The organism is Paenibacillus sp. B2(2019), from assembly GCF_008370385.1.
Taxonomy (GTDB): Bacteria; Bacillota; Bacilli; order Paenibacillales; family Paenibacillaceae; genus Paenibacillus_AQ.
Genome location: NZ_VTZR01000021.1, coordinates 288,357 through 395,603 on the forward strand (window position 1 = coordinate 288,357; position 107,247 = coordinate 395,603).

A 107,247-nucleotide genomic window follows, 5' to 3' on the forward strand; every position below is an offset into this window, starting at 1 on the left:
GAGAGTACCCTGTATACAGGTGCAATCGATCTATCCAGATCGACTTCGTTAAAGGCTATTGCTGTAAAGGATGGGTATACGAACAGCGAGATCGTATCTTTTGTATATATCATCATGGACTCACTCCCTGAAACAGCCACTAAATCTGTGTATATTTCTGACTTGGACTGGGTAAGCGCAACAAGTGGCTGGGCAGGTCATCCACCGCTTAAGGATCGAGCGATTAACAACAACAAAACACCAATTAAAATTAATGGAGAAACTTTTGAAAAAGGAATCGGAACTCACGCCACTTCAACCATTGTATATAACATAGGCGGTGCCTATGGGACATTTAAGGCTGTTATTGGTATAGACGATGTGAAGAACACCAAAGGCTCACCAAGCACGATGTGGTTTGAAGTTTTAGGGGATGGATTATCACTTTATAAAAGTCCAACTTTAGATACCATAAACGGCCCTGCACCAGGCATTCCTATAGAAGTGGATGTAACAGGTATATATGAGCTCACGTTATTTGTGAATGATGCAGGCACGCCAGTGAATAATCCAACGAACAGCGACCATGCTGATTGGGCTGACGCTCAGCTCATACCGCGTAAAGCTGAAGTTTCACCGACAGCGGCTGAAATCGCAGCGACCCTTACAACGATCGCGGCACCAGCAAAAGATGCTACGAAATTAACGCTGCCAGTTGTACCGGCAGGGTATACTATTGCAATTAAGACATCAAGTTCGACTAATGTAATTGCACTTGACGGGACAATCGTGCCACCTAGCGAAGAGACGGTCGTAGATCTTGTATTGGAAGTTACGAGAGCGTCCGATGATACCAAAGCAAGTACAACAAGCATAGTAGTTATTGTGCCAGCCAAGACCACTAGTACTCCTGAAGATCCAGGTCCAAGCAATCCTAAACCGGAGACCACTCGACCGGATACGCTAGTTGTGAGGAGTGAAGATCTTGCGAAATTAGCAGCAAACGGAAAGGTAACGATTTCAGCTACCGATGATCAAAAGTATATTGTAATACCTGCTAATACAGCTCAGCTACTCGGTCAAAATCAGTTAACGATCCAGACCAATAGATTAACGCTAGATCTTTCGAGCGAATGGGTTCAACAATTGGTCAACAGTATTTCTAACGATAACCTGAAGGACAGCAGTATCAAATTTACGATCAACCCATTGCCGGAAGCCGAGGCTGATAAACTCCTAGTTAATGGGGATTATTCCCAACGGGTTAAGTTGTTAGGTGAAGTGTTTAATATTAGCTTGTCGATCATGAAAGACGGGGAGGAAACTCGCGTTACTACATTCAATAAACCAATCACTATTCGCTTAAAAGAGGATCCATATCAAAATTCCAAATTGGTGGGTATCTACTATATCTCCGATAGTGGAGTACTCGATTATATTGGTGGGGAATATATGGATGGCGAATGGGTTGCGCAGATTAACCATCTCAGTAAATATGCTGTTCTAGAAGTAACGAAAACATTCACTGATGTGCCGGCTAGTCATTGGGCTGCTAATGTCATTCAAGAATTGGCGTCGAAGCAGATCTTAAGTGGAACGAACGAAAAAGTGTTTGAGCCAGAACGTAAGGTAACCCGTGCTGAATTTACGACAATGCTGGTTCGAGCGTTTAAACATAAGCAAACAAGCGAATTGAAAATCAGTTTTGCTGATGTGATGTTGAACGATTGGTATACCGAATCCATTTCTATCGCCGTCCAAGCAGGTATTGTGACAGGAAAGAGTGACACGATTTTTGCTCCAAACGCTCAAATTACACGTGAAGAAATGGTTACGATGTTGATGCGGGCATACGAAATCATAAACGGTAAGACAGCGATAAACCCTGACTTCTCATTCAAGGATGATTCTAAAGTTTCGCCGTGGGCTGAACAATATGTAAAGGGGGCAGGAAGCTTACTGTTGATTACAGGACGCTCCGACGGGATATTTGAACCAAAAGGCATTTCCACACGTGCGGAAGCCGCTCAAGCGATTTATAATTTGGTAAATAAATAGCAGAATTAGAGAGAGACAAAATAGACTTCAAACGGATCATCCCTCCAGGATTGAATTGTGGAGGGATTTATTTTGGTCTGTTTGGTTGACATAAATAGCGAAGTTGTGTTAAATTTATCTTAAGTTAAAGATATTTAATGTAAAGATATAAGCGTGAAGGCAGTAATAGTATAACGTTCAAATATCGAACAAAAATTTTTCACTGATATCTTAACATTAAGATAATTCAATTAATCTTTCTTGATCTAGGGAATTATAGTACGAAATCAAACTAAACTTTAGGAGTGTATAATCATGAGAAATTTAAAAGGGATTCACCACGTAACAGCTATCACAAGCAGCGCAGAGAAAAACTACGAGTTCTTCACTTACGTATTGGGAATGCGTCTAGTGAAGAAAACCGTCAATCAAGACGATATCCAAACGTATCACTTGTTTTTTGCAGATGATAAGGGCAGTGCCGGAACGGATATGACGTTCTTTGACTTTCCTAACATTCCTAAAGGCGTACACGGAACCAATGAGATTGCCAAGACATCCTTCCGGGTACCAACAGATGCTGCATTAGACTACTGGGTAAAACGTTTTGATCGCCTTAATGTGAAGCATAATGGAATTAAAGAGCAATTCGGCAAAAAGACTTTATCCTTCGTAGATTTTGATGATCAACAATATCAACTTATCTCTGATGAATTTAATGAAGGGGTCGCATCAGGTACACCATGGCAAAAAGGACCGATTCCTTTAGAGTTTGCGATCACTGGTTTGGGACCGATCTTTGTACGCATAGCTGACTTCAGCTATTTTAAAGAAATGTTGGAAAGAGTCATGCTGTTTAAAGAAATCGCTCAGGAGGGTGCTTATCATTTGTTTGAAGTCGGCGAAGGCGGAAACGGTGCGCAAATTATTGTAGAGCATAATGAGGATTTACCGAATTCACGCCAAGGTTTTGGTACGGTTCACCATGCTGCTTTCCGAGTAGAGGACCGTGCGATGCTGGATGAGTGGACTAAGCATTTTGAAGACTTTGGATTCCGTACTTCAGGTTATGTGGATCGTCATTTCTTCGAGTCGCTGTATACACGTGTTGCTCCACAAATCCTGTTTGAGCTTGCAACAGATGGACCTGGATTTATGGGAGACGAGGAATACGAAACGGTTGGAGAAAAGCTTTCATTGCCACCATTCTTAGAACCTAAACGTGAGCAAATTGAGAAGTTAGTACGCCCTATTGATACCGTTAGAAGCACGATCGATTTCGTGAAAGAGTGAAGAAGGAGCTGGGGAGATTGATTTCGATTGATCCGAAGCAAAGTAGTGAGCGGGAAAATTATAAGTTATTAATTGGTACTGTTATTCCTAGGCCCATTGCTTTTGTCACTACACAATCAGAAGATGGCATTTTGAATGGTGCGCCGTTTAGCTATTTTAATATCGTCTCGTCTAATCCTCCGATGGTTTCACTGTCTATTCAAAGACCAGCGGGACGATTAAAAGATACAGCCCGTAATATCTATAACAATCATCAGTTTGTTGTGCATATTGTAGATGATGAGAATGTTGGAAAAATCAATCAAACGGCTGCCTCATTGCCAAGAGCAGAAAGTGAAATTGAACTTGCCAATCTTACACCGGTCCCAAGTAAAAATATAGCTGTACCTGGTGTATTGGAAGCAAAGGTTCGAATGGAATGTAAGCTTGTACAAGCGATACCTCTAGGAGCAGAAGAACCTGGGAGTGATTTGTTCATCGGCGAAATTGTTCAGTTTCATATCGATGAATCGATTTATCAGGAGGGGCGGATTGACCCTAGAGCCTTAAATGCAGTAAGTCGTTTAGCGGGAGCTAATTACGCTACGATTGGTGAGATTTTTGAAATTGAGAGACCGGAATAATAAACTAAGACCTGTTCGTAAGCGATGAAGCCTACCGAACAGGTCTTTTTGTGGGCTAATTATAGTTCATCAGCTATGCCAAGCAAACCGTAAGGTTTTCTCTCGAAGTTTATCTGGACTGATCGTTCCAGATATGTTATATTGCCATTACAGGAGGTGTTACTCATGGCAAGGACAAGAGAGTTTAACGAGGATCAAGCACTACATCAAGCGATGCTGTTGTTTTGGAAAAAGGGTTATGAGGCAACAAGCATACCGGATTTGCTGCAGGTTATGGGCATTAGCCGTTCTAGTCTTTACGATACTTTTTCTGACAAGCAAACGTTGTACATTGCCGCACTGGAACATTACAAAAAGGTTAGCTTCAATAGACAGGTCATTCTTGAACGGGCGTCAAGCGTTAGAGCAGGGATTCAACAATTTTTTGAGCAACATATTACTTCAGCGTACGATACGAGCTTACCCGGCGGGTGTTTTGTAACGAATGCAGCTACAACACTAGAGTCGCGGGATGAAAAAATAAATGAATTGATAAAGACTAGTTTTTTGAATTTAGAACAGGCTTTTTGTGAGCTTTTGGAAAAAGGCCGACAATCAGGCGAACTTGATAAAACCACTGATGTCAAAGCGTGGTCTTATTTATTGCTGAATTTACATCAAAGCATAAATATTATGGCAAAAGCAGATCAAGATCAGCAACGTGCCAAAGAGATGATAAGCTTTGTAATTGCAGCAATATAAATTTTTTTTGGTTATTCCGGAACGATCGTTCCGTTATTGTAAATCATCCTTAATGCGGAGAAGAGACTTATGAAAATATCGTTTATCGGGCTTGGGAAAATGGGCTTTCCAATGGCCCAAAATTTGTTGAAAGCTGGTAATGAATTAATCGTTTTTAATCGTACTCGTGAAAAAGCGCAACCCCTAATAGATCAGGGAGCGCATTATGCCGAGACACCGTTGGAGGCAGCACAAAAGAGTGATATGGTCATAACCATGCTTTCTGACGATGCCGCTTTGGAGGAGATTGTTGAGGGTCCGAATGGAATTTTGAATGGATTATCGGAAAAAGGAATTCACATATCTGCCAGTACGATCAGTGTAGATCTGGCTCGGAAATTATCCGCGGCGCATGCGGAGAGAAAGCAATACTTTGTGTCTGCTACAGTGCTGGGGCGTCCGGACGCCGCTAAAGCAGCTAAATTGCGCATCATTTTGGCAGGTCCGGAGCAAGCCAGACAACAAATAATTCCTGTTTTAGAACAATTAGGCCAGGAAATATTCGAGATTGGGGATTATAGCGAAGAAGGAAATGTTGTGAAAATAGGCGTAAACTTTTTAATTGCTTCTATGCTGGAAGCTTTATCAGAAACGCAGCTGATGGTAGAAAAGTATGGCATAGAGCCAGCCCGTTTTATGGATGTGGTGAATGCTCTTTTTCAATCTCCCTTATATCAGAACTATGGGGCGATAATGACAGAACAGCGGTTTGAACCAGCTGGTTTTAAAATGAAGCTAGGGCTGAAGGATGTTGCACTGGCAATAGAGGCAGCGCAGTCCGTCCAAGCGCCTCTACCTTTGGGCCAACTTATCCATCATCATTTATCTGAAGGAATAGCCCGTGGTTATGGTGAGATGGATTGGACAGCTTTAATCCGTTGTCTAGAGCATTCTTCTTAAAAAATAGGGTTGCCCCAAATCTCTGTTGGTCGTAGTGCAGGAGAAAAATTAAAAGAGGTGTGATAAATCATGGAAATAGGTGTTACTTCGTTCGTAGAAACAAAGCCTGATATTGAGACTGGAATTGTGATGAGTCACGCACAGCGATTACGAGAAGTAGTTGAAGAAATCGTCCTTGCGGATCAGGTGGGACTTGATGTTTTTGGTATTGGTGAGCATCATCGTGAAGATTATGCAGCTTCTTCACCAGCAATCGTGTTGTCCGCTGCTGCGTCCTTAACTAAACGGATTCGCCTGACTAGTGCTGTGACGGTCCTTTCATCAGCTGATCCTGTACGTGTGTTTCAGGATTTCGCTATGCTTGATGGCATCTCCAATGGACGAGCCGAGATTATAGCGGGCCGGGGTTCATTCGTTGAATCCTTTCCGTTGTTTGGTTATGGCTTACATGACTATGATGAGCTATTTAATGAAAATATCGAACTGCTTATGAAAATACGGGAATCCGAGAAAGTAACATGGAAGGGAGGCCATCGGCCAGCAATTCATAATTTGGGCGTGTACCCGCGGCCCGTCCAGAACTCTTTACCTATATGGATTGGCAGCGGAGGAACGCAAAGCTCCGCCGTTCGTGCAGGACTTTTGGGTCTGCCATTGATGTTGGCGATCATTGGCGGGAATCCAATGAATTTTGCTCCGCTTGTAGAGCTGTACAAGAAGGCGGCGGCCCGCGCTGGACATGATGTATCGCAGCTTCAGGTGGGATCTCATTCGATTGGATTCGTCGCAGAAGATACGGAACGGGCAGCAGATATCTTTTTTCCATCTACCCAGTACGGCATGAACAAGCTCGGCAAAGAGCGAGGATGGTCGTATTATGACCGCTCCAGCTATGATGCCGCCCGAAGCTTTGAGGGTGCATTGTACGTTGGAGATCCGGAAACAGTTGCTCAGAAGATCATTCATCTACGGAAGCATGTAGGAATAACACGCTTTATGATGTATGTTCCACTAAGCACGATGCCGCATGAACTTGTGTTGCGGGCTATAGAACTGCTCGGAACGGAGGTTGCTCCACGAGTACGAGAGGAAATTGCCAAGTGGGAGGCTGAGAAGGAATAAGGATTATACAAGCAATCATTATTGTATTGGAGGGATTTTCTTGAGTATCGATAAACGTATACTACCAGAATTAAGAGAGGCATATTCACAATTTCCAGGGTTTCAATTGGAAGAGAATTTAGAGTGGAGCAGAAGTTTAGTGTCGGCTCCGTCAGTGAAGAGGTCAGAGCATGTAAACACAACCAGTCGAAAAATTCCGGGTGTTGCAGGGGAAATACTGGTAAAAATTTATGAACCTGCTGGGCGAAATGCTGACAAGCTTCCAGCTATGTTGTGGATTCACGGTGGCGGATACGTGTTGGGACATCCTGATATGGACGATGAGTTGTGTGAACGCTTTGTTCAGACGGCTAGATGTGTTGTCGTGTCGGTTGATTATAGGCTGGCACCCGAGCACCCCTATCCAGCTGCAATCGAAGATTGTTATGCTGGCTTAGTATGGATGACGGAGGAGGCGGAATCGCTTGGCATTGATGAGAATCGGGTTGCGATTGCTGGTGCAAGCGGTGGCGGCGGGCTGACAGCAGCACTTGCGCTGATGGCACGAGACAAAGGTGGACCCTCCATTATCTTTCAGATGCCGTTGTACCCGATGCTCGACAACCGTAACATTACGCCATCAAGCCATGAGATTACGGAAGAAGGTGCAATCTGGAACCGGACGGACAACTTAACGGCTTGGAACATGTACCTGGGCGAGGAGAACGATGCCAGCAGGATATCTTCCTACGCGGTACCAACGAGAGCGGAGAACTTAGCAGGACTGCCACCAACCTATACTTGTGTAGGTCAGCTTGATCTTTTCCGAGATGAGACGATCGAATATGTAACACGACTTGCACAAGCAGGTGTAGATATCGAATTTCACCTGTATCCCGGATGTTTTCATCTTTTCGAAATATTCGTTCCAGAAGCGGAAGTGAGTCAGCGCGCCGTTCAGAGCTATATGAATGCGATGGCCCGGGCACTTCACCCCAAACACTCACCCTCCCCAAGAGAGAGCTGTTAATAATGCAAGCACAAACCATATGATCATTGCTCCTTGTTGTAGATTGAAATCCTCGCCGATTATGCGAGAAAAGATTCTATACAAGGTGGTCATTTCATCACACACACAAAATACACCCCCTAGAATCGACCAGACAAACCATAGGTTTATCAAAGTCTATTCTAAGAGGTGTATTTCATAATATTAAAGCGGGTGATCTTAACGAAGCGTCTTGAGCGCACCGCTCCAAGCCAATACTTGATCAAGCATGCCGTTTACATTGGTAAGGTGCAGGTCCGCTGGTTTGAACACAGAACCGTTCTCGAAATCAGTGAACAGGGACAGGGCTGGATGTACACGAACGTCTGCTACAGACAGTTCTCCCAAAATTCCACGTAAATGCTCAGCTGCACGAGCGCCACCTACAGAACCATAACTTACGATACCCGCTGCTTTGTTGTTCCAAGCTTCACGCGCGTAATCGAGTGCATTTTTCAGTGATGCGGAAATACTGTGGTTGTATTCTTGAACGATAAATACGAAACCGTCTAACGTAGCAAGCTTTGTATTCCAAGCAGTTGCTTGCTCAGTAGCATCTACTTCTCCCATTAGTGGAAGTTTGAAGTCCGCGATATCAACGATCTCATAATTAGCATCTCCACGTGCATCTGCTACCTTTTTAACCCATTCTCCTACTTGTGGGCTTAAACGACCTTGACGAGTACTTCCTAGAATGATACCGATGTTTAATTTTGACATTGTTTGTTCCTCCTCGATTTTTGTTCTACCAAATAGTTTGTCTAGAAATCCCATGAATTACACAACCTTCAAATAAATAATATTAAGCGTGTTACGCTCTAGTTGTCTTTAAGTTAAGTATCTTTAACATGAGATAATAATACCGTGTTTAGTTTACTTTGTCAAGCAACTTAATAATAGTTAGTTTATAATTTTGTCTCACCTTTACAAATTTAGTTGTCTAGAATATAATTGTTTAAGCAACTATTAAAAAGAAGATGAAATGAGAAGAGGTCTGATCATGACTACAAAGCATAACCAATCCGAACTTACGTTAGGATTTATGATGGGAACGACCTATCGTAAATTAAGCGCGTTATTCCAAAATGGGCTAAAGGAATATGATATAACACCTGAGCAATGGTCAGTGCTTTTTCAAGTCGACAGAACGGAAGGGCTGATTCAGAAGGATATCGCGAAGCGTTCGGGTAAGGATAAACCAACTACGACGCGAATTCTGGATCACTTGGAGGGAAAAGGGCTGGTCTATAAAAGAACCGGGGAGAATGATCGGCGTTCTTTTAAGGTTTATATTACGGAAAAAGGAAGAGCTCTGATTAAGGAGACCTTTCCTATTGAGGATCAAGTCACAGATGAGATTATGAACTGTATTTCCAGTGATGAATATGAGCTGCTCATGGGGTTGCTGCTAAGAATAAACAATCATATTGATCAAATAAATGATGGAGAGTAGGAACGTAAGTTATGCCAGAACAACAAGAACTACGTACGAAACTATGGACCAAGCCTTTTATTGCTTTAACGTTTAGTGCTTTATTTTTATTTATGAATTTACAGATGCTGCTATCTTCATTTCCGTCTTATGTTAAAAGTGAATTTCAAGCCGGAGATATTATGGTCAGCTTGGTTACAAGTGTATTTGCGCTAACTGCAATTGCTTCACGTTTTATGACTGCTTTTCTGATGCGGAGGGTTAGCCGTAATGTACTACTATATATTGGTTTAGCCATCGCGGCCGCCATAACCGGTCTTTATGTGGTAGCAGACTCAATCGGGTCACTATTGCTGATGCGGGTAGGCTATGGGATTGGGTTCGGGATTGCCAGCACGATTATTCCCACGATTGTTTCACAGATTATTCCTAGCAAAAGAATGGGCGAAGGGATCGGCTATTTCGGCTTATCAACCAGTCTTGCAATGTCCATTGGTCCTATGATTGGTTTGAACGTAATGAAGCAATCGGGGTTTGGAACACTGGCGATGATCGGAACATTCACCTTGCTTCTTGCCTTTCCAGTCTTATTGTTCTCACGTTCGCTTCCAGCTGTACCGAAAAAACAGCCTATCGAGCGATCCATTGCACCATCCAAACCACTCAAGGTTCCTTTTAATACAAAGTTAGTATTGCCTGCAATACTGAATGTCTTACTCGCGATCACTTATGGTGGATTGCTTAGCTTTATCGCTTTGTTCGGCGAAGCGGTACATTTAGAGCAAGTGGGTTTGTTCTTCTTATTTAACGCGATTACGATCATCATTATTAGACCTATTTCCGGCAGACTATTTGATAAAAGAGGACCCGCTGCTGTTCTGATTCCCGCAGCGGTTTGTGTCGTCGCGAGCTTAACGGTGCTCTCGTATACAACATCCATGCCCATGCTCATTATATCCGCATTGCTCTATGGACTCGGCTTTGGAGCTATTCAGCCAACTATACAGGCATGGATGCTTCGGACATCTACACCTGCACAGTATGGCATGGCGAACAGTATGTTTTATAACTCAACAGATTTAGGGGTAGCCAGTGGGGCCATTATTCTTGGGGCAATCTCGACGGCATCCGATTATGGGATGATGTATCGTTATTCTGCTGGGTTCATGGTGCTGTTTCTAATTATTTATATTGGGATTCAGATTACTAAGGCCAGAAATAACCCTTCAGCTTTAAGCCAATAAGGGATGATTTCAGATTAAGCTAATCTTTAGGTACTATTCATATCGTTTTAAGCTAAGGGGGTTATAGTAATCACATAACCCCCTTAAATATAGACCTTGACCCTGCCGGACGTTGGCAGGGTCCTTTTTTTGTTGATGAAGAGGACAGAGATCTGTAGATTAAGCCAATCTTTATCTACTATTCATATTCTTTTAAGCTAAGAGGGTTATAGTAATCACATAACCCCCTTATAATATAGACCTTGACCCTGCCATACGTTGGCAGGGTCCTTTTTTTATGTTCTTGCTCCATCCCGAAAACATAGGTAGTATACAGATTTTATCCACTAAGGACGGTATAATGAAGAAATCAGGGATGGCCAAAGAAGTAGAGGAGAGGTTCACAAATGAATATGACATGGAATCTGGATAGCTTATATCCTTCCTTTGAGTCAGAGAAGTTAAAAGGCGATCGTGAGCTACTCGGTCAACTTATTATAGATTTAAAAGCCTGGGCTGAGGGCAATCTAAAGCTTGAGGGTGTTTCCGTCGCAGCGATCGAGGACTTTCTAAGACTCTACAACGATTATAAAAGCGTATATGTATGTTTATTAGCCTATGCAGAGTTAACGCTTAGCGCAGACAGCAGTTCTGAGGAAGCCATGAATCTTGCTGATGATATTGAACATTTGAGCTCAGAGATTGCTGGGGTAGTTGCGGGTTTTAAACGATGGATTAGCACTTGTGGACACATAGATGAGCTTATCGTTAGCTCAACTTATCTTCTGAAACATCAATTTTATTTAAAGGAGCTTCTTCTGCAATCCCGTTATGTGTTAAATGAGGAAGTGGAAGTTGCGATTGCCAGAATGCAGAGCACGGGTTCCAAAGCGTGGGGAAGGCTCTACATGGAGAGCGTATCGAGTACACTTGCAGATGTGGTAGTACATGGGGAAACTAAGAAAGTAACGCTTGCGGAACTAAGGAGTATGGCCTATGAGAATAACGCTACATTAAGAAAAGCGGCTTATGAAGCCGAGGCTGAAGCTTGCAGTCGTATTGCTGGGGTTTGTGCAGCTTGCATGAATGGAATAAGTGGTGAGGCGCTAACGATTTATGGCATGCGTGGATATCAATCTTCTCTGGAAAAGGTGTTAGTGGCATCGCGAATGGACAGTGAAACTTTATCGGCAATGCTCGCCGCTCTTCAGGAGAGTTTGCCAGCTTTTCATACCTATTATCAAAAGAAAGCCGAACTGCTGGGACATTCCACAAAGCTGCCTTTTTACGATATTTTTGCACCGATTGGCGAAGAAAGTGTAAAAATCTCTTACGAAGATGCTCAAAAAACAATTGTCTCTAGCTTCGGAACCTTTAGCGAGGAATTGGCCAATTTAGCTCAAAAGGCTTTTGATCAGCAATGGATTGATGCAGAACCTAGAGCGGGTAAGGGTGGATATGGGCTCTGCATTGATATTTTTCCGATAGGCGAGAGCAGAATCATGACACAGTTCACTGGAAATGCTATAGATATTAGTATTCTTGCCCATGAGCTCGGCCATGCATATCATAGCTCCTGTCTGGGAGAAGAAACGATGCTGAACACAGATTATCCGATACCGATTGCCGAAACGGCTTCGATCTTTTGCGAGACGATCGTAAATCAGGCACTACTCACTAGTTCGACCAAGAAGGAAGCGCAGCTTCTATTGGAGAGAAGTATTTCCGATGCTGGGTATTATCTTGTAGACTTCTATGCCCGTTATTTATTTGAGCTTAAATTATATGAGAGAAGAACCTCGGGTCCGCTTCCTGTTCAAGAGCTGAACGAATTGATGATCGCTTGTATGGTGGAAGCATACGGTGAGAGCATTGATCCTGATACGATCCATCCTTACATGTGGATGAACAAGGCCGGATATTTTATGGCTGGTTATGAATTTATGAACTTCCCGTATTCTTTCGGACTGTTATTCGCTAAAGGACTCTACGCAGAATATTTAAAAAAGGGCGAGGAGTTCGTCGCCCGGTATCGTCAGTTCCTTAGTGCTACCAGCAAGCATAATATTGCAGATGTAGCAAAGTTTATGGATATTGATGTACACTCCATTGATTTTTGGAGAGGTGCTTTAATGCTGATTGAAACCGATATTGAGGCATTCATCAGTACGACCTAAACAACTCTCCAGTTGTGATCACAGGTAGCTTCAATTTGGCCGCGTTTTTCAATGTAATTCGTGACAATTTCAGACATGTCGATCAGTACTTCTTTGACAATCGGCTTGCCCTTATACATCTCATAATCTCCACCGCCGCTTGCTCTATAGTTGTTCATAACAACATCATATTCCTTAGAGTCCTCTACAGGCTGCCCACGATGCAGCAGATGGAGGACTCTTTTGCCTACAGGATTATTGATATGAAACTCGTAGTGGATGCCTTCCCACATATCATAATTGTAATGTTGCGATTTAGGTTCTACATAAGCAGGGTTAACAATTACATTTCCCTCTAGATCCTTTTGAAAATAGTTGGCGGTTTGTTCCAGTGCCTCTTTTATATCTTGTCCGGTCAGTCTTAGCACAGTTAGCGTGTTAGGATAAATGAAGTTGGAAAGAATATCTCTCCGGGTAATGGTGTTACTGAAGCCCTTGCAATCGTTGCTGAGTAAAGCTGCTGTCGAGATCTCTACACCTGTAGCCTCCATTTGTACCTTATTCATGAATTCTATAAAGGGATGGTCAGCCAATCGGCATTCATCTGCACTAGAAATAGAAAGGTCACCGATAACTGTACCTATTCTCTCATCCAACCAGGCTTCTGTTTCTGATTCAAGCGTGCTGCTAAGCTCTAGAATTGTATCATCTACAGTGGTCTTGTCGTCTACAGCAAGGAGTTCGGCTTGTTTACTCTTAATCTTCCAACGTTCGTTTTCTTTTTGAAAGACTACTGAAATCTTACCGAGGGAATGTCCATTACAACCAGGCTGTATGATCGTCACACCATTTAGCTCACTAGCTATGAAGCGATGCTGATGTCCGGTAATTAATACATCTAAGCCTTCAACCTCTGTGCACATTGCATAGGCTTGATTCTCTCCAGTTAGTCTCTCTACAGGTTCACCACTAAGGAGGTCGCGCTCGAACCCGCCATGATAAGCTACAACGAGTAAGTCGGGCTGTTCTTCTTCTCTAATAGTGGCACACCAAAGCTTTACAGTCTCTAACGAATCCTTGAATTGAAGTCCTTCTATATGGACAGGATTCTCCCAGTGGGGAATGTAATGTGTGGTAACTCCTAGAATGGCTACTTTGATTTTTTTTGTCTATCCATTTGATGATATAGGGTCTACCAAATGCAGGTTTACATGTCGCGCGATCTATAATTCCAGCAGATAACCAAGGGAATTTTGAATCCTGAATGGCTTTATTAAGCAGTGGCTTACCAAAATTAAATTCATGGTTACCAATAATTGCAGCGTCATATTTCAATTCATTCAATGCAGCTATGCCTGGATTTAGTTCGTCACTGTACTGTGTGGCTGCATAATAAGCTAGCGGTGTACCTTGAATAAGATCACCGTTATCGAGAAGTATTAGCTCTGGACAATGGGATCTTTCTTGTTTAATAAGGCTAGCAATGGTTGCTAAGCCTTTTTGTCGTTTCTCACCCGTGCGGTAATCAATGGGCCCTAAATGCCCATGTAGATCACTTGTTATGAGGATTTCGCAGGTTAAGGTGTTGTCTTTATTCATGGGTAGCCTCCTACGGATAATAAGTTCAGACCTCATTCTATCAGATAATTTGGAAATTTTAAGAGATTAAAATAAATTTTACATATATTTAATAGTTAGAGGCCTTAGATTTAATACAAAATATTTATAGTCTAGAAGTACTAAAAAAAAGAGAACAGTGGAGGTCTTTCGTTTGAGAAAAATAAGTAAATTCGTATTGCCGCTAATGATGTCTATTACTTTGCTTAGTGGTTGTGGTGCTAACAATACTACCAATACTGCAAACCAAGGATCGACGGATGGAGCAAATGCACCGAAGGAAACGGCAGCTCCTGTAGCAGAGGGTTATGTTCCAGAGAAGCTCACAGTACAATTTGTCCCTTCCCAAAATGCGGATACGCTCGAAGCTAAGGCGAAACCTCTTGAAAAATTACTGGGTGATAAACTCGGTATTCCTGTAGAAGTAAGTGTCTCTACTGATTACAACACTGTTATCGAAGCTATGGCTTCCAAAAAAGTAGATTTAGGTTTCCTTCCTCCAACAGCTTACGTATTGGCAAAAGAAAAAGGAGCTGCTGAAGTTATTCTTCAAGCTCAACGTTTTGGTGTAAATGATGAAACGGGTGCTCCGACAGATGAATTGGCTGACTTCTATAAATCTATGATTATCGTTAAGAAAGATTCTGCGATCCAATCCGTTGCCGATTTGAAAGGCAAAAAAATCGCTTATCAAAACGTTACATCCTCAGCAGGTTTTGTATGGCCGGCTGCAACACTAATGGATGCAGGACTTGATCCGTTGAAGGATGTACAAGCTATCACGGTTAAGGGACATGACCAAGGCGTACTTGCTGTACTGAACGGTGATGTAGATGCCGCAGCTATTTTCCAGGATGCTCGTAATATAGTCGTTAAGGATTATCCGAAAGTATTTGAAGATACTCGTGTTCTCGCCTTTACTGATAAAATCCCTAACGACACGATTTCGGTCCGTTCGGATATGAATAAGGAATGGATTGAGAAGATTCAGCAGGCGTTTATTGATATCGCTGCTGACAAAGAAGGACATGATATTATCAAAGATATTTACTCGCATGAAGGTTATGTGAAGTCACAAGATAGCAACTTTGACATTGTTCGTGAATACAACAATAAAGTAAAAACAGAGTAGTTCAGGCCGTTCAAGGATACAACGATGTTGGTGTATAACAGGAACTAAGGATAGCCAGCTCCGGATTCCCCCCCGGACTGGCTATCTCTTTTATACGAATATACGAATATACGAAAACACAAAAAGGAATGATTTTCATGATAGAGCTTCGTAATGTGTCCAAGACGTATCTCAACGGAACCAAAGGCTTAAACAACATTAACCTGACTATTCCAGCTGGAGAATTTGTAGCTATTGTTGGTCTTTCGGGTGCTGGAAAGTCAACCCTGCTACGTTCCATTAACCGGCTTCATGATATTTCAGAAGGCGATATTCTTATAAATGGGCAATCCATCACGAAGGCAAAGGGAAGCCAGCTCCGAATGATCCGTAGAAATATCGGAATGATCTTCCAAAGTTTCAACTTGGTGAAACGTACGACTGTGCTTCGTAATGTATTGGCAGGGCGGGTCGGCTATCATTCCACAATACGGACGATAATTGGCAAATTCCCACAGAAGGATATTGATTTAGCCTTCGAGTCTCTCGATCGGGTCAATATTGCTGAGAAGGCCTACACACGTGCAGATCAACTATCTGGAGGTCAGCAGCAGCGCGTGGCTATTGCTCGTGTTCTTGCGCAGGAGGCGCAAATTATCCTTGCAGATGAACCTGTCGCTTCACTGGATCCACTGACGACCAAGCAGGTTATGGATGATTTGAAAAAGATTAATATGGAGCTCGGGATTACGACCATCGTGAATTTGCATTTTATCGACCTCGCTAGAGAATATGCCACCCGGATTATTGGGCTCCGGGCAGGAGAAGTGGTCTTCGATGGTCCTGTATCCGAGGCCACCGATGAGAAATTTGCTGAGATTTACGGCAGACCGATTCATCAGGATGAGTTGTTAGGTGAGCCTGTAAGCGGAGGCATGTGATATGAGTGTGAATGCAGAGAAGCTACATCCCAAACCACCAAGGAAGATAAAGCATTATTTTACAGCTATTATATTAGTAGTATTACTATGGAGAAGTGCGGTCTTGACCGATTCATCCATTGGAGAGCTGATCTCCGGTCTGCCAAATATGCTGGATCTGCTTAAGGAAATGTTCCCTCCAAACTGGGGGTATTTTGACAATATTATAGATGCGATGCTGGAGACGATCCGGATGGCATTGGTCGGTACAACGTTTGGTGCCATTCTGGCGGTTCCCATTGCCCTGCTGTGTGCAAGCAATATTACGCAAAGCCGATGGCTTCATTATCCGGTACGTATGCTGCTGAATTTGATCCGCACAATTCCCGATCTACTGCTGGCTTCTATTTTTGTCGCCATTTTTGGCCTCGGTGCGCTTCCGGGAATATTTGCTTTGACGGTATTTTCGCTAGGGCTGATCGCCAAGCTTACCTATGAATCGTTGGAGACGATTGAACAGGGACCTTTGGAAGCAATGACTTCAGTCGGAGCGAATAAGACTCAACGAATTATGTTCGGCGTCATTCCGCAGGTACAGGCTCATTTCATGTCTTATGTGTTGTATGCCTTTGAGATTAATGTCCGTGCTGCAGCAGTTTTAGGTTTGGTAGGCGCGGGTGGAATCGGCCATTACTATGAAGTGACATTAGGCTTTTTAGAATACGATAAGACTTGCACCATCATCTTGTTCACATTAGCAGTAGTCTTGATTATTGATTATGTAAGCACTAAGCTGCGGGAGAAATTAATATGAGTAAATCATGGAATACCCTAGTCCCCAAACCTCGTAAAAATCGTTTCCGATGGCTGATTTATGTAGCATTAGCGGCAGTGTACATCTGGGCTTTTTCGGGAGTGCCGTTTAATGGATTTAAAGAAACCGCTGGGATCATTACTAAGGCCATCTTTGCCGGGATATTCTCTCCTGACTGGGCCTTCGTTTATTTACCAGATGGGGAGGATCTGCTTCGAGGATTGCTTGAGACGTTAGCTATTTCAATTTTAGGGACTTTTATCTCGACCTTCATATGTATCCCCTTTGCTTTTTGGGCTGCGGTCAACATGAGCAAGGGAAAGGCGATTTCGGGCTCCGGCAAGCTAATATTAAGCTTTATACGGACATTCCCTGAGATCATTATGGCTTTGCTGTTCATCAAGGCTGTTGGGCCGGGTTCATTTGCGGGTGTACTGGCACTGGGACTGCATTCTGTCGGCATGCTCGGCAAATTGTTCGCGGATGAGATTGAGAATATTGATAACGGTCCACTCGAAGCCTTAATCTCTTCTGGTGCCAGCCGCATGCAGGTGTTATGGTTTGCTGTTGTGCCGCAGGTATTGCCAGGCTTTCTATCCTACACTTTATACAGATTCGAAATTAACGTTCGCTCAGCTACGATTCTGGGTGTGATTGGAGCAGGCGGGATTGGCACACCGTTAATCTTCGCCCTGAGTTCACGGAATTGGGACCGTGTCGGAATTATCCTGCTAGGTATCATTGCGATGATTACGATAATTGATCTGATTTCCGGCATGATTCGGAAGAAGCTAGTGTAACAGAATCGCATAAATACATGTTAGACAAAGACCTCCTTAGGGTATGAATCGAGCCTATGGGGGTCTTTTTATGATTAGCGTACTATTCGGAAAAGCTATATAGAAGTAATAATATTTTTTTTAGTTACATATGTTGGTCTATCCGAACTTGTACCAAAGGAGTTGAAGGCTTGGAATCTGCGCTTATTGGGAGCTTTGTATCGGCAATGGCTACCGTTCTTGGAGCATTTCCGATCCTGTTCGTGAACAAGCTATCTGAGAAATGGAAAGACATTCTCGTAGCTTTCACTGCGGGGATTATGGTGTCAGCCTCCACGTTTGGACTCATGCCACAATCGATCAAAGAATCGGGCATTATCGCTTTAACCTTAGGCCTGATTACGGGGGTGCTGCTGCTTGATTTAATTGAAAATAATATCCCACATATCGATGTGGAGAATAAACCCGGCTATACCAATATGGATTCAAAAGCACTGCTTGTTATGATTGCACTGTTCATTCACAACATACCAGAAGGCCTTAGTACAGGATTTAGCTATGCCAGCGAACAGACTAGTCTGGGTCCTACCGTGGCGATTGCCATTGGCGCACAAAATATACCCGAAGGCTTGATTCTCGCAGTCTTTCTGATGAACTCTAGAACAACTAAGTTAAAAGCATTGGGAATCGTTACGCTTACCGGACTTATGGAAATGGTATCTGCGATTATTGGGTATTTTACGGCGAGTTACCTACAGAATGTAGTGGGCTATGGTCTTGCTTTTGCCGCCGGGGCTATGCTATTCATCGTCTACAAGGAACTTATTCCAGAGAGTCATGGTCATGGTTACGAACGGCCTTCGACGTATTCGTTTATCTTTGGATTGTTGATTATGGTGTATATTACGCAGATATTTGGGTGAGTAGGGAAAAGACGGCCAATGAAGTGCCAGAGCAGCTTAAGCTGCCTGACCTCATTGGCCGTCTTTATGGTTTAATCTATAATTATCCTCGCAAAATCGTCTCGATTTGCTCCAGCTCTTCTGCGCTTAGCTCCGGTGCATTCAAGGAAGCGACAGCATCTTCAATCTGGCTCACCTTACTTGCGCCGATCAGAGCAGAAGTGACTTTACCGCCGCGGAGTACCCAAGACAACGCTAGCTGAGACATTTTTTGTCCACGTGCAGCAGCAATCTCGTTCAGTTTGCGAACTTTAGCGATCTTCTCTTCCGTAATGGCATCTTCGGACAGGAATACACTTGGTCCAGCAGCGCGAGAATCAGGAGCAATTCCGTTAAGATAGCGGTCGGTCAGAATGCCTCCTTGTAGTGGAGAGAACACAATCGATCCGATACCCTCCTCAGTTAATACATCCTGCAAGCCGTCTTCGATCCAGCGGGACATCATGGAGTAGTTAGGTTGATGAATCAGGCAAGGCGTTCCAAGCCGACGCAGAATTTGTGCCGCTTCGCGTGTCTGTTCAGGGTTGTAATTCGAAATCCCAACATACAGCGCTTTACCTTGACGTACAATAAGATCCAGCGCTGCCATAGTCTCTTCCAGTGGTGTATTCGGATCTGGACGGTGGTGATAGAAAATATCTACATAATCAAGGCCCATACGTTTCAAGCTTTGGTCTAGACTGGAGACGAGATATTTCTTGGAGCCCCATTCGCCATATGGACCGGCCCACATATAATATCCAGCCTTAGTAGAGATGACCATTTCATCACGATAAGGAGCAAGATCCTTCTTAAGAATTTGACCAAAGCTTTCTTCTGCGGAGCCAGCTGGGGGACCGTAGTTATTAGCGAGATCAAAATGAGTGATTCCAAGATCGAAAGCTCTTCTTGCCATGGCGCGACCATTCTCGAATAAGTCGTTTCCGCCAAAGTTATGCCAAAGTCCTAGCGAGATCGCCGGAAGGAGTAGACCGCTTTTTCCAGTGCGGTTATATTTCATATTGTCATATCTGGTAGCGCTTGCGTTATACATCATTATTTCCTCCTAAAAAGACTTATTTCTTATTACGTTACGTCCTTATTGTAGCGAAAGATCCCGGACAAACGTATGTCAGCAAGGAAGAAGTTTATAGCACAATGTCATTTTCGAGATGACGGATACGGTATTCTTTTGGAGAACAACCTTTCACCTTCTTGAACATTCGCGAAAAGAGTAAGGGGTCCTGATAGCCGACAGAACGCGAGATCTCACCGATAGTACAAAGGGTTTCTGTCAGAAGCTCGCATGCTTTAGCGATTCGGTAATTTAATAAATACTGCTGCGGTGGCATACCAATGGTCCGTTTAAACAAGGAAGATAAATATTTGCGATCCAGCTTGAGAGAAGAAGACAGCATTTCCACCGAAATGTTCTCACAATAATGTGTATGCAAAAAGTGGAGACTTTGCTCGACGTAAATACTCTTTTGACGCGGTAAAGGAAGTACATCCGGAACAGCTGGCACCGCTTGTAGCAAGAGGGAGAAAAACTCATACATGATCGCTTTTAGCGGCAGGTCAAGACAATCTGAATTGTCGGCTCCTTCTGTCAGGCGTTCGTAGAGATTAGGCATAAGCTGTTTATCCATCGGGAAGATTGGCTGCTCAGGGGTCAAGGAGGTTTTGGATAAAATATATGATACCTGTTCTCCGGTAAAGGCTACCCAGGAATAGATCCAAGGATTGGTCAGGTCCGCTGCATAAGAAGTAACGATATGAGGGTAGGTAAGAAAAGCTTGTCCCGCTTGCAGGATATGGGTTTGTTCACCCACAGATACCTTTCCAGTTCCCTCATGAATGAAATGTATTTTGTAAACGTCACGAACTCCGGGTCCGAAAAAATGCCCAGGTAGACACTGCTCCCGCCCCCAGTAATGGAGATGCAGATCGGGATTACCTCTGAAGGGACGCTCAGAATTATAATTAAATATCGCCATGAATGCTTCAGTCTCTTTCTTTTATAGAGTTAACTAAGGGTGATTGTGCCCACTTTCTTTTATTATACAGTATATTTTAGTGGGAACATTACTTGGAATGGTTTGCGAATTCTGTGATAGAAGTTTATCCCAGCTCAGTTTGGTTAAGTAAGCTATGAAGCTGAACGTATGAGCTAACTTCGATCATTAGGAGGTAATGGAGATGAATAAGAGAATAGTGGGTGTCTTTGCTGCCGAATACGAAGCTTCGAGGGCTATTGAAGAGTTGAAACGTCAAGGCTGCAGAACAGAGGACATATCGATTATCGCGAGAAATTCAGAGAGTGCGGATACGCTTAGAGATGAATCAGGAACCCAAGCGCCGGAAGGAATAGCTACTGGTGCAGCTACGGGTGGTCTGCTGGGTGGATTAACTGGGCTCTTGATGGGGATAGGCGCTTTGGCTATTCCAGGCATCGGGCCGATCATTGCAGCCGGACCGCTTGCGGCAACACTTGCTGGAGCGGCAATAGGTGCAGGCAGCGGTGGATTAGTTGGCGGTCTTATTGGACTAGGCATTCCTGAAGAGGAAGCCAAGCGTTACGATAACTACGTAGATGAAGGCCATATTCTTGTAATGGTGGATGTGGAGGGCGAGCAGAAAGAGGAAGAAGTGAAGCGGATCTTCGTACAGCATAATAGTCTGAATGCAGACCGTTTTGAGGATATTGCGAATATGAATACAGCTGAAAATCGAAATTATGATGGTAGTGTAAAGGAAAGCGATGCGCTCAGAGCAGCTGATCAACAAGAGGCGAGAAATTTGGCTCAAGCTACCGGAACCATGGATGCCATGGATACCTTAGCGAGTGAGCGCATTAGAAATAAATAAGAGATGATTATCTATTTAGTAATAAAAACAGACTATTTCACTAGCCAAGGGTGAGCTGGTGAGATAGCCTGTTTTTTGTGTAATGCTATAGAGAGGCAACATTCTGTCTAACGGTTAGTCCATCCGGTATTTCTTTGCCAGGCAGGAAATGAATGCTACGGATGTAGCGGATTGTTCGACTCTGTGCCCGCATGATGACCGAATGCGTCTCAGCGCGCTCTTTGCCGATAAAACGGACACCGTTCAGAAATTCACCTGAGGTTACGCCAGTGGCGGCAAAGAGTACGTCGCCTGTGCCAACCATGTCCTCCATGTATAACACTCGTGTAGGATTAGAGATTCCCATACGGACACAGCGCTGCTGCTCAAGAGGTCCATCGGGAAGCAAACGGCCCTGCATTTCTCCACCGAGACATTTCAGTGCGGCAGCAGCAAGGACGCCTTCAGGTGCTCCGCCCGAGCCCATGTACAAATCGACATCGCTATCCGGCAGGGCTGCTGCAATAGCGCCAGCCACATCGCCGTGACTGAGTAGCTTAATCCGTACACCCGCTTCTCGAAGACTATGAATGAGCTGCTCATGCCGTTTGCGGTCAAGTACCATTACGGTTAGCTCGGAGAGGGACTTGCCACTGAAGAGACATGCTTTCTGGAGAGTGACCTCCACAGGGTCTTCAAGACTAAGCTTCCCGGCAAGCTCAGGACCGCAAGCGAGTTTCTCCATATAAATGTCTGGAGCATGCAGCAGGCTGCCCTTATCTGCTATGGCAATCACGGATTGGGCATTGTGAAGACCACAGGCCACCACTTCAGTGCCTTCCAGAGGATCGACGGCTACATCGACAGAAGGACCCTTTTGATTCCCGACTTTCTCGCCAATATAGAGCATTGGAGCATCATCCATCTCTCCTTCACCAATGACGACCGTTCCGTCGATGGAGACGGAATCAAACATGGAGCGGATGGCAGTCGTGGCTGCATCATCTGCCGCATTTTTATCTCCCCGCCCGATCCAGCGAGCTGAGGATAATGCACCTAGTTCAGTTACCCGTACAATCTCAAGAGCCAGTTCGCGATCCATTCTAATTCCCTCCAGTACATCCCATAAATTTTAATCTGAATGTTAGATATAACCCATAATAATACCAGCGGTTTCTTCTATAGCTTTGTCGGTAATATCGATTACAGGACAGCCTAGCTTATTGAACAGAGAAGAGGCATATTCCATCTCCTCTGTAATCCGCTCCAGACTTGCATATTGGGAGCCAGTCGGTAACCCAAGCGCCTTCAGCCGCTCGGAGCGAATCTTCAGCATATACTCCGGCTTCATGGTTAGTCCGATCAGTCGGTTCGACGGCAAGCTTAGCAGCTCTTTCGGAGGAGCAATTTCAGGAATAATCGGATAGTTAACGACCTTTTTCCCCCGATGGGCCAAAAAGATACTAAGTGGTGTCTTCGAAGTACGGGACATCCCTAGCAGAACGATATCGGCCTTCAGCATAGCGCCGAGATCGCGGCCATCATCACAGGCAACTGTGAATTCGATAGCCTCTATACGGCGGAAGTAGTTCTCATCAAGCTGGTGCAATAAACCCGGTCGCTGCTGAGGAGCGTCGTCAAACGTATCAATGAAAGCTTGCATCATTGGACCCATAATATCTACGATCCGAAGGTCAAGCCGTACAGCCTCTTCTTTAATCATTTCTCTTAGCTCCGGCTGCACCAGCGTATAGACGACAAAACCTTTATGCTGCGCGGCTTCTTCCATAAGCTTCCGGAGCTCATCTTCATGTCTAATGTTCCCGTATCTTTTGATGGTGATCTGCTGATTCTGGAATTGATGAATGACGGCCTGCACGACAGCTTCCGCCGTATCTCCTATAGAATCTGAGCAGATCGTTATTAGGTTGGAAGATTGCTCGATGCTCATGAATTCCTCCTGTTATCCTTTGGCTTCTAGTTCGAGGAGAAGTTTTACGATAGCAGTTTTCGTCAAGCGTCCTATGACATCCAGTTTCGTACCATTGTCTTCTGTGACGCTGGGAACAACTACCGGTAAACTATCTACCTCGTGAAAAATCATTTTATGTGCGGCATCAAGCACCGTCTCATCTGGTGAAGTTGTGACTACTTTGGGCTGGCGTGTCATGACCATGCTTACGGGCATGGATACAGCACCCGGATTGCCAAGGGTTACTTTCAGGAAATCCTTACGTGAAGCAACACCGGTGAGCTTGCCCTCTTCGTCACAAATAATAAGGGTGCCAACATCCTGTAGAAATAGCGTAACTACGGCATCTTGAACCGTAGTAGTCTCACGGATAATAATAGGTACACTTTGAATCTCTTTTACCTTTGTCTCCTGCAACAAATAATTGCTTCCCAGACGATTAGATGATTTGAGTCCCGGGAAGTAACCGACTTTAGGTTTAGCATCGATATATTTGAGCATAACCAGAACAGAGAGATCGGAGCGAATCGTTGGCCGTGTTAAATTCAGACATTCGGCAATCTGTTCGCCGGTAATCGGAGCTCTTTTGTTCACAATATCAATGATTTCTAGTTGACGTGATGTCAGTTCGATCGCAATTCCCTCCACTTCAGATAAAAAGGCATTCCTCTTTAGAAAAGAAGCGCCGTTAAGCGAATCCTCCTTTCATATATGAGTCATATATAGATGTTTTTAATTTAACTTGGTTATATAATACGCAATAGTGGTCATAAATGCAATATATAGTACGTCATATATTCATTTTTTTTGACGCAGATGTACGGACCCTACGCTTTAACATTAATTGTTTCAAGGCATCAGCATTGACCAGGATGGTCCCAGCAATGATAGTGAATACACCGAGGATCGTAACCCAATTCACGGCTTCATTATAAAAGAAAAAGCCAACCCCTACGGCAATCGGTGGAGAGATATAGAGCCAGGTAGAGGGAAACACAGGATTTGTCTTAGCGACGAGCCAGTAGAACAACGAATGACCGACCATCGAGCCGATTACGATTAGATAGAGCAGTGAACCTGCGGTCTCGTAAGAGAGCAGAAACACAGGATGTACTTTTTCGGTGGCTAAGGAAAGAGTGAATAACAGCACTCCACCATACATCATTTGGGCTGCATTTAGTGCGATTGGAGAGACCTCAGGCATACTGTTGATTACTTTTTTAGAATAAATCGCACCCACTGCGTAACAGCATTCCCCAATGAGGACAGCTGCGCAGCCGATGAGCCATAACGGTGAAATATCAACGACAAGATTAGGAAGAACGAGCAGCAGTACGCCGGTCAACCCGATGATACAACCATATAGGGAGATGGCAGGTGCTTTTTGACGAAGAATAGAAGTTTGGAGCAACAGAATCATGATCGGACCCGTGGCAGAGAGTACAGCTGCTAACCCGGAAGATACATATTGTTCAGCCCAGTAGAGACCTGCAAAGGTGCCAAAGGTTAACGCAGATCCGGTGAAGAGCATTTCTTTACGCAGGAGCAGGGAGAAGCTAGCCTTTCGTTTCCAGACCATCCATAGAAATAGAACAGCGCCTGCAACAAAAAATCGCAAGCCTGCTGAAAAGAAGGGCGGCGCACCGGCATCCACACCGATTTTGATAGCTAGAAAGGTCGTGCCGAAGATCAGACATACGAGTGCATAAGCGAATAAGATCATTTTGAAAGTCCCCTTTAGTGTGTGTATATAACGTTCCTTGAACCAGTTCGTTAATCATATAGGGGAGAACACAGAACAGATGATGTTGAGTAGAACAGATGACTTCGGAAATCGTGTACAATACTGTAAATAGGAGTTGTTCGGAGAGGAGTTGCTGTGAGGTGAAAAAGTCAGCGAGCGTGGAGCATAATCATCCCTTGTTTCGGCAGGTATATGAATTTCTAGTGAATCGCATGGAGCGGGGGGAGTGGGGGGCACATGATAAGCTTCCTTCTATACGGCTGCTGGCGGAGGAATTACAGGTACATCGACTGACAGTATTCAAAGCGTATAGAATGCTGACAGAGGATGGAAAAGTTTATGTAAAAGATAAATCAGGTTATTACGTATCGCCTGTTAGCTTGGTTCCTATTGTAGAAAAAGGAGCAGCAGTGACTGCCTATGCGCTCACTAATCCTCTTTCGGATATACAGAGAATGCCTGCTAAGTATCAGTTCTCACAGGCGCTGATTGATCCAGGTCTTTTGCCAAATCTTTTTCTATCCGACTATGTCAAAAAAGTGTTCGATTTATATCCCAAGGTCATGGGGACGTACTCTTCGGTTCAGGGAGATGAGGAGCTACGGGAGACGCTAAGTCGTCATTTTCGGAAGAAGCATTGGCTACAGTTATCTTCGGAAGAGCTGCTTATTACTTCAGGTGCGCAGCAGGCGATCAATCTGATTGCACGAATTGTGCTCGGGCCTATGGACACGGTGCTTGTGGAGCGACCAACCTACAGTGTGGCCATGGATATTTTTCGCCGGGAGGGGGCAAGGCTGGTTCCGGTGGAGATCACTCCGATGGGCTACGACTTGGAGGAAGTTGAAGCGCTGATGAAAAAGCATAGACCGCGCATGTTCTATATCAATCCGACTCATCATAATCCAACCGGATATACGGTGCCAGTGCAGCAACGCAAACTGTTGGTCGAGCTTGCTGAGCGTTATCGCTGTCTGTTAGTCGAAGATGATCCGTTCCGCGATATGTATTTTGAAGAGGAGCCCCCGCCGCCCTTTTTTGCTTACGATACCGAAGGTTGGGTGATCTATATTAGCAGCTTCAGTAAATATGTAGCCCCAGGCTTACGGATCTGCGCGGTGGCTTGCCGTTATCCATTTATGGAACGCTTGATCACAGCTAAATCACTCGCGGACAATGGTACTCCGCTGCTTAACCAGAAGATATTCCTACATTACTACACGTCATCACGTTTGCAACAGCATCTCGGTAAGCTACGCATTGCACTTCAGGTGCATAAGGAGATTGTAGAGGAGGAGCTGGCTGGGACTGGGTGGGAGTGGACGCCTCCGCAAGGGGGCTTGAATTTATGGGTGAAGCTGCCGGACCATCTTTCGGTGGATCGACTGTTTGTCTCAAGTATGGCCCAGTCGATTGCTTTTGTGCCAGGAGAGTTGTTTGATCCGCTTGGTGAGATGAGGTCGAGGATTCGAATAAGTTACTCTTTTGCAAGCGAAGGGGTGCTACGTGAGGGGATTCAGCGGATGATTGCAATTGCGCGAGGGTTATGAGTAGGTACAGTAGACATGAGGAACTAATGAAGACTATTTAGGATGGAAAAGATTAGACTTGTATAACTTGTTTGGAAATTGTTGTAACACTTTCTTCTTCTGTTCCGTCTGTAGAGTAAAGAAGGAGGTTATTATGATGTTTAAGACCAAGTTCCGCAGTCCACTTATGATGTTCCTAAGTATAACGTTAATATTTATGGCCTTACTGACGGTGCGTCCCTCCGTTACTTATGCGTGTTCCTGTGTTGTACCTGCGGAGCCACTTGAGGCGCTGGAGTCAAGTTCAGCCGTCTTTACTGGGAAAGTAGTGGACAAAAAGGAGCCAAAGGGGACTATAATCTCATCTGCGGATCCAGTAAAAGTAACCTTTGAAGTCGATTCCAGCTGGAAAGGAATTAAGGGGAATAAAGTTACCTTGAGTACTGCTTTATCGTCTGCCAGCTGTGGGTTTGAATTCGTGGAAGGGGAAAGTTATATCGTCTATGCGTATGCTAATGACGAAGATGACTCTGGTAAATTAGAGGCCAGTTTATGCAGCCGAACGAAGCTGCTTGCCTCGGCATCAGAGGATCTGAAGGAGCTTGGACCTAGTATATCGGCAGGTACTCCTACAGCTTCTCCGGAGGTAACATCAAACCATTCGCCGAAATCCGAAACTGGGAATAATGGGGCGACTGAAGTTGAGGGGAAACCAGCTGCGGAGAGTGACTCTTTTCCACTTGTTAATGTAGGGATCAGTGGAATCATTATCGTTCTGATAGCTATAGTTGGCGCTGTGTTGTACCGTCGTAGAGATGGTGGAACGCGTAAGAAATAAACTGTTGGTCTGATGAAGCGGTCGCCCGGGAAGTATTCGGGCGGCCGCTTATTTATTTGAGCTGATCTTAATGAGATCAATAATTAGGGAATTCCTCCCTGTAATTCAGCAGAAATTGCCCATTTTGGCAATAATCCGCTCATTTATAGGGAGAATTTCCGCAAAAAGTTCAATTTGCACTTATAAAGTCCGAATTAGAGGGAGGATTTCCCTAAAAATATTTCAAGGAGGCTAGAAATCTGTGAAGCCAGCTGAAGTTAGGTAATGAAGGTGATGTAAGGTGCTGCCGGTAATCAAGGTGAAGAGAGGGAATTTCATGCCGCAGGCTTACGTCACACCCAGCCAAACAACCGAGCAAGCTGAGCGACAGCAAAGGTTACTCCAATGGCGATACCGAGCGGAATGACTGCTGAGAGAACAGCCCACTTCATGCTTTTCGTCTCCTTATAGATGTTCACGAGTGTAGTGCCGCAAGGATAGTGAAGTAGGGAGAACAACATCATGTTAAGTGCGGTCAGCCAAGTCCAGCCATGTGATAAAAAGACATCTTTGATGCTGCCCAAGCTATCGATATCGACCATAGCACCTGAGGACATATAGCCCATAAGCAGAATGGGCAGTACGATTTCATTCGCAGGAAGTCCAAGAATAAACGCCATGATGATAAAGCCATCCATGCCGAGCATGTGTGCAAAAGGATCGAAGAATGCAGCCATATGATTCAGGACAGAATCTCCACCAACAAACAGGTTGCCAAGAATCCAAGTGATAATACCGGCAGGGGCAGCAACGACGATGGCACGAGTAAGTACGTTAAGGGACTTATCTTTAGAGGAAATAAGTATGGTCTTCCAAATTTGTGGACGACGATAGGGCGGGAGCTCTAGTGTATAGTGCGTTGGAACACCGCGTAGCGCAGTTTTGGACATGACCCAGGAAACCGTCAGGGTAACGATGATGCCGATCAGCACCATCCCCATAAGTACGGAGGCGGTGGTGAGGGTACGGAGTGCGCCTGTCGTAGCCACTCCTGCCATGAATAAGGAAGACAATAGAATTAATGTCGGCCAGCGGCCGTTACATGGAACGAAATTGTTAGTCAAAATCGCGAGCATCCGTTCACGCGGCGATTCGATGATTCGGGTGGAGAGGATCGCGGCGGCATTACAGCCGAAACCCATAGACATGGTCAAAGCTTGCTTGCCGTGACCACCTGATTTTTTGAACAACCGATCCATGTTAAAAGCAACCCTCGGCAGATACCCGAAATTCTCAAGCAGCGCAAACACTGGGAAAAATATCATCATTGGTGGCAGCATGACGCTGATGACCCAAGAGGTTCCTCGATATAATCCCAGAACAAGTACACCGTGTAGCCAAGCGGGGGCATGGATCGCCTCAAATCCGGCAGTGAGATAACCTTCGATGAAGCCGAAGAAGGAAGCAAGCCAGCTTGAAGGATAGTTGGCGCCGGCAATCGTAATCCAGAATACGATACCGAGGATGGCGAGCATAATGGGGAATCCCCATATTTTTGAAGTTACGATATTATCTATCTTATAAGTGCTGTTCAGCTTCTTCTTATCCTTATAGGTGACTGCATCCCCGCAGATGCCTGCGGATACGCCATAGATACCACTGACAATCTCATCCCGTATCGCTCCGCCGTCAGCGAGCTTTTTCGCTGTGGACAGCAAGGAATCTAGAGGATCTAATCCCTTAGTGATATGCGGTGACTCCATGACCGATGACCTCCTTTACTTCAGGTAATTCTTTATTCTTCATATTCTCTTTAAGTGAGGTAAGAAGGCTGTCATCACCATCTAACAGGCGCAATGCAATCCAGCGGGCCGGGTATTTGCTGCCAATGGTTTGTTCTACCAGCGGTGTAAGCTCTGCAATTCCTCGTTCAATCTCCTCGTTGTACGTAATACGCAGTGGCTGTGCAGTGAATGCGCCTGTAGCCACTCGCTCCACCTGATCCAATAACGCCTCAATACCGATTTTATTGCGAGCTGATATCGCTACAACAGGCACGCCGAGACGTTTGGAAATACGTTTCAGATTGATGTCGATACCAAGTTTACGGGCTTCGTCGATGAGGTTGATGCAGACTACAGCCCGCCCGGAAATCTCCAGCACTTGCAAGGCAAGGTTGAGATTTCGTTCTAGCGAGGTAGCGTCGAGAACAACTAGTGTCACATCGGGCTGTTCAAAAATAATATAATCTCTAGCCGCTTCTTCATCAGCAGAATTCGAGTACAGCGAATACGTACCAGGAAGATCTACTGCGAGGTACGTATGGTCCTTATGCTTAAACTCGCCTTCAGCAGTAATGACGGTTTTACCTGCCCAGTTTCCTGTATGCTGGCGCATGCCGGTCAGCAGATTGAAAAGCGTGCTTTTGCCAGTGTTAGGATTGCCTGCAAAAGCGACTGTGAAATGACTCATGCTTCTACACCTCCGATGACTTCTCCAAATATTAAAGAGCTTTCTTCTCTACGTAATGCAATGGTCGTGTTGCTTACCCGAAAAGCTATAGGATCTCCTAAGGGACTACGCCGTAACACCTCAACGGCATTACCGACTACAAACCCGAGATCCAGTAATCTTCTTCTAAGCACGCCCTGAACTTCAATGCCGCTGATACGCAGTGTGCTTCCTTTATCCGCTTCTGATAAAGGAATACTAGCTCCAGACATTAGATCCCCTTCTTTCATTTATTATTATTTGTATTTTTATGGTTATTATTTTGTGCATTGGAATTTTTCTTGTGGTCTGACACAATATTAGTATATGTGAACAACTTTGTCCCTGCAACAAGAATGTTTCCCTGAGGCAAAATTAATTTAGGCGCAAAAAAGCCCCTAACGGAAAGAAGGCTTGCGCTCTCCAGCCGAGGGGCTAAGGTTGAGTCTACTTATAGGCTTATCTTTAATTGGAATAGTCTAATCCAAGTTTTTATTAGCCGTGAAGTTATGTCCAGCTTCCAAAATCAAGCGTGCGTCCAGTCTCTACTAAAGTCTTGGTATTACTTAGAACCTGCCACCAAGCGCTGATGCTGCCTGCATACGAAGGATCTTCAGGATGCCATTCATCATGGATAAGCGTGAGCTTAGTAGTTCCGCCCACCGGTTCAAGCAGCCAAGAAATACGCGATTCATATATTTCATGTCCTTTATGATAGGAAGGTCCTACCTTATGCGTGAAACGCAATGCTTTTTGCGGAGTGAACTCCAGCAGAGTCCCATAGACATGCAGCGTTTCATCTCCATCTGCACCGGGTCCGATGTATTCCAGTAATTCTCCTTCTTTGAAGGTTGAACGAATAACGCTGCCGTAATAAATCTGCTTCGTACCTTCCGGAGAGATTAAGGTTTCCCATACCTGCTCAGGTGTTCCGTCAATATAAAATTCATAGTGTAGTTCCTTCATTCGTTATTCCTCCTTGATTTATAGGTTCATTTATTCCCTCAGACTCACTTACACTATACAAAAGGATCACTGACAACTACGGTCAGTGATCCTAAAGTAATTTATGTCTTATAATGAGCTGCTAAATTGGAGGCTATGGAGGCTAGTCTTTCTCTTAGTGAGGAAGGCTCCATGATTCGTAATGTGGTTCCATAAGGCAACAAGAAGTAGGGTGCATAAGTCTGTAAAGAAGTTACGTCCACTTGAAAGCGGGCTTGTCCTTCCATGCGCTGTACCAGCGTATGTCCGAACAGCCAATGACTGCATAGATCATTTAAGACTCCCTCGTCGGATGCGATGACTACTGTAACTAGTTTCTCTTCAGTATTGCGTGTAGGCAGTAAGCTCTTTAACAAAAAATCACGTGCAGAGAAGTCAGCAGGACGAGCGAACACAGCTTCTGTACGGTGTAGTTCAATGATTCTATCCACCCTAAAACTACGAATTTCATGTCGCTCGTGGCAGTAAGCTACGGTGTACCATTGGCCCTTCCAGAGTACAAGTCCGTAAGGATCAATGGCACGGGATGATTTGGTTTCTCCATTACCCTTACGATATTCCATTTGCAGGGTGTATCCGTTCGCTGCCCCCAATTCCAATTCTTGAATCAGATGGCTAAGCGACGGGGAAGGAGAATGGATCGTCTCAATGCCATTCTCATGGCGCTCCATTTGTTCTAATTGCTGGGCATTGCTATATCTTTTCAGCTTGGATAGGGCTCGGTCCAGAGCTTCAACATAAGGATATCCGGTCCCCCTGGCAAAAGAAGAAGCTTGTAGAAGGGCACGCTGCTCTTCGGAGTCAAAGAATAATGGAGCCTCAATAAAATGTTCCGGTAAGCTGTAACCGCCACCAGGCCCGCTATCCGCAATAACGGGTACACCACTGATGCATAACGCATCGATGTATCTGTACACAGACCGAACACTGATCTCTAACGCTTCCGCTAGTTCTCCGGCGGTTCTTCCCCGCTGCTTGAGCATCCAAAGAATGGATAACATATGATCAGCCTTGGACATAAATCTTGAGCCTCCTTGCTGTAGGAATTAGTAGTTCAACTATAGCAAAATGCTCATAGATCAGCCAGAATCCTTTCGGTATGATCTTATCGCTGTTTAAGCATACGTTGTCTACCATAGGTTCCGAGTCGCCATAAATATTCTACCGGTCCCATCCGGAACCGTTTGAGAATAAGGGTACTAGATATGATTTGTAGAAGCAGTATGGCCGCCGCTGCAATCATCTGCGTCGATACATGCACTGTACCAGGCCAATCTAGCAGATTGGATAGCATTAAAATAATAACGGTCTGCATTAAATAATTGGTTAAAGCCATTCTGCCTAGAGAAGCAAGCGGCGCAAGTAGTTTCTGTACAGCTCCATGGCGCATGAGTAGGGTTAGCGTTGTCACATAAAAAATACTGACTGGAAGCCCGCCTACTGCGAGAGCTACATCCAGAGCGCCCGTACTATTCATGATACTCTGTTGTGCAAAATACATAGGAATGATTAGCAGCAGAGAAACCACTTGGGTGATCCGTAATCCTCGCTTATACCGTGATGGATTCTGAAATAATCCAATCAGACCACTCCAATGCCCAAGCAGAAACATACCAAACGTTACCACTATCGGGCCTAAGTAGAGACCTGTAAGGGTGACCACAATGCCAGCAACCAATACAAAACTTGACTTTAACTTATAAAAAGGAAGGAGAATCAGTCCAATGACTGCATAGATGAGCAAGGTTTCACCGGGTTGGAAATAATGGTGCACCAGACCGATTAGAAATAAAATGAACAGCCTACGCAGAAATAATAAACGGGGCTTAGACTCCCCTTTAGCTTCAGCCCGGGATAAGAATAACTGAAAGCCAACACCGAATAAAAATGAGAATATCACAAAAAATCGGTGATCCACTGCTATATCAAGAAAACGAATAATCTGCAAATCGAGCGAGTTAAATTCCATCGTACCGAATACCATCTGACGAATGTTTATGAAGATGATACCCATTAGAGCAAAGCCACGGAGTACATCGAGTGTTACGATTCTTTTCACCATATTCTTCATACCATCATCTTCTTGAGACTTTGAATGTAGCGTGATCGCGCTATGATGAAATATATAGTTTGCACAGCAAGGAATGCTCCAGACGTAATCAGCACAGGCACCGTTACATTCGTGATACTAATTTGCTTCAATACCGGTCGGATTACGACAAGCGTCTGGATGGTGGCGACAATGATCGGAATATAGAATAGCACAGAGATTTGTCTGGTGGCAGAAGCAGACATTTCTTTGACGCTTAGACCGATTTTAGACAAGGCATTATACATTTGCTTATCTGCATTCAGCTCAGTATGAAGCTTGAAGAAGAGGAAGCTGGCTGAAGAAAGCGAGAAGATAAGCGCGATAAAGATCCCTATAAAGCTAAGCATAGCCATACCTTGTTTGGTAATTAGATAATTATCTGCTCGAGCATCTAATATGGAGATATATTGATTATTGGTATTGTTGGAATCCCTACTCCACTGGATCAGTTCTTTGGTGATGATGGCTTCAGGTGAGGTTTCCACAGGCGGTGGACCGTCCCAAGCAGGGATTTTATATAGATATTTCACATATGATCTCGTGTACTTCGCTGCTGAAGAAGAGATATTCTTGTACAAGCTGTCATCTACAATTAAGAGTGAGCTTGTATATTGCCCCATGGGATGGCTCTTCGGAATTTGTACCTCTTTCAGCATAAGCTCCGTATCGTTTTGAACCTTCAGCAGAATCTTTTGATTAGTAGTGTAATTCTGTGAATTCAACTGAGGGTTTAGCAGTAAGACAGCTTCTTTGTCAGATAAGGGAGCAACTTCGGACATATCCATTTTTGAAGCTAATTGATTGAACTGGGACCAGGATATTAAATCAATGCTCTGGGTATCTTCTTTACCCGGACTCTGAATGGAGGCAGAGATTAGCTCGATTTTGTTCTCTGTATACTCCACTTTGGCGTTTTGTAATTTATTATGAATGGGTTCTAAATCAGGGGGAGTTTTCCCCGGTTTATAAATCGAATACTCCATGGCGAATGGACTGCTTTTATAGAGTTCTATATTTGCTTGATTCATCGATAAAATAAATCCTGACGCCATGCAAGCAAGCGAGGTTACAACCGTTACAAGAAACAGCATTCTTGCATTATCTTTGATCTTGTAACTCATCTCGGAAATCCATAACAGGTTGGTTCCACGCCAAAGTCGCTTGCGGCTTAGTTTAAGCAGACGTATTCCGAGTACGGACAGCTGAGAGTAAAAGAAATAGGTACCTGCGATCCCCGTGACAGCAGCAACTAATAACGTAATTGGAGACAATTGCTTTCGAATGGCGAGTGCCCCAGCCGTCAATAACAGAAGCCCCAGGAGTGAGAGCAGCCAAGACACACGGGGCTCCTTTTTAGGTTTAACACTCCCTTTTAACAGATCAAGGACTTGATGTTTGCGGATAAATAACAGTGTGAAGATAGAGATGACCAGAAACAGTGAGATAAACGAAATAGATGTGATCAACAGCGGTTTAACTGGCCAATAGAAAGGTAAATGATCCATTCCCATAATGGTCGTGCTGAGCAGCAAAAACAACTTGGATAAAAGCATGCCGAAAGACATACCTGTTACTATGGACAGCAGTCCGATCAGCATATTTTCTATAAGAATCAGCTTGTTGATCTGACCGGAACGTGCACCTAACATCATTAGTATGCCGAACTCCAGATTACGAAGTTTCAGAAATGCACTAATCGAGTAAAGAACGAAAAAGAAAGCAAAGACAAACACAATATAAGAAGCGATTTTCATACCAGCGGCTGAATTTGTACCTAGCTCGATACTGGCAACCCCAGGATGATAAATAAAGACGGAATAAGAGAAGAAGATCATGACCATAAAAGCACTACTTAAGAAAAAGGCAAAATACGCCCGAGAATTACGCTTCACATTGTTAAACGCGAATTGAGGAAAGTTCATGACTATTCCCTCCCCAGAATGAAAGTGTGTCGATAATCTTTTGGAAGAAGGCTTGGCGGTTATCTCCCCGGTGAATTTCGGCTGCTAGCTTCCCATCTTTAATAAAAATAATTCGATTACAGTAGCTCGCTGCCAGCGGATCATGTGTCACGAGCATTAGCGTAGTGCCTTCTTTGCAGTTAATATCCTCTAGCGACTCCATCACAATTCGTGAGGAATTAGAGTCAAGTGCCCCTGTAGGTTCATCTGCTAGAATGATCGAAGGCGTACTTATAATCGCACGGGCAATCGCTGTCCGCTGCCGTTGTCCGCCGGATATTTCATAGGTGCGTTTATTTAAAATTTCCGTAATGTTCAAGCGTGCAGCGACCTTTTGCAGCAAGGTTTCCATCTCGGAGAGTTTGCGATTATCCAGCGTTAGGGGAAGCACGATATTTTCGGCTACCGTTAAAGTCTCCAGGAGGTTAAAATCTTGAAATACAAAACCGAGTTCTCTGCGACGAAAGTGGGCAAGGTCTTTTTTGTTCAAAAGATAAGGATTGCTGCCGTTGATATTCACCTCACCTGAGGAGGGCTGATCGATGGTGGACACCATGTTAAGCAGAGTGGTTTTGCCGCTCCCTGAGGGGCCCATGATTCCAACAAATTCACCACTTTCAATGCTAAGATGAATATCGGTGAGGGCCTGTGTCGTTACTTTGCCCGGATATACTTTGTTAAGTCCTTTGACTTCTAAAACATTCATTCCTTTCATTCCTTCCATTACAATGTGATTTCAGCCGTCCCTAAGCGGGGACGTGTTATGTATATAATTTACAAGATTGGGCTATGTGCCGCTATGGATTTACCTTAACGTTATCTTACAACGTGTTTAAGGTTATGTTCGTACCTGAAGTGAGTAGGCCATACATAAAGAAGAGGGACTCCGTAGTCATAAGTATGACTAGAAGTACCCTCCGACCTTATTTCTGTAAATGGTCACTGTTGTGAAAAGCAATTTGGACTGTAGTGCCTTCTCCAAGCTTAGATTGAAGCTCCACAGTATGTCCTAGCCGGTTGCAAATCTCTCGCACAAGATACAGCCCCATTCCTGTTGACTCATGGTATTGGCGTCCACGTTCACCGGTGAAGTATGGGTTAAATACTCGTTTGAGGTCTTCAGGAGAAATGCCGATTCCTTGATCTGTAATATTAAGTACGAGATCCGTTCCAATGTGCTGCGATGAGAGGGTTACGGTTTTATCGGTGCCGGAGGTGTAATTCACTGCATTGGTCAAGATTTGGGTTAGCATAAACATTAACCATTTGGCATCACTATATACGGTAAAGTTAGGATTGATTTGTATATTTACCTTTATGCCTCTTCGGATGAAAAGCCTGCGGTTCTCGGCCACAGATTCACTAACCACTTTACTGAGAACTAGCGGCTCCACTTGGAAATCATCCTCAAATTGATCCAGCCTTGAAGTATAAATCACCATTTCCAGCCCTCTGCGCAGACGTTCCAATTCCTCCTGAATACTTATAGCAGCCTCATCCTCAAGATCCTCTAGCGAAAGCTGAATGACTGAAAGAGGGGTCTTCATCTGATGAACCCAGCGGTTCATGAATACGATATGCTGATCCATCCGGCGAACATGCAGGTTGATTTGGTCCTGATACTGGCGATCGATAAGCTGTAATAGCTCATGAATAGCTTCTGGTAGCGGAGTGTCTCCTAAGGAAACAAGATGTTCTTCCAGCATACGCTTGGGATTACTTAAGGCTGCGTATAATCTCCGGTGCTGAGCGTATCGGTAGCCGAGATACAACAAAAGAACTACAGTGCTCAGGGCTATGCCATAGAGCATGATCGAGAGGGGTCTGTCCTCGCCTGTCAGCCAATAGAGTGGTGGAACAAGCAGCACTTGAAGCAGGTAGAATAGGATAAATGGAAGCTGGTCTTTCCAGTATAGCTTCATGGCGTATCCTTAGTAGCATTAAGCCTATAGCCAGCACCTCTTACGGTTTCCACAATATCGCCAAGACCGAGGTCTTTAAGCTTTTTGCGAACACGGGTAATATAGACATTTAATGTATTGTCATCAATGAAATGCTGATCCTCCCACATAAGATCAAGCAGGCGCTCGCGGTTTACGACACGTCCTTCCTTTAGTAATAAAGCTTCGAGCAGGATCGCCTCTTTCTGTGTCAGTTCGCTGGATTGCCCGCCATATTGAATCACATACCGCTCAGGATAAAGAATTAGTTCTCCGGACTGGAGCGTCCGTTCCTCTTGAATTTGTGAGTAAGAGCCGTAAGCTCTGCGTAAATGGCTGCGGATTTTGGCAAGTACGACTTCATAATGAAAAGGCTTGGTGATATAATCATCCCCGCCATTTTCTAGCGCCATCACCTGATCCATTCCACTATCCCGAGCGGATATGAAAAGAATAGGGCAGAGTGAGGTAGTGCGAATCTGGCGACACCAATAAAACCCGTCGTATTTAGGCAGGTTAACGTCCAGCAGAACAAGGTCAGGATGGGTGTCATTAAAAATCTCCAGTACCCTGTTGAAATCCTCTACTATCACCGTACGAAATTCATATTTAGATAGATACGTGCTTAGTAGGCTTGCGAGCTTAGCATCGTCCTCTATGATTAGAATAGTCTCCATAGTTGTGCTCCTTTGATCAAATATAAGAATGCAGTGGTTCACACGGTTATACAGTAACACGGACTAGGAAAATTATGCAAAAAGGACGTCTTGCTGCCGAAAAATAATATGAGGAGGAGATTAGCAGGCTGAGGGGTGAAACTGCAGAATGAAGGGGTACCTTTCAGCTAAAGTCGCAGATTTAAGTGTAGTTTATACATTTATTTTTGCCGAAATAGCTCATTCCGATCCTTTAGTTGCACTTATTGCAGCTATAAAGTAGAGATTCTGCGCTGTGAAAAGAAAAGTAGGAATTTAATTGCACGAAATACAACTAAAAAAATCTTGAGAGAGTTTCACGAGGAATAGTTGCACTTTGTACAATAGATTCTATCAAAAAGACATTGGAGTTTGATTCTATTGTACATTCTGCAACCAATTGGTTACCAAAACGTCTTATTATTACAATTGGGTCAAATTCTAATGTATAAAGTACAACAGAATCCTATTTTCCTATAAAAAAGAATGCATCTATTGCACAAACTGCAATAGATGCATCAAAAGTATTCTTAGAAGTAGAAGCCAAAGCCGAAGCGTAGCACAACGCTCGTACATGACGCTGGTTAGATCATTCTATTGATATTTAACCACAATTGCGTTGCTAATCTGACGCCCAGGGGTCGTTAGATATTTGCCATTATAGTAAAGTCCGCTCGATGCGCCGCCATCCAGATTCATGGCTTGATACGCTCCAGCCTGCTTCATCATTTCTGCGAGCTGTGGGATAGTAGCTCCACCAGTAGTTAGCAGAATTAGCTTGTGGTCGCGAGTGAGGCCGAGTGCGCTGCGGGCTCCGCCGCCTGTTAAGATTTTGGCATCTTTGAAGCCTTCTGCCGCAACATTAAGAGATACCTTACCATTCACAAGCAGACGTGGTCCGGCTTGGAGCGCCCCTTCCATAGATCCGGAAGCGAAATGGTTCGTAAACTCTAGTCCGGGAATAAGCGAGGCCAGGTGATTGCTGTCATAGGTGAAAATCGTGCGGCGATCTCCAGAGCTATTTTTGAGCATTTTTCCACCACTGACCATGTAACCGTAAGGAGCTTTGTAGGCCCCTTTAGTGTAGGCATCAAAGAACGTACCATTAATAGCCACTACGGCATTATTGCGCTTGGCTAGACTGCTCAGGTCCTCCACTTTTCCTACCGTATTTCCTGCAAGTACAACGTCGAGCTTCACTTTAGGATGCAGTAGGGATACCGTAACCGTTTGGGCTTTGAAGGATCTTCCGCCCACCTTGAAAGTTTTGCTAGCACTGACAACGGGGGAAGAATCTGCTTTGATAAGTGCGCCAGTCAGTACAGGTACCGTTGATGAAACCCCGTTATTAGTAAGGGTTACAGAAGAGGCTTCCTGATTCCACTCTAATTGAAAGCCCAGCGTTTTGCTGACAAAGGACAAAGGGATATATACCGTACCGTTATCACTAAAAGCGGAATCGGTTAGTGTAACTGGCTTGTCGTTGACTAGCGCAGCTGCTTGTCCTACAGTAAGTGTAATCTTAGTGTCTGCATTCGTAATGGTTATACGTTTGTCACTAGCATTCATTTCAGCATGTATACCAGTGAAATTATTTAAGAGACGCAGCGGGATGTACGAGTGATTATTCTTGGTCACATACACGGTGTTTTTCGGAACCGGAGCAGCACCAGCAGTGGAGGAACAAACTGTATAAACCGGAACCAAACATAGTAGAAATGCGAGAAAGAACGGAAACAATAACTTTTTCATATTAACCAAAATCTCCTTATCCTGTAGCTGATGTAAAAAGCGGTAAGGTTTATTATACCTCAAGTTCTAAAACATGGATAACCTCATTTTTCAAATACTCATGGAAAGATTCTGATAGAATGTAGATACCATTAAAAGAATAGTACTAGAACTCAACAACTAAAGGGAGATCTTTATGACTACAATAGGTTTAATTCGCCATGGAAGTACCGCGTGGAATAAAGAAGGCAGAGCGCAAGGGCATACGGATAATCCATTGGATGCTGAGGGTGTGCAGCAGGCGGTTCTTCTTGCTGAACGGCTCAGCACTGAACAATGGGACTATTTATATTCGAGTGATCTGCTTAGAGCGCGACAAACAGCAGAGGTAATTGCAACAAGGCTTGGCATGGAGATCACCGGTTTAGTACCAGGTATCCGTGAGATGAACGCAGGGCAGATTGAAGGTACTACGGAACAAGATCGCGTTGAACGATGGGGAAGTGAGTGGAAGGAGTTAGATTTGGGACTGGAAAGTCCGGAGGCCAGTGAGATCAGAGGCAGTCAGGCCATCGAAGATATCGCGGAGAAACATCCGGGCAGTCGTATATTGGTCGTTAGCCATGGTGCGATTTTACGGAGTAGTCTTAGAAGACTTTTTCCAGAACTGAATGTAACTGTTTTGCTGAGTAATACATCTATCACCCGGATTATTAAATCCGATTCGACATGGAATTGTGAACTATACAATTGTGCACGGCATTTGAAGATATAATTAGTGTTCAGATAATGTTCAGAGCATTTTAATATAGTAATTGCTCAGATAGTTAATTATTTTTGTAGTCAGAAGGATGTGCGAATTTAAGGTGGCAGAGGTCCAGATTTACTTACAAACGTTATTCTCCATTCTCATCGCAGCAGCGGCCGGTTATTTAGTGCTAAGACTTTACCGGGATATTTCATCTAAAACGCCTCAAAAAAGAGCGATTCATACCGGTCTTTCCGTGATCATTATCATCGCCTCCCTATGGATCATGCACCAGCTAGGTGTAGAAACCTTACTGGGAAATGAAGTGGCCGATGATGGGGTTATTATACCGCTGGTGGTCTATAGTCTTACGATAGCCCTATGTATGTTTTTACTTACACGCATGAATCTAGTATTGGCTGAAAGAGAGCAATTGAAAGAACTGGCGTATAAGGATGCTTTAACGGGGTTATTGAATAAGAATGGAATGGATCATTTTTGGGATCGATGCAAAGTAAATGAGCAGCTTGCCGTTTTGTTTCTGGATCTGAATCGTTTCAAATCGATCAATGACAGCTTGGGGCATCATGTGGGGGACTTATTGCTGCAAGAAGTGGGTAAAAACCTAATTCAATTCTCCAGCAAAAGAAAACGTCATATTTTCCGCGTCGGCGGGGATGAATTTGTGATTGTCGCCAAAGGTAGCACTCAGAAGGAAGCGGAGCAGCTTGCTGTGCGGATTCTGGAGAAGACGACTAAGAGTTACCAGCTTGGCGAACATAACTTGTTCGTATCCATGAGTATAGGGATCAGCATAAGTCATGGTAAGGTGGATCATTTTAGGCTGCTAAATGAAGCAGATACAGCGATGTATGCTGCCAAACAGCTTGGTACGGGGCGTTACTCCGTCTATAAGAATTAGAATGAGTTGGTATAAAATACAAGCGGTAGCCATGAACCTTTACAATAGGTCCACGACTGCCGCTATTTTTATTGGACTAACTATTCTCTTTGAAATGAAATTATGCGCCAGGCGAATGAATGCTGTTAGTCACATCCTTGCGGCCTTTCATGAGGAACAAGCAGACAAGAGCAACTGCCATACTAATCGCCGCCACGTAGAACAGGATCGAGTAATCAAAGATATCAATCATAAGTCCGAGTAGTGGAGGCGAACTGATGGCCGCAAGGGAAGAGACGAGATAATACATCCCTGTTCGTGTACCAATGCTCTCTTCTGTCCCTGTTGCCACAACATAAGGATAGGAATTGATATTAATACAAGCCCAGAAGACTCCACCTAGCAACAGTAACCCTCGAAGGAGCAATAAGTCCTTTGCAAAACCGACGAGAGCAAAAATGGTCATTAGTCCGCATACGCCGATGATGATCATTTTTTTCTTCCCGAATCTTCCGCCCAGCCAACCGCTCGGAATGGCGAATAGCACAAAAGCCAAAGAGAAGAAAGTGAGCGAGAAAGAGGCCGCCTGTTCGCTTAGGCCGAGATGATGTTTGCCATATAAGGTAAACAGTGTCTCAACGCCTTGATATGCTACGAACCAGAAGAAAATCGCCGCTAGCAAAAATACTGTGGTACGGTCAAGCTGACTTCGAAAGGAAATACGAGAGGGCTTGGTGGAAGTAGCTGCTTCTGAAGGAAGCTTCATTTGCACGTTTACGCCGTCCCGATTTTCTTTAATGAAGCGAGATACGATAAATAGACATAATAAGGTAATCAGTCCAGCAACGATAAACGGTAGCGCTGGGTTTGATTTATACAGGATAGAACCTACACCGAAAGCGAGAATAGAACCGAACCCACCCATGAAATTAATCAGCCCGTTTGCCTTTGTACGCTGCTCTTCAGGCGTAATGTCCGGCATGAGGGCGACGGTTGGTGAACGGTATAAGCTCATGGCCAGATTCATTAGCATCATAAACAACAGAAGTGTAAATAGTCCGGTATGAAACGGAATCAGCATGGTTAGCACGGCAGCGAAAGGCATACCGATCATAAGATAAGGCATTCTGCGTCCAAAACGCGAGGTAGTGCGGTCACTACGGTTGCCAATCCAAGGCTGCAGGAATAAGGCAAAGTAATTATCAATCGTCATCAAGAAGCTGATAAGTGCCACACTATGTACGTATTTTTCTAGAAAAAAGGGTACAAATGCGTTATACAGACTCCACGTAATGCTGATGCTGAAAAAGCCGAATCCGAGCAACCAGACTTTTTTCACACAGTCACACTCCCTTATTATTTAGCTAGAAGCCCAGCCAGCACATCTGGATGATCTGTAATAATACCTGACACTCCAGCTTCGATTAAAGCCTTCATCCGCTCTGGATCATTAACAGTCCAAGGATGATAAGCGATGCCATGTTTAGCTGCTTCTTCGACGAATTCAGGAAGCACCGCTTGATGATAAGCATGTAGTGCGTTTGCGCCAAACGTAGCTGCATAATCCCAAGGACGGTACAGACCTTCCCCGTATAGAATTCCTGTCTTGATCTCAGGTGCGATCGTTTTACTGTGAGCTAATGAATAATGGTTAAAGCTTGAAAAAATCACGCGATCGCTCATCTTGAACTCCCGTACAGCCGCGATAACCTTTTCCTCCATACCCGGGTAAAAGAAAGTACCATTTTTAAACTCGATGTTCAGTACTGTATCTCGACCTCGCAGCAGATCTAACAAATCTTCTAGCAAGGGGAGTTTCTCGCCTTTGAACTCAGGACTGAACCAAGAGCCCGCGTCCACTTCCAGAATTTCTGCAAGGGTTTTATCCTTCACGTAGCCGCTTCCGCTTGTCGTACGGTTTAGGGTTTCATCATGAATAAGAACAAGCCCGCCATCCTTGGTCATTTGTACATCGGTTTCAATCCCGGTTGCACCTAACTCAAGACCTTTGCGGAACGCTGCCATAGTATTTTCCGGACACACTGCCGATGCGCCGCGATGCGCAAAATTAATAATGTTTTTCATCAGCTATTCATCCCTCCAACTTAGTGTTTGCTGTCGCCCTGTAGACGAGGGCTACTTTTCATATTCCACACGAAGACAAGAAACCCTGTCTAGAAATACTGACAGGGCTCTATTTCTTGAAATTTAACATGCAGTTAACCTTCTGCAAATTCTTGCTTCAATGATTCATAGCACCATAAGGAATCCGTTCCAGCAGACCTGATCCATAGATGTTTTGCAGCTTCAGCTCTGGCATATGAATATAACCGATATAACAGTCGCATACCTTCATTCGGCAGGCTCTTACAGCGGATAGGCCTTCCAAGCCATCGCGGTAGAGATTGCCTATGACACCTCTGTCCTTATAGCAGCGTTTCACCAGTCCAGCGCCTTGTACATAAAAGACTTTATTTCCAGCGTTGCACGTTTGACCAAGACTCTCGTAATCCATAGCATTCACAGCAAAATGCGGATCAATGTTGCTCAGAATGGAAAGATCATCGGCAGTATAGTAATCCGGTTTATCTTTATAAGCATTGACCCATAGATATACTCTCTCCGGTAATGCTGCGCGAAGCGAGGCTATCGCTGGAAAGGCGCTGCGGATCCCAACACTCCCTACACTGAAAGGCACATCATTTTCGTACAAGGTCATGCATTGCGTTAGAAACTTATCCTCGCTCACCTGTCCGGGGTGGTAAGTAGCCCAAAAGGCAGCCTTGTTTCGATTCAGCTTATGAATGAAGTCAAGATTTGCTGAAAGGTTCGTCTGAATCGCTACCTTCTTCACATGCTCCATATTGGAGAGCGAGATCATCGCTTCTTTGTACCAGCGATGAATCAGCCCTTCGCCATAAGGATTGAAAAAGATAGACAGCCGATGGCCCGCTGTACCTTGCAGAGAGGCCCACTCGACAAAGGTCTCTAATCCTTGCCGATCCTTCGCGAGAGTGGCTGCGCTGTCTCTTGTTTTGCCGAAAGGACAGTAGGGGCAGTCATAGTTGCAGGAGGTGAGAGACCCACGGTAGTAGAGGACCGCATTCATGGCAATACGAACCTTTCCATCTGCTCTCGTATCTCCCCTGAAATAAACCAATCACCGATGGAATCGGAGTAGCCCATGCCTTCAGTAGTGAGGCGTAATACTCCATCTTCTTCTTTCCCTAAGCCGGTATGAAGCAGGTTAGACAGTTCAGGATAATCACGCCAGAGTGAATTTCCGAAGCGCAGACTATAATCTTCAAGCCTCAGACCTTCACTATGTAAAATCGCCTTTAGAATAAAGCGGCGCTTCTGTTCTTCCAGACTTAGCACAATTCCGTAATCTGCCGTATCGTAACGATCTGCACTGACGTAATCGGCAATAATGCTCTCGGTTGCTTTACGGCTCACCCCATAACGGGAAGCGTAATGCACATTGCGAGTATAGGACCTAGCCCCGCAGCCTAGCCCGACCATTCCTTCTTCCTGACAGCTGTAGTCAAGAATGCGTTTATCCGTTCCTGCGGTTTCCTTGGCGAAACGGCGCATGGAATATTGGCGATAACCTCTGGCTTTAAGCAGCTGCCCAGCGGCCTTATAGCAGTCTAGTCGAATATCCTCCTGACGCTGGATATCCCCAGGCTTTACGATGGTATGCTCACGGGTGTAGAGCGGATAAATAAAGATTTCCTCAGGATCATAGCTAAGCGTTTGATTTAGAGAATACAGCCAAGAGTCGACAGTTTGCCCCGGAAGACCATAGATCAAATCCAAATTTAGAATTGGAAAATCATATTTTCCTAGCAGCTCCAGTGCGCGATACACCTCATCCGGATTCTGAGGTCGATAGATGGCCGCTGATTCAGCTGCGACAAAGCTTTGAATGCCCATACTGACCCGATCCACCGTATATTCTTTTAGAATATTCAGCTTCTCTTCGGTGATCGTCTCCGGTGAAGTTTCCACCGAGATGGAGGCTGAGCTCGTATCTAGGCCCATCGTATCAACGGCAATGTGGAACAAGCGGCGAAGTTGATCTGCCGCCAGTAATGTAGGCGTACCCCCACCAATCGCGAAACGGGCATACGGCTTATGTTTGGTGAACGCGGCCCACTGCTTGGCTTGACGTTCTAGCGCGTCTACGTATGTAGCGTGAACATTCGCGCGTTTATCAGGCAAGGTGAACAGGTTGCAGAATCCACAGCGAGCACCGCAAAACGGGATATGCATATATAGAAAAAAAGATTCTGCAGGCTCATCTCGCCATAAGGATTCTAGTGGTATCGGAGGCTGTAGATCCCTGTAAGCTGTTTTGTGTGGATAGGAATACAGATAAGATCGGTAAGGGTTAGCAGTAATATTGTCTTTCCATTGGTGAAGCTCTTCTAAAGAGAAGGACGATAACGTCATAACAGTTCTCCATCCTTTCCTTTTATAAAATAAATTCCCGATAAGGGACGTTCCATACGGTCTCGTGAGCCAAGCGATGCCCCTGATAGCCATCTTCGCCAAAAGCGGTTCCATGATCAGAAAACGCCAGACAGAAGGTAGGATTACCGCGTTCCCGGAAGGCATCGAATAATCGGCCCAGTTCACCATCCACATAGCGGAGTGCGGCGCGCTGGCTGTCTACGGAGTCCTTTTTAGCACCGGGTATAAAATAATGGTTCGGCCCGTGGATGGCTGAGACATTGAGGAACATGAACAATCTTTGTTCGCCCGGAGTATCCTTCAACAGCTTCAAGGCATGATTCACCTGATGCTCTGTGGAACGCGGATTGGTGACCCCGAACGTCATCCGCCAGTAGCTTTGCTGGAAATAGCTTGGTAACACACGAGCGAGTGGATTTTTTTTGGTGAAAAAAATAACGCCCCCAATACAAACCGTACGGTAGCCCTCGGCAGCAAGCCCGGATACGATATCGGGTGTATCGAACAGCCAGGTATGGGGATGCGTCTTCATTCCGGTGTTTCGGGAATGGAACATTCGGATATGTTCCGTCTTATCCGTTGTGGCTGGAGTAGGCAAAAAACCGCCGAAGAAGGCGTGATGAGCCGCATAGGTAAAGCTGCCTGGGGTATGTCTTTTCTCCCATGATCCGGTTCCACACAAGTTCGGGCAGTTTGATTCTTCCATAACAGCAGCATCATAACGAAGAGTATCAAGTGTGATCATAAGAATGTCATGAGTGCCGACGATGGTGTTCATATCCATTAAGATAATCCTTCCTTTATAAGCGGTGTGGAGGGAGGTGTGATATAGTCTCTAGCCGACAATACCTTCATTTCCCATTCGTAGGTGCTGCAGCCGCGGTATTTCACATCGTACAGCAAGTCGCCAAATGGATTGACATCCGCGACAAAACATTGCTGTGAACCCTCGGATACGAGTACATCGATTCCGGCTACCCCGGAACGGGGAAAAGCAGCCAGTGCTTGCACAGCGGTATTCCGCACCTGCTCCTGTACGGATTCAGACAGACCGGCTTCCGAAAGAGACATCCGCTGGTTGCGTAAATGCAGATTCGTAATTGGTGTAGGGCTGACCCGGGCAACCGCGTGGCAGGCCTCGCGGAGAACGACTAGCTGGCGAATATCGAATGCTTTTCCCTTAAGCCCCGCTTTAGGGATCCATTGCTCAGCATAAGCACCGTGCTGGTAGATCCAGTTCATAATTCCCGAGATTGTGGCGGTATCCGTGTACCGTCGCAGTTTACCGGAATTATAGTAAATGGGTGGTCGAGTGATGTAATCCTCGACCCCCACTGTTGTTAAGGCAATTTCGGCCCCCGTCACAGGATGGATTTGATAGGCGATCACTCCAGAAGCGGCAGAACCAAAGGCCAGCTTAATGAATACCCGGTGCATGCGCCGGGATAACATCATCTCCCGGAGAGAGTCATAATCCGTAGGCTGCTGATCTTCGCCTACTGGGCGAGGGATTGGAATCCCTGCCTCGCTCAGAATCTGTTGTGTCTGGCGTTTATCGGTCATGGCCGCAATGTCAGTAGGGTCATTTAACCACAGCGAACCTGGACACGCGGTGTTGGCCTCTCGCTGTAGTCTAGCCAGCATTCGGCAGTAGCCACGGAACCATTGAGATGGATGATGCAGGACACCTTGCATTTCCTTCAATTGACGGGCTACCTTCACGCGGAGTGGTCGCGGATCAGGCCTATTGGCGAAGGGATGAAGGGAATCGTCCATATCATCCGAATCCGGTGCACCCAGAGCGATAATGGCTCGTTCTATCTCGAAGCTGCTGCCAGGCGATTCCAGTCTCAGTAGCGGGGGAGCTGCACTGAGATCTACTCCGTTATAAACGGAGGACTGACGGGGTATCTGTTTCTTCTGTTCTTCCATAAGATCACCTAACGATCTTCCTTGCAGAAACTCAGCGTACGATAAAATAATGGCAGGGGGCATTCCAAGATCGGAACGCGCTTGCTGGATGCCGCTAGTCCGTTTATCACCGGGAATACCGATAACGATCATCGGCCTCATGAGAGGCTCACTCTGTGATGGAAGGATAACGCCAGTCTTCCTCATCATCGCTTTCCTGCTTGTCGCTAACATCAACAGGCAATCCACTTTGCTTCCAGCGGGTAATCATCTCGTCAGACATATAATGATGGCTTAGGTTTAATGCTTTTAATTTTTTGATTCTGTCGCTGGCTAGAAGCAATTCCGCCCCCTCATCGCTTAGGGTACCGAGTGATAGATCGAGCGTATCTAGCTGATCCAGAATAGGAGCATTTGCTAATGCACCTGCGATCTCATCTTGGATCTGGCTATTTTTTAAACCTAGATAAGTAAGCTTAGGGAACTTTCCTACTTCTATAAGAGGGAGAAGATCTGCTAGGCTGCCGTCAAATCCGTAGTTATCTACGCCGAGATATAGCTCCAGCTTGCGCAAATTCGGCAATTGGCTAGTAGCAATCTGTTCAAGAACGGCTTTACCTAAGCCTCCACTTATAATAATCAGTTCTTCTAGCTTGTCGTGTTTGAGTTCTGAGAGGCTCAGCTCATTCCCACCTTGAATCGTGAGTGACTGTAGCTCTGGAAAAGCAGGGAGCAACGGTGATAGATCGCTTTGGGTAATCCAAGAAATCTCGCATTCCTCATAGCCCATTTCGCCTATGAAAAGCTTGCGCAAAGCAGGGAAACTAGCACTATGCGTAACCAGTGACTCTATAACTTCTTCTGAACTATTTTCGTAGGCTTGCCCCCAATCACCGATAATTAGACTTGTCAGCGAAGAACTTTCAGGGCTGATACTAAGTTTCTCAATTTCAGTGCCAATTCTTTGGCCTTCTTCGAATTCGTCGTATCCGATACTAAGCTTTACTTCCGTCATGGGCCATTCCCTCCCGGAAAAATTTAACTTCGAAAATACCCTATCATCTGTAGCCGAGGGAGTCAAATCACAGGTTTAAATAATTATAGTCAAATTCGTCATGTCCTTGAGCTAATCATTTATGGTAGGTTTATGCTAGGGAGAATTACATTATTTTGAAATATAAGAAAGTATACGTTTCACACTATATTTTATCCTTATATTTCTCGCTAAACGCTTACCGTCCTTATAAGGACGCCGAAGGCGATTATACTTGAAGGAGCTGCTCTGATGAAGATCAAAATTCAGGAATGGATAATAGAAGCGGATATTACAAAGCTGCAAGCGGCTATGGAAGCAGGCATAGTCAGCTCAGAAGATTTGGTAGTAGCCTATTTGGAACGGATTCATAAGTACGATATAGACATAAACGCAATCTTAGAAATCAATCCAGAGGCTAAAGACATCGCTAGAGCACTGGATATTGAACGTAGGGAACAAGGAAGTCGGGGAAGTCTACACGGTATTCCTATATTGTTGAAGGATAATATAGATACTGCGGATGAGATGCATACGAGTGCTGGGTCAATAGCTTTAGCAGGATCATTCGCTGCAAAAGATTCCTTCGTAGCTGCGAAACTTCGGTCGGCAGGAGCTGTTTTGCTTGGAAAGGCGAATATGTCGGAGTGGTCTAACTTTATGTCTAGTTCAATGCCAGCTGGGTATAGCTCCCGGGGAGGGCTAGTGCTGAATCCTTACGGGCCTGGGAGCGTATTTGTCAGCGGATCTAGTTCTGGACCTGCGGCAGCTATTGCGGCGAATTTGGCAGCAGCCTCGATAGGAACGGAAACCGCAGGATCAATTGTTGGGCCAGCCTGTCAGCATGCACTCGTCGGGATCAAACCAACGGTCGGATTAGTCAGTCGTACTGGAGTGATTCCTATTTCAGTTAGCCAAGACACTCCTGGACCTATTGCTAAAACGGTTACGGATGCGGCGATTATTTTGGGGGCATTAACGGGAGTAGATGACAAGGATGAAGCAACATTATCGAGCGAGAAGCATGCTTTTACGGACTATACTCCTTTTTTAGATAAAAGCTTTATACGGCAAGCAAGAATAGGCATCCCACGGCATTATTATAACCATTTAGATGCAGAGCGACTTTCAATTATGGAAGCAGCTATCCAGACTTTGAAGAATGAAGGGGCTACGATTATAGATCCGGTTACGCTTTACGTTGAACAACAAAACTGGAATAATGATGTGATCTGTTATGAATTTAAAAAGGGGCTCAATGCGTATTTATCCCAAGTAGATGATTCCGTTCCGATTCACTCTTTGCAAGATCTGATAGCGTATAATGAGATCCATGCTGAAATCGCATTACAATATGGGCAAGACACATTAACTAGGTCAGAGGAAGTAACTTTAACCGAAGAAGAGTATCAGCAAAAGAAACAAGAATACAGAAAGCTAGCGCTCGAGCAAGGAATAGATTATGTGTTGGAACAATATAGTTTGGATGCGCTATTACTGCCAGGTGATGTAGATGGTATGTATATTGCGGCACGCTTGGGGTATCCGTTAATTACCGTTCCGGCAGGGTATGTAGAACAGGGCATTATTGATGCTGATGGTGATCCTACTCGGGGGCCCTTTGGTGTAGTTTTTTCCGGAAAAGCCTATAGTGAGCCTACGCTCCTATCCATAGCCTACGGGTTTGAACAAGCTACGCAGCATCGTGTTCCACCGCAACTGGAATAGGTATTGACTACTTTATTATAGAAGGAAGAGATCAGCTTGAAATATTGTCTAGAGTGTGGAACAGCGTTGGTAATGAAAGAAAGCGATGGGGAAGGGCAGGTACCTTATTGTAATGCATGCGAAACGTTCAGATTCCCTATTTTTAGCACGGCGATCAGTACAGCAGTATTAAATCGGGATATGAATAAGATTCTATTGATTCAGCAGTATAACCGACCAGATTATATATTGCTTGCAGGGTACGTGAATAAAGGTGAAGATGCGGAAACCACACTTATTCGTGAGGTAAAAGAAGAGGTAGGAATTGATATTGTAGCTTATGAATATATGCGCAGCTTGTATTTCGCACCTTCTAATACGCTGATGCTGAATTTTATAGGTGTTGCAGATACGGAGGACTTGAGTCAGGTGAGTGCTGAGGTAGATCATGCAGAATGGTTTACTTTGGAAGAGGCCGCCAGTGCTATTAAAAAGAATAGTCTAGCCGAAACTTTCCTGTTGGCGATTATTGAAAAATTGCATGCAGATCAGGTACAGGTAAATCCAGTGTCGGTAGGAGGATCCGTCTAAAATGCGAGTATTTAGTTTTTCAGAAGAAGTCGGTAAGTCTATTGATGCATTCGGCAGCCAGCAGCTATATATGTCGAGAATACTAACAGAGGCGGTTTCTCCACATGTTGGTTGTATGCACTTGGGCGTGAATGGACTTATTGGCTGGCATCAGGCTCCGATTCCACAGCTGTTTCTGGTCGTTAGCGGAGAAGGCTGGGTCAGAGCTGGGGAAGAAGCAGAAATTCCAGTTAGTGCGGGCTCTGCCGTGTATTGGGACAAGGGCGAGTGGCATGAGACACGCACGGAGACAGGACTAACAGCGATAGTGATAGAAGCTGAGAATATGAGTTTGACGATGCCGATGGAGCAAGAGATTCTTGAGCGGAGGTAAAACAATGTTTAATCAAGAGAAAAGAACAATGACGACCGAAAGATTGATTTTGAGACCCTTTGAATTATCTGATGCAAAACGCGTCTCTGACCTCTGCAATAATTATAATATCTACAAAAGTACGTTGACTCTACCTTATCCATACACTATCGAATGTGCAATATCATGGATTGAAACGCATGAAGATCATTTTAACGATAATAAATCCTATGAGTTTGCCATTACGGATAAAGATACAAACGAGCTTTATGGAGCTATAGGACTGACAAATAAGCAAGCACACAGAAATGGTGAAGTTGGATATTGGATCGGTGAGGAATATTGGGGGAAAGGGTACGCGACTGAAGCGACAAAAGCGATCATTGCGTTTGCTTTCTCAGATAAGCATTATCATAAAGTCTTTGCTAGACACTTTGCTTCAAATCCCGCCTCTGGGAAGGTGATGCAAAAATGTGGCATGGTGGAGGAAGGCATATTCATGCAGCATATCTATAAAGAAAATAAATATGATGACCTTATTCATTATGGAATTATTAACACAGAAGGTTAACTGGATCCACTATAAAGAATCAGCGCCGTTAGGCGCTTTTTTCTTTGTTTGTACGTAATCAATGATATGATGTTGGATGGAAACATCATACTTTTCAAAGGATTGATCATCGACAGATGCTTTTTGTTGAATACATAATGAACAATAACAGATAGTTGAAGTTAAATTGCACTATATAGGAGTTTCATCGCAACAAGGGGGTGGGCGCATGTACATAGTATTAGTTGTAGACGATGAAGCGATTGTATGCCAGGGCATCAAGGAATTCCTGGAGATGTCTGATTTAAACATTTCACAAGTATTGACTGCATCGAACGGTTATGAAGCTTTAGATTATTTGCGTATGGAGTCCATTGATCTTGTTCTGACAGATATCCAGATGGATGGGATGGATGGCATTGAATTGATGGAATCCATTCTGTCCGAGAAACCGAGTATACCCGTCGTTGTCATATCGGCATACGATCATTTCGAATATGCGCAGAAGTGTATTCGGCTGGGGGCGAGGGATTACTTGATTAAACCCGTTCTGCTGCCTCAATTAATTCAAGTCGTGGGTGCGGAACTGTCAGAACGCGATGGGAAATATAAACGCTTTCTGGAAGATTCATTAAAGCTCAAATTTTCCATGACCGGGATGTTATCCTTGCGATCCTATATTTTGAATGAAGTGATAACAGGATACTTGGAGAATTCCGACGATTACCTGTTTATTTTTGAACAAATCGGCATAAAGCTTGAAGGACCCTATTATTTGCTGCTTGTCATTGAGCTCTTTTGGGAACGGACTGGAGCAGAAGGTGGAGCAATCCACTCGCTACGGGATCGAAATTTGCTGAAGTACGCGACTGTCAATATTATCGAGGAGACATTGGCAGACTGGAATGCGGTGGCTTTTTACGGTCAAGGTAATCAGATTGTAACGATTCTACAGTTTAATGAATTCGATAATGCTCAGAGAAGGGCGGAAAATATATCAAAGCTGAATATGATCGGAAAGACGATTGTAACCAACATCCGAGGATATTTACATATAGAGGCAGTTGTCGGTATTAGTCCTATAAGGTTAGGTCTGCCCGCACTCCCCGAGAGCTATCGTGAAGCAGCCAAAGCTGTAAAATGGCATGCGCTGTACGAAGACCACAATGTATTTTATACCGAGGATTTCTCCTTGAAAGAGGCATCAGTACAGGTGAATTGGCAAGAAAAAACTGAGTTTTTCGTTGAAAGTATCAAGACCGGAAAAAAACTGGAGGACATCCAGGGAACAATCCACCGATTTATTACAGATATCTCGCTCATTTTCGAAAGTGACGATTCCACTGCAGGCATTCCGCTGAGTATCGCTTATCGAATTTATGCCACCTTGTTGGAGATGAAAGAGACGGTAGGCGACCAGTATAAGGTGCTTGATCCCATCCTGTTTTTTCAATTTCCACTCACAGGAATCGAAATCAAGAAACGACTCACTGACTTTTTAACGGAAGCAGCCGGGCTTATCCATGCATCCATGACTGATCATGACCAGGCGATTATCCAGCAATCCATTGCATATATTCGCCAGAATTATCGGAAGAAAGGGCTGAAAATACAGGATATTGCGGGCTATGTGCATTTAAGCCCCAACTATTTGAGTTATTTATTCAAGCAAATAATAGCCGAAACGGTGTGGGAGTATGTGACAAGGTTGCGAATGGAGGAGTCCAGACAACTGCTCATGAACACGCACAAGAAGCGCTATGAAATTGCAGACGAGGTAGGGTATGAATCACCGGAGCATTTTAGCCGTGTGTTTAAACGATATTACGGGGAGAGTCCCAATGCTGTCCGCGAGTAACCCATAAATTGAAGTGGATCGGAGGGGAAATCTCATTGTTCAGAGGCGCGCAGTCGCAACGATTAACGAAGAAGGCTTCGCTCTTTGTCATATTGTTTATGTTCATTCCAATGCTGCTCATATTTTGGTTTGCCTCCAATCGGGCTACCCTTTCGATCAAAATGCAGGTCGGGAAAGCCATGTCCGAATTAAATAAACAAAATCATGCGACGATGGATAGAGTGATGGATTCCATTGACCAGAAGTTAGTGACAATCATGAGTTCCGATCTCATACAGCAATGGAGAGATGACAGTGCATTGGATGTGAAACAAAGTATACAAAAGTACATTGCAACAGAGACGATGCTGGATAACTACTCCACGAATGTGAACTACTCTCTGTTTGTATTGACGAAACGACCAACGAACTATTATTTTGCCCCTGCTACCAATATATCTGGCTCAGGCGTTTTTTTTATTGAAGATCTGAACGAAAGAACATGGATCAGAAAAGCGATTGAGGCAGACGGAAGAGGCTTAGTAGAGCGTATTCATCAGTTCGGCTTCAATACAAAATCGCATAAAACGATCGCTTATTTAAGAGCTGTCACGGATCTATCTAATGGGGGGGAGCCGATCAGTGTATTAGTGGCTACGGAGATCGAAAATCTGCTGATTACGGAAATGAACTCCATTACGCTTCCAGAGCATACGAGAGTATTCCTAACCGATACGAAAGAAGGTACGGTTCTGGTCGGTTCGGATACTGCTGAATCAACCTTCTCCATACCGAATAACGGGAAAGAACTGTTGCCGAACGTGTGGGTTACGAACAGTCATATGTTTGTCTATCATGACAGCATTTCGTATGCTAATCGACTCATCTATGAGATTCCACTCAGCTCTTTATTAGGTTCCTATAATGAAGTACAGGATATTATCCGAATTACCGCGATATGCTATTTCGTCGTTATTTTGTGTTTCCTATTTTATTTAGGGAAATCTGTCTTGCGGCCGATGGCGAGACTAGCCAGCCTCACCCGTTCCTATGAGCCGGGGAAAGAAATGAAAAGGTATGCAGAAGCGGATAGAAAAGATGAGATAGGTACTTCATACCGCTCCTTCTATTTGATGACGGAACGGTTGAATCAGTTGGTCAAAGAGAAATACGTGATGGAAATCAAGCAGAAAGAGTCTGAGCTGATCCTGATGCATTCTCAAATAACGCCGCATTTACTTTACAATACATTAGACTCTATTTACTGGTATGGGATCCGGGGAGGCGTGCCAGAAGTAGCTGACATGGTCAGGGACTTGTCGACGATGCTGCGGATCGGTTTAAGCCGTGGCAAAGAAATCATTACAATTCGTGAAGAATTGAATCACGTCGAAGCGTATTTGCATCTGCAGGAGAAACGGTATAATCATTCATTCCATTTCCACATTCATATGGAAGAGGGCACCGAGGGCTATTTTCTGCCAAAAGTTATCGTTCAACCCCTCGTAGAAAATAGTATTCTCCATGGTATCGGTAAAATGGACGGGGAGGGAGAAGTATCGATCGGCATTGGGGAGTCGGAGGGTACTCTACTTATATCCGTTGAGGATAATGGATTCCGGCCGCTGGATTTGGAGAAAATTCTTGCAATTCTGTCGGGCACGGCTGCTCCTGACCAAGGTTTTGGAATTCGTAATGTACATAAACGTATCCAATTACGATTCGGAGACACGTACGGACTGACTTATTCTGCAAGGGAAGAGGGAGGAACGAAAGTCTTGATTAAGCTTCCGGTTATTCGTTCCGAAGAAGATTTAGCCCGGTATACTGAATAATCACCTTGGAAACCGCCCGAATAGGGCGGTTTTATTAATGAAGAGAATCCATCATAGAGTTCGGAGGAGTCGTCATGGGGTCTATCTCCGGTTATCTATATAATCAGGAGTATACCAAGAGAAAGGATGTGAGGGGGTGTTCACACAAGCCGCAAGCGTTCAGGACAGAAAGGCGGTTAACCCATTTATCAAAAAAAGCAGAGATTATTTATGGGGGATTATCTTCCTGTTGCCAGCAATTATCGTATTTAGTTTGTTTCTTTGGACGCCCATTGCTAAAGGGGTTATGTACAGCTTCATGAATGTAGACTTCATAAGTGGTAGTAAATTCGTTGGTCTGAGCAATTATCGCGAGGTGTTTGCGAACAGTGTCTTAGGTATTTCTGTATGGAACACAATCTATTATATGTTTCTATGCGTGCTGCTCGGGTTCTGGGTACCCAGTATCGTTTCCATTGCAATATCCGAGCTACGGCGGTTTCAAGGAGTCATGCGATTAATCGTTTATCTGCCACATATTGTTCCGGCTGTTGTACTCTATGGCATGTGGCAATGGTTGTACGATCCGCTAGGACCGGCGAATCAGATCGCATCATGGCTTAGCAATCATCAGTTTATGTGGCTGACCGATAAAAATATAGCCATGATCTCAATTGTTATAGCAGAAACATGGCAAGCATTTGGTGGAACAACACTGATCTATTTAGCGGGTATTGTAGGGATCCCTAAGGACTTATATGAGGCCGCCGAAATTGACGGAGCAGGAGTTCTACAGCGAATTCGCCATATTACGATTCCCGGCATTCGTCACCTATATGTCCTTCTGTTCATTCTGCAGTTGATCAGTACGTCACAAGGTTTTATGACCCATATGGCAATGACGGGAGGCGGCCCGAACAATGCGACCCTTACGTACATGTATCAGATCATTAATGAAGCATTTACGAACTTAAATTATGGAAGAGCTTCTGCTATGGGGGTTCTCATGTTTTTGGTGCTTACATCACTGTCCATCGTACTTTACCACTTCCAAGGAAGGAGCAAAGAAGCATGACTAATCGGGAGCGCAGTATTATGTCTTCGTTTGATTTCAAGAAAAGATCGGTTCAGATTGGATACTCTATCATGTTGCTAGCCCTTCTCATACTCGCCATGACGATGTTATATCCATTTGCGACAACGATCCTCTCTTCATTCAAAACCAATCAGGAGATATTCACCTTTCCGCCAAGCCTTTTCCCGCACCAACTCCAATGGAGCAATTATTCGGAGGGATTCAAGTATGTGAATTTGATTCGGCCTTTATGGAATACGCTGATTCTTTTTGGTGGGAATGCCGTTATTGCTTTACTCATTGTAAGTCTTGCTGCTTTTAGCCTTTCCCAGATGAAGGTTCCCTTCCGAAAGGGGATCACACTTTTTATTATGAGCACGCTCATGATTCCTAGTGCAACTTACATGATTCCTAGCTTTTTGAACCTGCAGAGTTTGGGATTAATCGATTCTTACTGGGCATTCTGGCTGCCTGCAGGTGCTAGTGCATTCAATATTATGCTGCTTAAGAGCTTTTTTGATGGAATCAATAAGGAATTGTTCGAAGCGGGGCGTTTGGATGGGGCATCAGAATTACATTGTTTTTACCGGCTTGCTGTACCGATGTCCATTCCTGTTTTCTCAACATTGCTCATATTTTCCTTTACGTCAACCTGGAACGATTGGTATTGGCCGTCTTTAGTGTTGACTTCACCTGAGAAGTATCCGCTTGCGTCTGTGGTGTACCGTAATATTATTCAATCGCTCAATTTAACTTGGAACGTCAAGTTCAGTGTATTGACCGTGATCATGGTCCCACCGCTTCTCTTCTTTTTGTTCTTTCAGAAAAATATTATGCATGGTCTTAATCTTTCTGGAGTCAAAGGATAGTCCAGGTGGATCCATCATCACAATCCCTGAATACATCATCGAATTCAAAAATCCGTCCATGTATCATGAACTTGTCATCCACACAATTCCAAGATAGGAAAGGGGCAATACAAGTTGAAAAACAAGAAAAAGAATCTTATCATCATGACGTTCCTCGCTTTGACGATGATCACATCCGCATGTGGAACCAACAGTAATACTGGAAATACAGGCAGCAAGGGAAGTACGGCAACAGGCGAACCCTCGGCTAGCCCTGATACGGCAACGAAGATTTCTCCAGTCACGATGACCGTCCAATTTCCGAAGTCAGATAATATTAGTGGAATCGAAATGGTTAGTAAAAAGATGAAACGATTTGAAGAGAAATACTCGAATGTTACCTTGAAAAAAAATGATTGGCAATATTCACCGAATGAAATTGGTATTAAGATGGCGGCACATCAAGCTCCTTCCTGGTTCCGTACGCCTGCCACAGAAGGAAAGGTGCTGTTAGAACACAAATGGCTATCGGATTTAACTCCGTTTCTAACAAGTTATGAGCATAAAGACGATTTCAACGATAAGTTGACAGGGCCTTTCGAACTCGATGGCAAAATGTACGCCATACCTGCTAACGGCTATATCATGTCGGTCATGATCAACAAGAAGCTATTTGCAGCTAAAAACGTTCCGTTACCGACACCTGACTGGACTTGGGATGATTTCTATGAGGCGGCTAAGTTGACTGCCGATCCTGCCAAAGGAATTGCCGGATTTGCCATGATGGCCAAAGGCAATGAAGGAGGATGGAACTGGACGAACTTCTTATACGCGGCAGGTGGAACGACACAAAATGTAAGCGACGGCAAAATAACGTCCGCGTTCAACTCCGATGCCGGAATCAAAGCGATGGAGTTCGTCAAGAAATTAAGATGGGAAGGCGATGCACTCCCTCAGAACTGGGCTTTAAACTACGGTGATGTATACAATTTATTCAAACAAGGCCGAGCAGCTATGGTATTAGGTGAAAAAATTGAGGATTCGGTAAACAATGGCGGTATGAATAAGGAAGATCTGATGATTCTTCCAATTCCATCGATGGAAAAGGGTGGCGATCATACCGGTGTGCTGGGTGGTAATTATGATGTTATAAATCCACAAGAAACACCTGAGGTGCAGCAAGCGGCATTTAATTACGTAACGTTCGACTTGTTTAATGAAAGCGGACTCGAAGAAATGAAGCTGATTCTGGAGGACCGGAAAGCCAAAGGTCATGTATACCTTTATGGGGCACCTGCTTACTACAAAGCAGATTCAGAGTATGGCAAAAAAATTGCGGAACTTGTCGATCAATATCCGGATAACGTTTACAGATTCGATCCTGAAGTGGTCAAGTTAATGAAAGGTGTTCCAGAGCCCTCGTATAATGGACAGGAGTGCTATGCAGCATTGGCTAATGTTCTGCAAGAGGTGTTTGCCAATAAAGATGCGGATGTCAAAGCGTTGCTTGATGCTACGGCGAAGAAATTTGATGAAGAAATACTCTCCAAGGTGGCTGTAAAATAAATTGCACGATATACCCAAAAGAACCGTTCGATCATAGATTATCGCTCCACCTCATGCCTTCCTTCGCAGAAAGGCATGGAGGAGGGCGAGCTGCACAGTAACAGGAGGTAATCAAGATGCTGGTGAGAACATCGTTTACAGACAAAATTACTGGGCTGCCGATCCTTGCGATAGGGTGTGAGGGACGCGATACAGCTCACCATTATATTACGGCGATGACATGGCTGTCGGACAGTAGGAACTTGATCGTGCACACGGATATGAATCAGAAGGAATGGGCAGGAATTATTGTGCGATTCGATACGGAAACGAGCGAGATGCAAGTGCTTGAGAAAGGTTTGGATTGGGGGCGCGGGGTTGTATCCTGTGATGATATCTTGTATTTATTCGATAGGAACGAACTGTATGCCATCGATGCTTGGAGCGGTGAACGGCGCATAGTATGTGTGCTGAAGGAACATTGCTTTTTCCAAGGACCACTATCAATTACGAATGACGGCAAAATGCTTGGCGTCTATTGGATAGAGCAGCACCCGGGGATTCTCTCATCTGACTCTGCTTATCGAGGCGCGAGTTGGGTGATCGGCACGGTCAATACTGAGAATGGTGAAGTCAACGAAGTAGCTCGCCCTTTGTTTGAAGAACCTTACCCGATAGCGAATCATGCAATGATCAATCCGGTTGATCGGGAGCTGATGTTCTATTGTCATGAGGGCACAACGGAGCATATCCGGGATCGGTTATGGACAATTAACACTCGAACTGGAGAAACACGCAACATATACCCGCAGAAGAAGGATGCGAGCGGACAGCATGTGGAATACGTGGGACACGAAATTTGGGCATTTGATGGAAGCGGGCTATACTTCGTGAAGTACCCACATAGTCCAGATCAACCAAGCGGAATACTTTTTGTGGAAAAACGGGGCATGGGGCACGAATTCATAAATGGTGACTACAGGTATTGGCATGTCGGAGTTAGCCCTGATGGTCGGTATGTGGCAGCGGATACGCAAGAGCCCGATATTTCCAAAATTGTGTTGATAGATACGATTACGAAACGCTCTACGCTGCTGTGCGAACTGCCATGCCGTGGAGTCCATCCCGGACACCCGCATCCATCATTTAGTCCAGACAGCCGTAAGATTACATTCACGTTCTCCGATGCACATAACGTGCTCTGGGTCGGCATCATGGATATAACCGATTGTATGCAGCTTGGAGGAGACGAGTAAGAGATTTCAACATATAGTTCACAGCAAGAGCTGCATAATGTGACAAGTTCTCGAAAAGTGAAAGCGCTTACCGATTCTTCGCGAGGATTTAAACATGATAGAAGAGGGAGGTACGGATTTGGGACTGAAAAAGTGGATGATATGTTTCATGTTGGTTGTATTTTTATGCACCTGGCCAATGAACCAACTCCTATGGAAAGGAAATACGACAGCGGTTGCAGCAGAAGCGCTACAAGCCGTAACCATTGGTGATTTTGAAAGTGAAGAAGAGGTTTGGAATTTCAGCTTGGGAACCGAGTTTCCCGGAACCCAAGGCGGATTTGTACGGGATGAGTCCGAGTTGAAGTCGGGGGCCTATTCAGGTAAACTGCATGGGGATTTTAGCGTTGGTGGCAAATATGTTGCGATAGGCAAAAATTTTACTCCGATAGATATTCAGAAACTAGAATTTTGGGTCAAGACAGCCGATGCCTCAGCGATTGTGCTTAGGGTGACGGATTCAACCGGACAAGTGCATCAACAGAGGATTGCTTTAGCATCAACTTCGAATTGGCAGAAGGTGGAGATTAGCAAGTTTAACGGTGGCACAGGTTATCTTCATTTCGGCGGTGCAAACAATGGCCAATGGCATAGTCCCGCGCAAGGGATTGGAATTCTGTTAGAGAAGGCCGGATTAAGCGGTGGTAAATCTAGCGGGGATGTATGGATCGATGATGTATCTGTTTTAGCCTCACAGCAAGATCCTTTATGGGAGAATGCGATCGGAAATTTCGAGAATGCCTTTGATTTATGGAAATTAGGTTTAGGTACCGATTTTCCAGGAGCTAGCGGCGAATATGTACGAGATGCTTCCGAGTCCAAGTCAGGATTGTTTTCCGGCAAGCTGCGGGGGGACTTCAGTGTAGGCGGCAAATATATTACGTTGGGCAAAAGCTTTTCACCTATTGCGATGCAAAAACTTGCATTTTGGATAAAAACGGCGGATGCTGCTTCACTCTCGCTGCGGTTGAAAGATGCGACCGGGCAGGTGCACCAGCAAAAAATCTCCTTAGCGCCGACGCCTAACTGGCAGAAGCTAGAGATTTATAAATTTGATGGTGGGCAAAATTATCTTTATTTCAGTGGGGCGAACGATGGAAAATGGCATGGTCCCGCCCAGCAAATTGAATTTTTATTAGAGAAGTCTGGTCTGAACGGCGGTAAATCAAGCGGAGAAATCCGTCTGGACAATGTTGTGGTAACAGCTCCCTTGCCTGATTTATCTATTCAACAGGTTCGAATGGGCAATATCTTCCTGGAAAGCGAACCTGTAGCCTTTCAAGTCGCAACTAGAGGAGACTCCGTGAGTTGGAGCGTGTATGATCACTTGGATCATAAGATACTGGATGGCACCGATGGGGTACAGGGAGGGCAACTGAATTTGTCCATTCCTTTACAACAGTTAGGCTATTACAAATTAACGATTGCCACGAAGAAAGGCGGCCAGATCATCCAAAGCTCGGAAGTATCATTGGCTCGTCTATCCGATGCAGATCCAAACGTAGCGGAAAATTCTCCGTTTGGCATGTCGACACATCTTGCATGGGAAACTCCTCAAGGATGGACCCCAGAGTTAAGTGAACTGATGCACCGTGCAGGGGTCAAAAACTTTCGGGATGAAATTCCATGGGAAGCGGTTGAATACGAAAAGGGGAAATACCGGAAGCCTGCGAATCGTGATGCTTATATGAAGAGAACACAGCAGGATGGCCTCAAACCGTTCATCATCCTTGACTATACAAATCCATTTTATGATCAGAACAGCACACCTTATACAGATCAAGGTCGTCAAGGATTCGCCGATTACGGAAAATCCCTCTTAAATCTGTACGGAAACCAGATCAATTGGGTTGAAGTATATAACGAATTCAACGGCAGTTTCGGAGATAGGGGAAGTGGCCCTGCGGACTCTCGCCCGGATTATTATTATCAGCTTCTGAAGAAGACCTATGAGACGGTGAAAGCCGCTAGACCAGATGTCACGGTGGTTGGGATGGCGACGGCTGGAACACCGCTCGGCTGGATGGAGGAGGTGTTCAAGCTTGGTGGACTTCAATATATGGATGCCGTCTCTATACATCCTTACCAAAGTCAAAAAGCGCCAGATGGTATTGTAGATGCCGTGCGTAATACACAGAACTTAATACGCCAATATAATCAAGGAGAACTTAAACCGATATGGTTTACGGAAGTTGGATGGCCGACGTCTGTTGGAGGCATAGGAATTACCGAAAATACGCAAGCAGAATATATAGTGCGCACTCATGTCCAGGCACTTGCAGAGGGCGTCGAAAAAGTGTTCTGGTACGACTTAATGAACGATGGCATGAAAAGCGACTATCATGAGGATAACTTTGGCATCTTACGGAATCAGAATGACCCGAAAGGAGCATTTACGCCGAAACCTGCTTACGCGGCTTACGCGGCGATGACCCGAAAGATTATGGGGACTCAGTTCGTGGAACGGGAAACGTTCGACACGAATATTTCGAGCTACAAGTTCAATAAGGATGGTCGAAAGCTAAGAGTCGTCTGGTCTAATAACCCCGTGCAGGCAGCGATTATTACGGATGTGCCGATTCAAATCACCGATATAATGGGAAATACTGAAACCTTCACGCCACTTGACGGCAAAGTGTATATGACACTAACGGGGGAGCCGATTTACATTGAAAGCGACATTGGCGGAATCGCTGTTGATCCGACATTCACCCTCGTAGCAGAAGATGCGGTAGCCGGCGAACCTGTTGCGCTGACGGTGAAGACGAATAATGTAACAGCTACACCTATCGATGTTTCGTTAACGATGGAAGGCTTGCACTATCAGTTGTATGCAGAACCCGGTCAGAAGAATTCTCTCTCGATATCCTTACCTGGAATGAGTCAGGAAGGGGGGCGTTATGTAACTGGGGACTTGACCTCGAACAGTAGCAAAATTGGAAGACTAAAACATGCCGTTAGAACGGCGTCAGCTTATGAAGCCAAAATTATACCTGTTATTGTTGATAGGAATAAGAAGATCGAAGCAATGAAGGTACAAATCAGCAACCATTCGAAGGTGGGGGGACTTACCGTCAGGAAAGTGGATTGGAAGTTTGGTTCTCAATCCGGCAGCCAGGAGTTGACAACAATTATCCCGCCTAGCACGGTGGAGTCGATTGATATTCCGCTTAACGGTTTCGACTTCGGCATAAGCTATCCGGCTCAAGTAACCGTGTATTTTGAAGGGAAAGAAACTTTTGTCTATGAAGGAAAGCTGGATTTCAATCCGATTATTCATGGTACGGTACAGGTTGATGGTGTGGTTGACCCCGATATCATCGCGGCATCTTCGCTCGTTGAGTTATCCAAGGGAACGGTGAAAATGCAGAATTACGCCGGTCCAGACGATTTGGACGGTAATGTGTGGGTGAATTGGGATCAAGAGCATTTTTATTTGACCGCCAAAATTAAGGACGATGTCCATTTTACACCCGCAAGCGGAGAAGAAATTTGGAAGAATGATAGTGTCCAGTTTGCCGTAATGGCTGGAATACCTGGAGAGGATCTGGGATGGTATGAATATGGGATCTCACAAACGCCTCAGGGGCCGCAAATCTACCGCTGGAAGTCGCCTTTTTCTGCTGGCATAGGGCCTATTACGGGCGGTTCCTTGGAGATTAAACGGGATGAAGCAGAGAAGGCTACTGTCTATGAGCTTGCTCTCCCTTGGTCGGAGCTGGCGCCGATGAAGCCGACCAAAGATGAAGCGATCAGCTTCTCGCTACTTGTTAACGATAATGATGGAACGGGTCGCAAAGGTTATATCGAGTGGGGCTCCGGCATTGGCGAAGTTAAAGATCCCAAGAAATTCAGAACTGTTCAGTGGATCAAGGATCTGACTCCTCCAGTCATAACCATTAAAGGAGTCACTGAAGGGGAGTGTTATGCAGATCAAGTGCTACCGATTGTGAAGGCTGAATCGGAGGACGGCCAATTGCTAGACGTTCGGATCTTATTGGATGGGAAGGAGTGGGTATCCGGTACGCCTGTAACTGGAAAAGGGAACCATTCATTGCTAGTGCAAGCTGTCGATCAGGCAGGGAACATGGCCGAGCAGACGATCACTTTCAAGCTGTATCATAACACGGTTTTGAAAACGACTGACGTTGAAGGAAAGGTTAACGATACGGTATCACTACGCGCGATACTCCAGGATAAGGCTGGTCAATTGATTCCAGGCGAAAGTGTAACCTTTGCCGTCTACGGGAATACGATTGGAACCGCAATTACTGACTTATATGGAGTGGCTACGATGAACTACAAAATCCAAATAGATCAGGAGAGATCTTACCCATTTCAGGTTACGACAAACAGGAATGATTTGACGTATCTCCTAAGCAGCGAGGGGAACGGGAAGATCTTGATTAAGCGTTCGCCGAATCCGGGTACGAAAGGAATTCCAGGAAAACCCAACCTAATGGATGATAATGGGTATGACATAGGAATTAAAGACGGAAATTATTCGGTGACAATGAATATGTGGTGGGGAAATAATGGCAGCACGTATAAGCTTTACGAGAACGACGTACTGATCGATACACAAACCCTCACGGATCACTCACCGAATGAACAATCGACTACCACGTATATTAGTAACCGAAAAAATGGTAGATACAGCTACTACGCGGAGCTTATCAATGAAATGGGCATGACCCAAAGCGATGTTCATACGGTAATCGTCAATCAAGCGGCACCGGCACAACCCGTTCTAGCCAATGATAATTGGGACAACGATGGGAATTTTAAGGTCAGTATGAATATATGGTGGGGGACCAACGGTACGATGTATCGTTTGTATGAGAATGGAATTCTCATCGATGAGCAAATACTTGACGATCATACGCCAAGCGCGCAGTCAGCCATAACAGCTATTCATGGCAAACCTATAGGTACGTATGAGTATCATTGTGAACTTCTTAATGATGCTGGAACAACATCCAGTGAGAAAATGGTTGTAAAAGTAACCCAGTGATAAAAGCCGGCCATTTACACCGCTTTGAAGAGAACGGTCTTAATAAATTTTGATCGACTTGATCTCGTGCTCATGAGAGGCAAGGTTCATGGCTAAGCAAATCCCCTCATGTTGAAACATGAGGGGATTTGTTGTTCTGCAAAAAAATGACTACCTATGTTGGCAGACAAATCAAATGAACCCTCAATTCCCGGCTTGTTTGCGGAAGGAACTTGGCGTGAGACCAGTTTCCGATTTGAATGTATGGAAAAAATGCGAGAGGTCGCCAAAGCCGACGGCAGAAGCGATTTCGGTCACTGAGAGTGGTGTATCCATAAGCAGCCGTTTGGCCTGATTGATCCGGTAAATCGTTAAATAGCGGTTTAAAGAGTGGCCGGTCGCTTGTTTGAAATGATCATACATATGCGAGCGGGAGACATTGAACCGTTCATGCAAACGGCTAACCTCGATTGAGTCGGCATAATGTGCGGTCAAATATCGTAGAATCCGCTCCGCTAAATGAAACGCAGCGTTCTCTGAGTTGCTTGTGTCAGGTGGGCAATATTGCTCTCTCGCCAGGATGACGAATAATTCAGCGAGCAGATGGTGTAACGCTGCTTCGTAAAAAGCCGGCTGATCGGCGATCTCCCCAGAGAGCTGTTGCAACAGCTCTCGAACCCTATCCATTTTCACTGCAGAAAAGCACCAGTAGGGTTGCTGCTCGGCTAGCAGGGTGGATACGCAGCTACTGATTCCGGGCGAGTTGTCGAACGACGTCTGTACATAACGTTCGTCCAACGATAGTACGACACGGTGAAGAGGCTTGGTTCCAATAACGGATGGCCAGTGCAGGACATATGGTTTTATGATGGCAATGCTGCCGGGCAGCAGGGAGTACATACGATCGGCTACCAGCAGCTTGCCATGCCCCTCTATACAAAAATAGAGCTCGTAGCCCCGATGAGCATGCATTTTGCTTTGTCCAATCATGCCGTCGCGGAAATGACAATGGACTGGGAAATTATCCAGGAAACGATTCGTAGTGTCATCCAATTGATAGTCGGAAGAGATATCGTATGAACCCATTTCATCCACTCTCCTGTTTCAAAATGAACGGTATGCAGAACTAAGAATATTTTAACATGGTTCATCCTTAAGGTCTCAGGAGTTTGTGGAAAAATCCCCATAAAACCTGAACAGGAAGCCAAGTTTCCTTGCCTCGAATCCTTTACATTAAAGGGAGAACATCTTTGAAGAGAATTTCTTAAGATGTCAAAATTGGGTTTAGGGAGAGGGCATATGAAGGGGATTAACGAACTGAAGGAACTGGCAGAACGCGTCTATCATCGGATGATCGATAAGACCGTGAACGACTGGGGAATGAATATGGAAAGCTGGGATTGGGTTCCGGGAGTTGGAGTCATCTCAATCCTGGCTTATGACCGACTAGTGGGGAATCAAGAAACCATTGAATATTTGCAGCAATGGACAGAACGCAATAAGCATTTGATCGAGCAAGTGAATGTAATTAATTCGATGGCGCCGTATGCAATATTCCCAGAGCTGTATCGGATCAGCGGAGATCAATGGTACTTAGATCAGGCTACTAAAATTGGTGATTGGATGCTGACAGATGCACCGCGCACTCGGGAAGGCGCCTTTGAACATACGGTTACGGAGAATGTCAATTTTTCCGAACAAGTATGGGCGGATACCTTGTTTATGGCTGTACTCTTTTTGGCCAGGCTTGCGAGGCTAACTGGAGAAAGCAAATATGCTAAAGAAGCGGAGTTTCAATTGCTTGTCCATTTACGATTGCTACAGGATCCGCAAACCGGTGTATTGTTCCATGGCTGGAATTGTGAGGAAGGCAATCATATGTCCTCAGCCCGTTGGACTCGCGCTAATGCATGGGTCGTATTGGCGAGTGCATGGATTGCTGAGGAGATCAGTTCTCTGACTCCATTTGCCGAGGAAATTGTAGACCGATATCGACTGCTTGCATCAGGTCTGCGGCATTACCAAGGAGAAGATGGCATGTGGAACACGGTAATGGATCAGCCCGGATTTTATACAGAGACGTCAGGGAGTGCGGGAATCGCGGCGGGATGGTTAGCGGGAATTCGAATAGGTTGGTTGGATGGATCATATGAGGAAGCTGTTAATCAAGCGCTGCAAGGCGTTATGGAGCGAATCGAACCCGATGGAACAGTTCAAGGCGTATCTGGTGGAACACCAGTTATGCCAAACATTCTGGCTTATGAAGAAATTCCCTGCTATCCGACGTTATATGGGCAGGGATTGACTCTTATTTTGTTATCGCTTGCGCACCAGTCAAATCTTTCACAAGGAAAATAAAAAGAAGCACTCATTAACTTTGGTTACGTTAATGAGTGCTTCTTTCAGGTAGCCCAGATAATCAGAGGCTTGTAGTTCAATTATGGGTACACTGTGGTGTTATTATTTAAGCTTATATACACGAGCTTCATAAGGACGAAGCTGAATCGTGTTTATTTCATCTTCTGCATTTACTTCGTAGTTGGAAATGAGCAGTTCCTTCGCTTGGAATTTCACAGTAGAAGGAAGCTCAAATACCGTAGAATCTCCGAAGAAATTCAGTACAACCAGCAACTGTTCTTCTCCAAGAGTACGTAGATAAGCATATACCTGCTCATTCTCCTCGGCCAAGATAGTATAGTTTCCGTATACGATAATCTCATGCTGCTTACGCAGTTCAATTAGCTTCTTATAGTAGTGGAAAATAGAATCGGGATCAGCCAGTGCCTTCTCTACGTTGATATCTTTATAGTTAGGGTTCACAGCCAACCACGGAGTGCCGGTAGTGAAGCCTGCCTGCGGTTCCGAGTTCCATTGCATCGGCGTACGGCCATTGTCCCGACCTTTGATGTAAATGGAATTCATGATTTTTTCTTCCGAGTGTCCGGCAGCCAAGTATTCCTTATACATATTTACAATTTCAATATCCTTGTAGTCATCGATGGAAGCAAATTGTACATTTGTCATGCCGATTTCTTCACCTTGATAGATGTAAGGTGTACCTTGGAGCGTGTGAAGCAGTGTTGCTAGCATTTTGCCAGACTCTTTCGGGAACAGCTTATCATCTCCAAAGCGGGATAGCATACGCGGCTGATCATGGTTGTTCATATACAAGCTGTTCCAACCCTTACCGTCGAGTGCGACTTGCCACTTGGAAATAATGGACTTAATGTCCGCCAGCTTCCAAGGTTGTACATTCCATTTACCTCCAGGACCGGAATCGACGTCCATGAGCTCGAAATGGAATACCATGTTTAGCTCGTTACGATCCTCGGAAACATACAGCGAAGCTTCTTCTGGAGTAACATTAACAGCTTCGCCCACTGTCATGATATCGTACTTGGATAGCACCTCACGGTTCATTTCCTGCATATACTCATGTACGCGTGGACCGTTAACGAAATAGTCTCCACCGAAGTGGTACGTAGGCTGTTCTCCGTTACTTTCCCCAGAAACGCTAGGTAATTCCGGTACCTTGGAGATCAGGTTGATTACATCCATGCGGAATCCGTCAATTCCTTTATCCAGCCACCAGGTCATCATATCGTAGATTTCCTTGCGGAGCTTTGGATTGTCCCAATTTAAATCCGGTTGTTTACGGGAGAAGAGATGGAGGTAATATTCCTCCGATTTCTCATCGTATTCCCAAGCTGATCCACTGAAGAAGGAGCCCCAGTCGTTCGGTGGCTGGCCGTCTTTTCCAGGACGCCAGATATAATAATCACGATAAGGATTATCCTGCGATTTGCGGGACTCTACGAACCAAGCATGCTCATCTGAGGAATGGTTGACCACAAGGTCCATAATCAGCTTCATGCCACGGCTGTGAAGACCAGCAAGCAGTTCCTCCCAATCGGAGAGCGTTCCGAAATCATCCATAATACTTTGATAATTACTGATATCATAACCGTTATCGTCATTAGGCGACTGGTACACTGGGCACAGCCACACCACGTCGACACCAAGATGATTTAAATAATCAAGTTTCGAGATAATCCCTTGCAGATCACCAATACCATCCCCGTTACTGTCTTTAAAGCTGCGAGGGTAAATTTGATACACTACGCTTTCTTTCCACCATTTTTTATCCAAGGTTGTAATCTCCTATCTCTATATAGATCTTACTATTTTATTTAATGGACCCTGATGTAAGTCCGCTGATAATCCATTTTTGTGCGAACAAATAGACGATGAGCATCGGGGTTAATGCGAGCAAATATGAAGCAAAAGCTAAGTTGAAATCTGTACTGAACTGCCCCTGGAATACATATTGTACCAGCGGAAGTGTGTAGGAATCCTGATCGCCGAGCAGAACCAGCGGTAGCATAAAGTCATTCCAAGTGGATAGACAAGACAGGATACCGATCGTTGCACTAACAGGAGCAAGAAGTGGAAAAATAATCTTCCAGAACGTTCCGAAGGTCGATGCCCCGTCTACTGTAGCCGCTTCTTCCAGTTCATACGGAATGGAACGGATATAACCGGTGTAAACAAACACGTTAAAGGCCAGACCATAAACGACGTATAGAATAATAATCCCTACAATGTTGTTCATGTGCAGATCCGTAGTCACTTTGACCACAGGCAGCATGATAATCTGGAAAGGGATAAACATTGCGCTGATAAAATAGAAGTACAGCACTTTGAAAAATCTTCGCTTCATATTACGTGCAATAGCATAGGCTACCATGGAGTTGGTAAGCAATATGAACACGACTGTTGTAATGGTAATCACGGTACTATTTCCTAATGCATTGAAGAAATTCGTTGCTTTAATCGCATTGGAGAAGTTCTCAAAATGCAGGCCAGTTGGCAGCGAGAAGATAGATTGAGCCATTTCCTCGGGATTCTTGAGTGCGATGGCAATGGTCATGTACAGCGGAAACAGGATCAGTATTGAGCCTAGGGCGATAAGAATCGTTACAGGCCAGTTGGTTGATTTTTTGATCATAAGTCCATCTCCCGTTTCTGCAGAAATTTAAGCTGAAGGGCGGAGATAACGACAATCACGATAAAATAAATCACGGCGTTCGCCGATTGATAGGCAAATTCTCCGCCTTGGAAGCCGCCTGTGTAGATTAAGTGGGCAATGGATTGCGTTGAACGACCTGGACCCCCGCCTGTCAAGGCAACGATTTGGTCGAATACCATTAGACCGCCCTTCATCGCGAGCACCATATTGATGGTGAAGAAGGAAGCAAGCATTGGAAACGTAATGCTCCAGAATTCTCTCCAGCGGCTAGCGCCGTCCAGATTGGAAGCTTCGTAAAGATCATGAGGAATGGTTTGAAGACCCGCAAGATAGAGAATCGTGTTATAAGCAATCCCCTGCCAAACGGCTACAATGACGATACCGATCCAAGCCCAGTCGGAGTTACCGAGAATGTTCTGTGATAGGAATTCGCTGCCGATTTTCGCACCCCAAATAGGGAATACATTAGCGAACAAGTAGTTAAAAATAAAACCAACAATCAATACGCTGAGGATATTCGGCAAGAAATATACGCCACGGAAAAAGTTTTTAGCTTTAATTTTGGCGTTAAGTCCAAGCGCAATCAACAAGCTGATGATATTGATAAGAATAGTGGTTAGAATGGCATATTTAAAAGTGAACACATATGAATTCAACACATTTTCATCTTGAAAAATGTTAATGAAGTTCTTAAATCCTACGTAATCAAAGCTGTCACTAAAGCCGTCCCAGTTCGTGAACGAATAATATATACCCTGGATTGCAGGAAAGGTATGGAAGGCAAAGAAAAGAAGTAATGCCGGTATAGTCATCAGATAAAAGGCGACTCGGCGTTTGGCCATCATGTAATCCTCCTCATTGTAAAAGCGAAAGAGAAGAGGGGAAGCCCCGTTCTCTTTCGCGGTTCATGTTTGTCTGATCAGTTTATTTCCGGTTAGCTACTTTATCCCATTCCTTATCAAGCTGTTCTAGGTAAGCTTTAATGTCTTTCTTTTGCAAGAAGGATTGGTTGATGGTATCCACTTTCATCGCACTTGGGATGTAGTGGTCAGCAAAGTCAGCCAAGTTACCAGCGGTAAACGCTTCTTTGAAGCCATCCATCGTTGGATCATCTTGTGTTACACCTTGTACAGCTGGGAATGCTTTTTGCTCATTGATGTATAGGCTAACATTCTCAGGTTGAAGCAGGAAGTCTACGAATTTCTTTGCTTCTTCTTTATGTTTAGTGTTCTTGGAAATCGTCAGCAACGTATCTACGCCAGAAATGACTTTGTTATCGGCAGCATCATTTGTTGCTGGGAATGGGAATACGCCAAGTTCAATGGATGGATTGGCTTTCACGATTTCTGGGATTGCCCATACGCCTTGCAGGTACATTGCGGATTCACCTTTAGCGAATGCTGTGTTTCCGTCATTGTAACCTTTACCAAAAATATCTTTTTGTCCGTATTCCGTCAGCTTAAGCAGCTTTTCAGCAACCTCGTTAAAGCTGTCTGCGAAGGTTACAGTGCCTGCCGCACGCTCCTTGAAGAAATCATTCCCTTTAATGATCGTGGAGAGGGAGTTGAACGGCGTAAGTGTTGTCCATGAATCCTTCAGTGTCAGGTAAAAAGCATTTTTACCGCTGTCTTTGAACTTTTGAGCGACAGCCATGAACTCATCCCAAGTAGTTGGAACAGTAACACCGGCTTCAGCGAACATCGCTTTATTGTAAATAACACCACTTGCGTTTGAAGAGAATGGAAGACCATTCAGTTCGTCCGAACCCGTCAGGTCTTTCAGCATTTGAAGATATGCTGGCTGGATATTCTCAGCGAGTGGATCACCTGTGAAATCTTCAAAAAGACCGCTGCCAGATAACGTCTTGTAGGTGTCAGTTGCTCCGATCCCTACCACGTCAGGAATATCTTTCTTCGCTGCACGAGTTTTCAATACCGTTTCAGCATCTGGCGGGTTAACCTGTGTGACAACAATATTTGGATTGGCTTCATTGAATTTCGCAACCAGCTTGTCGAAGGTGGCTTTGGCTTCGGTTTTATTTTGGAAAAACTCGACTTTTACCTTTTCACCGGAGGAGGCATTTCCACCACTATTTGCGCTGTTGTCAGCCGCATTGCTACCACAGGCACTAAGTACGGACATAGCCAGTACGCTAACCACTACGGGTTTGATTGTTTTTTTCATGATTAAATCCTCCTAATAATTTGTTGGTATTATGAACATGTAAGAGATTAAACATGTACGTAAATGAAAACTAATTGATATTCTGCTACTTATAGGCGGCAGATATGCATCACCAATAGAGAGAGTAAACGTTTACGTAAAAGGCGTAAAAAGACTCAGGTAAGTGATCTTACCGTTTGTCTTTCCACAATTAAGTGATCGACAATTTTGCTATCTACAGTCTCGCCTGTTTCAATCATCTGAATAAGCTTCTCCACGGCGATCTTACCAATATCGTACAGTGGTTGACGCACTGTAGTTAACGGAGGAATAATCATTTTCGCCATTCCAAGATCGTCATAACCCATAATGGATATATCATCGGGAACACTTAAACCATATTTGATGACCGTGGAAAGAGCACCAATCGCCATTTCATCACTAGCGGCAAAGACGGCAGTGACATCAGGGGCTTGCTCCAAGAGAGCTTCCATTGCAATGCTCCCGCTTTCATACAGAAAGTCTCCAAAGGTGAGATAGCGGCTGTCGAAAGGAATCCCACTCGCTTCAAGCGCTTTACGATATCCCTCGGCTCTGGGTGCACCAGCGATAGCATCGCTTGGATTTCCGCTGATCATGGCTATTTTGCTATGACCTTTGGAAATTAAGTAGAGGGTAGCATCATAAGCAGCCTGGTAATCGTCTACTTTCACGTAAGGTACACTGGCAAATTCCGTTTGGGAAGAAACCAACACAACTGGGATCTTCATGGTTTCTAGTACATCGTAATACTCTTTCTTCAAGACCTCACTAGAGTAAATAATGCCATCGACCTGCTTCTCCCTTAAGAGTTGTAAGTACTTTAACGTTCGTTTACCATCCTGGTCGGTATTACAGACCATTACACTATAATTGCGATCATTGGCCAATTCCTCAATGCCTTTAAGCAGATCGGAGGAGAACGCTCCAGAAACACTTGGAAACATTACACCAATCGTCTGCGTACGCTTATTGATTAGGCCACGAGCAATCGCGTTAGGTTGATAGCCGAGTTCTTTGATAGCTTCATTTACCTTTTGTTTCGTCTTGTCGGAGTACCCACTTAAATTGTTTAGCACGCGAGAGACTGTTGCAATGGAAACGTTCGCTTTTTGTGCAACATCTTTAATTGTTGGGTTCATTCATACGACTCCTTAGATTACGGTTAGCCTTAGATTAAACGTTTACGCTTCGAAAATCAAATTCATTAAAAAGTATTACGTAAACGCTTACCCTGAATATAAATCCTGACAGGTATGCTTGTCAACTCCACTTAAAAAATATGTGAATGATAAGAACCATGAAAGGTAATTATTTTTTAATAGAATGAAACCGATTAAATTACCAGAAAATCTCTGTTAAAGTGGTGTATAAGAGGGAGAAATGTAGTTGGAGCAGGATATTAAGAATACAGAGACCCAGAATTGACAAAAGAATATTAGAGGACTAACATTTAGACAGTAAACGCTTACGTGAAATCGGATTGATTGTTTATCGTTGGTTTAGTGTTTAACCGGATAAGGAGCTGCGCTTATGAATATTTATCTCGAAATTCCAGATGTGGATAAGCATTTTCCTTTTAGAAGTTTACTATGTGGAGGAGATACGCTGTGCTATCCGCATTGGCATAAAGAAATTGAAATTATATATGTAACTAAAGGAAGTCTAAATCTGGGAATAAATGATACCCCTATTCACATGGAGCAGGGTGAGGTTCAATTTATCAACGGTGGGGATGTCCATTATTTTCTCGCCTCACCTGAAAGCGAGCGGGTAGTAATTCAATTCGATCTTAACCTGTTTCAGGAAGTCGCAGCTTTGAGCGGAAGTGATTATTCGCTTCGTGAGGTTTTTACGCTTATGGAGCATTCTAGTTCAAAATGGCCCGAAGTAACCGCCGTGAAGATCAAAGGGCTGATTGAGAGTATTTATGAGGAAGACGTGCAGCGAAGAGATGGGTACGCTTACTTAATCAAAGCTAGATTGTTTGAACTATTGACCGTTATTTTACGGGAAGTGCCGAAGAGTGCACTCAATAAACAGCCTAAGTTCTCGGAAGATACGCTGAACCAGTCTAGAGAAACGCTGGAAAGATTAGAGCGGATTTTTATTTATGTAGAGCAGCATTACCAGGAAGCCATTACGCTGAATGAGGTAGCTAGCTATATGGGCTTTAGTCCGTATTATTTTACCAAGCTATTCAAGAAGAATACTGGTATGACCTTTATAGCTTTCTTAAACGAATATCGGCTTAACAAAGCTAAATGGATCTTAATCAATGAAGATTTGCCGATGTCTGCGGTGGCGGAAGCCGCCGGGTTTGGCAGCGTGAAGACATTCCATCATTTTTTCAAAGATGCCACGGGGATATCCCCCCTAAAATACCATAAGACAATATTCGGGAATAATACAGCAAGAATGCAGGAAGAAAGACGCCCCCGGGCTTTGTATGATAGAGATATCAAAACAGGAACAAGTGGAGGTTAGAATAAAAATGACATTAACAGTAGGAATTATCGGCTGCGGAGGCATTGCAAACGGCAAACATATGCCAGCGTTATCAAAAGTGGAAGGTGCTCGAATGGTTGCTTTTTGCGATATCGTTCCAGAGCGTGCTGAGAAGGCAAAAGCGGAGTTTGGGGACGAGGGCTCCGTGGTTTACACAGATTACAAAGAGCTTCTTAAAGATGCAAGTATAGATGTAATTCATGTATGTACACCGAATATTTCCCATGCAGAGATTTCCATTGCGGCAATGGAGGCAGGCAAGCATGTAATGTGTGAAAAGCCGATGGCTAAGACCACAGTAGAAGCGCAAGCAATGATCGATGCTTCAAAACGAACTGGGAAGAAGCTGACCATCGGTTACCAAAACCGCTTCAGACCAGATTCAGCTTATCTGCATACGGTATGCGAGAATAATGGTCTTGGAGAGATTTATTATGCTAAAGCTAAGGCGATCCGTCGTCGCGCCGTTCCAACGTGGGGCGTGTTTCTGGACGAGGAAGCGCAAGGCGGAGGTCCATTGATTGATATCGGTACTCATGCCCTTGATTTGACTCTTTGGATGATGGATAACTACAAACCAAAATATGTTGTCGGTAACGCTTATCATAAGCTGTCCGGTCGTAAAAATGCTGCGAACGCTTGGGGCCCGTGGGATCCAGAGAAATTTACAGTTGAGGATTCCGCCATTGGATTTATTACTATGGAGAATGGAGCTAGCATCATTCTCGAAGCAAGCTGGGCGCTGAATACCCTTGATGTTGGTGAAGCTAAAACTGTGCTTTGCGGTACTGAAGGTGGAGCGGATATGGAGAACGGTCTGCGCATTAACGGAGAAGAATACGGCAAGACATTCGAGAAGCATATCAGCCTGGAAGCCGGTGGCGTTGACTTTTATGATGGCGCGGGAGATGATCCTGCATTGACGGAGGCTACTCAGTGGATCGAAAGCATCGTCAATGACACCGAGCCTGTAGTGAAGCCAGAGCAGGCGCTCGTTGTTACCCGCATCTTGGAGGCTATTTATAAATCCTCTGAGACTGGCATGCCTGTATTTTTTGAAAAGTAAGAAAGTATAAGTTCCACGTTATACTTAATCCTTACTTTTCTACGAGAAACGTTTGTCATCTTCTAAGGATGACAACGGCGTTTCTTCTTGAATAAACAGTCAAGTTTAACGACATAGATAACTATGAACTAGGAGTGTGTCCAAAGTGACCAGAGTAACGGTATGGAATGAATTCCGCCATGAACGGCAGGAAGAGAGAATTCTCAAGGTCTATCCGCAAGGGATTCACGGACAATTGGCAAGCTTCCTTCAGGAAGCTGGACTGGACGCTCAGACAGCTACGCTGGATGAACCGGAGCATGGACTGACACAAGAAGTGCTGGATAACACAGATGTACTGATTTGGTGGGGACATGTTGCCCATCAAGAAGTTAGTGATGAGATTGTAAATCGTGTTCATCAAAGAGTGCTTCAAGGCATGGGGCTAGTAGTGCTTCATTCGGGTCATATGTCCAAAATATTCATGAAGTTAATGGGCACCAGCTGTGATCTAAAGTGGCGTGAAGCAGGGGAGAAGGAGCGTCTTTGGGTTATGGACCCAAGTCACCCGATTGCTGAGGGCATTGGTGAATATATCGATTTGGAGCAAGAGGAAATGTACGGAGCACATTTTGATGTGCCAGCACCAGAGAGTTTAATTTTTGTCGGCTGGTTTGAAGGCGGCAATGTGTTCCCAAGCGGATCGACTTATCGTCGTGGGAACGGGAAGATCTTTTATTTCCAACCCGGTCATGAATCTTATCCAACCTATTACAACAAAGAAATCCAAAGAGTGATCATCAATGGCGTCAACTGGTGTGCACCAACGAAGCGTGATTATCCAGTTTACGGACATGCTGAAGCTTTGGAGCCAATCAAAGAAAAGGTGGTATTATAAATGAAATTAGGCGTATTTGATCCTGTATTTGGAAGTTTGACTCTCGATGAGATGCTTGATAAAATCGCTGCTGCTGGTTTGAATGCGGTAGAGATCGGTTCAGGAGGCAATCCCGGAAATGCCCACTGTCCAACAGATGAGCTGCTTGCCAGCGAATCAGCACGTAAAGAATATCTGGAGAAGTTCACGAAACGTGGCATTATGATCAGTGCATTCAGTTGCCATAATAACCCGATTTCGCCGGATAAAGAAGAAGCTCGTGAAGGCGACGAAATTCTGCGTAAGTCGATCAAGCTAGCTTCGCTAATGGGCGTTAAGGTAGTGAACACTTTCTCGGGAACTGCGGGAGACAGCGACGATGCAAAAGCACCGAACTGGCCAGTTACACCTTGGCCTACCGTGTACAGCGACATCAAAACCTGGCAGTGGGAGCATAAACTGATTCCTTACTGGAAGGAAATTGGTAAGCTTGCTGAGGAGCATGGCGTTAAGATCGGTATCGAGCTTCATGGCGGATTCCTCTGCCATACTCCTTACACGATTCTGAAGCTTAGAGAAGCAACCTGTGATGCGATCGGCGCGAATCTAGACCCGAGCCATCTTTGGTGGCAAGGCATCGATCCTGTAGGCGCGATCAAGATTCTTGGTAAAGCTGGTGCGATCCATCATTTCCATGCCAAGGACACGTACCTGGATCAGGACAATATTAATATGTATGGTCTGACGGATATGCAGCCTTACGGTGATGTACAGACCCGTGCATGGACTTTCCGCTCCGTTGGCTGTGGACACAGCATATCTGAATGGTCAGATATCATGAGTGCGCTGCGTACTTACGGTTATGATTATGTGGTCAGCATCGAGCATGAAGACCCTCTTATGACGGTAGACGAAGGCTTCCATCGTGCAGTAACCAATTTGCAATCCATTCTTATTCGCGATCAACCTCAAGGTATGTGGTGGGCGTAAATATATTTTAAGAACCAAAAGTCTTGATTCTCTAGTCTAGAGGATCAAGGCTTTTTTTGCGTACATGGGGGATGCTTGGAAACGAAAAGTGTGCTAACGGACTCAGATGCAGCTATTTGCATTGCTAATAAGGTACATGGGGTCCGCAACTTACGCGCTGACTAAGCTTCGGTTGTAAATACATAGTTAGTTTGGGGGCTAGCGTCTTAAGGTATTTCTACAATCCTTTGGAGAGAATATCACAAGGAACAGATTTCGGAAATGTTAGTGAAGGAGAGACGACCATGCTGTTAGAAGTTATTGCTACAACATTAAGTGATGCAGTGCTGGCCGAGCGTTATGGTGCTGACCGAATAGAACTGATCACAGCGATTAGTGAAGGGGGATTAACACCCAGTCTGGGACTAATAGAAAAAGTACGCGATGCTGTCTCGATACCGGTTAGAGTGATGGTTAGGCCTCTTAACATCGGGTGCTCAGAATACAGCGCCTAAAGGTGCGGAGCGTATTGCTGCGCTTGAGCAGCTTACTTCGGAGCGATCTATCTACATTTTGGCGGGCAGTGGGTTAACGGTGGAAGGGATAAGCGATTTTGTACAACAAACAGGTGTGAGGCGGGTACATTTCGGTTCAGCAGTTAGAGAAGATGGTGATGCGCTGAAACCTATAGATCCTCTTCGCTTGCAGGCAGTTCGAAACATTCTGGATCAAACAAAAGATCACTAGCCTTAACGATAATTATGGATTCCATTCTTCGATGGGCTTGTCAGTAGATTTCGGTTTAATTTCCGTAAATTGGATGATATTATAAAATCGGAATATTAAATTTGCGAATATTGATCAAGCCAATTTGACAATCGGGGGATGAGCTACAGTGAGTAAGGTACAGTTTTCGGTTCAAGTAAGGCTGGTATCCAATCTGGAGCGGTCTAAGCAATTTTACGCTACAGTGTTAGGCTGTGAGGTGACGGACTGGTGGGCGGTGCGCGATGAATTTGCACTGGGATTCAAGCTAATACAGGCAGCTCGTACTGAAAATGTACAACCCAATGCAGCAGGACAAGGGCAGATCATTCCGTGGGATACCTATGCTTATGTGGAGACTCATCATGAGCTCGACGATCTATATGAAGAGCTCAAGGGCAAGGGGGCGGAATTTGTTCAGCAGCCTAATCTTCAGGAGGAAGACTGGGGGAGTTGGAAGGATTTTGCGATTAAAGATCCAGATGGGTATGTGATTGCATTTGGTTCAGGTAAGAAACTGTAATCGCTGAAACATAAATGTTGTTTAAAAACACAGAGCTGATCTTTGGTTATCCAAAGGTCGGCTTTTTGTTGTGTGCACTGGTTACAGTATTGCAATCTATGCGTCAAATGCGGGGGACGAGTTGAAAAGAATAGGTACAGGCTGGTATGCAACTAAATTGAAATGATTTCGTCTTTATATATGGAGGTGGAGAAAATTGGGATTTTTTGTTTCGAGTAGCTGGTTTCAATCTTCATTACAGCGGAACATAAAGCTGATGCTTGTGTTTGGGCTTCTGTTCGCTGCATGTTTTACAGGTGTGGGAAAGGCGGAAGCTGCTGCTGGATCCGATCTAATTATCGTGAACAAAAAAACAAACAAACTCGCGTATTTCAGTGATGGCAAGCTGGTGAAGACTTTTCCGGTCGCAACAGGGAAATCGAAGGAACTGACACCGGAAGGTAGCTTCAAAATGGTAGTTAAAGTAAAGAACAGACCCTACTACAAAGAGAAAATACCTGGGGGTGATCCGGCCAATCCGCTTGGCGACCGCTGGTTGGGGCTAGAGGTAAATGGAACTTATGGAACTACGTATGCGATTCACGGCAATAATAATGAGTCATCCATAGGAAAGTATGTTAGCGCTGGATGTATTCGAATGCATAATGATGATATCCACTGGTTATATCCAAAAATAGCTAAGAATACAAGAGTCATCATTACAACTAGTACACTGGCTATGGAGAGCATTGCGACCAAGAATGGATACTCCGTAGGAAGTAAGACGTTTGCTGGGGCTTTTGAGCTGGATGGAGTCACGACAAAGTTGAAGGATCCCTTTATATTGGATAACTCCCGTGTATTTATTCCGCTGAGAGAATCTGTAGCGTTGTTAGGTGGAACTTTGCAGAGCGAAGCTGGAACTGGTGCACTGCTAATTACGATAGGCGATCGTACGGTGACACATAAGCCGTTATCCGATCAGGCTGTTGTGAATGGAAAATCCATTAAGATACTCGCATCTCGCAATGAAAATAACCGATTGTTGATTCCACTAAGCATCTTGCCCGAATTATTTGGCATTCAGGTGCAATGGAATCCACAGTCTCAGTCGGTAAAGATTAATTTATAACTGTTCTTGGAATTGTATTTCTGACCCTAGTAAGTATATACTATACTCATTCAAACCAATTCGGACAATGACGGAGGACCACCGACTGATGAATAACTAACACGTTTCCTATAATTAGACCATCCAACTTGTAAAGTGCATATGCACAAGTCACGGAGCACCCGCGCAGGGTGATAACGGTCAGGGATACGTGTGTCGGTCGGGGGCCTTACGTTGCTTTTATATGAATAGATCGATCTATTGTTTGGTTTACTCTGCATGCAGCAGGTGATCACAGCCGTAGTCTATTCATGTTATGGCATATTCCCCCATCATACGCTATTCGACCGCAGACCGCTGGCTGCGGTTTTTTATTTGCAATAAAATCGGAGGAATGGAATATGACCCTAATAAAAGCAAAAAATTTACGTAAAGAATGGAACGGGACGCTGTTATTCGAGAAGGTGTCCTTTGAGATATCGGAAGGAGAGCGAGTGCTCTTGTTCGGCCGTAATGGAATCGGCAAAACCACACTGCTTAAGGGACTGATCGGTCGCCTTACCTTTGAGAAAGGGAGTATTTATCATGGCTTACCTCGTGAAGAATGGGGTGTGCTGGATCAGCAGCTGGAAGTATCAGAAGAAGTAAGTGCCTTGGATTATGTTCTCGCCGGATCGGCAGAGCTGCCCCAATTAAAGCGCCGGCTTGAATTCCTCGGTCAGAGATTGCAGGAACAGAACGACGAGACTGAAGCGGGACTTACTGAATACGCTGAAGTGTACGATCGATACCTGCAGCTTAATGGATATGACTGGGAGGCTAAAGCGGAAAAGTGCTTGAAGCAGCTTAAACTAGAACGTTCAGTTTGGGATTTGTCATACCGATCGTTAAGCGGAGGGCAAAAGACACGTGTACAATTAGCAGCATTACTAGCCCAGCAGCCGAAGCTGTTGATTCTAGATGAGCCGACGAATCACTTAGATGGAGAGACGATGGAGTGGTTGGAACATTGGGTACACACCTACCCTGGAACCGTGCTTTATGTTTCACATGATCGTATGTTCATCGATCGAACGGCGACATCATTGCTGGAACTTAGTCCAGAGGGGTGTCGTCGGTATTCGGGTGGATATACGCAGTATCGGGAGCAAAAAGCGATAGAGGCGCGAACGCTTGAGGGACAGTATAAGAAGCAAGAACAGGAAAAGGAGAAACTACTGGAGAGCATCAGGCGGTATTCGGAATGGTTCCAGCAGGCGCACCGTGCTGCCGGACAGCATGATTTCCTGCGTGCGAAATCTAAGAAGAATGTGTCTCGTCTTCATGCGAAGGAAGCTGCACTCGAACGTTTAAATAAGAATCGTGTGGAATTGCCGCGCGAGACAGGCAAGCTGAAGATGAAGCTGGAAAGTGAAGCGTTTATGGCGGACACTTTGCTGTCACTCCGCGAGATTGATTTTGCTTATAAGGGCAGTGCGCCTGTATTAAAAGATTTCAGTTTGACATTGAATAGAGGAGAACGTCTTGCTATTCTGGGTCCGAATGGTGTGGGTAAGTCTTCTTTGTTGAAGTTGATTGCGGGTATTCATAAACCCACCCAAGGTGAAGTACGGCTGCATCCGCGGACGAAGATTGGTTATTTTGCCCAAGAGCTCGATAATCTAGCGGTGTCATCCACGATTCTGGATAGTTTGCTTGAACTGCCGGGTATGACCCAAACGGAGGCACGAACGATTCTGGGCTGCTTTTTATTTTCGCGGGAGGATGTCTTTAAACGAATTGGTGATTTAAGTCTGGGGGAGAAATGCCGTGTAGCTTTCCTTAAACTGTACTTTGGAAAAGCTAATCTACTGGTACTAGATGAACCCACCAATTATCTGGACATTGACACTAGAGAGCGTGTTGAAGAAGCGCTTAGGGTTTATCCGGGGGGACTTGTGATGGTCTCGCATGACCGATATCTGCACACTAAAGTAGCTAACCGTTTGGTAATCTTAGAATCGACTCAGACACCGAAGTTTTTTCAAGGTTCCTATAATGAATACATTTCCAAAGATAGAAGTCGTGTGCTTACCCGAAAAGAACAGGCGCGGGAGGACGAACTTGTCCTTCTGACGCTCCGTCTGAATCAATTGATCCAAAGTGGAAGTAGGGATACAAAGGCGGAGAATGAAGCGCTAATGGCTGAAATCGTTAATCTGCGGTTACAGATTCAGGAACTAAGGGATATGGAAGAAACTACACTCTTCTAAAAAGAGAGTCAACATCACCCAGCTCAGGATAGAACTTATCTAGGGCTGGGTTGTTTTTTTAATGTAAAAAAATAATTAAGGAATCGAAAAATAGAATAGGAGTCATCACATGTACGGTGTATAATTGGAGGAATATGGATGCTGTTCGTGATGGGAGATCTTGAAAGGACGGTTATAAAATGATAAAACTAGGTTCCTTTATTGTGGAATTATTTCGATTATGTATATTGCTTGTGTTGACCTTGTTTATTTTAGGTGGGGTAGAGAGATTCGTATATCAATCTATATTTGGTCAGCCCGTATATAACTGGAGTATGGCGCTCGGAAATATATTGATATTTTTTATGCTGTATCGGAATCATTTTCAGTTTAAAGGTTGGTACAAATCAGAAAAAAATGTCAAGCTAACCCTCCTCACTACGAGAATTATAACTGTTATATCGCTAGGACTTATCCTCCTACCGATTGGGCTCAGCTGAGCCTATGAAGATTAGAATCATTGGGGCCTGTGGAAGTGGCAAGTCCTATATCGCCAGAGAGTTGTCCAAAAAGTATGGTGTAGATTATTACGAAACAGATAATTTGGTTTGGGATAGAAGTGCTGAGAACCTACGTTATTCAGTTGAAGCAAGGGACGCGCAATTGGAGGAGATCCTCGATAAGCCCTCATGGATACTGGAAGGCGTGCATTATAAATGGGGGCAAGAAAGTTTTAAAAGGGCAGATTTAATCGTTATTCTGAGACCGAATAGAGTAATTGGGAATTTGAGAGTGATGACCAGATTTATTAAGACAAGAATGGGATTAGAGCAAGCGAATTACAAGCAATCGTTTAAGAATCTGTATGTGATGATTTTTAAATGGAACCGTGGATATAATCGGGAAGACATACATAGAATTATTGAATTAACGGATAAATTTTCTGATATACGGGTGATTCTAAAACATAATAAGGAACTGGAACCCATTATTGAAGAACGGATATCAAAAGGCTGAATGAATACAGTTAAGCATAGAGAGTGGGGGCCCTAATATGGATAACAATAAACTGGAGCATTTGGAGCAGGAGGATTTCATAGGCTTTTGGAAAAGAGTGCTGGCTACCATTCTTGATCTCCTTGTCATTCTGATCCCTGCGGTTATTGTATACATGCTATTTAATTCATTGGCTGTTTCCTTGCACTCGGAGATTCCGATTATCCTTGAGTATATTTTTTTCATCGTGTTTGATATTTTTATGATCGTTAGATTTGGCGGATCACCAGGGAAGCTGATTTTAAAGATGAAGATTATCAATGATCAAGGGAAGTATCCAACACTGAAGGAGGCTTTAGTTCGAAATATTTTCCGAATCATTAGTACAATTTTTTCAATGATTGTTGGTGTCAGTCTCTACGACCTCACTGCGATTTCCACCAACCTTGCCTTATGGGCACCATTGGCTAATGACCTCAGTAAAATACTTGCCCCCATCATGCTCGTGGATTATCTATTTGTCGCATTTACTCCCCGTAAACGGGCGCTTCACGATATAATGGCTGGCACTTATGTGGTAGATAAATCCGCGATCTAAAGGATGCTTGCTGAGCATTCTTTTTTTATTCATCTTAAATACGTTAATAAAACAAATGAAAACAAGTAAAGGAGAAAAACGTCTCCTATTAAGATAAATTTAATGTAGGAGGTTTTGATATGATAAAAAAATTGACGATTTCCTTATTTGCTTCAGCTTTACTTGTGCTTCCAGTTATACCGGTGCTTAGTTTTGCAGCGGATGCATCCAAAGCCACGATCATAAATAACGGCCAAATTAACAACGGTCGAGTTCTCATTCCGTTACGAATGGTTTCAGAAAATTTAGGTGCGAGTGTGGAATGGTTTCAAGCGGAGAAAGAAGTGAAGATTAAAAATGGAGACTCGACCATCTGGCTTGCTGCAAATTTCAAACGCGCAATCATTGAATCACCTCCGACTACAGATAACCCGGATATTCCACTCCGAGAATATATTGATCTGGATACTGCGACGCAGGTTATTAAAGGAACAACCTATGTTCCGCTGCGCTTTGTGGGTCAATCGCTAGGTGCAAATGTCTTATGGAACCCACAGACTAAGCAGGCGACAGTAACATTGGGCGGGAAGGGACTCATTGTCAACATGGAGCAACCGTCTATTCAAATCTCTGATAAGCAGAAAATTATGGATCCACGCTTAAAACTACTGTCCGATAAATTAAATCAAGCAGCTGATGTCTCATCAATTAAAAATATTAGTTCCTACTTCAAACCGTATTTTACGGAGAAATTAATTAAGTCTATCGTTCAAAATAAAGGCTTGAATACAGCTAGTACCTATAAAGCGCCTGCCTCGTTGCCAGTATACATTAATAAGACTTCAGCTACGCTTTCACAATCGGTTATATTGGCAAATGGTCTAACAGGAGAAGATCAATATGCCGAAGATCGTACGATCACTCTCGTATTTACTAATGATGTATGGAAGGTCGATAGCGTCAGCATGGGTTCGAGGGTGGTAATCTCAGGGTTCTCAGATTTTCAACCTCAATAATTATTTATAAGCTCCGGATATCCAATGAAACAGAACAAAGATGCCCTCATAAGCAGGGCTTCTTTGTTTATTTATAGGAGGATGTACTTGGATAACCCAGATATTTTTAGACTAATACATGCAGTTGAATTATTTACGAATGAAATCATTGTTCGATGGGTGAATGCTTTTGACCATAATATTGGGATATCACCTGTTCTCGTCTTGGGAGAATTGAATAAAAAGGGTCCGCAGAAGCAACTACTTTGGCTAAAAAATTAGGTTATACGCCGGGGGCGATGACGAACATTGCCAATCTCTTAATTAAGCAGGAAATGGCCGAGCGTAAATATAATGAAGATGATCGCCGAAATGTACTGCTCTCTATCACGGACAAAGGTAAGGATGTACTGAAGGAAGCACAGCTAAAAGGGCAGGAGCTCCGAGCTGAAATGTTTCAGAAGCTCAATGAAGAAGAACTGCGACAATTTCTAAAAATCTATGAAAAGTTGTTATCGAGCTTTGATAGCTCTGAAACATAAATGAAGTCATCTTAGAATCTTAATTACATGATAAAGGGGTATGAATATGGGAAGAGTTCAAGGTAAGGTTGCATTAGTAACTGGAGGCGCTTCAGGTATTGGCTTATCTGCCGCTACTTTTCTGGCTAGAGAAGGAGCCAAAGTTGTGAATCTTACTCGTTACATCGCCACACAATATGGTAAGGATAAGATTCGTTGCAACAGAGTGGCTCCAGGCTTGATCCTAACACCTGCGGCAGCAAGAAATATGCCACCAGCAGTGCTGGATATATTCTAGAAGTTCAACGCCCTTCCTTACCATGGGGAAGCAGATGATATCGGAAACACAGTATTGTTCCTGGCATCAGATGAATCTAAATTCATCACTGGACAAACGATAGAGGTTAAGGGTGGACATTATATGTCCAATCCAAGTATTACGGATTTCCAGAATTATATGATGGAAGCTAAATCTAAATAAAATCATGCTTAATTAAAAATCCGCTCCATACTCGTGTTTATCGAGAGGGACCGGATTTTTGTATACATAAATGAGTTAGCTTACCTTTAGAACGGCTTGCATAAAGTTCTTCAGAGCGGAGGACTTTGCCCCTTCGATCCATTGCTTCAAAACATCTGTCTGACCATTCACGTACCAGCCAAGTTTTTCCTGCAATGCTTGGTCAAAGTGACTAGGCTGTTTCGTTCGTTCGGTTATGAGCAGTTTAACCATTTGTGGCCAACGATACCCACTGTGACCAAAGCTGTGCTCGGGGTAACGTTCAGCAAGTTTTAAGACAGAAGAGAGTGACTCACCTGCGTATAATTCTGCCGCCAAATAGCTGCCAATAAAACGATGGCTGTTATCAAGCGCCAGAGCCTTAGCGAATTGCTCGCGTGCTTCTTTCAGCTTGCCCTGATGCAAGAGTGCGGTCGCGTTAATAGAGAGTACATAATCGTTAGTATTGGGTTGGTTTAGCTTGTTGTAATAGGAATAATATTCGTTATATGACTTCCAGTCCGCATGGTCCAAATAGTACTGCGACAACGTGAAGGCGTAATCAGTAGAAGGCTGCAGTTGTATTAGTTTTTTGAGTGAAGACATCGCCTGATCTTCCAATGTAGTATCCTTCGTGAGGGATGATTTTGCAAGCATCATCTTTACGAGCATGTGAAGGGCATGAACATCCTGTGGATCATCGGTAATGTTTTGTTGGTACATGGTTAGTGCCTGATCCGTTTTTTTATCCAGTAATAGTTGGTCAGCCGCGGTAAGTTCTCTTTCTTTGAGATAAAAGAAGGGCAGATTGCCGACGGTATTTTCGTTTAGTCTGTAGCCATAACTGCGGGTAATCAGGCGTCCATTTGCATCTAATGCTTCAATATTCCAAGAAAAGCGTGCTTCTGGATTCATAAATCCGAGAAGAGATAGGGGATCAATAGATTCCCAGCCTTCTCCACTGCCGCCAAAGGAGAAACCACCGCTACTGTAAAGTTCTTCTACAGGAATGGATACTTGATTACCTATAATATGATCCCGAATTTGTGCACTCACCGCGGCCCCCTCCGCTCCACCGCTTAAACGATAGTAAGCCGCACCCTTAACAGCTTTCCAGCGGAAATTTACGGTTTCGCCAGCTAGTGTCTCCTGATTAATAGGAGACTGAAGCTCAATCAGAGGCTGCAGAACAACGCTCTCCTTCAACATGTCACCCGGTTTAACTTCAATCCAATCGTCATACTGTATTGGCCAAGTCCAGCCATCGATCTGATTATAACTAAGTCCAAGCTGTAATTGATAGAAGCCTGGAATCACACCTTGGAATTCGAAACGTCCTTCAGCATCCGTAACGATTCGGTACGGTTCAGTAGAAGTAATGCTGTGGTGAACCTCGCTTTCAGCACGGAGAAAAATACCTGCGCGCGAGACCGGAGTACCATCGCTACGGGTAAGTGTTCCGGATACGACGGCAGTCGAGGTACTCCCCATATCTACAGCGGACTGAATGGCTACCCGGAGTGCTTCCAGCTGCATTTCGGTTTCTGAAGTTCCAATCGCTGGTGCTGAAATTGACGCTGATTCCGATGCACCGTTGTCTGCGGTGTCTTTATCTGAGTTGCTAGTGCTAAGACTCATTTGTTGATGAATATCCTGCCAGAATTTCTGGTAGCTCTCCAAGCCATTGTCTACTGCGGCAAGTGCTTCTTGTGCTTTGCCTTTTGTGAAGAGCAGCCGCCCGGTAAGCCATGCTTTCTGCGCATCTAGATCCTGCTGATTCTCAGATGACAATGTGGTTTGTTCAAGAATAGCTTCAGCGGCTGTTATGTCACCACGATTCAGGGCTCGTTCTGCACGAAGGAGCGCCAGCTTTTGTGCCACGTGAGAATTGCTGGCTAGTTGTTTAGTGGCCGTTATTAGCGCTTGATCGCCGTCTTCCTTACGGCCAAGAGCATCATATTCATAGGCAAGCAGCTTAGCCGCAAATATACGTGTATTATCCGCAGGCCCATCAAGGATGTATTCCTCAAGCAAGGGCATTCTGTCCGCTGGCAGCAAATTGAAAGTATCGGGTTCATCATTATTCCACTGACTCATAGAGGGGCCGATATTAACGTCATATCTATAGGGATCGTAGGCGTGCTCCTTATCGATGATGTTGGTTCGAATAAGTTCCATACGTTTACTACCAGTTGTAGATTCTAGCTTTTGCAGAAGTTCTGTGCGGGCTAGGTTAGATTGAACAGCTGTGCTTTTGTCTATTTGTGCTTTTGAGGAGGGTAAGAAGTTAAATAGAAGAACGAGTAGGGATATCGGGAGCAGCACGAATGACACCAGATGTTTAACCTTAATCTTAATTCTCATGTCTCTTCACCGCCTGATCATAGATATCCTTCCAATACGTATTACCCCCAGCCTCAATGAGCTCCCGGGTCTGTTGCTGCTGAACGTTTTGTTGTGTTGGATGTTTGACCTCTGGTTGATGCAGGGTCAGTGAAACGACTAGAATAATTGCACCGATTGCGCCTATAGGTTTGGCAGGGATCTCGATTTCCTTATTCCAGAATGCAATGAGACGGGCTCCAAAAGTTGGAGGGTGGGTCATCTTGAGGACGCGTTCATGTCCTTTGAAGTGGATGAGTTGTAGTTCTTCATCTAGCTGTTGCTTGATAGTTTCGCGTTCCGTATTCTCTGTGTTCCCCGTATTCATAAGAAATGTCCCTCCTTCTCCACAATCTTTTTTAAGAGCGTCCGTCCTCTAGCGAGCCGGGATTTAATCGTATTCTCAGGTGTATTTAATTGCTCGGAAATTTCACGGATGCTCATCTCATGAAAGTAATATAACGTCAGACATTCGCGGTATACATAAGCGAGACTTCTTATGGACTCAGCGAGTCTAACATTGTGCCATTCCACCATAAAAAGCTCTTCTGCCCCGGCAGTGAAGCCCGCATCATCACTGGCTTGGAGCTCTGCATCGCCCGATGGGAAAATATTACTCCAGCTCCATGTCCGTTGCTTCATGCGGCAGCGGTTGACTACGATGCGAATGAGCCAAGCCTTTAACCGTTCCGGTTCCTGTAGCTGATTCATTTTGGCATAGGCTTGAATATAAGTATCTTGCACCGCTTCTTCGGCACTCTGTCGATCTCTGAGCAGTAAGTTAGCAGTTCGGAGCAGCATATCGCCGTAATCGTCCATCAACAGGCGGAGAGCTGACTCATCCTTTGCTTTGATTCTCTCTACAATATTCAGATGAAGCTCCCCTCCCTTTACTAATAAGATGCGGCTTGGAGGATTAAGGTTGCGTTTATGTGGAATATTTTTACGGAGGGGGAGATGCTTTCTGAGTGGATGTCCTGAGATGTGTTCCAGAAGGTGTCCCAGTAATTTATTGATGTTCAGCAAAGTTGGGTAAATGATAGTTAAAAACTATCAGAAGATACGTATTCTATCATGCCTTCTCGATTACGAGCAAAGTATCGGGTTAACGTTAGTTCTTCCGTGGAAGGTAACGTAGTGAAGACTCCAGCAGCCCTTGCGAGCATGACTACGACTACTTCAACCCAGCTAAGCCAGCTTCATAAGGTGCGGGTACAAAGAAAGTTTGGTACGCAAGTGGAAGTGGGACGAATGAACGTCAGACCTGCGGATCTTGTAGCCAATCTACAGCAAGTAAAATCCGCTGTATTGCCGCTTCAAGCTATAAGCAGTGTAGCTAGCCAGTCTGTACAACAAACGCTCCTCAATAAGGTAAACATCAAGCGCAGAACTGGTACTCAGGTAGATATACAACAAGTAAATATCAAAAATCCAGAGTTGAAAGCGAAGATGGAGCAGGGAGCGGAAGCATTAGCACCATTCCGATCTGCAAGAAAGACATCCCAGCAGTCCGTTCAACAGCGCTCACTGAATAAAGTGAACATCAAGCGCTATAAAGGCACTCAAGTAAATGCAGAAACTGTGAATGTTCGACAATCGGGAACTGGAATGGAACCTATTAAGCGCAGTAAAGATGTTTAAGTGGATATGAAACAAGTGAATATCAAAAATCCGGACCTGAAGGCAACGCTGGAACAGGCAAAAACGACTATATTACCGCTCCAGTCTACAAGTAATGTATCTGAGCAATCCCTGCGTCAGCGTAGGATGCATAAGATGAGAATTGTAGTGGTGTTCATGTCGAAATCAAGAAACAAGAATAACATACGAACACTAAGGTTTCAAAGTCCGTTACATTACCGAAAGTTAACTCTTCTACCCGAACCGTTGAGCAAGAGGTCGTTCAGAATGTGAAAGTGAACCGGAAAGTAACGCCAAAACTTGATATTAAGAGTGTTAACATCAAAAATTCTGCTCTTAAAACAAAAATGGAAGAGGCTAAAACCGCAATAAATCGTTCGGGACCTGTAGAAGATCTGAAGATCCGGATCAATACCGAACAAGTACAAAAAGTGGCTATGGAGGTTAAACAAAAAAATTATTTTCTTTAATTTTTGCTGCACTGTCCTATCTTATATTTCTATATTATATTATTTCTGAAGGCTTTCTTAAAAGACGATTCAAACATTCCTATATAAACTGGACTTTACTGTTAATGTTTGCACTTGGGGCACCTTCCTTGGTTATTTTTACTGGAGCATGGTTCAGAGGCATCCTAGTCTTTTCAATGATATTTATTTATGGTTATTATGCAATGCAGGACAAAAGTGTATGAGAGAACGTGCTGTATAATTAATCCCCGCAATCTGCTTAATAACAACCATAGAACTGATGTGAATTATATTATGGTTCATTCAGAAGTGGGTTGGTCAAACATCTTAAATAATATTTAAAGCCGCAGGTACCAAGCCTGCGGCACTTTCTTTAATCATTCAGAGCAATAAATACATGACTAATTTGAGACAGCCAGTTCATAAAACTCTACTTTAAATAAAGGAGTTTTATAGAGAGTATCAGAGTGCTGCACAACAAGCATATTGCCTAGAAGCTGCATGTGGGGACCACGACGTAGCAGTTAAGAAGATCAGCTGGTTCAGACTCAGGCATATTAAGCATAATCACAATAGAATCTAACGCAGACAGATGTATCCCGCAGTGAAGATAAATCGGGGTGAACCGTACCATAAGTAGGGCGAAATTTCTCGCTAACAACGAAGCAGCACATTATCATTGTGATAGCTTTATTTTAGATGCTTGGGGAGCCGTATCAGGAACAAGGTTTCTACATGGGGAGTACTCATCAACTGAATATAGCCTTGATGTGATTCAACAATTTCCTTGACAATAGAAAGTCCTATACCGAGCCCCTCGCCTTTTCTCCCCCGGTCAACACGATAGAACCGTTCAAAGATGAGTTTGTGATCCTCAGGAGCAATTCCTCTGCCTTTGTCCTTAACGGTTATGCACACAACATCATATTCTTCAACGAGCCCTATTCCAAGGAAACGCCCTTCTTTTCCATAACGAACCGCATTGTCCATTAAGTTGCGTATAGCACGTTCAACAAGAGACACATCGATAACCGCCTGCACATCCCCATCGGGGATATCCACTTCAATTGAAAAACTTTGCCCATCTAGAAATAACATGTAGTCGGCGGCAATTTTTCGCATCATTTCAGACAAGTTATGCGGAGCGAGATGAATCTCAAGCGACTCCCCATCTAGCCGTGCGATTTCTAACAATTGATCCAGCAGTTTGTCCATATAACGGGATCGTTGCAAAATGACTTTTGAGCTGGTCCGCAGTTCGTTTTCGTCATTATATGTACCTGTATAAATGGTTTCGGCGTAGCCCAGGATCATCGTTAACGGTGTTCGCAAATCGTGAGATAGATTAGAAAGCAGCAGCTTGCGCCCGCTATCAAATTGATCGATTTCATCAGCCTGTCTCCGAATCCGCTGCGCCATCAAATTGTAGTGACGGGTAAGCTGCCCGATTTCATCCTTTGCCTTATCCTCGAGTACGATGACATCACTTCGGATATTGACCTGATTGAGGGCTTGGTTGAGCCTGCCGATCCGTCTATTGACCGAGGAGAACAGCCACAGGGACAGGAAATAGGGCACAAAGAAAGATAACAGCAGAGGCAGAGCCCAAGAATATAGTGCCTTAAGTGTTCGTACAAAGAAGTACATCTGTCCTTGTTTCATTGCATCGCTAGACAAACTCAATAATAAGTAGTAAGGCTGTCCGTTCTTATTCGCTGAATAGGCAAGCGTAATCGGGTTATCTTCGTCCCAAAGGTTGTTCGGCATATTAATAAAGCGATCTGCCAATTGCTGAAAGCTATAATTATTCATCTCACCATAAGTATCATAGAGAGTTGATCCGTCCGATGAAATCCATTCAAATCGAAGAGCAGGATGGTTGATATGAAACTGATCCAATATCGGTTGAACTTCATTCTTATCGTATGTACTTTGTTGTTCAATAGCACTCAGCACCTCTTGTGAGATGGAGTTCAACGCATTTAAATCATAACCTTTGTTCCATAATTTTCCTGATAGTGTCGAAATCCAGACAAACAACGTAAAGCTGATAACAATGCTTATTAGCATGATTAGCCATATCCTAGTGAGACTCTTCATCGTCTATCTCCCGAAAATCGATATCCGACGCCACGAACGGTATAAATGGAATACTGAGAGCCGGAAGAGCTTTCAAGTATTTTACGGAGCCGACTAATAAATACGCTCAAGTTGTTATCATCGTAGTTTTCATGCTGCCAAATGTGTTTGTATATTGCCCTTTTGGTCAGAGCACGATCGGGGTTCTGCATAAAGAATTTCAGAAGGGCGCATTCAACTGGAGTTAAATCACGGGATTTGCCGTTATTATGCAGAACTAAATTATCTACATCGAGAACCAGATGATGTAATCGTATGATTTCAGATTGATGGGTCGCATTGGGACGATGCCTTCTTAATTGTGCTTGAACCCGAGCAAGTAACTCCAATGGACTAAATGGTTTTGTTACATAATCAACGGCTCCTAGACTAAGGGTGGCAATCTTGTCCTGCACTTCCCTCCTAGCACTAAGTGCGATAACGATGGTTTGTAAATTATGTTCTTGTAAATAACGAAGGACCGTAATGCCATCCCCGTCATCCATCATCAAATCCAATATTAAGAGCTCAATATTATACTCTTGCATCCGTTCAATCGCTGTTCGTCCCGATTCTGCTTCAATAACTTGGAAGCCTGCCCGTTCCATATGGATGCGAATTAACGTACGAATTTCGGGTTCGTCATCGATAATTAGGATATGACCCATATATGCACGACCACCATTCTTTGAGAAAATTTGAATTCTTAAAAAGAATACTACTATAAAAGTTGAATATTTAATAATAATGTTTCATGACGAGTGTGGATTTTAATCATCCATTAAGATTTCATTAAGATACGGCTCTGAGTTTTTATTAAAATTAGAAATGATAAGTTTTTACGAATTGAGTATGAGGGGGAACGAATGCTTGTTGCTTCGCTGGGATGATCTCCGACCTTGCAAAAAGCAAGATTTTGAAATGAATGTGTAATTTTATGAAGCGTGTATTAGATATTTCAATATGGGAAGGCAGGTTAGTGAAATCATGAGAAGGAAATTATTAATATGGTCTACGGCGCTGACATTCGGTCTGACGTCCGCAGTATCGATCGGCGGCGGTGTGAGTAGAGCGAAGACTTCGGCGGATTTCAGCGATTTAAAGGATTTGGACGCCGCTACTAAGGCAAAGTTTGATGCAATGATTTCAGCGGGTATCTTCGACGGAGTCTCAGAAACTAATTTTGGATTGAAAGAAGAGATGAATCGAGCGCAATTCGCAAAGGTAGCAGCGCTTATTTTTAACCTGAAGGTCAACCAAGATCTCAAGACATCGTCATTCAGTGACGTAAAGTCAGATGATCCAGGAAACGGCTACGCTTTGCCTTATATTGAGGCGATCAAGGCAGCGGGAATAACGGACGGTGTAGGCAATGGAGAATTTAGCCCTGCGGGTGAAGTGACCAAAGAACAATTAGCAACATTTCTGATTCGAGGATTAGGTCAGGATGCGGTGGCAATGTTGGCCCCAGGGGTTAGCGATAATACCGTCTCCGATTGGGCGAAAGGTTACGTCCAGTTGGCACTTCAGCTACAGTTGCTAAATAATTCTTCCGACGGTACATTCGGCGGTAAATCAGAAGCGAGCCGTGAATTACTTGCTACCGGATCCTTTGAAAGCGCAAGAACGTTCGAAGCCACTATGCCAATTCTGGTGTCCGGAGCGGACTTCAAGGCAGGCAACAAGCTTGAGTTGACAATGACAGTAGGAATCGATCCAAACTCTATTGATCTATCTAAGATTATGGTTAACGGTGTCCCGCTTGATCCGAAGCTAGATAGCTATGTGTTGTCCGAGGACAAAAAGACGATCATTATTAAGCTACATGAAGGTTTTAAACTAGACACCTCCAAGACACCACTTATCGTAGTAAACGCCTTGAAGACATTATTCGATAACGATGTGAAAAATGAAGAGAGTAAACCAATACCAGTTAAAGTATCGGAGCCCCCGGTAACAGCACAATTGGTCACGTATATGCCATCGATACCGCTATCGACACCGACCCCGGAGCCAACCCCGGCACCAACGCCGACGCCAACGCCAACCCCAGTGCCTGATGTGACACTGACAATCGATGTCGTGAATGGAATGATCACGCAAACGATGGCGTCCTATCCGGTAACGGGATCAGTCACCGGGACTGTGTACTACGCCGTGCTGCCCTCGGATTCCACAGTTCCTAGCTTTGATGGTATCAAATTAGGAGTGAATGCTATCGTATATGGTTCGGTTGAATTGGACGGAACGAAGGCGAACTTGAAATTGAGCGGATTAGCTGCGAGTACTTCCTATGTGTTGTATGCTTTTGAGCTTACCAATGATAAGACGTCGAAAATCTCTTCAGTACCTTTTCAGACGTTAGCTGAGCAGCAGGCCGTGCCTACGATTTCTTTTAATGCTTCGGGTACAAGTAGAGGTATGGAAATCACTAGTGATACAATTAATGCAAGTGTGAACTCAGAAGCGGTTGACACTCTATATTACGTTCTTACTGAGATCAACTCTTCTGATTCCCCAAGAATTGCTCAGGTCAAATCCGGTCAAGATGCAACGGGAGGAATAGCATTTCATTATGGAACGGTCGATAAGGCATTAAACGGGTCTCAAATCAACATCTCTGAAAACTTGCTTTCCAATAAGACCTATCGGCTCTACGTAGTCGGAGCTAAAGGAACGTTGGATAGCGAAGTCGCGGGGTTCACCTTCTATCGAACGGATTCGATTATTGACACGTTTACGAGTTTGGGCACACCTATTATAAATTCTGATTCGATTACAGTATCACCAAATTACAGCGGAAGTGAGTATCATTTACACTACTTAACAACGGATCAGTATGCAGGCATAAATTCGCCTTCTGCCGATTATATTATTAATCAGGGCGGTCTTGGAACGTATGATTCCGTAAACGGTACGGTAAGCATTCAAGGAGCGTTTACCACAAATACAGGACTCTATGCGGTCATTGTGGTCCACGATCAAACGTTGGACGATTATATCCGATCGAATGTAGTAACTTATATTCCTATTCCCTGAGTAGACCCTACTTTTTGTATTGTCATTGTAACCAGGTCAAGATTTTATTTAGTGGACAGTGAAGGGGCATTGGCCGTAAGCTGACGTCGGTAATATACCGACGTCAGCTTTTTAGTTTTTATTATTATAACGATATTTGTGTTATTGGTGATACAGGTTGGACGAGTTTTCGGCGGGGAAAGCGTCAAGTAACTCTGAAGCAGTTTATGGGTCTTCCCGATGTGCAAAAGGTAAAAGATTTTAGCCCTAAAAAGGTTATAGCTTTGCACAATGAGTGGGTGTCTTTCGCTAACGATGTATTAAACAAAGAGGAGAAGGTATTGATAGTCACCCATTTTCCTATGATTGATATTACGAGAGAAGACAAAGATTGTTGGTGGAGCTCAACAACAGCACTCAAAGGTAATAATAGTTGGCGAATATTTGGACATACCCATAGAAGTGAACAGCAACACAACAATGTATCAAAACAACGTGGATACGACAATGTAGGAGCTGAAGATTTAGGACGAAAATGGAATAAGCAGTACTCTTCTTATTCTTTTGGAAAATTAGAAAAATCCGTTGACAAACATAGTATTATTGCTTCGAATAATTTTGAGCTCATTTCTAAATTCCACTCTCCTATCATTGTGTCGGACGCCAAAAATGAATTGGTATTAGTCTCAACCATAAAACGAAATGGGTATAAGCGGTGCGCTGCAAATAAGTATAATTTTGCAGTTCTCGCTAATACACCAGAAGTTTATCTTGAAACAGTAAAAGAGATAACTAATGGGTATTTAAGAGATACATATATCGGATATACTTTATCTGGACGTCTATCTGGGCAAGTGGTGAAAGCTATTTATCATTCAATTGCAATAATTGAAAGCGGAGATTTTTCAGACATAAGGGCTTTTATGATCGCTGTTGTAATAACAGGATATGTTTTTAACAGAATGCCCCTCTCTATTGAAGGAATGCGTCCATTGGATGATTATGATGTAGTGAGGTTTTGGTTAATGCTCTTAACGATGAAGCAATATGGAATTGATATGGGGGTGATCGATACTGTGAGAAGTGACAAGAAAAAGCATATCACATTTTGTAATGTTGATATGTATCTGCCAGCAGTAAATGATTTGTCGCTCAATGTAGAAGAGGTGAAAATGTTGATGCAGAAAACGCCTTTATTGCCTCGACCAGTCGCATTATTAGAAAATCAAAGTTCCTAGATATGTTGTCTGTAGCACTGGACGAATTATGGATCAAAAGACCAGCAGCAGCACTCCATTTAAGGGTGTAACAAAAGAATAGAAAGGATGAAAAAGAAATAGCGAGTAGACACGAAGTTTTATGTGTTAACAAAAACGATCGTTACAATCCTCACGAGAGGATTAGAAGTATAGGAGGAAAGTATAGTAACGGGACTAGATGGAAGCTCACTCAAGAAGATGCTATACAAGGAATCGAAAATGGGAAATGGACATTCTATGTCAGCAAAGGCGGTCGTACTGTAAATGTAATTGTCGCGGTTAGCAGATATGGTAACAAGTATTTAAAAACTGAAGCGGATGGAGAAAGTCCTGATAACTTGTTAAGTCTTAGTGAGTGCCCACTTTAAACCATATTACCTATTTATGTTATCAAACTGATAACCGAACTCAGGGAAGAGGCTTTCCAATTAATAGAGAAATTCCCTTCCGCTATTTTTTCGGCAAAAGAGGCTTTCTTTTTTACCGGAGTGATTCTGGGAGCTTTCAGAGGTTATCTATAATCATTTGACGACAAGTTTGTCTAGTAGCAGTTTTGCCTGATTTTTAATTTCACTTGATATACTTGGATGGTTGGACTGCATAGCTGCCTTTAGCATGTCCTTATCCCATTCGTTGGAGAAGATCGCTACGGTGTAAACAATTCTTGTGTTTTGGCCTGTAATTGAAATTGCCCTTGAATTTGATTCAAGTAATTTTTGTGCCAAACGTTTCTTGTTTTCTTTGGTTTGATGCTTATAGTAATAAAGATAATCCTCGTAGTATTCCACAAAATTTGATAATCCTATAGATGCTTTAGCTCGATCAAAAGTAATTATAGTAATACACCTCCAAATTGGAAAATTAAATATCTGGACAATTATTACAAAATGTCTGTGATACAATTATAACAGTCAAAACAATCTGGAGGATTTTATATGTCCAATAAACAAAAAGTGATGTTTTCATTATTACATGCCGAATTGTGCGATGACTGCTTGTCCGTTTCTGCGAATGTATTCCCAAGACAAACGGTCTACACAATTTGCCGTTCACTGTTCAATAATTCGGAAATACTTCGCCATCATGGTATCTGCGATCATTGTCATAAAACAAAAACAACCAATCATTTATCAGACCTGTCAGCCAACATAATAGCACATGAAATCCCAAGACCGCCTGTAGAAGTTGTTGTAAGACCTTGGTATTGGGAAGGTCATATTCAAAGCAAGGTTGTTAATCACCTCGTTCTCAATGGTTACACGATTCGAAGCGTTGCTGATACAGAAGCTAGAACTTCGGGAAAGGACATCATCGCGCAAAGCCAAGACGGAAAAGAGCTGTGGATTAGTGTGAAAGGGTATCCCGAAAAAAGTAAACATATACAAGCTCGTCATTGGTTTTCCGGGGCTGTTTTTGACCTGGTCTTATACCACGGTGAAAATTCCGCCGCAACATTGGGTATTGCTCTTCCAGACGGATTCAGCACCTTTAAGAATTTGCTGCCGAGAATAAAGTGGCTTAAAGATGCTATGTCGTTCCAAATTTATTGGGTCGACGAGAACGGACTTGTGAGAATAGAGTAGCTTTTGGCAATTTATTATCTTGTGACATAAACAGGAGGGAATCTTAAAATGCTAAATAAAAACTGGGCGCTTCTCAATTCATTGCAACTTGGACGATATGCTGAGTATTTTGCTAAGATGGAGTTTGCCTCTTATGGACTTGAGGTATTTTCATCGGAGGTTGATGATCGAGGAATCGACTTTGTTGTGAAGAATAAAGCGGGAATCTTTTCGGAAATTCAAGTCAAATCACTGAGGGGAACAGGGTATGTATTTGCTCAAAAGAGTAAGTTTAATATCTGTAATCCCAATTTGTATATGGCTCTGCTCATCTTTAGAAACGATATGATGCCGGACTTCTTTTTAATTCCTGCAAAGACATGGGCAATTCCTGATGCGGTTTTTGTTGATCGAGATTACAGCAAACCTGGTCAAACAAGCAAGCCTGAGTATGGCATCAACATATCTGTCAAAAACTACAGCATTCTTCAAGCTTTTAATTTTGAAAGTTCTATTCAAAGCTTTTTATAGTCGCCTCCATCATTTAGCGCTTGCCGCCAAATTCCCGCGCACATTCCCGTATGAGAGAGAGTAACCTGCGATGGACCAAATCCCTTACCTGCTCTTAAGGGCAGCTTTCCTCACCCAGCAAGCAAAGCAACTATTGCCCAAAGTTTCGTCCTATAACCGATACGGTGAACCGTGTCACAAATGACGCAAATTTTTTGACAACAAAAAGTAAAGAACCCTTATATCTAAAGGGTTCTTCCATCTACAGCTCCTGTGGAATCCGAAGAAAAAAGGCCTGATTGGCTGTTATGATGTCGAGCATCAGGAGTATGCGGATTTATGCAGCTTTACAGAGTTCCTCGCGCAGCCTGAAATGTACCTCATTAAGTTTCTTGAGGGAGAGTTGTAAATGAATTATACGAACATTTTAGATGAGAGAACGGACTGTATTCTGTATCAGGTAAGCCCTGGTCCATCTGAACATGGTACAGGCTGGATTGGCGGGAATGCACCTGACTTCTTTGATGATCAAGCAGACCTCATCCATGAAGGTAACCAAAAATATCACTTTTACTTAAGCCTCGTCCATCCCTTTAAACCTAAGAGCATGATTTCGATCTTCATCCCTGAGGACTATGAGGAGTATTTAGAAAATAATATATATCCTAATTGCTCGATAAAGGTGATTGAGCATCCAATTTCAACTGAAAGCGTCAAAGATATGTTTACTAACCCAGGTCTTATAAAACATGCAATTTCAGACGGGGAAATAAGCAATGACGAAAAATCCATGGATCAGTCTTTTTTGATCAAACTAGGCGGAAACCCGAGACTTATTCAAAATAAAGACTATTATTTTACGAAGCTGAATGGGTCCTTCTCTGAATCTCAAACTATGTGGCTTCACAGTTAATGATTATGTCACTTGAGTTCCAATGACAAGTCTATTTGTTATTTGATTATAGGCTAATCGGTAGCTTTTCCCATTCCTCAGACCAAATTTTGATGCGTTATTTTTCGTTAATTGAAAGAATAAATCGGGAGTTTCTACATTGCTTTTCAAGATTTTAAAGGTTTTGCATGCTCCATGACGAATCACGGTTATCGTTTTTCTAGTGCTGTAAATTCCGAAGTCATCAATAAATGGACCCCCTAAAGTGATTGTGTTATCGTGCAGTCTATTCGGGTCAAGCTTGAATTGGGCAGTTCCTCGGGTCACCGGTGCTCTAAACATTCTTATGATATTCGTTTTCTTATTGAATACGAGCAAAAAACGTTGTTCATTATTAACTCTAAATAACTGAGCCGTTTTCGTATTTAATGAAGCGATATGGAAATCACATTCTGAAGCCTCTCCCTTAACCACACGAACCTTTTTCTTAATGGTTCCCCGTTGGAGAATAACAATAGATCCATCAGGAATTCTAAACAAGCTAGCTGGGGGTCCTCCACCACATTCATTAATAAAAAAGAGTGTTTTGATCTTGATCTGATGATACGTTAAAATCCACACGTCCTCTTAGAATCATGTTTATCCCACCTCAAATATATTAAAATGATTGTTTTTTCAATATATGTTGAATAATCGCGGAATGTTTGGATTCTTACTAATGTGGAAAGCAACTCTTATGATTTTTCGCTGTTAGAGTGATACGGGGAACCGTATCATAAGTAGGACGAAATTTTTACATTGACCGCCTTCTAATCGTTGTCCAACAGTGCATACAAAACCACGCTGCCGAATACTCAGTATGGTGCTGACGCCTTTCATAATGCATAATAAGTGGAAGGGAAGGGGGAGTGATTTGTGCCGAACATTAAGGTGCTTATTGCCGACGACAATTCATTCATTCGCGAAGGGATGAGAATTATTCTAACCACGTTTGAAGGATTTGAGGTTGTGGCTACGGTTCAAAATGGACAGGAAGCTGTTGCCTATTGCGAGCGGCATGAGGTCGATGTAGCGCTGCTTGACGTGCGAATGCCGGAAATGAACGGAGTGGAAGCGACCAAGCTGATCGTCGAGCGTACAGCAACAAGGCCGCTGATTTTGACGACGTTTGATGATGACGAATATATAAGGGATGCAATTACATACGGAGCCAAGGGCTATTTGCTGAAAAATAACGACCCCGAGCGGATCTGCGATGCGATTAAAACCGTGTATTACGGTCATAATGTGCTGCAGGACACGGTATTAGACAAGTTGAAATCGGATGTTGCTGGGGGAAAGACGGGGAAGGACACAGAGCCGTCCGCACTTAACCAAGGGCCTGGGATCGACAAGAGCCTCTTTACGGAAAGAGAACTGGATATTATGGCGCTGATCGCCAAGGGACGGACAAACAAGGAAATTTCCAAACAGATCTATATCTCTGAGGGCACCATTGCCAATCACGTTACTTCTATATTAGGCAAGACGGGCCTCACGCACCGCACCCAAATCGCCATTTACTATTTGACAGGTGAATTGACCTGATGAGCGAACCAAGAGATGCATCTGAACTGTTGAAGATCGGCTATAAAGTGGCCCTACTTGTCTTTACAGTCGGCCAATCCCTATCATCCGAAACGAGCATAACGCCCTGGTATATTTTATCCGTATTATTATATCTAAGTACGAACCTGCTGTTTTATATGTTGAAAAAAGAGAGCTTTCGCTCCCTCATCGCTGTGCTATCCATAGGAATAGCTATCGCCATGTTCCAGGATCATCCGCTGGTGATTTTGCTGCTTCCGGCTCATCTTTACGAGTTGGCGTCAACCTTTGTCTGTAAACAAGGAATTGCGTCGTCCCTCCTCATGATGATCCCCTTATTACTCGTACCGCGGCAACTCATACTTCTCTACATACTCATTGCGGCAGTGACTCTGATCTATTTTTCCACACTAAAATTATACGATAACAAGCTGCGCGGACAGCACTCCGAACTGGAGCGAATGCGCGGCGATCTTGAACGGGTGCACACACGGCTGCAGGAAAATAACGAATTTCTGCGGCAAGCGGAATATACGCTTAAGCTGGAGGAGCGCAACCGATTGTCCCAGGACATCCACGATAACATCGGACACGCGATGACCAGCGCACTGATCCAGATGGAGGCGGCAAAGCGCTTAATCAAGATCAATTCAGACCAAGCGTCGTTGCTACTGGACAATGCTATCCATATATCGAAAGAGGGCATCGAAAGCATTCGTTTCGATCTGAAGAAGATGAAGCCGCCTACGGAACAGATGGGCGTCAACCGGATGAAATTGTTCATTGATGAATTTTCGGACAAACACCCGATTCGTACGGCATTTACCTATGAAGGAAATATGGATTTCATCTCGCCGATCCATTGGAAGATCATCCAAGATAATATGAAAGAGGCATTCACTAATATGATGAAGTACGCCGGAGCAACCGCGGTTTCGCTCCATGTTCAGGTCCTGCCTACACTAATTAAGGCTACAGTTACTGACAATGGCCAAGGGAAAGGGAAGATCGTGAAGGGACTCGGTATTATTGGAATGGAGGAGAGGGCGGCGGCAGTAGGAGGAACGGTCATTGTCGACGGTTCGCGGGGGTTTTCGGTCACAACGTTGATACCATATACCCCATGAATATTTGAAGGGTGATAACATGAATAAATTCATGGGAAGAGGATGAACTTGTGCACTTCTGCAAGGACGTCCTTTTTTTGTACGATAAGAACATCAGAACCGACTTAACGGGAGGGTGAAACAACGGTGAACATGTTGGAAATCAAACAGTTAACGAAAAAATTCGGAGAATATACCGCCGTGGACAATTTATCGCTATCGGTGCAAGAGGGGGAAATTTTCGGATTTTTGGGGCCTAATGGCGCAGGCAAGAGCACGACGATTCATATGGCTGCTTCCTTGCTCTCCGCGACGAAAGGTGAAATCGAGATCATGGGCCGGAATATCACCAAGCACAGTAGGTTTGCGAAGCAGGCGATCGGCTTCGTGCCCCAGGATTTAGCGATCTATGAAGATATGACTGCTTATGAGAATGTACACTTTTTTGCCGGGCTATATGGATTAAGGGGATCAGAGCTGAAACGCAGCACAATCGAAGCCTTGGAATTCGTAGGCCTTGCGGATCGGCAGGGGGGTTATCCGAGGAGCTTCTCAGGTGGAATGAAGAGAAGGCTGAATATCGCCTGCGCGATTGCTCACAGACCTAAGCTGATCATAATGGATGAGCCGACGGTGGGTATCGATCCGCAATCCCGCAATTATATCTTGAACTCGGTTCGGAAGCTGAATCGAATGGGCAGTACAATCATTTATACGAGTCATTATATGGAGGAAGTTGAAGAAATCTGCTCGCAGATCGCGATTATCGACCATGGGAAGATCATTGCGGAAGGGACGAAGGCAGAGCTTAAGGCGATTATTACGAATCAGAAAAATATTAGCATTACAGTCCGATCGACCGAACGTCTTCCGATGGAACAGTTGAAAAGCATTGTCGGTGTGAACACGGTCGAAGCGGCGGAACAGACGATTAACATCAGCTCCGCTGTAGAAATCAACAACTTAAATCCAATCATTCAGCTGCTTGTGGCAAGCGGCGTGGAAATTCGCGGCGTGGAAGCACAGGAGACCAGTCTGGAGACCGTGTTCCTGACTTTAACCGGCCGAACGCTGCGAGACGAGTAATCAAGGGCCATATTACAAATACGAAAGAGGAAGGGGGCGGAACGAATGAACATTCTGCGCATCGCCGGGAAAGAATTGAAGGTGTTCAGGGATATCAAAATGCTGCTGTTTATGTTGGCGACACCTGTTCTGCTGATGCTCATTTTGGGGACAGCGCTCTCCGGTAATTTCAACGGAACCGTGAAGGTCGATCCGATACGCGTGATATTTAGCTATGACAGCACTAGTAGAACGTTAGAGACGCAATGGGAGGGTTTTCTGCTGGAAGCGAAAGCCTCTGGCATCCGCTTTGAAGAGGTTACGAGTAGAACGGAAACGGATGTCGTCAGGGATGTGCAAAATGGTCTTTATACGGGTTATGCGCGAATCGTTGATGACGGAATCAGCTATTACGGCAACAGCGGCAACGGGATAGAAAATGGTATCGTTCAGGGCTTATTGGCAGCGCTGGCAGATCGCTATAGATTGACGATAGCAGAGACCGATCTTCCCGCACCAGATGGAAATTATGTGACCGAAGCTTCGGTCGATGCGGTTAGACAGCCCGGGGGCTTGGACTATTTTGCTGTTGCGGTGACAACCATGATCATCCTGTACAGCTCCTTAACGGCCGGGCAATTAATCGAAACGGAAAGAAGCAGGCATACTGATCTCCGTCTGTTGGTATCGCCGGTCACGAAAGGAGAAATTTTCGCAGGAAAAATCGTCGGGACGCTCGTGCTAAATGCCATATTTGTCGCGATTATCGTGTTGCTCAGCAAATATATGTTCGGCGCGAATTGGGGAGAGCATCTGTGGCTTGTTTTCCTTGTCTTATTAACTGAAATTGTATTGGCGCTCAGCCTTGGACTCGGCGTAGGCTATTGCCTGAAGGGCAACGCAGCTGGAAGCGTACTTATGATCGTTATCCAAGCGGCGGCGTTTGTGGGAGGGGCTTATGCGCCAGTCGATCAAACGACGGGAATCATGAATTTCCTTTCCCGATATTCCCCGCTGCACTGGTCCAATGATGCTATTTTGCAAATTATTTATGCGGGGAACCTTATGGCGGCGCCTCCGGCCATGATGCTTAACCTGGGATGTTCGGTACTGCTGCTTGCCCTGGCAATTGTCCTAATGAGAAGAAGGGAGGGGTTGTAATGAAAGAGATGACTTGGCTGGTCCGCAGGATGGCGTTAAGCACGGTCAAAAACTATAAAATGATGCTGTTATATTTATGCTTACCGGTTCTTGGCATAGGGTTGGCTTCGTCAATCTACAGCGGCTCCGAAGAGAGCCCTTTGAGAGTCGGAGTGGTCAATCACGACGACGGTCAGGCAGTAACTGTGGATATGGTGGAGTATATCCACAAGCTTGGTCAGGTGGAAGTCCGGGAAGTGCGGACGGAGGAGGCGGAGGGGCTCCTGGCAAGTGGTAATATAGATGCATTGTTAACATTCCCTAAAGGGTTTGCAGTTAGTATGTTGTCCGGCCAACCAGCAAATGTCGGCCTGACGTCCGTTCAAGGCTCGCAAGTCACAGCTTATATCAAGTCGTATTTGAATGCATATATCGGGAATCTCTTGTCCATCGGCCGATCGTCCGGAGGGGAGCAGGCGAAGTTCGACCAGATGTACAAAAACTATCTTCAAGCGGAATCCGGACTCTCGGTCGAAACGGTGGAGGATCACTCCGTTCAGCACCGCAAGTCGGCTCAGACGGTAGGCTACCTGGTAGTGCTCATGCTGTTCTCAGCCGTCAATTTGTCCGGGATGATTCTGAAGGAAAAAGAAAACCGGACCTATTTCCGAGTGTTTGCCGCACCGGTGACGGGTCGCGCATACGTGGCAGCCAACATCATTGTGAACGTTGTCGTCATGCTGATCCAGATTGTTGTGACTTTAGCGGTTATGATCCGGTTCTTTCATATTGATTCTGGAATACCGGTTCTTCAAATGTTCTTGCTGCTTGGTCTGTTTGCCCTGGTGGCGGTCAGTCTGGCTTCGGCCATCGTAGCGTTCTCGTCAAGCTCAATGGTGGCGAGCGGGATACAGACTATGGTCATTATTCCAACCTGCCTGGTGGCCGGATGTTTATTTCCGATCACAACGATGCCAGCGTTAATGCAGCAAGCCGCCCATTTTCTCCCGCAATACTGGCTATTGGATACGGTCAGTCGGCTGCAGCAGGGAGAGCAGCCATCCGGCGTGCTGTTGAATCTGGCAATTCTACTCGCCTTTGCTCTTGTCCTAGCATTGACAGCCGCTTATAAATTCGGAAGAAACAGAGAGATGCACTCGTTTATTTGATATGATTTCCTATTATTTAAGAAAATAATAATAAAAAAACGTGCCTCCAGAATCGCTTCTGAGGCACGTTTTGCGTAAAGGAAATCATATTTGAGTTTTAACCTGCAGCCCAAACATCTAATTCAATTTTTAATTCAGGTAAACCTAATCCGGTCATGATCCATATGAATTCGCACGAACTGACCATTGACGAGGCGATAGTCATGCTGGAGGAATGTATCATGTACTGAAGCGTAGTGCACAAGGCTGGGAGTAGTCATTAAGGAGGAATAATCATGATTACATATCTGACTCATTATTACAGACAAGGTGACCCGCCGTTCCACAGCTTATCCGCATTATGCGATGCAGAAGCGATTGCCGTTATGGAGTCTCTGTATGAGGATAACCCATTAGCTGATAGATTCAAGGAGCCGGCTAAATATATGAATAACAGAAGACAGGTTGAACATTGGGTGAAGAATGAATTTATAGCAAAGGGAGGAGAACCCATGGAAAACTATCCACTCTATGCAGTACTCGGCTACTCTCATTGGATGGAAGAAAACTTGACCTTCCTTGAATTAAGCAGTCTGCGTGTTCCGCTTACAATTTCTGCTCATTATCAATCCCAGTATCACGGTAAAATCTTTACCGTGATACTGGGATTGGCTGGAGCATATTTACGGTGCGCCGGAAGATAAGGGGAGAACTGCGCTTTGGGAAGGCATGGACCCCTATATTGAATATATTGAAGCTCAAATCTGGAACCAACAGCCACTGTCTGATTACTTGAAGACAATCTAACCTGAGTTGGGGAACTACGCCGCAAGCTGCAGCCCATCAGTCCGAAAACTTTGACAGACCGCTTGCGTTTATTAGAGGAGAAGGGAATCGTCACTCGTACTCTTTATCCAGGCGTGCCGCTGCATGTCGAATATGAACTTACCGAGAGCGGTAAAGGAACAGAAAAGGTGCTGTGATTTAAGACCATCCACTGCAGGATGGCCTTAAAACTTGCCGTTACAGACACCGCGGAGAGCCGTACCATAAGTAACGGCCAGTTTTTATTGAGGTGCACAGGATTCCGTTTACAAAAAGAGAATGATTTGATTTAAAACTCTTTGAGGAAAGTACTGCCCTGTAGAACCCGAATGAAGACATCTACTGGTTCCCAAGAAGAGTTATGTCGAAAATAAGGGAAACTGATTTACGAAATAGTACGGGTATCATTAAGAAATAATGAACCTTTTACTAACACTATCGATC

The 107,247-nt window shown here is 44.3% G+C and carries 97 protein-coding genes and 5 pseudogenes (1 of these 102 cut by a window edge); 63 read left to right on the forward strand and 39 right to left on the reverse strand.

The genetic code is table 11. The annotated features are described in order from the left end of the window. The 7 genes from PAENI_RS20370 to PAENI_RS20400 all read left to right on the forward strand — a co-directional run. A protein-coding gene (locus tag PAENI_RS20370; protein ID WP_188114633.1) for a chitobiase/beta-hexosaminidase C-terminal domain-containing protein crosses the window boundary here: on the forward strand, nt 1–2,037 show its 3' portion. The gene continues 2,361 nt to the left of window position 1, outside the view; only the last 2,037 of its 4,398 coding nucleotides appear in the window; its start codon lies beyond the left edge, outside the window; the stop codon is at nt 2,035–2,037. Nucleotides 2,038–2,331: 294 nt separating this feature from the next. Continuing rightward, nucleotides 2,332–3,309: a ring-cleaving dioxygenase gene (locus tag PAENI_RS20375; protein ID WP_149646536.1), complete on the forward strand. Its 978-nt coding sequence runs from the start codon at nt 2,332–2,334 to the stop codon at nt 3,307–3,309. Nucleotides 3,310–3,326: 17 nt separating this feature from the next. Then, entirely contained in the window at nt 3,327–3,932 is a 606-nt protein-coding gene (locus PAENI_RS20380) for a flavin reductase family protein (protein ID WP_149646537.1), read from the forward strand. A gap of 165 nt (nt 3,933–4,097) precedes the next feature. Continuing rightward, on the forward strand, nt 4,098–4,673 hold the full coding sequence (locus tag PAENI_RS20385; RefSeq protein ID WP_149646538.1) for a TetR/AcrR family transcriptional regulator: 576 nt from the start codon (nt 4,098–4,100) through the stop codon (nt 4,671–4,673). 69 nt (nt 4,674–4,742) lie between these two features. Then, a complete protein-coding gene (locus PAENI_RS20390; protein WP_149646539.1) occupies nt 4,743–5,612 on the forward strand; it encodes an NAD(P)-dependent oxidoreductase in 870 nt (289 codons plus the stop codon). Nucleotides 5,613–5,681: 69 nt separating this feature from the next. Continuing rightward, the gene (locus tag PAENI_RS20395) at nt 5,682–6,734 is read left to right on the forward strand and encodes an LLM class flavin-dependent oxidoreductase (protein WP_042185341.1); all 1,053 of its coding nucleotides are present in this window, start codon (nt 5,682–5,684) and stop codon (nt 6,732–6,734) included. Between the two features lie 40 nt (nt 6,735–6,774). After that, nucleotides 6,775–7,743: an alpha/beta hydrolase gene (locus PAENI_RS20400; RefSeq protein ID WP_149646540.1), complete on the forward strand. Its 969-nt coding sequence runs from the start codon at nt 6,775–6,777 to the stop codon at nt 7,741–7,743. A gap of 198 nt (nt 7,744–7,941) precedes the next feature. Here the strand turns inward: PAENI_RS20400 and PAENI_RS20405 are convergent, their stop codons facing one another. After that, nucleotides 7,942–8,481 (reverse strand): NADPH-dependent FMN reductase, encoded by a 540-nt coding sequence (locus PAENI_RS20405; RefSeq protein WP_042124617.1) that lies wholly within the window; start codon nt 8,479–8,481, stop codon nt 7,942–7,944. A 280-nt stretch (nt 8,482–8,761) separates the two neighbouring features. Here PAENI_RS20405 and PAENI_RS20410 point away from each other — a divergent pair, with 280 nt between their 5' ends. The 3 genes from PAENI_RS20410 to PAENI_RS20420 all read left to right on the forward strand — a co-directional run bounded on the left by PAENI_RS20410 (nt 8,762) and on the right by PAENI_RS20420 (nt 12,593). Beyond that, nucleotides 8,762–9,214, forward strand: a complete 453-nt coding sequence (locus PAENI_RS20410; RefSeq protein WP_042185346.1) for a MarR family winged helix-turn-helix transcriptional regulator — start codon at nt 8,762–8,764, stop codon at nt 9,212–9,214. Nucleotides 9,215–9,225: 11 nt separating this feature from the next. Beyond that, entirely contained in the window at nt 9,226–10,437 is a 1,212-nt protein-coding gene (locus tag PAENI_RS20415; RefSeq protein ID WP_149646541.1) for an MFS transporter, read from the forward strand. Between the two features lie 386 nt (nt 10,438–10,823). After that, nucleotides 10,824–12,593 carry a M3 family oligoendopeptidase gene (locus tag PAENI_RS20420; RefSeq protein WP_149646542.1) on the forward strand — a complete coding sequence of 590 codons (1,770 nt, stop codon included), beginning with the start codon at nt 10,824–10,826 and terminating at the stop codon, nt 12,591–12,593. Here PAENI_RS20420 and PAENI_RS20425 read toward each other — a convergent pair. Next, nucleotides 12,590–14,171: pseudogene (locus tag PAENI_RS20425) on the reverse strand (bifunctional metallophosphatase/5'-nucleotidase). The gene PAENI_RS20420 and the pseudogene PAENI_RS20425 overlap by 4 nt on opposite strands. Before the next feature lie 172 nt (nt 14,172–14,343). On the opposite strand from PAENI_RS20425, the gene PAENI_RS20430 reads away from it, so the two are divergent. The 5 genes from PAENI_RS20430 to PAENI_RS20450 all read left to right on the forward strand — a co-directional run bounded on the left by PAENI_RS20430 (nt 14,344) and on the right by PAENI_RS20450 (nt 18,736). Beyond that, a complete protein-coding gene (locus PAENI_RS20430; RefSeq protein ID WP_149646543.1) occupies nt 14,344–15,321 on the forward strand; it encodes a phosphate/phosphite/phosphonate ABC transporter substrate-binding protein in 978 nt (325 codons plus the stop codon). A 137-nt stretch (nt 15,322–15,458) separates the two neighbouring features. After that, complete coding sequence (gene phnC, locus PAENI_RS20435; RefSeq protein ID WP_149646544.1) at nt 15,459–16,241, forward strand: phosphonate ABC transporter ATP-binding protein; 783 nt, start codon at nt 15,459–15,461, stop codon at nt 16,239–16,241. A gap of 1 nt (nt 16,242) precedes the next feature. Then, the gene (gene phnE / locus PAENI_RS20440; protein WP_042185358.1) at nt 16,243–17,034 is read left to right on the forward strand and encodes a phosphonate ABC transporter, permease protein PhnE; all 792 of its coding nucleotides are present in this window, start codon (nt 16,243–16,245) and stop codon (nt 17,032–17,034) included. Further along, on the forward strand, nt 17,031–17,834 hold the full coding sequence (gene phnE, locus PAENI_RS20445) for a phosphonate ABC transporter, permease protein PhnE (RefSeq protein WP_042185360.1): 804 nt from the start codon (nt 17,031–17,033) through the stop codon (nt 17,832–17,834). The genes phnE (PAENI_RS20440) and phnE (PAENI_RS20445) overlap by 4 nt, the downstream gene beginning before the upstream one ends. A gap of 170 nt (nt 17,835–18,004) precedes the next feature. Beyond that, a complete protein-coding gene (locus tag PAENI_RS20450) occupies nt 18,005–18,736 on the forward strand; it encodes a ZIP family metal transporter (protein WP_149646545.1) in 732 nt (243 codons plus the stop codon). Between the two features lie 82 nt (nt 18,737–18,818). On the opposite strand, the gene PAENI_RS20455 is transcribed toward PAENI_RS20450, so the two are convergent. Further along, nucleotides 18,819–19,808 carry an aldo/keto reductase gene (locus PAENI_RS20455; RefSeq protein WP_371915722.1) on the reverse strand — a complete coding sequence of 330 codons (990 nt, stop codon included), beginning with the start codon at nt 19,806–19,808 and terminating at the stop codon, nt 18,819–18,821. A 94-nt stretch (nt 19,809–19,902) separates the two neighbouring features. Next, nucleotides 19,903–20,751, reverse strand: a complete 849-nt coding sequence (locus tag PAENI_RS20460) for an AraC family transcriptional regulator (protein ID WP_149646546.1) — start codon at nt 20,749–20,751, stop codon at nt 19,903–19,905. Nucleotides 20,752–20,953: 202 nt separating this feature from the next. Between PAENI_RS20460 and PAENI_RS20465 the strand changes: the two genes are divergently transcribed. Beyond that, on the forward strand, nt 20,954–21,622 hold the full coding sequence (locus PAENI_RS20465; protein ID WP_076299198.1) for a general stress protein: 669 nt from the start codon (nt 20,954–20,956) through the stop codon (nt 21,620–21,622). Between the two features lie 85 nt (nt 21,623–21,707). On the opposite strand, the gene glpX is transcribed toward PAENI_RS20465, so the two are convergent. The 4 genes from glpX to PAENI_RS20485 form a co-directional block, all read right to left on the reverse strand. Beyond that, nucleotides 21,708–22,703 carry a class II fructose-bisphosphatase gene (gene glpX / locus PAENI_RS20470; protein ID WP_149646547.1) on the reverse strand — a complete coding sequence of 332 codons (996 nt, stop codon included), beginning with the start codon at nt 22,701–22,703 and terminating at the stop codon, nt 21,708–21,710. A 42-nt stretch (nt 22,704–22,745) separates the two neighbouring features. Further along, nucleotides 22,746–23,552 carry a pyruvate, water dikinase regulatory protein gene (locus tag PAENI_RS20475; RefSeq protein ID WP_149646548.1) on the reverse strand — a complete coding sequence of 269 codons (807 nt, stop codon included), beginning with the start codon at nt 23,550–23,552 and terminating at the stop codon, nt 22,746–22,748. 12 nt (nt 23,553–23,564) lie between these two features. Further along, complete coding sequence (locus PAENI_RS20480) at nt 23,565–24,221, reverse strand: helix-turn-helix transcriptional regulator (RefSeq protein WP_149646549.1); 657 nt, start codon at nt 24,219–24,221, stop codon at nt 23,565–23,567. Nucleotides 24,222–24,363: 142 nt separating this feature from the next. Further along, nucleotides 24,364–25,296, reverse strand: a complete 933-nt coding sequence (locus PAENI_RS20485; RefSeq protein WP_149646550.1) for a DMT family transporter — start codon at nt 25,294–25,296, stop codon at nt 24,364–24,366. Between the two features lie 161 nt (nt 25,297–25,457). Here PAENI_RS20485 and PAENI_RS20490 point away from each other — a divergent pair, with 161 nt between their 5' ends. Next, entirely contained in the window at nt 25,458–26,867 is a 1,410-nt protein-coding gene (locus PAENI_RS20490; RefSeq protein WP_262495665.1) for an aminotransferase-like domain-containing protein, read from the forward strand. 136 nt (nt 26,868–27,003) lie between these two features. Beyond that, nucleotides 27,004–27,684 (forward strand): hypothetical protein, encoded by a 681-nt coding sequence (locus tag PAENI_RS20495; RefSeq protein WP_223178981.1) that lies wholly within the window; start codon nt 27,004–27,006, stop codon nt 27,682–27,684. A 332-nt stretch (nt 27,685–28,016) separates the two neighbouring features. On the opposite strand, the gene PAENI_RS20500 is transcribed toward PAENI_RS20495, so the two are convergent. The 11 genes from PAENI_RS20500 to PAENI_RS20550 all read right to left on the reverse strand — a co-directional run bounded on the left by PAENI_RS20500 (nt 28,017) and on the right by PAENI_RS20550 (nt 39,598). Next, nucleotides 28,017–29,426, reverse strand: a complete 1,410-nt coding sequence (locus tag PAENI_RS20500; protein ID WP_149646553.1) for a nucleoside recognition domain-containing protein — start codon at nt 29,424–29,426, stop codon at nt 28,017–28,019. Beyond that, nucleotides 29,404–30,135 (reverse strand): FeoB small GTPase domain-containing protein, encoded by a 732-nt coding sequence (locus PAENI_RS20505; RefSeq protein WP_149646554.1) that lies wholly within the window; start codon nt 30,133–30,135, stop codon nt 29,404–29,406. Before PAENI_RS20505 ends, PAENI_RS20500 begins: the two co-directional genes overlap by 23 nt. Continuing rightward, nucleotides 30,132–30,386 carry a FeoA family protein gene (locus tag PAENI_RS20510; protein ID WP_149646555.1) on the reverse strand — a complete coding sequence of 85 codons (255 nt, stop codon included), beginning with the start codon at nt 30,384–30,386 and terminating at the stop codon, nt 30,132–30,134. Before PAENI_RS20510 ends, PAENI_RS20505 begins: the two co-directional genes overlap by 4 nt. 274 nt (nt 30,387–30,660) lie before the next feature. Beyond that, nucleotides 30,661–31,119 carry an SRPBCC domain-containing protein gene (locus PAENI_RS20515; protein WP_149646556.1) on the reverse strand — a complete coding sequence of 153 codons (459 nt, stop codon included), beginning with the start codon at nt 31,117–31,119 and terminating at the stop codon, nt 30,661–30,663. Between the two features lie 101 nt (nt 31,120–31,220). Then, a complete protein-coding gene (locus PAENI_RS20520) occupies nt 31,221–32,177 on the reverse strand; it encodes a helix-turn-helix transcriptional regulator (RefSeq protein WP_149646557.1) in 957 nt (318 codons plus the stop codon). 86 nt (nt 32,178–32,263) lie between these two features. Continuing rightward, nucleotides 32,264–33,229: a DUF418 domain-containing protein gene (locus PAENI_RS20525; RefSeq protein ID WP_149646558.1), complete on the reverse strand. Its 966-nt coding sequence runs from the start codon at nt 33,227–33,229 to the stop codon at nt 32,264–32,266. Next, nucleotides 33,226–35,172, reverse strand: coding sequence for an FtsX-like permease family protein (locus PAENI_RS20530; protein ID WP_149646559.1), 1,947 nt, complete (start codon nt 35,170–35,172; stop codon nt 33,226–33,228). The genes PAENI_RS20525 and PAENI_RS20530 overlap by 4 nt, the downstream gene beginning before the upstream one ends. Beyond that, nucleotides 35,147–35,917, reverse strand: a complete 771-nt coding sequence (locus tag PAENI_RS20535) for an ABC transporter ATP-binding protein (RefSeq protein WP_149646560.1) — start codon at nt 35,915–35,917, stop codon at nt 35,147–35,149. The genes PAENI_RS20530 and PAENI_RS20535 overlap by 26 nt, the downstream gene beginning before the upstream one ends. Before the next feature lie 217 nt (nt 35,918–36,134). Further along, nucleotides 36,135–37,133 (reverse strand): sensor histidine kinase, encoded by a 999-nt coding sequence (locus PAENI_RS20540; RefSeq protein ID WP_149646561.1) that lies wholly within the window; start codon nt 37,131–37,133, stop codon nt 36,135–36,137. Continuing rightward, a complete protein-coding gene (locus PAENI_RS20545; protein ID WP_149646562.1) occupies nt 37,130–37,828 on the reverse strand; it encodes a response regulator transcription factor in 699 nt (232 codons plus the stop codon). Before PAENI_RS20545 ends, PAENI_RS20540 begins: the two co-directional genes overlap by 4 nt. A gap of 612 nt (nt 37,829–38,440) precedes the next feature. After that, the gene (locus PAENI_RS20550) at nt 38,441–39,598 is read right to left on the reverse strand and encodes a phosphodiester glycosidase family protein (RefSeq protein WP_149646563.1); all 1,158 of its coding nucleotides are present in this window, start codon (nt 39,596–39,598) and stop codon (nt 38,441–38,443) included. A gap of 175 nt (nt 39,599–39,773) precedes the next feature. Between PAENI_RS20550 and PAENI_RS20555 the strand changes: the two genes are divergently transcribed. Next, the gene (locus PAENI_RS20555) at nt 39,774–40,352 is read left to right on the forward strand and encodes a histidine phosphatase family protein (RefSeq protein WP_149646564.1); all 579 of its coding nucleotides are present in this window, start codon (nt 39,774–39,776) and stop codon (nt 40,350–40,352) included. A gap of 76 nt (nt 40,353–40,428) precedes the next feature. Beyond that, complete coding sequence (locus tag PAENI_RS20560; RefSeq protein WP_149646565.1) at nt 40,429–41,247, forward strand: GGDEF domain-containing protein; 819 nt, start codon at nt 40,429–40,431, stop codon at nt 41,245–41,247. Between the two features lie 100 nt (nt 41,248–41,347). On the opposite strand, the gene PAENI_RS20565 is transcribed toward PAENI_RS20560, so the two are convergent. The 7 genes from PAENI_RS20565 to PAENI_RS20595 form a co-directional block, all read right to left on the reverse strand. Next, nucleotides 41,348–42,565, reverse strand: coding sequence for an SLC45 family MFS transporter (locus PAENI_RS20565; protein WP_149646566.1), 1,218 nt, complete (start codon nt 42,563–42,565; stop codon nt 41,348–41,350). A 17-nt stretch (nt 42,566–42,582) separates the two neighbouring features. Continuing rightward, nucleotides 42,583–43,311, reverse strand: coding sequence for a glycerophosphodiester phosphodiesterase (locus PAENI_RS20570; protein WP_149646567.1), 729 nt, complete (start codon nt 43,309–43,311; stop codon nt 42,583–42,585). A 157-nt stretch (nt 43,312–43,468) separates the two neighbouring features. Then, nucleotides 43,469–44,335, reverse strand: coding sequence for an STM4011 family radical SAM protein (locus PAENI_RS20575; protein WP_149646568.1), 867 nt, complete (start codon nt 44,333–44,335; stop codon nt 43,469–43,471). Beyond that, nucleotides 44,332–45,681, reverse strand: coding sequence for an STM4012 family radical SAM protein (locus PAENI_RS20580; protein WP_149646569.1), 1,350 nt, complete (start codon nt 45,679–45,681; stop codon nt 44,332–44,334). Before PAENI_RS20580 ends, PAENI_RS20575 begins: the two co-directional genes overlap by 4 nt. Before the next feature lie 22 nt (nt 45,682–45,703). Then, nucleotides 45,704–46,486, reverse strand: coding sequence for an STM4013/SEN3800 family hydrolase (locus tag PAENI_RS20585; RefSeq protein WP_042185413.1), 783 nt, complete (start codon nt 46,484–46,486; stop codon nt 45,704–45,706). Then, nucleotides 46,486–47,823 (reverse strand): STM4014 family protein, encoded by a 1,338-nt coding sequence (locus tag PAENI_RS20590; RefSeq protein ID WP_262495666.1) that lies wholly within the window; start codon nt 47,821–47,823, stop codon nt 46,486–46,488. Before PAENI_RS20590 ends, PAENI_RS20585 begins: the two co-directional genes overlap by 1 nt. Continuing rightward, the gene (locus PAENI_RS20595) at nt 47,783–48,628 is read right to left on the reverse strand and encodes an STM4015 family protein (RefSeq protein WP_149646570.1); all 846 of its coding nucleotides are present in this window, start codon (nt 48,626–48,628) and stop codon (nt 47,783–47,785) included. The genes PAENI_RS20590 and PAENI_RS20595 overlap by 41 nt, the downstream gene beginning before the upstream one ends. A 270-nt stretch (nt 48,629–48,898) precedes the next feature. Here PAENI_RS20595 and PAENI_RS20600 point away from each other — a divergent pair, with 270 nt between their 5' ends. From PAENI_RS20600 to PAENI_RS20650, 11 genes are all read left to right on the forward strand, one after another. Then, nucleotides 48,899–50,374 carry an amidase family protein gene (locus tag PAENI_RS20600; RefSeq protein WP_149646571.1) on the forward strand — a complete coding sequence of 492 codons (1,476 nt, stop codon included), beginning with the start codon at nt 48,899–48,901 and terminating at the stop codon, nt 50,372–50,374. Nucleotides 50,375–50,410: 36 nt separating this feature from the next. Continuing rightward, nucleotides 50,411–50,944, forward strand: coding sequence for an NAD(+) diphosphatase (locus PAENI_RS20605; RefSeq protein ID WP_149646572.1), 534 nt, complete (start codon nt 50,411–50,413; stop codon nt 50,942–50,944). 1 nt (nt 50,945) lies between these two features. Beyond that, the gene (locus PAENI_RS20610) at nt 50,946–51,317 is read left to right on the forward strand and encodes a cupin domain-containing protein (protein WP_149646573.1); all 372 of its coding nucleotides are present in this window, start codon (nt 50,946–50,948) and stop codon (nt 51,315–51,317) included. Nucleotides 51,318–51,321: 4 nt separating this feature from the next. Continuing rightward, complete coding sequence (locus tag PAENI_RS20615; RefSeq protein ID WP_149646574.1) at nt 51,322–51,867, forward strand: GNAT family N-acetyltransferase; 546 nt, start codon at nt 51,322–51,324, stop codon at nt 51,865–51,867. A 208-nt stretch (nt 51,868–52,075) separates the two neighbouring features. Beyond that, nucleotides 52,076–53,704 (forward strand): response regulator, encoded by a 1,629-nt coding sequence (locus PAENI_RS20620; RefSeq protein WP_149646575.1) that lies wholly within the window; start codon nt 52,076–52,078, stop codon nt 53,702–53,704. Between the two features lie 35 nt (nt 53,705–53,739). Beyond that, entirely contained in the window at nt 53,740–55,518 is a 1,779-nt protein-coding gene (locus tag PAENI_RS20625; protein ID WP_149646576.1) for a cache domain-containing sensor histidine kinase, read from the forward strand. A 136-nt stretch (nt 55,519–55,654) separates the two neighbouring features. Continuing rightward, nucleotides 55,655–56,572, forward strand: a complete 918-nt coding sequence (locus PAENI_RS20630) for a carbohydrate ABC transporter permease (protein ID WP_262495667.1) — start codon at nt 55,655–55,657, stop codon at nt 56,570–56,572. Next, nucleotides 56,569–57,441 (forward strand): carbohydrate ABC transporter permease, encoded by an 873-nt coding sequence (locus PAENI_RS20635; protein WP_149646577.1) that lies wholly within the window; start codon nt 56,569–56,571, stop codon nt 57,439–57,441. The genes PAENI_RS20630 and PAENI_RS20635 overlap by 4 nt, the downstream gene beginning before the upstream one ends. A gap of 114 nt (nt 57,442–57,555) precedes the next feature. Then, entirely contained in the window at nt 57,556–58,986 is a 1,431-nt protein-coding gene (locus PAENI_RS20640) for an ABC transporter substrate-binding protein (RefSeq protein WP_149646578.1), read from the forward strand. Between the two features lie 116 nt (nt 58,987–59,102). Continuing rightward, nucleotides 59,103–60,221, forward strand: a complete 1,119-nt coding sequence (locus tag PAENI_RS20645) for a hypothetical protein (RefSeq protein ID WP_149646579.1) — start codon at nt 59,103–59,105, stop codon at nt 60,219–60,221. Between the two features lie 94 nt (nt 60,222–60,315). Next, nucleotides 60,316–65,274: a sugar-binding protein gene (locus tag PAENI_RS20650; RefSeq protein ID WP_149646580.1), complete on the forward strand. Its 4,959-nt coding sequence runs from the start codon at nt 60,316–60,318 to the stop codon at nt 65,272–65,274. 183 nt (nt 65,275–65,457) lie between these two features. Here PAENI_RS20650 and PAENI_RS20655 read toward each other — a convergent pair whose 3' ends face one another. Beyond that, nucleotides 65,458–66,189 (reverse strand): helix-turn-helix domain-containing protein, encoded by a 732-nt coding sequence (locus PAENI_RS20655; protein WP_262495676.1) that lies wholly within the window; start codon nt 66,187–66,189, stop codon nt 65,458–65,460. Between PAENI_RS20655 and PAENI_RS32665 the strand changes: the two genes are divergently transcribed. Beyond that, nucleotides 66,100–66,333 (forward strand): hypothetical protein, encoded by a 234-nt coding sequence (locus PAENI_RS32665; protein ID WP_262495677.1) that lies wholly within the window; start codon nt 66,100–66,102, stop codon nt 66,331–66,333. The two genes, PAENI_RS20655 and PAENI_RS32665, sit on opposite strands and share 90 nt — an antisense overlap. Before the next feature lie 219 nt (nt 66,334–66,552). Then, nucleotides 66,553–67,611 (forward strand): glycoside hydrolase family 88/105 protein, encoded by a 1,059-nt coding sequence (locus PAENI_RS20660; protein ID WP_188114634.1) that lies wholly within the window; start codon nt 66,553–66,555, stop codon nt 67,609–67,611. A gap of 102 nt (nt 67,612–67,713) precedes the next feature. Here PAENI_RS20660 and PAENI_RS20665 read toward each other — a convergent pair whose 3' ends face one another. From PAENI_RS20665 to PAENI_RS20685, 5 genes are all read right to left on the reverse strand, one after another. Further along, on the reverse strand, nt 67,714–69,402 hold the full coding sequence (locus tag PAENI_RS20665; protein ID WP_149646582.1) for a glycoside hydrolase family 13 protein: 1,689 nt from the start codon (nt 69,400–69,402) through the stop codon (nt 67,714–67,716). Nucleotides 69,403–69,439: 37 nt separating this feature from the next. Next, nucleotides 69,440–70,261 (reverse strand): carbohydrate ABC transporter permease, encoded by an 822-nt coding sequence (locus PAENI_RS20670; protein ID WP_179085741.1) that lies wholly within the window; start codon nt 70,259–70,261, stop codon nt 69,440–69,442. Then, on the reverse strand, nt 70,258–71,124 hold the full coding sequence (locus PAENI_RS20675; RefSeq protein WP_042185429.1) for a carbohydrate ABC transporter permease: 867 nt from the start codon (nt 71,122–71,124) through the stop codon (nt 70,258–70,260). Before PAENI_RS20675 ends, PAENI_RS20670 begins: the two co-directional genes overlap by 4 nt. An 82-nt stretch (nt 71,125–71,206) precedes the next feature. Further along, entirely contained in the window at nt 71,207–72,466 is a 1,260-nt protein-coding gene (locus PAENI_RS20680; RefSeq protein ID WP_149646583.1) for an ABC transporter substrate-binding protein, read from the reverse strand. Between the two features lie 155 nt (nt 72,467–72,621). Continuing rightward, the gene (locus PAENI_RS20685) at nt 72,622–73,626 is read right to left on the reverse strand and encodes a LacI family DNA-binding transcriptional regulator (protein ID WP_076284001.1); all 1,005 of its coding nucleotides are present in this window, start codon (nt 73,624–73,626) and stop codon (nt 72,622–72,624) included. Between the two features lie 391 nt (nt 73,627–74,017). On the opposite strand from PAENI_RS20685, the gene PAENI_RS20690 reads away from it, so the two are divergent. The 14 genes and pseudogenes from PAENI_RS20690 (at nt 74,018) to PAENI_RS20750 (ending at nt 86,062) form a co-directional block, all read left to right on the forward strand. Next, the gene (locus tag PAENI_RS20690; protein WP_149646584.1) at nt 74,018–74,971 is read left to right on the forward strand and encodes an AraC family transcriptional regulator; all 954 of its coding nucleotides are present in this window, start codon (nt 74,018–74,020) and stop codon (nt 74,969–74,971) included. 7 nt (nt 74,972–74,978) lie between these two features. Then, nucleotides 74,979–76,058 (forward strand): Gfo/Idh/MocA family protein, encoded by a 1,080-nt coding sequence (locus PAENI_RS20695; RefSeq protein ID WP_149646585.1) that lies wholly within the window; start codon nt 74,979–74,981, stop codon nt 76,056–76,058. A 145-nt stretch (nt 76,059–76,203) separates the two neighbouring features. Beyond that, entirely contained in the window at nt 76,204–76,935 is a 732-nt protein-coding gene (locus PAENI_RS20700; protein ID WP_149646586.1) for a ThuA domain-containing protein, read from the forward strand. Continuing rightward, nucleotides 76,936–77,904 (forward strand): sugar phosphate isomerase/epimerase family protein, encoded by a 969-nt coding sequence (locus tag PAENI_RS20705; RefSeq protein WP_076301067.1) that lies wholly within the window; start codon nt 76,936–76,938, stop codon nt 77,902–77,904. 284 nt (nt 77,905–78,188) lie between these two features. After that, nucleotides 78,189–78,630, forward strand: a pseudogene (locus PAENI_RS20710) (copper homeostasis protein CutC). Nucleotides 78,631–78,778: 148 nt separating this feature from the next. After that, on the forward strand, nt 78,779–79,171 hold the full coding sequence (locus PAENI_RS20715; protein WP_149646587.1) for a VOC family protein: 393 nt from the start codon (nt 78,779–78,781) through the stop codon (nt 79,169–79,171). Nucleotides 79,172–79,367: 196 nt separating this feature from the next. Further along, the gene (locus PAENI_RS20720) at nt 79,368–80,282 is read left to right on the forward strand and encodes a L,D-transpeptidase family protein (protein ID WP_316502845.1); all 915 of its coding nucleotides are present in this window, start codon (nt 79,368–79,370) and stop codon (nt 80,280–80,282) included. A 380-nt stretch (nt 80,283–80,662) separates the two neighbouring features. Continuing rightward, entirely contained in the window at nt 80,663–82,513 is a 1,851-nt protein-coding gene (gene abc-f, locus PAENI_RS20725) for a ribosomal protection-like ABC-F family protein (protein ID WP_149646588.1), read from the forward strand. A gap of 483 nt (nt 82,514–82,996) precedes the next feature. Further along, the gene (locus tag PAENI_RS20730; protein ID WP_149646589.1) at nt 82,997–83,509 is read left to right on the forward strand and encodes an AAA family ATPase; all 513 of its coding nucleotides are present in this window, start codon (nt 82,997–82,999) and stop codon (nt 83,507–83,509) included. Between the two features lie 37 nt (nt 83,510–83,546). Continuing rightward, nucleotides 83,547–84,086: an RDD family protein gene (locus PAENI_RS20735; RefSeq protein ID WP_149646590.1), complete on the forward strand. Its 540-nt coding sequence runs from the start codon at nt 83,547–83,549 to the stop codon at nt 84,084–84,086. Between the two features lie 119 nt (nt 84,087–84,205). After that, entirely contained in the window at nt 84,206–85,081 is an 876-nt protein-coding gene (locus PAENI_RS20740; RefSeq protein ID WP_149646591.1) for a stalk domain-containing protein, read from the forward strand. Between the two features lie 87 nt (nt 85,082–85,168). Further along, entirely contained in the window at nt 85,169–85,342 is a 174-nt protein-coding gene (locus tag PAENI_RS32670; RefSeq protein WP_262495668.1) for a hypothetical protein, read from the forward strand. Next, the gene (locus PAENI_RS32675) at nt 85,327–85,602 is read left to right on the forward strand and encodes a MarR family winged helix-turn-helix transcriptional regulator (RefSeq protein ID WP_262495669.1); all 276 of its coding nucleotides are present in this window, start codon (nt 85,327–85,329) and stop codon (nt 85,600–85,602) included. The genes PAENI_RS32670 and PAENI_RS32675 overlap by 16 nt, the downstream gene beginning before the upstream one ends. Nucleotides 85,603–85,648: 46 nt before the next feature. Further along, nucleotides 85,649–86,062 (forward strand): annotated as a pseudogene (locus tag PAENI_RS20750) (SDR family oxidoreductase). Nucleotides 86,063–86,137: 75 nt separating this feature from the next. Here PAENI_RS20750 and PAENI_RS20755 read toward each other — a convergent pair. From PAENI_RS20755 to PAENI_RS20765, 3 genes are read right to left on the reverse strand one after another with little or no spacing between them, the layout of a single operon-like run. Then, complete coding sequence (locus tag PAENI_RS20755; RefSeq protein WP_149646592.1) at nt 86,138–88,444, reverse strand: carboxypeptidase-like regulatory domain-containing protein; 2,307 nt, start codon at nt 88,442–88,444, stop codon at nt 86,138–86,140. Continuing rightward, the gene (locus PAENI_RS20760) at nt 88,434–88,790 is read right to left on the reverse strand and encodes a hypothetical protein (RefSeq protein ID WP_149646593.1); all 357 of its coding nucleotides are present in this window, start codon (nt 88,788–88,790) and stop codon (nt 88,434–88,436) included. The genes PAENI_RS20755 and PAENI_RS20760 overlap by 11 nt, the downstream gene beginning before the upstream one ends. Next, complete coding sequence (locus tag PAENI_RS20765) at nt 88,787–89,284, reverse strand: RNA polymerase sigma factor (protein WP_262495670.1); 498 nt, start codon at nt 89,282–89,284, stop codon at nt 88,787–88,789. Before PAENI_RS20765 ends, PAENI_RS20760 begins: the two co-directional genes overlap by 4 nt. Nucleotides 89,285–89,599: 315 nt before the next feature. Here PAENI_RS20765 and PAENI_RS20770 point away from each other — a divergent pair, with 315 nt between their 5' ends. Together PAENI_RS20770 and PAENI_RS20775 are read left to right on the forward strand one after the other, a co-directional pair. Further along, nucleotides 89,600–90,103, forward strand: coding sequence for a hypothetical protein (locus tag PAENI_RS20770; RefSeq protein WP_149646594.1), 504 nt, complete (start codon nt 89,600–89,602; stop codon nt 90,101–90,103). 269 nt (nt 90,104–90,372) lie between these two features. Then, nucleotides 90,373–90,573, forward strand: coding sequence for a hypothetical protein (locus PAENI_RS20775; protein ID WP_149646595.1), 201 nt, complete (start codon nt 90,373–90,375; stop codon nt 90,571–90,573). 690 nt (nt 90,574–91,263) lie between these two features. On the opposite strand, the gene PAENI_RS20780 is transcribed toward PAENI_RS20775, so the two are convergent. Beyond that, entirely contained in the window at nt 91,264–92,643 is a 1,380-nt protein-coding gene (locus tag PAENI_RS20780) for a sensor histidine kinase (protein WP_223178982.1), read from the reverse strand. Between the two features lie 26 nt (nt 92,644–92,669). Further along, nucleotides 92,670–93,359: a response regulator transcription factor gene (locus tag PAENI_RS20785; RefSeq protein ID WP_149646597.1), complete on the reverse strand. Its 690-nt coding sequence runs from the start codon at nt 93,357–93,359 to the stop codon at nt 92,670–92,672. A 319-nt stretch (nt 93,360–93,678) separates the two neighbouring features. Here PAENI_RS20785 and PAENI_RS32280 point away from each other — a divergent pair, with 319 nt between their 5' ends. The 3 genes from PAENI_RS32280 to PAENI_RS33080 all read left to right on the forward strand — a co-directional run bounded on the left by PAENI_RS32280 (nt 93,679) and on the right by PAENI_RS33080 (nt 97,336). After that, entirely contained in the window at nt 93,679–95,730 is a 2,052-nt protein-coding gene (locus PAENI_RS32280; RefSeq protein WP_223178983.1) for an S-layer homology domain-containing protein, read from the forward strand. 206 nt (nt 95,731–95,936) lie between these two features. Beyond that, the gene (locus tag PAENI_RS20795; protein ID WP_223178984.1) at nt 95,937–96,947 is read left to right on the forward strand and encodes a hypothetical protein; all 1,011 of its coding nucleotides are present in this window, start codon (nt 95,937–95,939) and stop codon (nt 96,945–96,947) included. Nucleotides 96,948–97,045: 98 nt separating this feature from the next. Then, nucleotides 97,046–97,336 carry a DUF3892 domain-containing protein gene (locus PAENI_RS33080; protein ID WP_149646622.1) on the forward strand — a complete coding sequence of 97 codons (291 nt, stop codon included), beginning with the start codon at nt 97,046–97,048 and terminating at the stop codon, nt 97,334–97,336. Nucleotides 97,337–97,489: 153 nt separating this feature from the next. On the opposite strand, the gene PAENI_RS20805 is transcribed toward PAENI_RS33080, so the two are convergent. Next, nucleotides 97,490–97,756, reverse strand: coding sequence for a hypothetical protein (locus tag PAENI_RS20805; protein ID WP_149646599.1), 267 nt, complete (start codon nt 97,754–97,756; stop codon nt 97,490–97,492). Nucleotides 97,757–97,903: 147 nt separating this feature from the next. On the opposite strand from PAENI_RS20805, the gene PAENI_RS20810 reads away from it, so the two are divergent. The 4 genes and pseudogenes from PAENI_RS20810 to PAENI_RS20820 all read left to right on the forward strand — a co-directional run bounded on the left by PAENI_RS20810 (nt 97,904) and on the right by PAENI_RS20820 (nt 99,953). Further along, nucleotides 97,904–98,551 carry a hypothetical protein gene (locus PAENI_RS20810; protein WP_149646600.1) on the forward strand — a complete coding sequence of 216 codons (648 nt, stop codon included), beginning with the start codon at nt 97,904–97,906 and terminating at the stop codon, nt 98,549–98,551. Nucleotides 98,552–98,599: 48 nt separating this feature from the next. Further along, a complete protein-coding gene (locus PAENI_RS20815; RefSeq protein ID WP_188114635.1) occupies nt 98,600–99,061 on the forward strand; it encodes a DUF4365 domain-containing protein in 462 nt (153 codons plus the stop codon). Between the two features lie 241 nt (nt 99,062–99,302). Beyond that, nucleotides 99,303–99,449: pseudogene (locus PAENI_RS33195) on the forward strand (ankyrin repeat domain-containing protein); the annotation flags it as partial. Beyond that, entirely contained in the window at nt 99,450–99,953 is a 504-nt protein-coding gene (locus PAENI_RS20820; RefSeq protein WP_262495671.1) for a hypothetical protein, read from the forward strand. It begins immediately after the preceding pseudogene. Nucleotides 99,954–99,956: 3 nt separating this feature from the next. Here the strand turns inward: PAENI_RS20820 and PAENI_RS20825 are convergent, their stop codons facing one another. Then, nucleotides 99,957–100,553: a hypothetical protein gene (locus PAENI_RS20825; protein ID WP_149646601.1), complete on the reverse strand. Its 597-nt coding sequence runs from the start codon at nt 100,551–100,553 to the stop codon at nt 99,957–99,959. A 348-nt stretch (nt 100,554–100,901) separates the two neighbouring features. Here PAENI_RS20825 and PAENI_RS20830 point away from each other — a divergent pair, with 348 nt between their 5' ends. The 7 genes and pseudogenes from PAENI_RS20830 to PAENI_RS20860 all read left to right on the forward strand — a co-directional run. After that, the gene (locus PAENI_RS20830; RefSeq protein WP_410477485.1) at nt 100,902–101,519 is read left to right on the forward strand and encodes a response regulator; all 618 of its coding nucleotides are present in this window, start codon (nt 100,902–100,904) and stop codon (nt 101,517–101,519) included. Beyond that, the gene (locus PAENI_RS20835; RefSeq protein WP_149646603.1) at nt 101,519–102,646 is read left to right on the forward strand and encodes a sensor histidine kinase; all 1,128 of its coding nucleotides are present in this window, start codon (nt 101,519–101,521) and stop codon (nt 102,644–102,646) included. The genes PAENI_RS20830 and PAENI_RS20835 overlap by 1 nt, the downstream gene beginning before the upstream one ends. A gap of 126 nt (nt 102,647–102,772) precedes the next feature. After that, nucleotides 102,773–103,711, forward strand: a complete 939-nt coding sequence (locus PAENI_RS20840) for an ABC transporter ATP-binding protein (protein WP_149646604.1) — start codon at nt 102,773–102,775, stop codon at nt 103,709–103,711. A 45-nt stretch (nt 103,712–103,756) separates the two neighbouring features. Further along, nucleotides 103,757–104,851, forward strand: coding sequence for an ABC transporter permease (locus PAENI_RS20845; protein ID WP_149646605.1), 1,095 nt, complete (start codon nt 103,757–103,759; stop codon nt 104,849–104,851). Beyond that, nucleotides 104,851–105,999: an ABC transporter permease gene (locus PAENI_RS20850; protein WP_149646606.1), complete on the forward strand. Its 1,149-nt coding sequence runs from the start codon at nt 104,851–104,853 to the stop codon at nt 105,997–105,999. Before PAENI_RS20845 ends, PAENI_RS20850 begins: the two co-directional genes overlap by 1 nt. A gap of 275 nt (nt 106,000–106,274) precedes the next feature. Further along, the gene (locus PAENI_RS20855; protein WP_149646607.1) at nt 106,275–106,682 is read left to right on the forward strand and encodes a hypothetical protein; all 408 of its coding nucleotides are present in this window, start codon (nt 106,275–106,277) and stop codon (nt 106,680–106,682) included. A gap of 123 nt (nt 106,683–106,805) precedes the next feature. After that, nucleotides 106,806–106,961 (forward strand): annotated as a pseudogene (locus PAENI_RS20860) (winged helix-turn-helix transcriptional regulator); the annotation flags it as partial. Between the last annotated feature and the right edge of the window lie 286 nt (nt 106,962–107,247).

Bases quoted from the DNA above. Each gene is read 5' to 3' on its own strand.
- PAENI_RS20375 (WP_149646536.1), top strand. From the start codon at position 2,332: ATGAGAAATTTAAAAGGGATTCACCACGTAACAGCTATCACAAGCAGC.
- PAENI_RS20385 (WP_149646538.1), top strand. From the start codon at position 4,098: ATGGCAAGGACAAGAGAGTTTAACGAGGATCAAGCACTACATCAAGCG.
- PAENI_RS20390 (WP_149646539.1), top strand. From the start codon at position 4,743: ATGAAAATATCGTTTATCGGGCTTGGGAAAATGGGCTTTCCAATGGCC.
- PAENI_RS20395 (WP_042185341.1), top strand. From the start codon at position 5,682: ATGGAAATAGGTGTTACTTCGTTCGTAGAAACAAAGCCTGATATTGAG.
- PAENI_RS20405 (WP_042124617.1), bottom strand. From the start codon at position 8,481: ATGTCAAAATTAAACATCGGTATCATTCTAGGAAGTACTCGTCAAGGT.
- PAENI_RS20410 (WP_042185346.1), top strand. From the start codon at position 8,762: ATGACTACAAAGCATAACCAATCCGAACTTACGTTAGGATTTATGATG.
- PAENI_RS20415 (WP_149646541.1), top strand. From the start codon at position 9,226: ATGCCAGAACAACAAGAACTACGTACGAAACTATGGACCAAGCCTTTT.
- PAENI_RS20420 (WP_149646542.1), top strand. From the start codon at position 10,824: ATGAATATGACATGGAATCTGGATAGCTTATATCCTTCCTTTGAGTCA.
- phnC (WP_149646544.1), top strand. From the start codon at position 15,459: ATGATAGAGCTTCGTAATGTGTCCAAGACGTATCTCAACGGAACCAAA.
- phnE (WP_042185358.1), top strand. From the start codon at position 16,243: ATGAGTGTGAATGCAGAGAAGCTACATCCCAAACCACCAAGGAAGATA.
- phnE (WP_042185360.1), top strand. From the start codon at position 17,031: ATGAGTAAATCATGGAATACCCTAGTCCCCAAACCTCGTAAAAATCGT.
- PAENI_RS20455 (WP_371915722.1), bottom strand. From the start codon at position 19,808: ATGTATAACGCAAGCGCTACCAGATATGACAATATGAAATATAACCGC.
- PAENI_RS20460 (WP_149646546.1), bottom strand. From the start codon at position 20,751: ATGGCGATATTTAATTATAATTCTGAGCGTCCCTTCAGAGGTAATCCC.
- PAENI_RS20465 (WP_076299198.1), top strand. From the start codon at position 20,954: ATGAATAAGAGAATAGTGGGTGTCTTTGCTGCCGAATACGAAGCTTCG.
- glpX (WP_149646547.1), bottom strand. From the start codon at position 22,703: ATGGATCGCGAACTGGCTCTTGAGATTGTACGGGTAACTGAACTAGGT.
- PAENI_RS20475 (WP_149646548.1), bottom strand. From the start codon at position 23,552: ATGAGCATCGAGCAATCTTCCAACCTAATAACGATCTGCTCAGATTCT.
- PAENI_RS20485 (WP_149646550.1), bottom strand. From the start codon at position 25,296: ATGATCTTATTCGCTTATGCACTCGTATGTCTGATCTTCGGCACGACC.
- PAENI_RS20495 (WP_223178981.1), top strand. From the start codon at position 27,004: ATGTTTAAGACCAAGTTCCGCAGTCCACTTATGATGTTCCTAAGTATA.
- PAENI_RS20500 (WP_149646553.1), bottom strand. From the start codon at position 29,426: ATGGAGTCACCGCATATCACTAAGGGATTAGATCCTCTAGATTCCTTG.
- PAENI_RS20505 (WP_149646554.1), bottom strand. From the start codon at position 30,135: ATGAGTCATTTCACAGTCGCTTTTGCAGGCAATCCTAACACTGGCAAA.
- PAENI_RS20510 (WP_149646555.1), bottom strand. From the start codon at position 30,386: ATGTCTGGAGCTAGTATTCCTTTATCAGAAGCGGATAAAGGAAGCACA.
- PAENI_RS20515 (WP_149646556.1), bottom strand. From the start codon at position 31,119: ATGAAGGAACTACACTATGAATTTTATATTGACGGAACACCTGAGCAG.
- PAENI_RS20520 (WP_149646557.1), bottom strand. From the start codon at position 32,177: ATGTCCAAGGCTGATCATATGTTATCCATTCTTTGGATGCTCAAGCAG.
- PAENI_RS20525 (WP_149646558.1), bottom strand. From the start codon at position 33,229: ATGAAGAATATGGTGAAAAGAATCGTAACACTCGATGTACTCCGTGGC.
- PAENI_RS20530 (WP_149646559.1), bottom strand. From the start codon at position 35,172: ATGAACTTTCCTCAATTCGCGTTTAACAATGTGAAGCGTAATTCTCGG.
- PAENI_RS20535 (WP_149646560.1), bottom strand. From the start codon at position 35,917: ATGAATGTTTTAGAAGTCAAAGGACTTAACAAAGTATATCCGGGCAAA.
- PAENI_RS20540 (WP_149646561.1), bottom strand. From the start codon at position 37,133: ATGAAGCTATACTGGAAAGACCAGCTTCCATTTATCCTATTCTACCTG.
- PAENI_RS20545 (WP_149646562.1), bottom strand. From the start codon at position 37,828: ATGGAGACTATTCTAATCATAGAGGACGATGCTAAGCTCGCAAGCCTA.
- PAENI_RS20550 (WP_149646563.1), bottom strand. From the start codon at position 39,598: ATGAAAAAGTTATTGTTTCCGTTCTTTCTCGCATTTCTACTATGTTTG.
- PAENI_RS20555 (WP_149646564.1), top strand. From the start codon at position 39,774: ATGACTACAATAGGTTTAATTCGCCATGGAAGTACCGCGTGGAATAAA.
- PAENI_RS20560 (WP_149646565.1), top strand. From the start codon at position 40,429: ATGTGCGAATTTAAGGTGGCAGAGGTCCAGATTTACTTACAAACGTTA.
- PAENI_RS20570 (WP_149646567.1), bottom strand. From the start codon at position 43,311: ATGAAAAACATTATTAATTTTGCGCATCGCGGCGCATCGGCAGTGTGT.
- PAENI_RS20575 (WP_149646568.1), bottom strand. From the start codon at position 44,335: ATGAATGCGGTCCTCTACTACCGTGGGTCTCTCACCTCCTGCAACTAT.
- PAENI_RS20580 (WP_149646569.1), bottom strand. From the start codon at position 45,681: ATGACGTTATCGTCCTTCTCTTTAGAAGAGCTTCACCAATGGAAAGAC.
- PAENI_RS20585 (WP_042185413.1), bottom strand. From the start codon at position 46,486: ATGGATATGAACACCATCGTCGGCACTCATGACATTCTTATGATCACA.
- PAENI_RS20590 (WP_262495666.1), bottom strand. From the start codon at position 47,823: ATGATGAGGAAGACTGGCGTTATCCTTCCATCACAGAGTGAGCCTCTC.
- PAENI_RS20595 (WP_149646570.1), bottom strand. From the start codon at position 48,628: ATGACGGAAGTAAAGCTTAGTATCGGATACGACGAATTCGAAGAAGGC.
- PAENI_RS20600 (WP_149646571.1), top strand. From the start codon at position 48,899: ATGAAGATCAAAATTCAGGAATGGATAATAGAAGCGGATATTACAAAG.
- PAENI_RS20610 (WP_149646573.1), top strand. From the start codon at position 50,946: ATGCGAGTATTTAGTTTTTCAGAAGAAGTCGGTAAGTCTATTGATGCA.
- PAENI_RS20615 (WP_149646574.1), top strand. From the start codon at position 51,322: ATGTTTAATCAAGAGAAAAGAACAATGACGACCGAAAGATTGATTTTG.
- PAENI_RS20620 (WP_149646575.1), top strand. From the start codon at position 52,076: ATGTACATAGTATTAGTTGTAGACGATGAAGCGATTGTATGCCAGGGC.
- PAENI_RS20635 (WP_149646577.1), top strand. From the start codon at position 56,569: ATGACTAATCGGGAGCGCAGTATTATGTCTTCGTTTGATTTCAAGAAA.
- PAENI_RS20645 (WP_149646579.1), top strand. From the start codon at position 59,103: ATGCTGGTGAGAACATCGTTTACAGACAAAATTACTGGGCTGCCGATC.
- PAENI_RS20650 (WP_149646580.1), top strand. From the start codon at position 60,316: ATGATAGAAGAGGGAGGTACGGATTTGGGACTGAAAAAGTGGATGATA.
- PAENI_RS20660 (WP_188114634.1), top strand. From the start codon at position 66,553: ATGAAGGGGATTAACGAACTGAAGGAACTGGCAGAACGCGTCTATCAT.
- PAENI_RS20670 (WP_179085741.1), bottom strand. From the start codon at position 70,261: ATGATCAAAAAATCAACCAACTGGCCTGTAACGATTCTTATCGCCCTA.
- PAENI_RS20675 (WP_042185429.1), bottom strand. From the start codon at position 71,124: ATGGCCAAACGCCGAGTCGCCTTTTATCTGATGACTATACCGGCATTA.
- PAENI_RS20680 (WP_149646583.1), bottom strand. From the start codon at position 72,466: ATGAAAAAAACAATCAAACCCGTAGTGGTTAGCGTACTGGCTATGTCC.
- PAENI_RS20685 (WP_076284001.1), bottom strand. From the start codon at position 73,626: ATGAACCCAACAATTAAAGATGTTGCACAAAAAGCGAACGTTTCCATT.
- PAENI_RS20690 (WP_149646584.1), top strand. From the start codon at position 74,018: ATGAATATTTATCTCGAAATTCCAGATGTGGATAAGCATTTTCCTTTT.
- PAENI_RS20695 (WP_149646585.1), top strand. From the start codon at position 74,979: ATGACATTAACAGTAGGAATTATCGGCTGCGGAGGCATTGCAAACGGC.
- PAENI_RS20705 (WP_076301067.1), top strand. From the start codon at position 76,936: ATGAAATTAGGCGTATTTGATCCTGTATTTGGAAGTTTGACTCTCGAT.
- abc-f (WP_149646588.1), top strand. From the start codon at position 80,663: ATGACCCTAATAAAAGCAAAAAATTTACGTAAAGAATGGAACGGGACG.
- PAENI_RS20730 (WP_149646589.1), top strand. From the start codon at position 82,997: ATGAAGATTAGAATCATTGGGGCCTGTGGAAGTGGCAAGTCCTATATC.
- PAENI_RS20735 (WP_149646590.1), top strand. From the start codon at position 83,547: ATGGATAACAATAAACTGGAGCATTTGGAGCAGGAGGATTTCATAGGC.
- PAENI_RS20740 (WP_149646591.1), top strand. From the start codon at position 84,206: ATGATAAAAAAATTGACGATTTCCTTATTTGCTTCAGCTTTACTTGTG.
- PAENI_RS20755 (WP_149646592.1), bottom strand. From the start codon at position 88,444: ATGAGAATTAAGATTAAGGTTAAACATCTGGTGTCATTCGTGCTGCTC.
- PAENI_RS20760 (WP_149646593.1), bottom strand. From the start codon at position 88,790: ATGAATACGGGGAACACAGAGAATACGGAACGCGAAACTATCAAGCAA.
- PAENI_RS20780 (WP_223178982.1), bottom strand. From the start codon at position 92,643: ATGCTAATAAGCATTGTTATCAGCTTTACGTTGTTTGTCTGGATTTCG.
- PAENI_RS20785 (WP_149646597.1), bottom strand. From the start codon at position 93,359: ATGGGTCATATCCTAATTATCGATGACGAACCCGAAATTCGTACGTTA.
- PAENI_RS32280 (WP_223178983.1), top strand. From the start codon at position 93,679: ATGAGAAGGAAATTATTAATATGGTCTACGGCGCTGACATTCGGTCTG.
- PAENI_RS20795 (WP_223178984.1), top strand. From the start codon at position 95,937: ATGGGTCTTCCCGATGTGCAAAAGGTAAAAGATTTTAGCCCTAAAAAG.
- PAENI_RS20810 (WP_149646600.1), top strand. From the start codon at position 97,904: ATGTCCAATAAACAAAAAGTGATGTTTTCATTATTACATGCCGAATTG.
- PAENI_RS20815 (WP_188114635.1), top strand. From the start codon at position 98,600: ATGCTAAATAAAAACTGGGCGCTTCTCAATTCATTGCAACTTGGACGA.
- PAENI_RS20820 (WP_262495671.1), top strand. From the start codon at position 99,450: ATGAATTATACGAACATTTTAGATGAGAGAACGGACTGTATTCTGTAT.
- PAENI_RS20830 (WP_410477485.1), top strand. From the start codon at position 100,902: ATGAGAATTATTCTAACCACGTTTGAAGGATTTGAGGTTGTGGCTACG.
- PAENI_RS20835 (WP_149646603.1), top strand. From the start codon at position 101,519: ATGAGCGAACCAAGAGATGCATCTGAACTGTTGAAGATCGGCTATAAA.
- PAENI_RS20845 (WP_149646605.1), top strand. From the start codon at position 103,757: ATGAACATTCTGCGCATCGCCGGGAAAGAATTGAAGGTGTTCAGGGAT.
- PAENI_RS20850 (WP_149646606.1), top strand. From the start codon at position 104,851: ATGAAAGAGATGACTTGGCTGGTCCGCAGGATGGCGTTAAGCACGGTC.
- PAENI_RS20855 (WP_149646607.1), top strand. From the start codon at position 106,275: ATGATTACATATCTGACTCATTATTACAGACAAGGTGACCCGCCGTTC.